The sequence below is a fragment of the Enterobacter sp. LM3 genome (assembly GCF_046622475.1).
GTDB lineage: Bacteria > Pseudomonadota > Gammaproteobacteria > Enterobacterales > Enterobacteriaceae > Enterobacter > Enterobacter cloacae_P.
This window is the reverse complement of the sequence record NZ_JBJURN010000005.1, coordinates 57,672-158,360: the sequence shown is the minus strand read 5'-3', so window position 1 is coordinate 158,360 and position 100,689 is coordinate 57,672. Positions and strand designations below refer to the sequence as shown.

90 protein-coding genes and 1 riboswitch (1 of these 91 cut by a window edge) are annotated in these 100,689 nt (G+C 51.6%); of the genes, 45 read left to right on the top strand and 45 right to left on the bottom strand.

Annotated features, from left to right (window positions below):
- The first annotated feature begins 131 nt into the window (after window positions 1-131).
- On the top strand, window positions 132-899 hold the full coding sequence (locus tag ACJ9N4_RS08440) for a DedA family protein (protein ID WP_411500394.1): 768 nt from the start codon (window positions 132-134) through the stop codon (window positions 897-899).
- Between the two features lie 32 nt (window positions 900-931).
- Here ACJ9N4_RS08440 and thiQ read toward each other — a convergent pair whose 3' ends face one another.
- The 4 genes from thiQ to sgrR all read right to left on the bottom strand — a co-directional run bounded on the left by thiQ (window position 932) and on the right by sgrR (window position 6,007).
- Complete coding sequence (gene thiQ / locus ACJ9N4_RS08435) at window positions 932-1,630, bottom strand: thiamine ABC transporter ATP-binding protein ThiQ (RefSeq protein WP_182273725.1); 699 nt, start codon at window positions 1,628-1,630, stop codon at window positions 932-934.
- On the bottom strand, window positions 1,614-3,224 hold the full coding sequence (thiP, locus tag ACJ9N4_RS08430; protein ID WP_182273726.1) for a thiamine/thiamine pyrophosphate ABC transporter permease ThiP: 1,611 nt from the start codon (window positions 3,222-3,224) through the stop codon (window positions 1,614-1,616). Before thiP ends, thiQ begins: the two co-directional genes overlap by 17 nt.
- Entirely contained in the window at window positions 3,200-4,183 is a 984-nt protein-coding gene (gene thiB, locus ACJ9N4_RS08425; protein WP_182273727.1) for a thiamine ABC transporter substrate binding subunit, read from the bottom strand. The genes thiP and thiB overlap by 25 nt, the downstream gene beginning before the upstream one ends.
- 31 nt (window positions 4,184-4,214) lie before the next feature.
- Window positions 4,215-4,315, bottom strand: a riboswitch (TPP riboswitch).
- A 36-nt stretch (window positions 4,316-4,351) separates the two neighbouring features.
- Window positions 4,352-6,007, bottom strand: coding sequence for an HTH-type transcriptional regulator SgrR (gene sgrR, locus ACJ9N4_RS08420; protein ID WP_182273728.1), 1,656 nt, complete (start codon window positions 6,005-6,007; stop codon window positions 4,352-4,354).
- Window positions 6,008-6,095: 88 nt separating this feature from the next.
- Here sgrR and sgrT point away from each other — a divergent pair, with 88 nt between their 5' ends.
- A complete protein-coding gene (sgrT, locus tag ACJ9N4_RS08415) occupies window positions 6,096-6,248 on the top strand; it encodes a glucose uptake inhibitor SgrT (protein ID WP_182273729.1) in 153 nt (50 codons plus the stop codon).
- A gap of 120 nt (window positions 6,249-6,368) precedes the next feature.
- Window positions 6,369-7,547, top strand: a complete 1,179-nt coding sequence (locus tag ACJ9N4_RS08410) for a sugar efflux transporter (protein WP_182273730.1) — start codon at window positions 6,369-6,371, stop codon at window positions 7,545-7,547.
- Between the two features lie 60 nt (window positions 7,548-7,607).
- Here ACJ9N4_RS08410 and ACJ9N4_RS08405 read toward each other — a convergent pair whose 3' ends face one another.
- The 7 genes from ACJ9N4_RS08405 to leuL all read right to left on the bottom strand — a co-directional run bounded on the left by ACJ9N4_RS08405 (window position 7,608) and on the right by leuL (window position 14,222).
- A complete protein-coding gene (locus ACJ9N4_RS08405) occupies window positions 7,608-8,189 on the bottom strand; it encodes a cytochrome b/b6 domain-containing protein (protein ID WP_182273731.1) in 582 nt (193 codons plus the stop codon).
- A gap of 110 nt (window positions 8,190-8,299) precedes the next feature.
- Window positions 8,300-9,190: a cation diffusion facilitator family transporter gene (locus ACJ9N4_RS08400; RefSeq protein ID WP_182919395.1), complete on the bottom strand. Its 891-nt coding sequence runs from the start codon at window positions 9,188-9,190 to the stop codon at window positions 8,300-8,302.
- 172 nt (window positions 9,191-9,362) lie between these two features.
- Window positions 9,363-9,968: a 3-isopropylmalate dehydratase small subunit gene (gene leuD / locus ACJ9N4_RS08395; RefSeq protein WP_182273733.1), complete on the bottom strand. Its 606-nt coding sequence runs from the start codon at window positions 9,966-9,968 to the stop codon at window positions 9,363-9,365.
- 10 nt (window positions 9,969-9,978) lie between these two features.
- Window positions 9,979-11,379, bottom strand: coding sequence for a 3-isopropylmalate dehydratase large subunit (leuC, locus tag ACJ9N4_RS08390; RefSeq protein ID WP_182919396.1), 1,401 nt, complete (start codon window positions 11,377-11,379; stop codon window positions 9,979-9,981).
- Window positions 11,380-11,381: 2 nt separating this feature from the next.
- Window positions 11,382-12,473: a 3-isopropylmalate dehydrogenase gene (gene leuB / locus ACJ9N4_RS08385; protein ID WP_182273735.1), complete on the bottom strand. Its 1,092-nt coding sequence runs from the start codon at window positions 12,471-12,473 to the stop codon at window positions 11,382-11,384.
- Complete coding sequence (gene leuA, locus ACJ9N4_RS08380; protein WP_182273736.1) at window positions 12,473-14,044, bottom strand: 2-isopropylmalate synthase; 1,572 nt, start codon at window positions 14,042-14,044, stop codon at window positions 12,473-12,475. The genes leuB and leuA overlap by 1 nt, the downstream gene beginning before the upstream one ends.
- 91 nt (window positions 14,045-14,135) lie before the next feature.
- Complete coding sequence (gene leuL, locus ACJ9N4_RS08375; RefSeq protein ID WP_182274624.1) at window positions 14,136-14,222, bottom strand: leu operon leader peptide; 87 nt, start codon at window positions 14,220-14,222, stop codon at window positions 14,136-14,138.
- Window positions 14,223-14,859: 637 nt separating this feature from the next.
- Between leuL and leuO the strand changes: the two genes are divergently transcribed.
- From leuO to mutT, 23 genes are all read left to right on the top strand, one after another.
- Window positions 14,860-15,804: a transcriptional regulator LeuO gene (leuO, locus tag ACJ9N4_RS08370; protein WP_182273737.1), complete on the top strand. Its 945-nt coding sequence runs from the start codon at window positions 14,860-14,862 to the stop codon at window positions 15,802-15,804.
- A gap of 377 nt (window positions 15,805-16,181) precedes the next feature.
- Entirely contained in the window at window positions 16,182-17,906 is a 1,725-nt protein-coding gene (gene ilvI / locus ACJ9N4_RS08365; protein ID WP_182273738.1) for an acetolactate synthase 3 large subunit, read from the top strand.
- A gap of 1 nt (window position 17,907) precedes the next feature.
- Window positions 17,908-18,399: an acetolactate synthase small subunit gene (gene ilvN / locus ACJ9N4_RS08360; RefSeq protein WP_182273739.1), complete on the top strand. Its 492-nt coding sequence runs from the start codon at window positions 17,908-17,910 to the stop codon at window positions 18,397-18,399.
- 179 nt (window positions 18,400-18,578) lie between these two features.
- On the top strand, window positions 18,579-19,583 hold the full coding sequence (gene cra, locus ACJ9N4_RS08355) for a catabolite repressor/activator (RefSeq protein ID WP_182273740.1): 1,005 nt from the start codon (window positions 18,579-18,581) through the stop codon (window positions 19,581-19,583).
- 603 nt (window positions 19,584-20,186) lie between these two features.
- Window positions 20,187-20,645, top strand: coding sequence for a division/cell wall cluster transcriptional repressor MraZ (gene mraZ / locus ACJ9N4_RS08350; RefSeq protein WP_014882537.1), 459 nt, complete (start codon window positions 20,187-20,189; stop codon window positions 20,643-20,645).
- A 2-nt stretch (window positions 20,646-20,647) separates the two neighbouring features.
- A complete protein-coding gene (gene rsmH / locus ACJ9N4_RS08345) occupies window positions 20,648-21,589 on the top strand; it encodes a 16S rRNA (cytosine(1402)-N(4))-methyltransferase RsmH (RefSeq protein ID WP_182273741.1) in 942 nt (313 codons plus the stop codon).
- Window positions 21,586-21,951: a cell division protein FtsL gene (gene ftsL, locus ACJ9N4_RS08340; protein ID WP_014830643.1), complete on the top strand. Its 366-nt coding sequence runs from the start codon at window positions 21,586-21,588 to the stop codon at window positions 21,949-21,951. Before rsmH ends, ftsL begins: the two co-directional genes overlap by 4 nt.
- A 15-nt stretch (window positions 21,952-21,966) precedes the next feature.
- Entirely contained in the window at window positions 21,967-23,733 is a 1,767-nt protein-coding gene (locus tag ACJ9N4_RS08335) for a peptidoglycan glycosyltransferase FtsI (RefSeq protein ID WP_182273742.1), read from the top strand.
- Window positions 23,720-25,207, top strand: a complete 1,488-nt coding sequence (gene murE / locus ACJ9N4_RS08330; RefSeq protein ID WP_182919399.1) for a UDP-N-acetylmuramoyl-L-alanyl-D-glutamate--2,6-diaminopimelate ligase — start codon at window positions 23,720-23,722, stop codon at window positions 25,205-25,207. The genes ACJ9N4_RS08335 and murE overlap by 14 nt, the downstream gene beginning before the upstream one ends.
- Window positions 25,204-26,562 (top strand): UDP-N-acetylmuramoyl-tripeptide--D-alanyl-D-alanine ligase, encoded by a 1,359-nt coding sequence (gene murF, locus ACJ9N4_RS08325; protein WP_182273744.1) that lies wholly within the window; start codon window positions 25,204-25,206, stop codon window positions 26,560-26,562. Before murE ends, murF begins: the two co-directional genes overlap by 4 nt.
- On the top strand, window positions 26,556-27,638 hold the full coding sequence (gene mraY / locus ACJ9N4_RS08320; protein ID WP_182273745.1) for a phospho-N-acetylmuramoyl-pentapeptide-transferase: 1,083 nt from the start codon (window positions 26,556-26,558) through the stop codon (window positions 27,636-27,638). The genes murF and mraY overlap by 7 nt, the downstream gene beginning before the upstream one ends.
- A gap of 2 nt (window positions 27,639-27,640) precedes the next feature.
- Window positions 27,641-28,957, top strand: a complete 1,317-nt coding sequence (murD, locus tag ACJ9N4_RS08315; protein WP_182919400.1) for a UDP-N-acetylmuramoyl-L-alanine--D-glutamate ligase — start codon at window positions 27,641-27,643, stop codon at window positions 28,955-28,957.
- Complete coding sequence (gene ftsW, locus ACJ9N4_RS08310; RefSeq protein ID WP_182273747.1) at window positions 28,957-30,201, top strand: cell division protein FtsW; 1,245 nt, start codon at window positions 28,957-28,959, stop codon at window positions 30,199-30,201. Before murD ends, ftsW begins: the two co-directional genes overlap by 1 nt.
- Window positions 30,198-31,262, top strand: a complete 1,065-nt coding sequence (gene murG, locus ACJ9N4_RS08305; protein ID WP_182919401.1) for an undecaprenyldiphospho-muramoylpentapeptide beta-N-acetylglucosaminyltransferase — start codon at window positions 30,198-30,200, stop codon at window positions 31,260-31,262. Before ftsW ends, murG begins: the two co-directional genes overlap by 4 nt.
- Window positions 31,263-31,320: 58 nt before the next feature.
- A complete protein-coding gene (gene murC / locus ACJ9N4_RS08300) occupies window positions 31,321-32,796 on the top strand; it encodes a UDP-N-acetylmuramate--L-alanine ligase (protein WP_182273749.1) in 1,476 nt (491 codons plus the stop codon).
- The gene (locus tag ACJ9N4_RS08295) at window positions 32,789-33,709 is read left to right on the top strand and encodes a D-alanine--D-alanine ligase (RefSeq protein WP_182273750.1); all 921 of its coding nucleotides are present in this window, start codon (window positions 32,789-32,791) and stop codon (window positions 33,707-33,709) included. The genes murC and ACJ9N4_RS08295 overlap by 8 nt, the downstream gene beginning before the upstream one ends.
- 1 nt (window position 33,710) lies before the next feature.
- On the top strand, window positions 33,711-34,553 hold the full coding sequence (gene ftsQ / locus ACJ9N4_RS08290) for a cell division protein FtsQ (RefSeq protein WP_182273751.1): 843 nt from the start codon (window positions 33,711-33,713) through the stop codon (window positions 34,551-34,553).
- Complete coding sequence (gene ftsA / locus ACJ9N4_RS08285; RefSeq protein ID WP_112011125.1) at window positions 34,550-35,806, top strand: cell division protein FtsA; 1,257 nt, start codon at window positions 34,550-34,552, stop codon at window positions 35,804-35,806. Before ftsQ ends, ftsA begins: the two co-directional genes overlap by 4 nt.
- A gap of 61 nt (window positions 35,807-35,867) precedes the next feature.
- A complete protein-coding gene (gene ftsZ / locus ACJ9N4_RS08280; protein WP_182919402.1) occupies window positions 35,868-37,019 on the top strand; it encodes a cell division protein FtsZ in 1,152 nt (383 codons plus the stop codon).
- 101 nt (window positions 37,020-37,120) lie between these two features.
- Window positions 37,121-38,038, top strand: a complete 918-nt coding sequence (gene lpxC, locus ACJ9N4_RS08275) for a UDP-3-O-acyl-N-acetylglucosamine deacetylase (RefSeq protein WP_182273752.1) — start codon at window positions 37,121-37,123, stop codon at window positions 38,036-38,038.
- A gap of 279 nt (window positions 38,039-38,317) precedes the next feature.
- Complete coding sequence (gene secM, locus ACJ9N4_RS08270; protein ID WP_182273753.1) at window positions 38,318-38,821, top strand: secA translation cis-regulator SecM; 504 nt, start codon at window positions 38,318-38,320, stop codon at window positions 38,819-38,821.
- 60 nt (window positions 38,822-38,881) lie between these two features.
- Window positions 38,882-41,587: a preprotein translocase subunit SecA gene (gene secA / locus ACJ9N4_RS08265; RefSeq protein WP_182919403.1), complete on the top strand. Its 2,706-nt coding sequence runs from the start codon at window positions 38,882-38,884 to the stop codon at window positions 41,585-41,587.
- A 56-nt stretch (window positions 41,588-41,643) separates the two neighbouring features.
- The gene (gene mutT, locus ACJ9N4_RS08260; protein WP_182273755.1) at window positions 41,644-42,045 is read left to right on the top strand and encodes an 8-oxo-dGTP diphosphatase MutT; all 402 of its coding nucleotides are present in this window, start codon (window positions 41,644-41,646) and stop codon (window positions 42,043-42,045) included.
- Between the two features lie 25 nt (window positions 42,046-42,070).
- On the opposite strand, the gene yacG is transcribed toward mutT, so the two are convergent.
- The 3 genes from yacG to coaE are packed head-to-tail and all read right to left on the bottom strand — an operon-like array spanning window position 42,071 to window position 43,638.
- The gene (yacG, locus tag ACJ9N4_RS08255) at window positions 42,071-42,265 is read right to left on the bottom strand and encodes a DNA gyrase inhibitor YacG (RefSeq protein WP_182919404.1); all 195 of its coding nucleotides are present in this window, start codon (window positions 42,263-42,265) and stop codon (window positions 42,071-42,073) included.
- A 9-nt stretch (window positions 42,266-42,274) separates the two neighbouring features.
- On the bottom strand, window positions 42,275-43,018 hold the full coding sequence (gene zapD, locus ACJ9N4_RS08250; protein WP_182273757.1) for a cell division protein ZapD: 744 nt from the start codon (window positions 43,016-43,018) through the stop codon (window positions 42,275-42,277).
- Window positions 43,018-43,638 (bottom strand): dephospho-CoA kinase, encoded by a 621-nt coding sequence (coaE, locus tag ACJ9N4_RS08245; protein ID WP_411500393.1) that lies wholly within the window; start codon window positions 43,636-43,638, stop codon window positions 43,018-43,020. The genes zapD and coaE overlap by 1 nt, the downstream gene beginning before the upstream one ends.
- A 228-nt stretch (window positions 43,639-43,866) precedes the next feature.
- Here coaE and ACJ9N4_RS08240 point away from each other — a divergent pair, with 228 nt between their 5' ends.
- Window positions 43,867-44,910, top strand: coding sequence for a GMP reductase (locus ACJ9N4_RS08240; protein ID WP_182919406.1), 1,044 nt, complete (start codon window positions 43,867-43,869; stop codon window positions 44,908-44,910).
- Between the two features lie 56 nt (window positions 44,911-44,966).
- Here ACJ9N4_RS08240 and hofC read toward each other — a convergent pair whose 3' ends face one another.
- The 3 genes from hofC to ppdD are packed head-to-tail and all read right to left on the bottom strand — an operon-like array spanning window position 44,967 to window position 47,936.
- Window positions 44,967-46,151: a protein transport protein HofC gene (hofC, locus tag ACJ9N4_RS08235; RefSeq protein ID WP_182919407.1), complete on the bottom strand. Its 1,185-nt coding sequence runs from the start codon at window positions 46,149-46,151 to the stop codon at window positions 44,967-44,969.
- On the bottom strand, window positions 46,141-47,523 hold the full coding sequence (gspE, locus tag ACJ9N4_RS08230; protein ID WP_182920001.1) for a type II secretion system protein GspE: 1,383 nt from the start codon (window positions 47,521-47,523) through the stop codon (window positions 46,141-46,143). Before gspE ends, hofC begins: the two co-directional genes overlap by 11 nt.
- Window positions 47,524-47,534: 11 nt before the next feature.
- Window positions 47,535-47,936: a prepilin peptidase-dependent pilin gene (gene ppdD, locus ACJ9N4_RS08225; RefSeq protein ID WP_411500392.1), complete on the bottom strand. Its 402-nt coding sequence runs from the start codon at window positions 47,934-47,936 to the stop codon at window positions 47,535-47,537.
- A gap of 44 nt (window positions 47,937-47,980) precedes the next feature.
- Here ppdD and ACJ9N4_RS08220 point away from each other — a divergent pair, with 44 nt between their 5' ends.
- Window positions 47,981-49,633 (top strand): recombinase family protein, encoded by a 1,653-nt coding sequence (locus ACJ9N4_RS08220; protein WP_094934519.1) that lies wholly within the window; start codon window positions 47,981-47,983, stop codon window positions 49,631-49,633.
- A 1,279-nt stretch (window positions 49,634-50,912) separates the two neighbouring features.
- On the opposite strand, the gene ACJ9N4_RS08215 is transcribed toward ACJ9N4_RS08220, so the two are convergent.
- Window positions 50,913-51,524, bottom strand: coding sequence for an XRE family transcriptional regulator (locus ACJ9N4_RS08215; RefSeq protein ID WP_411500391.1), 612 nt, complete (start codon window positions 51,522-51,524; stop codon window positions 50,913-50,915).
- Between the two features lie 99 nt (window positions 51,525-51,623).
- On the opposite strand from ACJ9N4_RS08215, the gene ACJ9N4_RS08210 reads away from it, so the two are divergent.
- From ACJ9N4_RS08210 to ACJ9N4_RS08200, 3 genes are all read left to right on the top strand, one after another.
- Complete coding sequence (locus ACJ9N4_RS08210; RefSeq protein ID WP_094934521.1) at window positions 51,624-51,887, top strand: helix-turn-helix domain-containing protein; 264 nt, start codon at window positions 51,624-51,626, stop codon at window positions 51,885-51,887.
- Between the two features lie 186 nt (window positions 51,888-52,073).
- The gene (locus ACJ9N4_RS08205) at window positions 52,074-52,934 is read left to right on the top strand and encodes an NADH-quinone oxidoreductase subunit J (protein WP_094934522.1); all 861 of its coding nucleotides are present in this window, start codon (window positions 52,074-52,076) and stop codon (window positions 52,932-52,934) included.
- A 15-nt stretch (window positions 52,935-52,949) separates the two neighbouring features.
- Window positions 52,950-53,366, top strand: a complete 417-nt coding sequence (locus ACJ9N4_RS08200) for a lysozyme inhibitor LprI family protein (RefSeq protein WP_094934523.1) — start codon at window positions 52,950-52,952, stop codon at window positions 53,364-53,366.
- A gap of 207 nt (window positions 53,367-53,573) precedes the next feature.
- Here ACJ9N4_RS08200 and ACJ9N4_RS08195 read toward each other — a convergent pair whose 3' ends face one another.
- From ACJ9N4_RS08195 to nadC, 6 genes are all read right to left on the bottom strand, one after another.
- The gene (locus ACJ9N4_RS08195) at window positions 53,574-54,206 is read right to left on the bottom strand and encodes a recombinase family protein (RefSeq protein WP_411500390.1); all 633 of its coding nucleotides are present in this window, start codon (window positions 54,204-54,206) and stop codon (window positions 53,574-53,576) included.
- A gap of 291 nt (window positions 54,207-54,497) precedes the next feature.
- The gene (locus tag ACJ9N4_RS08190) at window positions 54,498-56,183 is read right to left on the bottom strand and encodes an ADP-ribosylglycohydrolase family protein (RefSeq protein ID WP_411500389.1); all 1,686 of its coding nucleotides are present in this window, start codon (window positions 56,181-56,183) and stop codon (window positions 54,498-54,500) included.
- Between the two features lie 9 nt (window positions 56,184-56,192).
- Window positions 56,193-56,858 carry a DarT ssDNA thymidine ADP-ribosyltransferase family protein gene (locus tag ACJ9N4_RS08185; protein ID WP_094934527.1) on the bottom strand — a complete coding sequence of 222 codons (666 nt, stop codon included), beginning with the start codon at window positions 56,856-56,858 and terminating at the stop codon, window positions 56,193-56,195.
- Complete coding sequence (locus ACJ9N4_RS08180) at window positions 56,859-58,256, bottom strand: 3'-5' exonuclease (RefSeq protein WP_094934528.1); 1,398 nt, start codon at window positions 58,254-58,256, stop codon at window positions 56,859-56,861. It abuts the gene before it with no gap.
- 171 nt (window positions 58,257-58,427) lie between these two features.
- Complete coding sequence (locus ACJ9N4_RS08175) at window positions 58,428-58,490, bottom strand: prepilin-type N-terminal cleavage/methylation domain-containing protein (protein WP_411500406.1); 63 nt, start codon at window positions 58,488-58,490, stop codon at window positions 58,428-58,430.
- A gap of 175 nt (window positions 58,491-58,665) precedes the next feature.
- Complete coding sequence (nadC, locus tag ACJ9N4_RS08170; RefSeq protein WP_182919408.1) at window positions 58,666-59,559, bottom strand: carboxylating nicotinate-nucleotide diphosphorylase; 894 nt, start codon at window positions 59,557-59,559, stop codon at window positions 58,666-58,668.
- Window positions 59,560-59,646: 87 nt separating this feature from the next.
- Between nadC and ampD the strand changes: the two genes are divergently transcribed.
- The gene (gene ampD / locus ACJ9N4_RS08165; protein WP_182273763.1) at window positions 59,647-60,198 is read left to right on the top strand and encodes a 1,6-anhydro-N-acetylmuramyl-L-alanine amidase AmpD; all 552 of its coding nucleotides are present in this window, start codon (window positions 59,647-59,649) and stop codon (window positions 60,196-60,198) included.
- Between the two features lie 9 nt (window positions 60,199-60,207).
- Window positions 60,208-61,062, top strand: a complete 855-nt coding sequence (ampE, locus tag ACJ9N4_RS08160) for a beta-lactamase regulator AmpE (RefSeq protein WP_182273764.1) — start codon at window positions 60,208-60,210, stop codon at window positions 61,060-61,062.
- An 18-nt stretch (window positions 61,063-61,080) separates the two neighbouring features.
- Here the strand turns inward: ampE and ACJ9N4_RS08155 are convergent, their stop codons facing one another.
- From ACJ9N4_RS08155 to aroP, 3 genes are all read right to left on the bottom strand, one after another.
- Window positions 61,081-62,031 (bottom strand): family 43 glycosylhydrolase, encoded by a 951-nt coding sequence (locus ACJ9N4_RS08155; RefSeq protein WP_182919410.1) that lies wholly within the window; start codon window positions 62,029-62,031, stop codon window positions 61,081-61,083.
- The gene (locus ACJ9N4_RS08150) at window positions 62,024-63,436 is read right to left on the bottom strand and encodes a glycoside-pentoside-hexuronide (GPH):cation symporter (RefSeq protein ID WP_182273766.1); all 1,413 of its coding nucleotides are present in this window, start codon (window positions 63,434-63,436) and stop codon (window positions 62,024-62,026) included. The genes ACJ9N4_RS08155 and ACJ9N4_RS08150 overlap by 8 nt, the downstream gene beginning before the upstream one ends.
- 163 nt (window positions 63,437-63,599) lie before the next feature.
- On the bottom strand, window positions 63,600-64,973 hold the full coding sequence (gene aroP / locus ACJ9N4_RS08145; protein WP_182274626.1) for an aromatic amino acid transporter AroP: 1,374 nt from the start codon (window positions 64,971-64,973) through the stop codon (window positions 63,600-63,602).
- A gap of 535 nt (window positions 64,974-65,508) precedes the next feature.
- On the opposite strand from aroP, the gene pdhR reads away from it, so the two are divergent.
- The 4 genes from pdhR to lpdA all read left to right on the top strand — a co-directional run bounded on the left by pdhR (window position 65,509) and on the right by lpdA (window position 72,592).
- A complete protein-coding gene (gene pdhR, locus ACJ9N4_RS08140; RefSeq protein WP_182273767.1) occupies window positions 65,509-66,273 on the top strand; it encodes a pyruvate dehydrogenase complex transcriptional repressor PdhR in 765 nt (254 codons plus the stop codon).
- Window positions 66,274-66,396: 123 nt separating this feature from the next.
- On the top strand, window positions 66,397-69,060 hold the full coding sequence (aceE, locus tag ACJ9N4_RS08135; protein WP_182273768.1) for a pyruvate dehydrogenase (acetyl-transferring), homodimeric type: 2,664 nt from the start codon (window positions 66,397-66,399) through the stop codon (window positions 69,058-69,060).
- Between the two features lie 14 nt (window positions 69,061-69,074).
- Window positions 69,075-70,970, top strand: a complete 1,896-nt coding sequence (gene aceF / locus ACJ9N4_RS08130) for a pyruvate dehydrogenase complex dihydrolipoyllysine-residue acetyltransferase (RefSeq protein WP_182919412.1) — start codon at window positions 69,075-69,077, stop codon at window positions 70,968-70,970.
- Window positions 70,971-71,167: 197 nt separating this feature from the next.
- The gene (gene lpdA / locus ACJ9N4_RS08125; protein WP_182920003.1) at window positions 71,168-72,592 is read left to right on the top strand and encodes a dihydrolipoyl dehydrogenase; all 1,425 of its coding nucleotides are present in this window, start codon (window positions 71,168-71,170) and stop codon (window positions 72,590-72,592) included.
- 66 nt (window positions 72,593-72,658) lie between these two features.
- On the opposite strand, the gene ACJ9N4_RS08120 is transcribed toward lpdA, so the two are convergent.
- Window positions 72,659-73,450: a DUF2950 family protein gene (locus tag ACJ9N4_RS08120; protein ID WP_182273770.1), complete on the bottom strand. Its 792-nt coding sequence runs from the start codon at window positions 73,448-73,450 to the stop codon at window positions 72,659-72,661.
- 10 nt (window positions 73,451-73,460) lie between these two features.
- Entirely contained in the window at window positions 73,461-75,065 is a 1,605-nt protein-coding gene (locus tag ACJ9N4_RS08115) for a DUF3300 domain-containing protein (RefSeq protein WP_411500388.1), read from the bottom strand.
- Window positions 75,066-75,962: 897 nt separating this feature from the next.
- Between ACJ9N4_RS08115 and acnB the strand changes: the two genes are divergently transcribed.
- A complete protein-coding gene (acnB, locus tag ACJ9N4_RS08110; RefSeq protein WP_182273772.1) occupies window positions 75,963-78,560 on the top strand; it encodes a bifunctional aconitate hydratase 2/2-methylisocitrate dehydratase in 2,598 nt (865 codons plus the stop codon).
- A gap of 189 nt (window positions 78,561-78,749) precedes the next feature.
- On the top strand, window positions 78,750-79,112 hold the full coding sequence (yacL, locus tag ACJ9N4_RS08105; RefSeq protein WP_182273773.1) for a protein YacL: 363 nt from the start codon (window positions 78,750-78,752) through the stop codon (window positions 79,110-79,112).
- 31 nt (window positions 79,113-79,143) lie between these two features.
- Here the strand turns inward: yacL and speD are convergent, their stop codons facing one another.
- The 3 genes from speD to ACJ9N4_RS08090 all read right to left on the bottom strand — a co-directional run bounded on the left by speD (window position 79,144) and on the right by ACJ9N4_RS08090 (window position 81,270).
- Complete coding sequence (gene speD / locus ACJ9N4_RS08100) at window positions 79,144-79,938, bottom strand: adenosylmethionine decarboxylase (RefSeq protein ID WP_182273774.1); 795 nt, start codon at window positions 79,936-79,938, stop codon at window positions 79,144-79,146.
- Window positions 79,939-80,808: a polyamine aminopropyltransferase gene (gene speE, locus ACJ9N4_RS08095; protein WP_182273775.1), complete on the bottom strand. Its 870-nt coding sequence runs from the start codon at window positions 80,806-80,808 to the stop codon at window positions 79,939-79,941.
- Window positions 80,809-80,922: 114 nt separating this feature from the next.
- The gene (locus ACJ9N4_RS08090; RefSeq protein WP_014882582.1) at window positions 80,923-81,270 is read right to left on the bottom strand and encodes a YacC family pilotin-like protein; all 348 of its coding nucleotides are present in this window, start codon (window positions 81,268-81,270) and stop codon (window positions 80,923-80,925) included.
- A gap of 146 nt (window positions 81,271-81,416) precedes the next feature.
- Here ACJ9N4_RS08090 and cueO point away from each other — a divergent pair, with 146 nt between their 5' ends.
- Entirely contained in the window at window positions 81,417-82,985 is a 1,569-nt protein-coding gene (gene cueO / locus ACJ9N4_RS08085; protein ID WP_395121879.1) for a multicopper oxidase CueO, read from the top strand.
- 92 nt (window positions 82,986-83,077) lie between these two features.
- On the opposite strand, the gene ACJ9N4_RS08080 is transcribed toward cueO, so the two are convergent.
- Window positions 83,078-85,468, bottom strand: coding sequence for a glucose/quinate/shikimate family membrane-bound PQQ-dependent dehydrogenase (locus ACJ9N4_RS08080; RefSeq protein ID WP_182919414.1), 2,391 nt, complete (start codon window positions 85,466-85,468; stop codon window positions 83,078-83,080).
- A 207-nt stretch (window positions 85,469-85,675) separates the two neighbouring features.
- Between ACJ9N4_RS08080 and hpt the strand changes: the two genes are divergently transcribed.
- Window positions 85,676-86,212, top strand: coding sequence for a hypoxanthine phosphoribosyltransferase (hpt, locus tag ACJ9N4_RS08075; RefSeq protein WP_182273778.1), 537 nt, complete (start codon window positions 85,676-85,678; stop codon window positions 86,210-86,212).
- Window positions 86,213-86,321: 109 nt separating this feature from the next.
- Here hpt and can read toward each other — a convergent pair whose 3' ends face one another.
- The gene (gene can / locus ACJ9N4_RS08070; RefSeq protein WP_182273779.1) at window positions 86,322-86,984 is read right to left on the bottom strand and encodes a carbonate dehydratase; all 663 of its coding nucleotides are present in this window, start codon (window positions 86,982-86,984) and stop codon (window positions 86,322-86,324) included.
- A 107-nt stretch (window positions 86,985-87,091) separates the two neighbouring features.
- On the opposite strand from can, the gene ACJ9N4_RS08065 reads away from it, so the two are divergent.
- From ACJ9N4_RS08065 to ACJ9N4_RS08050, 4 genes are all read left to right on the top strand, one after another.
- Window positions 87,092-88,018: an ABC transporter ATP-binding protein gene (locus ACJ9N4_RS08065; protein WP_182273780.1), complete on the top strand. Its 927-nt coding sequence runs from the start codon at window positions 87,092-87,094 to the stop codon at window positions 88,016-88,018.
- On the top strand, window positions 88,015-88,785 hold the full coding sequence (locus ACJ9N4_RS08060; RefSeq protein ID WP_182273781.1) for an ABC transporter permease: 771 nt from the start codon (window positions 88,015-88,017) through the stop codon (window positions 88,783-88,785). Before ACJ9N4_RS08065 ends, ACJ9N4_RS08060 begins: the two co-directional genes overlap by 4 nt.
- 105 nt (window positions 88,786-88,890) lie before the next feature.
- The gene (locus ACJ9N4_RS08055) at window positions 88,891-89,331 is read left to right on the top strand and encodes a PTS sugar transporter subunit IIA (protein ID WP_182919416.1); all 441 of its coding nucleotides are present in this window, start codon (window positions 88,891-88,893) and stop codon (window positions 89,329-89,331) included.
- A gap of 63 nt (window positions 89,332-89,394) precedes the next feature.
- Window positions 89,395-90,642 carry a polysaccharide deacetylase family protein gene (locus ACJ9N4_RS08050; protein WP_182919417.1) on the top strand — a complete coding sequence of 416 codons (1,248 nt, stop codon included), beginning with the start codon at window positions 89,395-89,397 and terminating at the stop codon, window positions 90,640-90,642.
- On the opposite strand, the gene ACJ9N4_RS08045 is transcribed toward ACJ9N4_RS08050, so the two are convergent.
- The 11 genes from ACJ9N4_RS08045 to folK all read right to left on the bottom strand — a co-directional run.
- Complete coding sequence (locus ACJ9N4_RS08045) at window positions 90,643-91,761, bottom strand: fimbrial protein (protein WP_411500387.1); 1,119 nt, start codon at window positions 91,759-91,761, stop codon at window positions 90,643-90,645.
- 8 nt (window positions 91,762-91,769) lie between these two features.
- Window positions 91,770-92,378 carry a fimbrial-like protein gene (locus tag ACJ9N4_RS08040; protein ID WP_182919419.1) on the bottom strand — a complete coding sequence of 203 codons (609 nt, stop codon included), beginning with the start codon at window positions 92,376-92,378 and terminating at the stop codon, window positions 91,770-91,772.
- Between the two features lie 16 nt (window positions 92,379-92,394).
- The gene (locus ACJ9N4_RS08035; RefSeq protein ID WP_182919420.1) at window positions 92,395-92,982 is read right to left on the bottom strand and encodes a fimbrial protein; all 588 of its coding nucleotides are present in this window, start codon (window positions 92,980-92,982) and stop codon (window positions 92,395-92,397) included.
- 26 nt (window positions 92,983-93,008) lie between these two features.
- The gene (locus tag ACJ9N4_RS08030) at window positions 93,009-93,656 is read right to left on the bottom strand and encodes a fimbrial protein (protein ID WP_182919421.1); all 648 of its coding nucleotides are present in this window, start codon (window positions 93,654-93,656) and stop codon (window positions 93,009-93,011) included.
- 29 nt (window positions 93,657-93,685) lie between these two features.
- Window positions 93,686-96,286, bottom strand: coding sequence for an outer membrane usher protein (locus ACJ9N4_RS08025; RefSeq protein WP_182919422.1), 2,601 nt, complete (start codon window positions 96,284-96,286; stop codon window positions 93,686-93,688).
- A gap of 51 nt (window positions 96,287-96,337) precedes the next feature.
- Entirely contained in the window at window positions 96,338-97,081 is a 744-nt protein-coding gene (locus tag ACJ9N4_RS08020) for a fimbrial chaperone (RefSeq protein WP_182919423.1), read from the bottom strand.
- Window positions 97,082-97,164: 83 nt separating this feature from the next.
- Entirely contained in the window at window positions 97,165-97,761 is a 597-nt protein-coding gene (locus ACJ9N4_RS08015; RefSeq protein WP_182919424.1) for a fimbrial protein, read from the bottom strand.
- 415 nt (window positions 97,762-98,176) lie between these two features.
- On the bottom strand, window positions 98,177-98,557 hold the full coding sequence (gene panD, locus ACJ9N4_RS08010; RefSeq protein ID WP_003856284.1) for an aspartate 1-decarboxylase: 381 nt from the start codon (window positions 98,555-98,557) through the stop codon (window positions 98,177-98,179).
- A 58-nt stretch (window positions 98,558-98,615) separates the two neighbouring features.
- Entirely contained in the window at window positions 98,616-99,467 is an 852-nt protein-coding gene (panC, locus tag ACJ9N4_RS08005; protein WP_182273790.1) for a pantoate--beta-alanine ligase, read from the bottom strand.
- 11 nt (window positions 99,468-99,478) lie between these two features.
- Window positions 99,479-100,270, bottom strand: a complete 792-nt coding sequence (panB, locus tag ACJ9N4_RS08000; RefSeq protein WP_182919425.1) for a 3-methyl-2-oxobutanoate hydroxymethyltransferase — start codon at window positions 100,268-100,270, stop codon at window positions 99,479-99,481.
- Between the two features lie 121 nt (window positions 100,271-100,391).
- On the bottom strand, window positions 100,392-100,689 hold the 3' portion of the coding sequence (gene folK / locus ACJ9N4_RS07995; RefSeq protein WP_182919426.1) for a 2-amino-4-hydroxy-6-hydroxymethyldihydropteridine diphosphokinase. Its footprint extends 182 nt past the window's final position; the window shows 298 of its 480 coding nt (coding positions 183-480); its start codon lies beyond the right edge, outside the window — the gene reads right to left on this strand; its stop codon occupies window positions 100,392-100,394.

Genomic DNA, 100,689 nt, shown 5'->3' with positions numbered 1-100,689 from the left:
TGAAACGTAAAATAAGATAAACGGTCAGGTGAAGTTTCATAACTGCCAGTAAACTATTCAGACAATTGTTGTCTTGACGTGGTGAGGGGCTCTTTGCAGAATCCCTGCTTCGTTTTCTGACCGGAATAGTTATGCAGGCATTGCTGGAACATTTTATCACCCAGTCCGTTATGTACTCACTCATCGCCGTTGCGCTGGTGGCGTTCCTGGAATCCCTGGCGCTTGTCGGGCTGATTTTACCCGGCACCGTGATGATGGCGGGGCTTGGCGCGCTTATCGGCAGCGGTGAAGTCAACTTCTGGCAGGCGTGGATGGCCGGGATCGTCGGCTGCTTGCTCGGAGACTGGATCTCCTTCTGGCTGGGCTGGCGCTTTAAGAAGCCATTGCATCGCTGGTCGTTCATGAAAAAGAACAAAGCGTTGCTGGATAAAACCGAACACGCGCTGCATCAGCACAGTATGTTCACTATCCTCGTGGGGCGTTTTGTCGGGCCAACGCGTCCGCTGGTGCCAATGGTAGCCGGGATGCTGGATCTGCCTGTCTCCAAATTTGTGTTACCCAATATTATCGGCTGCGTATTCTGGCCGCCGTTCTACTTCCTGCCGGGGATCCTGGCCGGTGCGGCAATTGATATTCCTGTCGATGCGCAAAGCGGTCAGTTTAAATGGCTGTTACTGGCTGCGGCTGTCCTGTTGTGGCTGGCGGCATGGCTGTGCTGGCGGCTGTGGCGTAGCGGCAAAGCGGGAGTGGATCGCCTGACGCGCTATCTTCCACGCCCCCGCCTGTTGTGGCTGGCACCGCTGACCCTGGGAATTGCGATAGTGGCGCTGGTGGCGCTGATTCGTCATCCGCTGATGCCGGTTTATGGGGACATTTTATTGAAAGTCGTCAGCCGTTAACGGGGTGCCGGGCGGTGCTTCGTTTGCCCGGCCTACGGTTTGATCCCCAGTAATTCCGAGGCGCTGGTTTTTCCGCTTAACAGTGCTTCTGTCTCTCCATCCCATGCAATTCGCCCGTCAGCAATGACCACCGATCGCGGTGCAATCCGTGCAGCATCTTCGATACTGTGCGAAACCATCAGCATCGTAAGCTGCTGGCGCTGGCAGACGTCCTTCACCAGAGAAAGCATCTCCTGGCGCAGGGCCGGGTCGAGTGCCGAGAACGGTTCGTCCAGCAGCAGTATTGGCTGCTCACGCACCAGACAGCGGGCCAGCGCCACACGCTGACGCTGGCCGCCGGAAAGCTCTCCTGGCAGCCGGTCAATCAAGTCGGTGATCCCCATTTGCGCGGCAATGATCTCCAGCTTCTGTCGCTGTGCGTCGTTCAGCTTCAGCCCCGGATCCATCCCCAGCGCGATGTTTTGCCGTACCGTCAGATGCGTGAACAGGTTATTTTCCTGAAACAGCATCGAGACAGGACGCTTAGCCGGTGGAGTGTGGGAATGGTCACCGTTTTCAATCAGTATTGACCCGCTTGCCGGTTGCAGAAAACCGGCGATCAGATTGAGCAAGGTACTCTTTCCTGCTCCGCTGGGGCCAAGGATTGCAATCATTTCCCCTTGATGCACGGAAAGGGTGAAACGCATTGGCAGGTGCTGATAGAGCCAGGTTACATCAATCAGTTTTAACATCACGCCCCGGGAGTTTTTCGATAGCGGTAAATAACGCAAAACACAGCAGCAGCAGTAATAGCGCCGTGACGGCACCATCCTGGCTACGGTAGGAGCCAATTTGCTGATACAGCCAGTATGGCAGTGTACGGAAATCTTCATTGCCGAAGAGAGCCACGACGCCAAAATCACCAATCGATAGCACACAGGCGAACGCCAGCGCCTGTGCCAGCGGGCGCTTTAGTGCGCGCAGCTCGACGACCTTTAGCCGTTGCCAGCCCTGCATACCAAGCGACTGGCACAGTAAGCTGTAGCGGCTGTTGACGTCACGCATCGGGGTTTCCAGCACCTTGAGAGCGTAAGGGATTGCCATCAGGGCATTGGTAAAGATGACGATGCCGTCAGCGCTTTCCGGCAAACCAATGGTGCTGTTGAACAGTAAAAAGAAGCCGGTAGCCAAAACAATGCCCGGCATGGCCAGAATCAGCATCCCCGTGAGTTCCAGCGCTTGCCCGGCTTTTTGCGCATGGCGGGCATAGAGTTCACGGCTACTCCACAGCAACATCATGGTCAGAATGACGCACAGCATGCCTGCGGCCAGTGCGATCCGCAGCGAAGTCCAGGTGGCTTGCCAGAGCATGGGCTGTTGCAAAACGGACACCAGATTGATGTTCAGACCATCGACGATGACGGCCATCAGCGGCGGCAGCAGAAGCATCAGCGCCAGCGTGATGAGGATAAAATCGGTAATGCGGCTGTACAGGCTGTCCTGCGGATCGCGCCAGCCTGCTATCTGGTTACTACCGGGTGGAATGGCTTTACTCAGCCGCTGGCTGAGGAGCACCAGGACAAGGCAGCATGCCATCTGTACTATCGCCAGCAGCGCCGCACGTCCGGGGTCGTAGTCGAAATTTAACGCCTGATAAATCGCCAGCTCAATGGTCGTTGCCTGCGGCCCGCCACCGAGTGAAAGTACGGTGGCAAAACTGGCAAAGCAGAGCATAAAGATCAGCGCCGCAACGGGGGGGATTTGCCTGCGCAGCCACGGCCATTCGACAAAACGGAAGAACGACCAGCCGTGCATGCCGAGCTGTGCAGCCAGCTGGCGCTGCTCGCCGGGAATATTCTCCAGCGCCTGCAAAAAGAGCCTTGTCGCCATCGGCATATTGAAAAAGATATGCGCCAGCAGAATACCCTTCAGTCCGTAAGGGGAGAATGTCCACTCCAGACCAAGCAGGTTACAGAGTGAGGCCAGCCAGCCCTGGCGTCCATAGACGCTCAGAATACCGAATACGGCCACCAGAACGGGCAGGATCAGCGTCATAGCGCACAGGCGCAGAAGTGCCTGTCTGCCAGGAAAACGCCTGCGATAAAGTGCCCGGGACAGGAAGATCGCCGGGAAAACCGACAGCAGCGCAGAGAGAAATGCCTGCCAGAAGGAGAAACGGATAACATGCCAGAGATAGCTGTCATGCCAGAGTGTGAGCACGTCGCTTTCTGGTGCGTTTAACCACAACGCAAGAAATGCCCCCAGACTGACCGCTACCATCAATACGGCAGCGAGCAGTCCGGGAAGTAACCAGCCGGGAATTAATGGCTGACTGCGCGTTGCCATTCACTTACCCATGCAGCACGCTGTGCGGCGACCTGTTGCGGCGTAAACTCCAGTGAGGTTTGCGGTTTAGACAGCGTATCAAAGCCCGCTGGCAGGGCCACATTGGTCACCGGGTACATCCAGTTGCCCGTCGGGATCGTATTCTGGAACGCCGGAGAAACCATAAATTTCAGGAACTTCTCGGCCAGTTCTGGCTGTTTACTGGCGGCGGTACGTGCTGCAACTTCCACCTGAAGGTAGTGACCTTCCGCAAAATCAGCAGCGGCGTAGTTGTCCTTCTTCTCGGCAATAATGTGGTAGGCCGGAGAGGTCGTGTAGCTGAGCACCAGGTCACTTTCTCCCTTCAGGAACAGGCCATACGCTTCGCTCCAGCCTTTGGTGACGGTGACGGTTTTCGCCGCCAGTTTCTGCCATGCTTCCGGCGCTTTGTCACCGTAGACTTTCTGCATCCACAGCAGCAGGCCCAGGCCTGGCGTACTGGTGCGCGGATCTTCATAAATCACGCGCCATTTCTGGTCGCTTTCAACCAGCTCTTTCAGGCTTTTCGGTGGGTTCTTCAGCTTGTTTTTGTCATAGACAAAAGCAAAGTAGCCGTAATCGAACGGGACAAAGGTATCGTTTTTCCAGCCACCAGGGACGTTGACGGCATCGGTGGCGACACCGCTTTTGGCAAACAGTCTGGTTTGCGACGCCGCATCCAGCAGGTTGTTATCCAGACCGAGCACCACGTCGGCTTTGCTGTTTTTCCCTTCCATGCGCAGACGGTTAAGCAGTGAAACGCCATCCTCCAGCGCTACGAACTTCAGCTCGCAGTTGCAGTCGGCTTCAAAGGCTTTTTTCACCGCCGGGCCAGGGCCCCAGTCGGCAGAGAAGGAGTCATAGGTGTAGACCGTCAGGACGGGCTTCGCAACAGCAGGCAGCGCAAACAGCACCAGAAGGGGAAGAATTTTTTTTAACACTTTGCACCTCAAAGTTGAGTGGCAAAGGATTTTGAGCGACAGCCTCAAATCCCTTCGCCGGCGTTATCCGGATCAGGTTCGACGGGTATTATCTCAGCGCACATCAGTGATGCAGCACCCCGTTGAGAACGGCGGTATTGTAATGATTTGGCGAATATTACGAAAGTGTTATGGTTCCGGTGGGGCAAACCAGGCGGATTTGAAATCAAACCAGCCCAGGGTGTTCATCCGTAAGCCACGCATACTGCGCTGACCCTGAATCATCAGCCAGTGGTGGATGAGCGGCACAATCGCCTGTTGCGCCAGCAACTGCTGGCACCATGAGGCCAGGTTCATTTCTCCCGCGCGCCACTGTGCGGCGTCCTGCTGCCAGTCCCGGTCAATGCAGTGTTGGATCAGCGGAACTTCATACAGGTGCGAAAAGAGTGAGAAATCGAGTGGCAGGGTAAAGTTGGCGCTGTTCAGCCAGATATCGCTGACTATCTCCCCGCGATGCCATTCATCATAATCTATTTCCTGGATGTCCAGTTGAACGCCTTCGGCAGCCAGCAGCTTGCTCATGATGCGGGCGATAAAGCGGTGTTCCACGTGGTCGCGATAATAGGTCAGGGTGATCGACTCCAGTCCGGCGGGCTTTTCGCCGTGAACCGGTCGGGCGTGATGCCAGCGCGGGAGCAGACCGTAGGCCGGGAACCAGTAAGTCTGGTATTGCTCCTCCGCCTGATAGATAAGATTGGCCGGGGAAAGCACGTGGCTCACCCATCTGCGCACGTCGCGGCTGGCACCTCGGTGGCTGCGGGCGTCAAACAGCAGGTAATAGCAGCCCTCTTCCAGACGGCTTTCAACCGCTTTTTCTCCTTCGGTTGACCCTTCCAGCGTTAATCCGCAGCTCAGCTCCTCGCTGATTTCAGGCAGAACCCAGACGTTGACTTCGTCGATCAGCGCGCGATAACCAAAGTAGTCGTCAAAGGCGCGAATTTTCAGCTGGTTGTTGGTATTGCGCGTTACCGCGTAAGGTCCTGTTCCCACGGGCTGGCTGGCAAAATGGGGCAGGGAATCCCATTCACGCGGCAGGATCATCGACGGGATATAGCCCATTAGCCACGGAAGCCACTGGTCAGGCTCGGACAGTTCGATATCAACAGTCCATGCCGTAGGGGAGTGGATCCGCGATATGTGGCCATAAAGAGGAAGAGTGCATGCCCGCTGAAGCGAATTGATGACGTCGCTGATCTCCAGCTCACGGCCGTGGTGGAAATGAATACCAGGACGTAAAAAGAAGCGCCAGTGCAGGGGAGAAAGTTGCTGCCAGTGGTGCGCGACATCGGCTTCCAGTTCCCCGTTTTCCTCATTTATGCGCGTCAGGCCGCTGAATATTTGCCGGGCCATATGGGTTTCTGAACGGCGCAACGCCGTACCGGGTAACAGGTTTTTCATCGGACGATAGTAGAGCACCCGCAGGATGTGGCGACCCTGACGAAAACTTCTCCCGAGATGGGAAACCAGCATCTGGCGTACTGCCGCTTTGTCGCCCACCAGCTGTACCAGTTGGTCGATTCTGTCCTGTTCAAGCAGGTCTTCCGCGCGTTGTTGCTGCAACGCCAGCCCGGTGTAGAGAAAGGTCAGACGCGAGCGCTTGCCGCGTCCGGCCTCGGCCTCCCAGTTTAACCAGCCCTGTTGCTGCATGGTGTTGAGCAGCGTTCGCATATGGCGACGAGAGCAGTTCAGCAGGTCGGCCAGCTCGTTCAGCGTAGTCTCCTTCGACTGCCCCTCGCAGCACTGCCAGAGGCGGATGAATTGTTGTTGCAGACGACCAGAAGGCATAAAAGGGGAACTCCTGACAAAAAATCAGCAATTTATTAATCCCTATATTAGGCCAATAATTCTTCCCGATGAAGTGAGGAGGTAAATTATGAAGAGGTCTACCGCACGTCAGTTTTATCAGCAGTACTTTTCAGCGACAAAAGGAGTGTCCTGGCTGGCCCGTCAGTGTGCAGATCAACGGCTGAGAACGCTGGAAGAATTGATGCAGTGGGACGTTACGAAAACGACCTTTTCTCGCTAACTCACCTCGATCATGTGTGACTGAGTATTGGTGCTAATCACCCGCCAGCAAAATGTTTTTGCTGGCTTTTTTCGTTTACTATTTCACCCAATTTCGATTCGCTTTGACAAGGATTTGCGCATGCTCTGGTTGATGACGATGGGGCGACGCCTGAATGGCGTGTATGCCGCTTTTATGCTGGTGGCCTTTATGATGGGTGTGGCGGGGGCGCTTCAGGCACCGACGCTGAGCCTGTTTCTGAGCCGCGAGGTGGGGGCGCAACCGTTCTGGATTGGCCTGTTTTATACCGTCAACGCCATTGCCGGGATCCTGGTCAGCCTGTGGCTGGCGAAACGCTCGGACAGCCAGGGCGATCGCCGCAAACTGATCCTGTTTTGCTGCGCAATGGCCGTCGGGAATGCGCTGCTGTTTGCGTTCAATCGTCATTACCTTACGCTCATCACCTGTGGTGTTCTGCTGGCATCTCTGGCTAATACCGCCATGCCACAGCTGTTCGCGCTGGCTCGTGAATATGCGGATAACTCCGCGCGTGAAGTGGTGATGTTCAGCTCGGTCATGCGTGCGCAGCTCTCTCTGGCGTGGGTGATTGGCCCGCCGCTGGCGTTTATGCTGGCGCTGAATTATGGCTTTACCACCATGTTTTCCATCGCCGCCGGGATTTTTGTCATCAGCCTGGTGTTAGTGGCATTTGCCCTGCCTTCGGTGGCTCGCATTGAGCCGGTGGCGGACAGACCCGCTACGCAGGCGAGCGGCTGGCAGGATAAAAATGTCCGTATGCTGTTTATTGCCTCCACGCTGATGTGGACCTGCAACACGATGTACATCATTGATATGCCATTGTGGATCAGCAGCGATCTGGGGTTACCGGATAAGCTTGCCGGGATCTTGATGGGTACCGCCGCGGGTCTGGAAATTCCGGCGATGATTCTGGCCGGGTATTACGTTAAGCGTTCAGGAAAACGTAAGATGATGGTCATTGCTGTCGCGGCAGGAGTGTTGTTCTATCTGGGGCTTATCTTCTTTCACTCGCGCGAAGCACTACTGATATTACAGCTGTTTAATGCGGTATTTATCGGGATTGTCGCCGGGATTGGTATGCTCTGGTTCCAGGATCTGATGCCGGGACGCGCAGGCTCTGCGACAACATTGTTTACGAACAGTATTTCAACCGGGGTGATTCTGGCGGGGGTGATTCAGGGTGCGCTGTCGCAAAGCTATGGGCATGCGGCGGTGTACTGGATGATTGCGGCAATCTCGGTCGTGACGCTCCTGCTGACCTGCCGTGTGAAAGACGTGTAGCCTGTTGCGAAGGTCTGAGCCAGAAACCGTTCTGGCTCAGAGAATATGCCTGTTACTGCATTATTCTGAGTACTGATATTTCCGCTGTGCGCGTAATGTCAGGTACATATGGGCTATCCCCATAAAGCCGTGTGCCCAGAAATAGGTTTCGATAAAGACCGTCAGGAATTTATGCAGATCCAGTACCGACTCGGTAAGAGAGGAGACGGGCCCGATCGTTGCGTTCAGTACGAACCAGGCTGCGCCACAGACGGCAACACCCAGCAGAGCCAGCACGCCTAAACCCTGCACCGTTGCGGCCATACCGCCAGCGTGGGCATCCGGGAGCTGGCGTTGTGTCAGGGTGCGAATGTCGTCAACGATCCCGCGGAAATCCAGCGTCATCCAGGCGTAGTAATATTTAAATCCACGTTGCGTTAACATCCACGCCATCATAGCAATACCGCAGAAAATTAACCCAAAGCCTGAGATGACATGTATCCAGGTGACGATACTCGTGAAACCAGATTCACTGAGTGCTTCACTTACGGTGTAGTTAGAATTGATAATCTGAGCCAGTACCAGCACTGCAACAATGATGTGCAGTACGCGAAGAAAAGGCGTTTCTTTATGTGGAAGCGTACTGCGTATTGTTGGGGTCATCGCTATTTACCTCAATGATGAGAGAGCTAATGTGATGCAGTGTGACGTCTATTAATTAACGAAACCTTAACGCCAGAAAATGTCGGTCACACTGTTTGCATCAATACGCGTTAATGCGCAGGATCGATATGCGTCATCACATTAAGCACGTTAAATTTGCTCATGACTCTGTTTCTGGCATTGACGGCAATATCATGTCCTTCTTTTACGCTTAATTTTCCATTTACTTCCAGATGAACATCGACCAGGGCTAAATCACCCATCTTGCGGGTTTTTAAATCGTGAATGTTAATAACACCTTCTGTAGATAACAGGCACGTTCTGATTTCGTGTTCCATGTCTGGCTCAAGCGAGCGATCCATCAAATCATGGAGGGCATCGGCAGAGAATTTATACCCCATGTGGGCGATAAAAATACCGACAATCAGTGCGGCAACCAGATCCATAGAGTGGAAACCCAGTAAATTACCGGCAATACCGATGGCAACAACAACAGACGAGGCCGCGTCGGAACGCGCGTGCCAGGCATTGGCAATAAGCAGCGATGACTGAATGCGTTTCCCCGTTGCGTACATGTATCTGAACAGCCCCTCTTTAATCAACAGAGCCAGTATGGCGACCCACAGAGCCGCCCCTTTGACGACCTGATGTGTCTCGGGGTGTAGCAGCTTATTGCCCGCAGACCAGAGCATTCCGGCACCGACCAGAAATAAGATAACCCCGATAATCAGCTTTGCACCGTTTTCAAAACGGAGGTGACCATAGTGATGATCGGTATCAGAGGCTTTCTGGCTTTTTTTATTGGCAATCAGAACGACAAAGTCAGAGGATAAATCGGAAAGAGAATGAATACCATCAGCAATTAACCCCTGCGAACCGGAAAATAAACCGGCAACGATTTGAAAACTCGTCAGGAATATATTGACGATCACGCTGATTAATGTGCATTTATGTATTTCATGAGAACGGAGTTGAGACTCATTGCTATTTTGTTTTTTCATACTGTTTCACGTAGTAACCTGATATGTAGGTTATTATGCAAAATGTTTATTAAATTCACCTTAAATATAATGTGATTGGCGTGATTATTTCTGCCAGGTTCTTGCATGCGAGAAAAAAACGGGGAAGGGCGGCGGAAGATCTGACCCGCAGGATACACTGCGGGCCAGATGTTTAATTCATAAACGCAGGTTGTTTATGTTCGTATGCGGCAATGGCATCTTCGTGTTGCAGCGTCAGACCAATGCTGTCCAGACCGTTTAACATGCAGTGACGACGGAATGCATCAATACTGAAGCTGTAGGTCTTCTCACCCGCCTTGACCACTTCTGCTTCCAGATCCACTTCAAACGCAATACCGGGATTAGCCTTAACCAGAGCGAACAGCTCGTCTACCTGCTCGTCGCTCAGCGTCACCGGCAGCAGCTGGTTGTTGAAGCTGTTGCCGTAGAAGATATCGGCAAAGCTCGGGGCAATAACCACTTTAAAGCCGTAGTCGGTCAGTGCCCAGGGCGCATGTTCACGGGAAGAGCCACAGCCAAAGTTTTCCCGCGCCAGCAGAATCGATGCACCTTTGTATTCCGGGAAGTTCAGGACGAATTCCGGGTTAGGGACTTCGCCTTTGTCATCCAGGAAACGCCAGTCGTTAAACAGGTGCGCGCCAAAACCGGTGCGGGTGACTTTCTGCAAAAACTGCTTAGGAATGATCGCATCGGTATCGACGTTGGCTGCATCCAGTGGGACAACCAGACCCGTATGTTGGGTAAATTTCTCTGCCATGATTGTCTCCTTATTTCAGGCTGCGAATATCGGCGAAGTGGCCGGTGACTGCCGCCGCAGCGGCCATTGCCGGGCTGACCAGATGGGTACGCCCACCGCGGCCCTGACGGCCTTCAAAGTTACGGTTGCTGGTGGAGGCACAACGCTCGCCCGGGTTCAGGCGGTCATTGTTCATCGCCAGACACATGGAGCAGCCAGGCAAGCGCCACTCGAAGCCCGCTTCGATAAAGATCTTGTCCAGGCCTTCTGCTTCCGCCTGCGCTTTCACAGGGCCGGAGCCAGGCACGACCAGCGCCTGCACGCCCGGAGCGACTTTGCGGCCTTTGGCAATCTCTGCCGCAGCGCGTAAATCTTCAATGCGTGAGTTGGTGCAAGAGCCGATAAACACTTTATCAATGGTCACATCGGTCACTGGCACGCCCGGTTTCAGTCCCATATAGGCCAGTGCTTTTTCTGCGCTGGCGCGTTCGACCGGATCGGTGAAAGAGGCCGGGTCAGGGATGGTGTCATTCACGGAAATGACCTGGCCTGGGTTCGTTCCCCAGGTAACCTGTGGGGCAATCTCTTCCGCCTGCAGGGTAACAACGGTATCAAAGGTTGCACCGTCGTCGGTTTTCAGGGTTTTCCAGTATTCAACGGCATCGACGTAATTCTGGTCTTTTGGTGCGTGCAAACGCCCTTTCACATAGTTAAAGGTCGTTTCGTCTGGCGCGACCAGGCCTGCTTTGGCCCCCATTTCAATGGCCATGTTGCACAGGGTCATACGACCTTCCATGCTCAGCGCCTGGATAGCTTCACCGCAGAATTCCACCACGTGGCCAGTACCACCTGCGCTACCTGTTTTACCGATGATGGCCAGCACAATGTCTTTGGCGGTGATGCCCGGGGCGGCTTTGCCCTTCACTTCAATCTTCATGGTTTTGGCACGACCCTGTTTCAGGGTTTGCGTTGCCAGAACATGTTCAACTTCAGATGTACCAATACCGAACGCCAGTGCGCCAAATGCACCGTGTGTCGCGGTATGGGAGTCACCACAGACGATGGTCATACCCGGCAGGGTAATGCCCTGTTCTGGCCCCATCACGTGGACGATGCCCTGGTACGGATGGTTCAGGTCGTACAGTTCAACGCCAAACTCGTTGCAGTTCTTAATCAGTTCCTGCATCTGGATACGTGCCATCTCACCCGACGCATTGATATCTTTGGTCTGGGTGGAGACGTTGTGATCCATTGTCGCGAAGGTTTTACCCGGCTGACGTACCGGGCGCTTGTGCGCACGCAGTCCGTCAAATGCCTGTGGGGAGGTCACTTCATGCACCAGATGCCTGTCGATGTACAGCAGCGGGGTTTCGTTTGGTGCCTCGTAGACAACGTGCGCATCAAACAATTTTTCATATAACGTCTTCGCCATGATTACACCCCTTCAGCAACATAGCGGGCAATGATATCGCCCATTTCATCGGTACTGACTGCTGCCGCGCCGCGTGCTAAATCACCGGTACGGACACCTTCTTCTAACGCACGATTCACGGCGCTTTCAATAGCAGCGGCTGCATCGCCTGCATCAAGGCTGTAGCGCAGCAGCAGGGCCAGAGAGAGGATCTGCGCAATCGGGTTGGCGATATTTTTGCCGGCAATATCCGGAGCAGAGCCGCCCGCAGGTTCATACAGGCCAAACCCTTCTTCATTCAGGCTGGCGGAAGGCAACATGCCCATTGAGCCGGTGATCATCGCGCACTCGTCCGACAGGATGTCGCCGAACAGGTTGGAGCACAGCAGCACGTCAAACTGGGACGGATCTTTAATCAGCTGCATGGTCGCGTTATCAATGTACATATGCGTCAGCTCAACGTCCGGATACTCTTTGGCGATTTCACTGACAATCTCACGCCACAAAATGGAAGACTGCAGAACGTTCGCTTTATCGATAGACGTCACTTTATGACGGCGTTTACGTGCAGACTCAAACGCGATATGGGCAATGCGTTCAATTTCAAAACGGTGATACACCTCGGTATCAAAGGCTTTCTCATGCTGTCCGCTGCCTTCACGGCCTTTTGGTTGGCCAAAATAGATACCGCCGGTCAGTTCACGTACGCACAGAATGTCGAAGCCATTGGCCGCGATATCCGCGCGCAGCGGGCAGAACTCTTCCAGACCCTGGTACAGCTTTGCCGGACGCAGGTTGCTGAACAGTTTGAAATGCTTACGCAGTGGCAACAGCGCGCCGCGCTCAGGTTGCTCTGCGGGAGGCAGATGTTCCCATTTCGGGCCTCCCACGGAACCAAACAGGACGGCGTCGGCATTTTCGCAGCCTTCGACGGTCGCTTTTGGCAGCGGCGTACCGTGATTGTCGATAGCAATACCGCCCACGTCGTAGTGGCTGGTGGTAATTTTCATCGCAAAACGCGAACGAACGGCTTCCAGTACTTTCAGCGCCTGTGCCATCACTTCCGGGCCAATACCGTCACCCGGCAACACAGCAATATGGTAATTCTTCGACATTACACGGTTTCCTTGTTGTTCTCTTTATTCTGAGCTTTGCGTTGCAACTCTTTTTCGACTTCGGCGGCGCGCCAGATATTGTTCAGGACGTGCACCATCGCTTTTGCGGACGATTCAACGATGTCGGTTGCGAGACCCACGCCGTGGAAGCGGCGACCATTGTGGTTGACGACGATATCCACCTGACCCAGGGCATTTTCCCCCTGACCTTTAGCCGTCAGATCATATTTGACCAGTTCCACGTCGTACCCTGTGACGCGGTTAATCGCCCGGTAGATGGCGTCGACTGGGCCATTACCGTTGGCCGCTTCGGCTGTAACTTCGTCGCCGCAGGCCAGTTTGACCGACGCGGTAGCGATATCGCTGGAGCCGGACTGCACGCTGAAGTAATCCAGACGGAAGTGCTCTGGCTCTTCCTGCTGTTTGTTGATGAAAGCCAGGGCTTCCAGATCGTAATCAAACACCTGGCCTTTTTTGTCGGCCAATTTCAGGAAGGCGTCATACAGCTGATCCATGTTGTAGTCGCTGTCCTTATAACCCATCTCTTCCATACGGTGTTTCACCGCGGCACGGCCGGAGCGGGAGGTCAGGTTCAGCTGAACCTGGTTCAGGCCGATAGATTCCGGGGTCATGATTTCGTAGTTTTCGCGGTTTTTCAGCACCCCGTCCTGGTGGATACCCGAGGAGTGTGCGAATGCGCCAGTGCCGACAATGGCTTTGTTAGCAGGAACTGGCATGTTGCAAATCTGGCTGACAGTCTGGCTGGTGCGCCAGATTTCATTGTGATTGATGCGGGTGTGTACGTTCATGATGTCTTTGCGCACCTTGATCGCCATGATCACTTCTTCCAGCGCACAGTTACCCGCACGTTCACCGATGCCGTTCATTGCGCCTTCTACCTGACGCGCCCCGGCGTGGACGGCGGCAATGGCGTTACCGACGGCCAGGCCCAGATCGTCATGGGTGTGAACGGAGATAATTGCTTTATCAATGTTTGGCACACGCTCATACAGGCCGGTAATAATGTTGGAGAATTCAAACGGCATGGTGTAGCCGACGGTGTCCGGGATATTGATAGTTTTGGCACCGGCATTGATCGCGGCTTCAACTACGCGCGCCAGATCGTCAATGGGTGTACGGCCAGCATCTTCACAGGAGAACTCAACGTCATCTGTGTAGTTACGCGCACGTTTGACCATGTAAATTGCGCGTTCAATAACCTCATCCAGCGTGCTGCGCAACTTGGTCGCAATGTGCATTGGCGACGTGGCAATAAAGGTATGAATACGGAAGGCTTCTGCAACTTTCAGCGACTCGGCAGCAACGTCGATATCTTTCTCAACGCAGCGTGCCAGGGCGCAGACGCGGCTGTTTTTAATGGTACGCGCAATGGTCTGTACCGATTCAAAATCACCCGGAGAAGAGACAGGGAAGCCTACCTCCATCACGTCGACCCCCATACGTTCGAGAGCCAGCGCAATTTGCAGCTTTTCTTTCACACTCAGGCTCGCCTGCAATGCCTGTTCACCGTCACGTAAAGTTGTATCGAAAATAATGACTTGCTGGCTCATGGGTTAGGTCCTTGTCAGTCTTAGGGCGCTTTGCTACGAGCATAAAAAAACCCGCGCAATGGCGCGGGTTTTTAGTCTTACTGGTGACGATTCAACGCTGAATTTCGCCCGCCAGTCTACCGCGCACAGTGGATGCGTTTAGTAGTAGTAGACTGGTGAAACGAATGGTGCGAATCATGAATCGTGCTCCCGTTAAATACGATATGCATTTAGTGGTACTGGATACGGCGCATCATGTCAACCCCTGCACGGTAAAACGAGCCTGATAGCTGGCCAGAGCAGAACATTAACTTTAGCTAATTGTGCTGGTTTTTTCTTTTTCGACCAGGTTAATTGTCTATTTTTGGACTGAGAATGTCGTGCTGTCATGCTTTAAATATAATTAGTATCAATTAAACATAATTTGTGTGTTTTATTGCAGTGATATGAAATTTGTTTTATTTCATTAATTTATAAATGATGTGAATGGTTTCAGTGAGCATGAATGCGGTTTACGGCATCCGGTTGTTAAGTAAATGATATAGGTTAACATGAATAGTTTAATAATACTTAAGTCATCATTAACCTGAACGGTGATTGTATATTTTTCTGGTTTATGGTTTCATGCCAATCCTAATGTTATTGATATCATATGAACTGACTTTTATCTCTTCATTACTGAAGGTGCGTAATGTCTTTTTCGATGCATTTTTCTTTATATTTTCCGAATTTTAAACAATTCTCTTTTGCTGCTCGTATATGCATGGTAAATCATATTTCTCGAACTTATTACTGTACTTTGGCAAAGGGAGTTTAGCGTGACAGTGGAGTTAGAAATGCCAGAAAATAATATTAAACAAATCCAGGTTGCTGATGGGATTAAACCGCAATTACGTACTGTGGATCTTAATCTGTTAACCGTATTTGATGCGGTTATGCAGGAGCAGAATATTACGCGAGCAGCCCAGTCGCTGGGGATGTCCCAGCCCGCCGTCAGTAATGCTGTATCCAGGCTTAAGGTCATGTTTAATGACGAATTGTTCGTGCGTTATGGTCGAGGGATCCAGCCTACTGCGCGTGCATTTCAGCTCTTCGGTTCTATCCGTCAGGCGCTGCAATTAGTTCAGAATGAACTGCCGGGGTCGGGTTTTGAACCTGTCAGCAGTGAGCGCGTATTCCATCTTTGTGTCTGTAGTCCGTTAGATAACTATTTGACATCCATTATTTACAATAAAGTTGAAGAGATCGCACCAAATATTCACCTGGTTTTTAAATCATCACTAAATCAAAACACAGAGCATCAGCTGCGTTACCAGGAAACAGAGTTCGTTCTGGGATATGAAGAGTTCCGTCGCCCGGAATTTTCCTGTGTACCGCTGTTTAAAGATGAAATGGTGCTGGTTGCCAGTAAAAAACATCCCCGACTGAATTCTCCGCTGCGGGAAAATGACGTTTATAACGAGCAACATGCTGTTGTTGCGCTCGACAGATATGCCTCATTTAGCCTGCCGTGGTATGACTCTCCTGATAAACAGGCAAGCGTTGCCTATCAGGGAATGGCAATGGTCAGCGTATTAAATGTCGTTTCACAAACGCAGCTGGTGGCTATTGCACCTCGTTGGCTGGCGGACGAGTTTTCTGAGCAGTTAGACCTGCAAGTTCTGCCATTGCCGCTGAAGCTGAATAGCCGTACCTGTTATCTCTCCTGGCATGAAGCGGCAGGTCGGGATAAAGGGCATCAATGGATGGAGGAGCTGCTTATTAGCGTCTGTCGTCGATAAGCCCATCAGGATAAATGGCACTGATGTGTTATTTATCCTGAGTTTTTTTAAGTTAATGCTATTTTATTCTGTTTGCGTTTTTTTCTGGCTGCTGTCAGGCACTTAAAAATAGATGATTTCCTGATTCATCTCCCTTTTAAACGATGATTTATTAACTCGCTCTCTAATCTCAGACGAATTCACCATATCCTCCCGCAATGTCTGTTTTTTCTGCTTTGTTGGCCGCTTGCCTTCCCCGGTTTGCTAATTGCCTGCCTCATAACGAGCGGTTAAGGTAACTATCACTCTGCAAAATATAAGATCGGTTTAACCCGATCGTAAGACGGCGTGGAAATGAATTCTGCTGTTCGTCTATAACAAAAGCCTGGAGGCAAAGCATGGAGATGTTGTCTGGCGCGGAAATGGTCGTTCGATCGCTTATTGACCAGGGCGTGAAGCAGGTGTTCGGCTACCCGGGAGGCGCAGTCCTCGATATTTATGATGCGCTGCATACGGTAGGCGGTATCGACCATGTTCTGGTACGCCACGAGCAGGCGGCGGTACATATGGCGGACGGGCTGGCCCGTGCAACGGGGGAAGTGGGCGTGGTGTTAGTCACGTCTGGCCCCGGGGCGACAAACGCCATTACCGGGATTGCTACAGCGTATATGGACTCTATCCCGCTGGTCATTCTCTCCGGGCAGGTGGCGACTTCGCTGATCGGCTATGATGCGTTCCAGGAGTGCGACATGGTGGGGATCTCGCGCCCCGTTGTTAAGCACAGCTTCCTGGTTAAACAAACCGAAGATATTCCAGGTGTACTGAAAAAAGCCTTCTGGCTGGCGGCTAGTGGGCGTCCTGGCCCGGTTGTCGTCGATCTGCCGAAAGATATTCTGAACCCGGCGAACAAGCTGCCTTATGTCTGGCCGGAATCGGTGAGCATGCGTTCTTACAATCCTACGACGCAGGGACACAAAGGTCAGATCAAGCGTGCGTTGCAAACGCTGCTGGCGGCCAAAAAACCGGTAGTCTACGTCGGGGGCGGTGCTGTTAACTCAGCCTGTGAAGAACAGCTACGCACGCTGGTCGAGACGTTAAATTTGCCGGTGGCGTCATCGTTGATGGGACTGGGGGCATTCCCGGCCACGCACCGTCAGGCGCTGGGTATGCTGGGCATGCACGGTACCTATGAAGCCAACATGACGATGCACAATTCTGATGTGATCTTTGCCGTTGGTGTGCGCTTTGACGATCGTACCACCAACAACCTGGCAAAATATTGCCCGAACGCCACCGTGCTGCACATTGATATCGATCCAACGTCTATCTCAAAAACAGTGCCGGCCGATGTGCCGATCGTGGGGGATGCCCGTCAGGTGCTGGACCAGATGCTGGATCTGCTGACACAGGAAACCGTCTCTCAGCCGCTGGATGAGATCCGCGACTGGTGGCAGCAAATTGAGCAGTGGCGCGCACGTCAGTGCCTGAAGTACGACACCCAAAGCGAGCATATTAAGCCGCAGGCGGTCATCGAAGCGATCTGGCGTCTGACGAAAGGCGAGGCGTATGTGACGTCAGACGTTGGTCAGCATCAGATGTTTGCTGCCCTTTATTACCCGTTTGATAAACCGCGCCACTGGATCAACTCGGGTGGTTTAGGCACGATGGGCTTTGGCCTGCCTGCTGCGCTGGGCGTGAAGCTGGCTCTGCCAAATGAAACCGTCGTCTGCGTGACGGGGGATGGCAGTATCCAGATGAACATTCAGGAGTTGTCTACCGCGCTGCAATATGAACTACCGGTACTGGTGCTGAACCTGAATAACGGCTACCTCGGTATGGTGAAGCAGTGGCAGGATATGATCTACTCTGGTCGTCATTCTCAGTCGTACATGACGTCACTACCTGATTTCGTTCGTCTGGCTGAGGCATATGGTCATGTTGGCATGCGGGTGACCGATCCGGCAGAGCTGGAAACGAAGCTCGGTGAAGCGCTTGAGCACGTTAAAAACAACCGCCTCGTATTCATGGATGTCATCGTCGATGGCACAGAACACGTTTATCCGATGCATATTCGCGGTGGTGGTATGGACGAAATGTGGTTAAGCAAAACGGAGAGAACCTGATATGCGCCGGATATTATCGGTATTACTGGAAAACGAGTCTGGTGCACTGTCACGCGTCATCGGGCTTTTCGCACAGCGTGGCTACAACATCGAAAGCCTGACCGTTGCACCGACGGACGATCCGACGCTGTCACGCATGACAATTCAGACCGTCGGCGACGCCAAAGTGCTTGAGCAGATCGAGAAACAGCTGCACAAGCTGGTTGATGTGTTGCGCGTGAGCGAGCTGGGGCAGGGCGCTTATGTTGAGCGTGAAGTCATGCTGGTGAAAATTCAGGCCACTGGCTATGGGCGTGAAGAGGTCAAACGCAATACGGATATCTTCCGTGGGCAAATTATTGACGTGACGCCTTCTATATATACGGTTCAGTTGGCTGGAACGAGTGATAAGCTGGATGCCTTCCTGGCATCCGTGCGGGATGTAGCAAAAATTGTTGAGGTTGCGCGCTCTGGTATTGTTGGCCTGTCGCGCGGCGATAAAATCATGCGTTAGTTGTAAAAAAGGTTCGCCTCTTTCTGCCCGGTCGCCAAAGCCGGGCTTTTTTTTGTGTAATCAGCCGACAACGCAGATAAAAGCGGTTGCCGCGGAGGCTTTTCTGCGTTTAGATGTTAAAAGATTTAACCATAACCTTGACAGGGCTATGGATTCTTTTCTTTTTTTAAGGGGCAATTGTGAAACTGGATGAAATCGCCCGGCTAGCCGGCGTGTCACGAACCACAGCCAGCTATGTGATTAACGGTAAAGCAAAGCAGTACCGTGTCAGCGATAAGACCGTTGAAAAAGTCATGGCGGTGGTTCGTGAGCATAACTACCATCCGAATGCTGTCGCAGCTGGCTTACGCGCCGGACGCACCCGCTCTATTGGCCTGGTGATCCCCGATCTGGAAAACACCAGCTATACCCGTATCGCTAATTATCTTGAACGTCAGGCTCGCCAGCGTGGCTATCAGTTACTGATTGCCTGTTCGGAAGACCAGCCCGATAACGAAATGCGCTGCATTGAGCACCTGCTTCAGCGTCAGGTGGATGCCATCATCGTTTCAACCTCTTTACCACCAGAGCACCCGTTCTATCAGCGCTGGGCGAACGACCCGTTCCCTATCGTTGCACTGGACCGCGCTCTGGACAGGGAGCATTTCACCAGCGTTGTCGGTGCCGATCAGGACGATGCAGAGATGCTGGCTGCGGAGCTGAGAACCTTCCCGGCAGAAACCGTTCTGTATCTTGGCGCGTTGCCTGAGCTTTCCGTAAGCTTCCTGCGTGAACAAGGGTTCAGGACTGCCTGGAAAGATGATCCGCGTGAGGTTCACTATTTGTATGCCAACAGCTATGAGCGTGAAGCGGCCGCGCAGCTGTTCGAGAAATGGCTGGAAACGCATCCGATGCCGCAGGCTCTGTTCACGACCTCATTTGCCCTGCTGCAGGGGGTGATGGATGTGACACTGCGCCGGGAAGGGAAGCTGCCATCCGATTTGGCCATTGCAACCTTCGGAGATAATGAGCTGCTCGACTTCCTGCAGTGCCCGGTACTGGCAGTGGCCCAGCGTCATCGTGACGTGGCCGAGCGCGTGCTGGAGATCGTTCTGGCAAGCCTTGATGAGCCACGGAAACCCAAGCCGGGTCTGACGCGTATCAAACGTAATCTCTACCGTCGCGGAATTTTGAGCCGCCATTAATGCATTCACTGGGGGTGGTGAAAACTGCCCCATTTTGATGAAATAACTGGCAAGAGTAATTCCCGGATAAAAATTAGGATAATTCCTTAAGAATCATGCTCTGCTATTTTTCTTAATTCATTTTGTCTTTTAGACTGACGCTTAAAGAACATTTATACGATTTTTAATCGCTGTTTTTGTATTATTTTGTTACAAACCCTATTCGGTCGATGAATATTCAGACGTTTTTTCATCCTCCCTGCCAGCTTGTACGTCTGCAAGCACACTCGCGCAGTGCCGCGATGAATCTGGCGCTGTCATCCCCTGAGAATATGTCTTAAAATGCTGCCCGCGTCGCAAACTGACACTTTATATTTCCCTGCGATGATATTGAGTGAGCTTTAACGCTAGTGTGCATATTCGGATTTTTTCTTACAAATATTCATAACGTTAATTTTGCCTCGCCAGTTGTGCAGTTATTAACCAGGTCCGTTTATCTCTGTAAATAGAGCCCTTTCGGCTTGATAGAGAGAGAGTCCTGGCTTGACAAGCTTTTCCATCGCTCCGTAAACTCCTTTAGGTGGGAATTTGTGGGTTAAAGTGGTGAGGAGGGGTGAGGCTGGCATGTTCCGTGGAGCAACGTTAGTCAATCTCGACAGCAAAGGGCGTTTATCGGTTCCAACACGATACCGCGACCAGCTGATTGAGAACGCTTCAGGTCAAATGGTGTGCACCATTGACATCAACTCCCCCTGCCTGCTGCTTTACCCCCTGCCTGAATGGGAAATTATTGAGCAAAAGCTGTCGCGACTGTCGAGCATGAACCCGCAGGAACGCCGTGTACAACGGTTGTTGTTGGGGCATGCCAGTGAGTGTCAGATGGATAGCGCAGGGCGATTACTGATTGCGCCTGTGTTGCGGCAACATGCCGGTCTGACCAAAGAAGTGATGCTGGTCGGGCAGTTCAACAAGTTTGAACTGTGGGATGAAACGACCTGGTATCAACAGGTCAAGGAAGATATCGACGCTGAGCAGTCTGATTCCGCGACATTATCGGAACGGCTGCAGGACTTGTCTCTATAAATATGATGGAAAATTATAAACATACAACGGTGTTGCTGGATGAGGCCGTTAACGGCCTGAATATTCGTCCGGACGGCATCTACATTGATGGCACTTTTGGTCGCGGTGGTCACTCGCGTTTAATCCTCTCCCAGCTTGGAGCGGAAGGACGTCTGCTGGCAATCGATCGCGATCCGCAGGCGATTGCCGTTGCACAAACCATCGATGACCCACGTTTTTCCATCGTGCATGGACCTTTCTCTGCGCTCGCAGACTATGTTGCTGAGCGCGGCCTGACGGGCAAGATCGACGGAATTCTTCTCGATCTTGGCGTCTCTTCACCACAGCTTGATGACGCTGAACGCGGCTTCTCCTTTATGCGTGATGGTCCGCTGGACATGCGTATGGATCCTACCCGCGGTCAGTCTGCCGCAGAGTGGTTACAAACGGCGGATGAAGCGGATATTGCCTGGGTGATCAAAACCTTCGGCGAGGAACGTTTTGGCAAACGTATTGCGCGTGCCATCGTTGAGCGTAACCGCGTTGAGCCAATGACCCGTACCAAAGAGCTGGCCGAGGTCATTGCCGCTGCAACACCGGTGAAGGATAAACACAAACATCCCGCGACCCGTACCTTCCAGGCGGTTCGCATCTGGGTAAACAGTGAACTGGAGGAAATAGAGCTGGCGCTAAAAAGCTCGCTCGACGTGCTGGCCCCGGGTGGGCGGTTATCCATCATCAGCTTCCATTCACTGGAAGACCGCATTGTGAAACGCTTCATGCGTGAACAAAGCCGCGGTCCACAGGTTCCTGCGGGGCTGCCGATGACGGAAGAACAACTCAGGAAACTGGGTGGCCGTCAGTTGCGAGCATTAGGCAAGTTGATGCCGGGCGAAGAAGAGGTGGCAGAGAATCCACGTGCCCGTAGTTCAGTGCTGCGTGTAGCAGAGAGGACGAACGCATGATCAGCAGAGTGACAGAGACCCTAAGCAAAGTTAAGGATTCGTTAGGAAGCAACGAGCGCCATGCCTTGCCTGGCGTGATCGGCGACGATCTTTTGCGGTTTGGGAAGCTGCCACTCTGCTTGTTCATTTGCATCATCGTGACGGCTGTAACGGTCGTCACAACGGCTCACCATACTCGTTTATTAACGGCGCAACGCGAGCAGATGGTACTGGAACGCGATGCACTGGATATTGAATGGCGAAATCTGATCCTTGAAGAAAACGCGCTCGGCGATCACAGCCGGGTTGAACGGATCGCAACAGAAAAGCTGCAGCTGCAGCATGTTGATCCTTCACAGGAAAATATCGTAGTACAAAAATAAGGGAAAACGCGACGCATGAGAGCAGCGGCAAAAACGCTAAAACCAAAACGTCAGGAAGAACAGGCCAACTTTATCAGTTGGCGTTTTGCGTTGCTTTGCGGCTGTATTTTACTGGCGCTGGGTTTCCTGCTGGGACGCGTGGCGTGGTTGCAGATTGTCGCGCCTGACATGCTGGTTCGCCAGGGGGACATGCGCTCCCTTCGCGTACAGGAAGTCTCCACATCCCGCGGAATGATTACCGACCGTTCGGGCCGCCCGCTGGCGGTGAGCGTGCCCGTGAAGGCTATCTGGGCCGACCCTAAAGAGCTGCACGACGCTGGCGGTATCACGCTCGACAACCGCTGGAAAGCGCTGTCGGATGCCCTGAAGATGCCGCTGGATCAGCTTGCATCTCGCGTAAACACTAACCCGAAAGGGCGTTTTATCTATCTGGCACGTCAGGTGAACCCTGACATGGCGGACTACATCCGAAAACTCAAACTCCCGGGGATCCATCTGCGTGAGGAATCACGTCGTTATTATCCTTCCGGCGAAGTAACCGCTCACCTCATTGGCTTCACTAACGTCGACAGCCAGGGGATTGAGGGCGTTGAAAAAAGCTTTGATAAGTGGCTAACCGGCCAGCCGGGCGAGCGAATCGTACGTAAAGACCGCTATGGACGTGTCATTGAAGATATCTCTTCAACGGACAGTCAGGCAGCGCATAACCTGGCGCTGAGCATTGATGAGCGCTTGCAGGCGCTGGTCTACCGCGAGCTGAACAACGCCGTGGCCTTTAACAAAGCGGAATCAGGTAGCGCCGTGCTGGTGGATGTCAGCACTGGTGAAGTGTTAGCGATGGCTAACAGCCCGTCCTACAACCCGAACAACTTTACCGGCACCGCAAAAGATGCGATGCGTAACCGGGCGATCACCGACGTGTTCGAGCCGGGTTCCACCGTTAAACCGATGGTAGTGATGACTGCGCTGCAGCGCGGCATCGTCAATGAAAATACCGTTCTGAATACGATTCCTTACCGCATTAACGGCCATGAGATCAAAGACGTGGCTCGTTACAGCGAATTGACCCTGACCGGGGTCCTGCAGAAGTCGAGTAACGTCGGTGTTTCAAAGCTGGCGTTAGCGATGCCGTCCTCAGCGTTAGTAGAGACTTACTCACGTTTTGGACTCGGAAAGGCGACCAATTTGGGGTTGGTCGGAGAACGCAGTGGCTTATATCCTCAAAAACAACGGTGGTCTGACATAGAGAGGGCCACCTTCTCTTTCGGCTACGGGCTAATGGTAACGCCGTTACAGTTAGCGCGAGTCTACGCAACGATTGGCAGCTATGGCGTCTATCGCCCGCTGTCGATTACCAAAGTTGATCCACCGGTTCCGGGCGAGCGAATCTTCCCGGAACCTATCGTTCGTACCGTCGTGCATATGATGGAAAGCGTGGCGCTGCCTGGCGGCGGCGGCGTGAAGGCGGCGATCAAAGGTTATCGCATCGCCATTAAAACCGGTACGGCGAAAAAAGTGGGGCCAGATGGCCGCTACATCAACAAATACATTGCCTATACCGCAGGCGTTGCGCCTGCAAGCAATCCGCGTTTTGCGCTGGTGGTCGTCATTAACGATCCACAGGCGGGTAAATACTACGGTGGTGCCGTCTCCGCACCTGTGTTCGGGGCTATCATGGGTGGCGTGTTGCGCACCATGAACATTGAACCAGATGCGCTGGCGACAGGCGAAAAAAGTGAATATGTAATTAATCAAGGCGAGGGTACAGGTGGCAGATCGTAATTTGCGCGACCTTCTCGCTCCGTGGGTGTCGAATGCACCTGCGCGAGCGCTACGGGAGATGGTACTGGACAGCCGTGTGGCTGCTTCTGGCGATCTTTTTGTGGCTGTAGTTGGTCATCAGGCGGACGGGCGTCGATATATCCCGCAGGCGATTGCGCAAGGTGTTGCTGCCATTATTGCTGAGGCGAAAGATGAAGCAACCGACGGTGAAATCCGTGAAATGCACGGCGTACCGGTTGTTTATCTCAGTCAGCTGAACGAGCGTCTCTCCGCGCTGGCAGGCCGTTTTTACAACGAGCCTTCAGACCAGCTGCGTCTGGTTGGCGTGACGGGCACTAACGGGAAAACCACCACCACGCAGCTGATGGCGCAATGGGCACAGCTGCTTGGCGAAACTGGCGCGGTAATGGGTACCGTGGGCAACGGTCTGCTGGGCAAAGTGAACCCGACAGAAAACACCACCGGCTCTGCGGTCGATGTGCAGCATGTGCTTGCCGGTCTGGCAGGGCAGGGTGCGACCTTTGCTGCGATGGAAGTCTCTTCCCACGGTCTGGTACAGCACCGCGTCGCGGCGCTGAAGTTTGTGGCCTCTGTGTTCACGAACCTGAGCCGTGACCATCTTGATTACCACGGTGATATGGAACATTACGAAGCGGCGAAATGGCTGCTCTATTCCACTCATCACTGTGGCCAGGCAATCATCAATGCAGATGATGAAGTCGGCCGCCGCTGGCTGGCCAGGCTGCCGGATGCCGTCGCGGTGTCGATGGAAGACCATATCAACCCGAACTGCCACGGCCGCTGGCTGAAGGCTGTCGATGTCGATTATCACGATAGTGGTGCGACTATCCGCTTTGCTTCGTCATGGGGTGAAGGCGAAATTGAAAGCCGCCTGATGGGGGCATTTAACGTCAGCAACCTGCTGCTGGCGCTGGCGACGCTGCTGGCGCTGGGTTATCCGATGGCCGAATTGCTGAAAACTTCAGAGAGTTTGCAGCCAGTTTGTGGCCGCATGGAAGTGTTCAGTGCGCCAGGTAAACCGACCGTGGTGGTTGACTATGCTCACACCCCAGATGCGCTGGAAAAAGCGCTGGAAGCGGCGCGTCTGCACTGTACCGGTAAGCTCTGGTGCGTCTTTGGTTGCGGTGGTGACCGCGATAAGGGTAAACGTCCGTTGATGGGTGCCATTGCTGAACAGTTCGCGGATATTCCGGTCGTGACCGATGACAACCCGCGTACCGAAGAGCCACGTGCCATCATTAACGACATTCTGGCGGGGATGCTGGACGCTGGCCGTGCCCGCGTGGTGGAAGGTCGTGCAGAAGCCGTGACCAACGCCATTATGCAGGCACAGGAAAACGATGTGGTTCTGCTGGCAGGTAAAGGCCATGAAGATTACCAGATTGTTGGCAACCGTCGTCTGGACTACTCAGACCGCGTAACGGCGGCACGTCTGCTGGGAGTGGTGGCATGATTAGCATTACGCTAAGCCAGGCCGCTGCGGTCTTGCAGGGTGAACTGCTGGGGCAGGATCTGACCATCGATGCGGTGACAACAGATACCCGCAAGGTGACAGCTGGCTGCCTGTTTGTGGCGCTGAAAGGTGAGCGTTTTGACGCGCACGATTTTGTGCATCAGGCCAAAGAGAACGGCGCGGGTGCGCTGTTGGTCAGCCGCAAGCTTGATATCGACCTGCCACAAATTGTGGTGAGTGATACACGCCTCGCGTTTGGCGAGCTGGCAGCCTGGGTACGTCAGCAGGTTCCGGCGCGCGTTGTTGCGCTGACGGGCTCATCCGGCAAAACGTCCGTGAAAGAGATGACTGCGGCTATTCTCAGCCAGTGTGGAAACACACTTTATACGGCTGGCAACCTCAATAATGATATCGGCGTGCCGATGACATTACTTCGCCTGACCAAAGAACATGAATTTGCCGTGATCGAGCTGGGAGCGAACCACCAGGGTGAAATCGCCTGGACCGTGAACCTGACTCGCCCGGAGGCTGCACTGGTGAATAACCTGGCCGCTGCGCATCTGGAAGGTTTTGGTTCGCTGGAAGGTGTTGCGAAGGCCAAAGGTGAGATCTACACCGGCCTGTCGGTTGACGGGATCGCCATCATGAATGCCGATAACAACGACTGGCTGAACTGGCAGAGCATTATCGGGACACGTAAAACCTGGCGCTTCTCTCCGAATGCGGCCAACAGTGATTTTACCGCGACCAATATTCATGTGACCTCGCATGGCACGGAATTCACGCTCAACACCCCAACGGGTGGTGTAGATGTACTGCTCCCGCTGCCGGGTCGCCATAACATCGCTAATGCGCTCGCGGCGGCAGCGCTGTCAATGGCGGTGGGCGCGACGCATGACGCGATCAAAGCAGGGCTGGCAGATCTGAAAGCCGTGCCGGGGCGTCTGTTCCCCATTCAGATGGCGGAAAACAAACTGCTGCTGGATGACTCCTACAACGCTAACGTCGGTTCAATGACCGCTGCGGTGCAGGTGCTGTCTGAGATGCCGGGCTACCGTATCCTGGTGGTTGGCGATATGGCGGAACTGGGCGATGAAAGCGAAGCGTGCCATCTCCAGGTGGGTGAAGCCGCGAAGGCCGCAGGGCTTGACCGCGTACTGAGCACAGGGAAACTGAGCCAGGCGATTAGCCATGCCAGTGGGGTTGGCGAACATTTTGCCGATAAGACTGCTTTGATTGAGCGTCTTAACGCCTTGATGACAGAAAAACAAATTGTGACTGTGTTAGTGAAGGGTTCACGTAGTGCCGCCATGGAAGAGGTTGTGCACGCATTACAGGAGAACGGAACATGTTAGTTTGGCTGGCCGAGCATTTGGTCAAATATTATTCAGGCTTTAACGTCTTTTCTTATCTGACGTTTCGCGCCATTGTCAGCCTGCTGACTGCGCTGTTCATCTCCTTGTGGATGGGCCCGCGCATGATTGCCCGTCTGCAAAAACTCTCTTTCGGCCAGGTTGTGCGTAGCGATGGCCCGGAGTCACACTTTAGCAAGCGCGGTACACCGACAATGGGCGGGATCATGATCCTGACTTCTATCGTCGTTTCCGTTCTGCTGTGGGCATATCCGTCCAACCCGTACGTCTGGTGCGTGCTTACCGTTCTGGTCGGCTACGGGATCATCGGCTTTGTCGATGACTACCGCAAAGTGGTACGCAAAGATACCAAAGGTTTGATCGCTCGCTGGAAGTATTTCTGGATGTCAGTGATTGCGCTGGGCGTGGCCTTTGCGCTGTATCTGGCAGGAAAAGATACCCCTGCGACTGAGTTGGTTGTGCCGTTCTTTAAAGACGTGATGCCGCAACTGGGGCTGTTCTACGTACTGCTGGCGTACTTCGTGATTGTGGGTACCGGCAACGCCGTAAACCTGACTGATGGTCTGGACGGCCTGGCGATTATGCCAACCGTCTTCGTGGCTGCCGGGTTCGCGCTGGTGGCATGGGCGACCGGTAACATGAATTTTGCCAGCTATCTGCACATCCCGTATCTGCGCCACGCGGGTGAACTGGTGATCGTCTGTACGGCAATAGTCGGGGCTGGTCTGGGCTTCCTGTGGTTCAACACGTATCCGGCTCAGGTGTTCATGGGCGATGTCGGCTCTCTGGCACTGGGTGGTGCGCTGGGCATTATTGCTGTGCTGCTGCGTCAGGAGTTCCTGCTGGTGATCATGGGAGGGGTATTTGTGGTTGAAACCCTGTCGGTGATTTTGCAGGTCGGCTCCTTCAAGCTGCGCGGTCAGCGCATCTTCCGTATGGCACCGATTCACCATCACTATGAACTGAAAGGCTGGCCGGAGCCGCGCGTCATTGTGCGCTTCTGGATTATTTCGCTGATGCTGGTGCTGATTGGCCTGGCAACGCTGAAGGTACGTTAATCATGGCAGATTACCAGGGCAAAAAAGTCGTTATCATCGGGTTGGGTCTGACAGGCCTTTCCTGCGTGGACTTTTTCCTCGCACGTGGCGTTACGCCGCGTGTGATGGATACGCGTGTTTCTCCGCCGGGTCTGGACAAACTGCCAGAACAGGTTGAACGCCACCTTGGTGGTCTGAATGATGACTGGCTGCTGGCGGCCGATCTGATTGTTGCCAGCCCGGGTATGGCGCTGGCACATCCTTCACTGAGCGCTGCCGCTGATGCGGGCGTTGAGATTGTGGGTGATATCGAACTGTTCTGCCGCGAAGCGCAGGCACCGGTTATTGCCATTACCGGCTCTAACGGTAAAAGCACCGTCACCACGCTGGTGGGTGAGATGGCGAAAGCGGCGGGCATGAACGTGGGGGTGGGCGGCAATATCGGTTTGCCTGCACTCATGCTGCTGGATCAGGGCTGCGAGCTGTATGTACTGGAGCTTTCGAGCTTCCAGCTGGAAACAACTTCAAGCCTGCATGCGGCGGCTGCGACGATCCTGAACGTTACCGAAGATCATATGGACAGGTATCCATTTGGTCTGCAGCAGTACCGCGCGGCCAAACTGCGTGTTTATGAAAATGCCAACGTATGCGTCGTCAATGCCGATGACGCGCTGACCATGCCGGTGCGCGGCGCGGACGAGCGCTGCATCAGCTTCGGCATTACTATGGGTGACTATCATCTGAACCGTCAGCAGGGTGAAACCTGGCTGCGCGTGAAGGGTGAGAAAGTGCTGAACGTGAAAGAGATGAAGCTTTCTGGGCAGCATAACTACACCAATGCTCTGGCGGCACTGGCGCTGGCGGATGCCGTTGGCCTGCCGCGTTCTTCCAGCCTGAAAGCACTGACCACCTTTACCGGCCTGGCGCACCGTTTCCAGCTGGCGCTGGAGCATAACGGCGTACGCTGGATTAACGATTCAAAAGCCACCAACGTGGGAAGTACAGAGGCTGCGCTGAATGGCCTGCACGTTGACGGCACGCTGCATTTGCTGCTTGGTGGCGACGGTAAATCGGCCGATTTCTCCTCGCTGAAGCGCTACCTTGCCGGGGACAACATCCGCCTTTACTGCTTTGGTCGCGATGGTCATGAACTGGCGGAACTGCGTCCTGAGATTGCCGAGCAAACTGAGACAATGGAACAAGCGATGCGGCTTATTGCCCCACGCGTGAAGTCTGGCGATATGGTACTGCTCTCTCCGGCGTGCGCCAGTCTCGATCAATTCAAGAATTTCGAACAGCGTGGTGATGTCTTTACCCGTCTGGCGAAGGAGTTAGGCTGATGCGTTTCTCTCTCCCTCGCCTGAGAATGCCGCGCCTGCCAGGATTTGGAATTCTGGTGTGGTTGTTCACGGCACTGAAAGGCTGGGTGATGGCTTCACGGGATAAAGATTCCGATAGCCTGATCATGTACGACCGCACGCTGTTCTGGCTCACGCTGGGGTTGGCGGCGATCGGCTTTATCATGGTGACGTCGGCATCGATGCCGGTCGGGCAGCGACTGGCTAATGATCCCTTCCTGTTTGCCAAGCGTGATGGTCTTTACATCATCCTGGCATTCTGTCTGGCGCTGGTGACCTTACGTCTGCCGATGGAGTTCTGGCAGCGACACAGCACAGCGATGCTGATCGCTTCGATCATCATGCTGCTGATCGTACTGGTGGTGGGGAGTTCCGTAAACGGGGCATCGCGCTGGATTGCTTTTGGTCCACTGCGTATTCAGCCGGCGGAGTTCACCAAACTGTCACTGTTCTGCTATCTGGCTAACTACCTGGTGCGTAAAGTTGACGAAGTGCGTAACAACCTTCGTGGCTTCTTAAAACCGATGGGGGTTATCCTGGTGCTGGCGGTCTTACTGCTTGCGCAGCCTGACCTGGGTACCGTGGTGGTACTGTTTGTGACCACGCTGGCGATGCTGTTCCTGGCGGGGGCGAAGCTGTGGCAGTTTATCGCCATCATCGGGATGGGGATCTCGGCGGTTGTGCTGCTGATCCTCGCTGAGCCGTACCGTATTCGTCGCGTCACCTCATTCTGGAACCCGTGGGAAGACCCATTCGGCAGCGGTTATCAGCTGACACAGTCGCTGATGGCGTTCGGTCGCGGTGAAGTCTGGGGGCAAGGTCTGGGCAACTCAGTGCAGAAACTGGAGTATTTACCCGAAGCGCATACTGACTTCATCTTCTCCATTATTGGGGAAGAACTGGGTTATATCGGTGTGGTATTAGCACTATTAATGGTATTCTTCGTCGCTTTCCGTGCCATGTCAATCGGGCGGAAAGCGCTGGAGATCGATCACCGCTTCTCAGGTTTCTTAGCCTGCTCAATTGGTATCTGGTTTAGCTTCCAGGCATTGGTAAACGTCGGGGCCGCGGCGGGTATGCTGCCGACCAAAGGTCTGACGTTGCCGTTAATCAGTTATGGTGGTTCGAGTCTGTTGATCATGTCGACGGCCATCATGTTGTTGTTACGCATAGATTATGAAACGCGTCTGGAGAAAGCTCAGGCGTTTACACGAGGTTCACGATGAATCAACCGAAGCGGTTAATGGTGATGGCTGGCGGTACCGGTGGGCATGTGTTCCCGGGGCTTGCGGTTGCGCACCATTTAATGGATCAGGGCTGGCAGGTACGCTGGCTGGGAACCGCAGACCGCATGGAAGCCGACCTGGTGCCGAAACACGGTATTGAGATCGACTTTATTCGTATTTCCGGACTCCGTGGCAAAGGTATTAAGGCCCAGCTTCTGGCTCCGGTACGCATTTTTAACGCCTGGCGTCAGGCGCGCACCATCATGAAGCGCTTCAAGCCGGACGTGGTGCTGGGAATGGGCGGCTATGTCTCAGGCCCTGGTGGGCTGGCGGCGTGGTCGCTGGGTATTCCCGTTGTGCTGCATGAACAGAACGGCATTGCCGGTCTGACCAACAAATGGCTGGCGAAGATTGCCACTAAAGTCATGCAGGCATTTCCCGGTGCATTCCCGAAAGCGGATGTGGTGGGTAACCCGGTACGTGTAGACGTGCTGGCGCTGCCGTTGCCAGATGCCCGACTGAATGGCCGTGAAGGGCCGGTTCGTGTGCTGGTTGTCGGCGGCTCTCAGGGCGCGCGCATTTTAAACCAGACGATGCCGCAGGTTGCCGCAAAACTGGGTGATGCAGTGACTATCTGGCACCAGAGCGGTAAAGGTGCTCAGCAGACCGTTGAGCAGGCTTACTCTGATGTCGGTCAGCCGCAACATAGAGTGACCGAATTTATCGACGACATGGCTGCCGCTTATGCATGGGCCGACGTCGTGGTTTGCCGCTCCGGCGCATTGACGGTGAGTGAAATCGCCGCCGCCGGTTTGCCTGCCCTGTTTGTGCCATTCCAGCACAAAGACCGGCAGCAGTACTGGAATGCGCTGCCGCTTGAGAAAGCCGGAGCCGCGAAAATTTTTGAACAGCCACAATTTACCGCCGATGCGGTCGCCACCACCCTGGCGGGCTGGAACAGAGAAGCATTGCTGGAGATGGCACAACGCGCACGCGCGGCCGCTATCCCGGATGCGACTGAACGGGTGGCAAAAGAAGTGAGTCTGGCAGCCCAGGCTTAACCCTCGCAGCGCGTGTTGCGCTGCACGAATTTTTTAAGTAGTCGATGGCGTTTAGAGAATGAATACACAACAACTGGCGAAACTGCGTTCAATCGTGCCCGAGATGCGTCGCGTCCGGCACATTCACTTCGTTGGCATCGGTGGTGCTGGCATGGGCGGTATTGCCGAAGTGTTAGCTAACGAAGGTTACCAGATCAGTGGTTCTGACCTGGCCCCAAACCCTGTTACGCAGCAGTTGGCGTCGCTTGGGGCGACTATCTATTTCAATCATCGCCCGGAAAACGTGCGCGATGCGAGCGTGGTGGTGGTATCCAGCGCCATCTCTGCCGATAACCCGGAAATTGTTGCCGCGCATGAAGCGCGTATTCCGGTGATCCGCCGCGCCGAGATGCTGGCTGAACTGATGCGTTTCCGTCACGGTATTGCGATTGCCGGGACGCACGGTAAAACCACGACCACGGCGATGGTTTCCAGTATTTATGCTGAAGCAGGCCTTGACCCGACGTTCGTCAACGGCGGTCTGGTGAAAGCAGCAGGCGTGCATGCGCGTCTGGGACACAGCCGTTATTTGATTGCGGAAGCGGATGAGAGCGATGCATCGTTCCTGCATCTGCAGCCGATGGTGGCGATTGTCACCAACATCGAAGCTGACCACATGGATACCTACCAGGGCGACTTCGAGAATTTAAAACAGACCTTTATTAACTTCCTGCACAACCTGCCGTTTTATGGTCGCGCGGTGATGTGTGTGGACGATCCGGTGATCCGCGAGCTGTTGCCGCGCGTCGGGCGTCAAATCACCACCTACGGCTTCAGTGAAGACGCTGACGTTCGTGTGGAAGATTACAAACAGATTGGCGCGCAGGGGCATTTCACTCTGGCGCGTCAGGATAAAGATCTGCTGCATGTGACGTTGAATGCCCCTGGACGCCACAACGCCCTGAATGCCGCAGCGGCGGTTGCCGTCGCAACGGAAGAAGGCATTGATGACGACGCGATACTGCGCGCGCTGGAAAGCTTCCAGGGCACGGGTCGTCGTTTCGACTTCCTCGGTGAATTCCCGCTGGATGCGGTGAATGGTAAGCCGGGTACCGCAATGCTGGTGGACGACTATGGTCACCACCCAACCGAAGTGGATGCGACTATCAAAGCGGCGCGTGCGGGCTGGCCGGAGAAGAATCTGGTAATGATCTTCCAGCCACACCGCTTCACCCGTACCCGCGATCTGTATGACGATTTCGCCAGCGTGTTGTCGCAGGTCGATACGCTACTGATGCTGGATGTTTATGCAGCGGGCGAAACTCCGATTCCGGGGGCGGATAGCCGTTCTTTGTGTCGTACCATTCGTGGACGCGGTAAAGTAGACCCTATTTTGGTTTCTGACCCTGCTCAGGCGGCTGAAATTCTGGCTCCTGTTCTGACGGGGAACGATTTGATTCTGATTCAGGGGGCGGGAAATATCGGTAAAATCGCTCGTACCTTAGCCGAAATCAAACTGAAGCCGCACACTCAAGAGGATGAGCATCATGGCTGATAAGATTGCTGTCCTGTTTGGCGGCACCTCTGCTGAGCGCGAGGTCTCTCTGAATTCAGGTGCTGCCGTACTGGCTGGCCTGCGTGAAGGCGGTGTAAATGCGCACCTGGTCGATCCGAAAGAGGTCGATGTGACGCAGCTAAAAGCAATGGGCTTCGATAAAGTCTTTATTGCGTTACATGGCCGCGGTGGCGAAGACGGTACTCTGCAGGGGCTGCTGGATTTGATTGGCATGCCGTATACCGGCAGTGGCGTGATGGCATCCGCACTCTCAATGGATAAACTGCGCAGCAAGCTGCTGTGGCAGGGGGCGGGTCTGCCTGTCGCGCCGTGGGTTGCATTAACGCGCCGCGAGTTTGAATTGGGCCTGTCGGACAGCGTTAATACACGCATTGCAGGGCTGGGGTTACCGGTTATTGTAAAGCCCAGCCGTGAAGGGTCGAGCGTAGGGATGTCCAAAGTCGATAAAGCTGAAGATTTATCCTCCGCTTTAGCACTGGCATTTCAACATGATGAAGAAGTTCTGATTGAAAAATGGCTCAGCGGACCGGAATTTACCGTTGCGATGCTTGGCGAAGAAATTTTACCGTCAATTCGTATCCAACCCGCCGGAGTATTCTATGATTATGAGGCGAAGTATCTCTCTGATGAGACGCAATATTTTTGTCCTGGTGGTCTTGAAGCTGAACGTGAAGCAGATTTACAGTCCCTGGTACTGAAAGCCTGGAATATTCTGGGGTGCAGTGGCTGGGGACGCATTGATGTGATGCTCGACAGTGACGGGCAATTTTATTTGCTGGAAGCGAATACTTCTCCAGGCATGACCAGCCACAGCCTTGTGCCGATGGCTGCGCGTCAGGCGGGAATGAGTTTCTCGCAGTTAGTCGTACGTATTCTGGACCAGGCGGGCTGATATGTCTCAGGCTGCATTGAACACGCGTAACCGCGACGATGAAGACGAATATTCTTCTTCACGGCGGAGTAATGGAACGCGTCTTGCAGGGATTATTTTCCTGTTGGGTGTGCTGTGTACCGTGTTTATCAGCGGCTGGATGGTGCTGGGCTGGATGGAAGATGCGCAGCGGTTACCGCTCTCGAAGCTGGCAGTAACCGGTGAGCGTCACTACACGCGTAACGATGATATTCGCCAGTCTATTCTGGCACTGGGGCCGCCTGGCACTTTTATGACTCAGGACGTCAATATCATCCAGAGCCAGATTGAACGTCTGCCGTGGATAAAACAGGCGAGCGTAAGAAAGCAATGGCCTGATGAATTGAAGATTCATCTGGTTGAATATGTGCCCATTGCGCGTTGGAATGATCAGCACATGGTTGACGTAGATGGAAATTCCTTCAGCGTCCCGGCCGATCGTGTTAACAAGCAAAATTTACCGATGTTGTACGGCCCGGAAGGTAGCGAAAACGAAGTGTTACAAGGTTTTCGTGATATGGGTCAGGTGCTGGCGAAGGACAGGTTTACGTTAAAAGATGCAGCAATGACGGCACGCCGTTCATGGCAACTGACGTTAACGAATGGCATTAAGCTCAACCTGGGCCGCGGCGACACAATGAAACGTCTGGCGCGTTTTGTAGAACTTTACCCGGTTTTACAGCAGCAGGCACAGACGGACGGCAAACGGATAAGCTACGTTGATTTGCGCTATGACTCAGGCGCAGCAGTCGGTTGGGAACCGGCTCCGGTCGAGGAACCTAATCAGCAACAGAATCAGGCACAGGTACAGGCAAAACAACAATGATCAAGGCGACGGACAGAAAACTGGTAGTTGGACTGGAGATTGGCACCGCGAAGGTTGCCGCTTTAGTAGGGGAAGTTCTGCCCGACGGTATGGTCAATATCATTGGCGTGGGCAGTTGCCCATCCCGTGGTATGGATAAAGGTGGGGTAAACGATCTTGAGTCGGTGGTGAAATGCGTACAGCGCGCCATCGATCAGGCTGAATTGATGGCAGATTGCCAGATTTCCTCTGTCTATCTGGCCCTTTCTGGCAAGCACATTAGCTGCCAGAACGAAATTGGCATGGTACCGATTTCCGAAGAAGAAGTGACGCAGGAAGACGTGGAGAACGTTGTGCACACGGCGAAATCCGTGCGTGTCCGCGATGAGCATCGCGTGCTGCATGTGATCCCGCAGGAGTATGCGATTGACTACCAGGAAGGGATCAAAAACCCGGTAGGTCTGTCCGGCGTGCGTATGCAGGCCAAAGTGCACCTGATCACCTGCCACAACGATATGGCGAAGAACATTGTCAAAGCCGTTGAACGTTGTGGCCTGAAAGTTGACCAACTTATTTTCGCCGGTCTGGCCGCAAGTTATTCCGTGCTGACCGAAGATGAACGTGAACTGGGCGTCTGTGTGGTCGATATTGGTGGTGGTACAATGGACATCGCCGTGTATACCGGCGGTGCTCTGCGCCACACCAAAGTGATCCCTTACGCAGGGAACGTTGTGACCAGCGATATTGCCTACGCCTTTGGTACGCCACCGAGCGATGCAGAGGCCATCAAAGTGCGCCACGGTTGTGCACTGGGTTCTATCGTTGGCAAAGATGAGAGCGTTGAAGTGCCGAGCGTAGGCGGTCGTCCGCCACGTAGCCTGCAGCGCCAGACGTTGGCAGAGGTGATTGAGCCGCGCTATACCGAGCTGCTCAACCTGGTCAACGAAGAGATTTTGCAGTTACAGGAACAGCTTCGCCAGCAGGGTGTTAAACATCATCTTGCCGCGGGGATTGTATTAACCGGCGGGGCAGCGCAAATTGAAGGTCTTGCGGCCTGCGCTCAGCGCGTGTTCCATACACAAGTGCGTATTGGTGCGCCGCTGAATATCACCGGTTTAACGGATTATGCTCAGGAGCCGTACTATTCAACGGCTGTGGGACTGCTTCATTATGGGAAAGAATCCCATCTCAGTGGCGAAGCAGAAGTGGAAAAACGCGTATCAGTGGGGTCGTGGGTCAAACGACTTAATACCTGGTTGCGAAAAGAGTTTTAATTTTTTTAAGAGACCGGAGAGAATTAGCGGTCTCGGGCGACAGGCACAACGGAGAGAAACTATGTTTGAACCAATGGAATTAACCAACGACGCGGTGATTAAAGTCATCGGCGTCGGTGGCGGCGGCGGTAATGCCGTAGAGCATATGGTGCGTGAGCGCATTGAAGGCGTTGAATTCTTTGCGGTCAACACCGATGCACAGGCATTGCGTAAGACGGCTGTAGGCCAGACTATCCAGATTGGTGGTGGTATCACCAAAGGTCTGGGCGCTGGGGCTAACCCGGAAGTGGGTCGCAATGCGGCTGAAGAAGATCGCGAGGCCCTGCGTGCTGCACTGGAAGGTGCGGACATGGTCTTTATCGCAGCGGGCATGGGCGGCGGTACCGGTACCGGCGCGGCACCTGTTGTGGCCGAAGTAGCAAAAGATTTAGGTATTCTGACCGTTGCTGTCGTGACTAAGCCTTTCAACTTTGAAGGCAAGAAGCGTATGGCTTTCGCGGAGCAGGGTATCACCGAGCTGTCCAAACACGTGGACTCTCTGATTACCATCCCGAACGACAAACTGTTGAAAGTTCTGGGTCGCGGTATCTCCCTGCTGGATGCCTTTGGTGCAGCCAACGACGTGCTGAAAGGCGCGGTTCAGGGTATCGCTGAACTGATTACCCGTCCTGGCCTGATGAACGTTGACTTTGCAGACGTTCGCACCGTGATGTCCGAAATGGGCTACGCGATGATGGGTTCTGGCGTGGCGAGCGGTGAAGACCGTGCGGAAGAAGCGGCTGAAATGGCTATCTCTTCTCCACTGCTGGAAGATATCGATCTGTCTGGTGCGCGCGGCGTGCTGGTCAACATTACCGCTGGCTTTGACCTGCGTCTGGATGAGTTCGAAACCGTGGGTAACACCATCCGTGCGTTCGCCTCTGACAACGCTACCGTGGTAATCGGTACATCCCTTGACCCGGAAATGAACGACGAGCTGCGCGTGACTGTTGTTGCCACCGGTATCGGTATGGACAAGCGTCCTGAGATCACTCTGGTGACCAACAAGCAGACTCAGCAGCCGGTCATGGATCGTTACCAGCAGCACGGTATGGCTCCTCTGACTCAAGAGCAGAAACCAGCGGCGAAAGTGGTTAACGATACCACTCCACAAACGGTAAAAGAGCCAGATTATCTGGATATTCCGGCGTTCCTGCGTAAGCAAGCTGACTAAGAATTGGCTGGAATTTGGGGATTTTCGCTCTTTGTGCTAAACTGGCCCACCGATAGTGATATACACTCTCGGTTGGATAGTTAATTTGGCGAGATTATACGATGATCAAACAAAGGACACTTAAACGTATCGTTCAGGCGACTGGCGTCGGTTTACATACCGGCAAGAAAGTCACCCTGACGTTGCGCCCTGCGCCGGCCAATACCGGGGTCATCTATCGTCGCACCGACTTGAATCCACCGGTAGATTTTCCGGCCGATGCCAAATCTGTGCGTGATACTATGCTCTGTACTTGCCTGGTGAACGAGCATGACGTGCGGATTTCTACCGTAGAGCATCTGAACGCCGCCCTGGCGGGCCTGGGTATCGACAACATTGTTATTGAAGTCGATGCGCCAGAAATCCCGATCATGGATGGTAGTGCTGCTCCGTTCGTTTATCTGTTGCTGGATGCTGGCATCGAAGAACTGAACTGCGCGAAGAAATTTGTTCGCATCAAAGAGACTGTTCGCGTCGAAGATGGTGACAAGTGGGCTGAATTCAAACCGTACAATGGTTTCTCGTTGGACTTTACCATCGACTTTAACCATCCGGCGATTGACTCCAGCACCCAGCGCTATGCGATGAACTTCTCAGCTGATGCGTTTATGCGCCAGATCAGTCGTGCACGTACTTTCGGCTTTATGCGTGATATCGAATATCTGCAGTCCCGTGGCCTGTGCCTGGGCGGCAGCTTCGATTGTGCCATCGTTGTTGACGATTATCGCGTACTGAACGAAGACGGTCTGCGTTTCGAAGATGAATTCGTTCGTCACAAAATGCTGGATGCGATCGGCGACCTGTTCATGTGTGGTCACAATATCATTGGTGCATTTACCGCGTTTAAATCCGGTCATGCACTGAACAACAAATTGTTGCAGGCCGTCCTGGCAAAACAGGAAGCCTGGGAATATGTGACCTTCCAGGATGACGCTGAACTGCCGCTGGCTTTCAAAGCACCAAGCATGGTTCTGGCGTAACGGTTTACACCGTTCGTAAAAAATCGACTGGTTAACCTGGTACTCTCTCCGGCCAGGAAGACCAGTCGTTTTTATTTTTACCCTTCTTCTTTTTTGCTCCCGTTCTTCCTCTCGCTTGTCGGGCGTGGAAAATCTGTGCGTTAGCTGCATTCTTGACCGTTTTTCCCCGCTGCGATACGTCATTCCTGCTGCTGTGTACTGGCTTTAGTGGTAATATCTGGGCGCTAAAAAGAATAACTGAACTCAGCCTGTACAAGGCTGGCTTATGTGGTGGAGCAGGTGAGCGGAATACTGACGCGCTGGCGACAATTTGGCAGACGTTACTTCTGGCCGCATCTCTTATTAGGGATGGTCGCGGCGAGCCTCGGCTTGCCTGCGCTCAGCAACAGTGCTGAAGCGGCAACACCGACGAAGACCTCCACAACCAAACACGATCTCACCACGCGGGTTAACTTTACTAACCTTGCATTGCTGGAAGCTAATCGCCGCCCGAATTTCTCGGTTGATTACTGGCATCAGCACGCCATTCGTACGGTTATCCGCCACCTGTCCTTTGCGATGGCACCGCAGGCGATGCCTGTGGCAGAAGAGACGCTGCCGGTTCAGGCTCAGCACCTTGCCTTGCTGGACACGCTCAACGCGCTGCTCACGCAGGACAGCCAGCCGCCGGTTATGGTTCGTCAGACGGCGCAAATCGTATTCGTTCCACCGGTCACATTCTCTGTCTCGACATGGATTAGCCAGGTTCACGGCATTCGCGCCGGGCCTCAACGCCTCAGCTAAATTAACGCTTTTTCAATACCTTAATTTATCTGCCCATTATGGGGCGTTTGAGAATTTATTATGTTAATCAAATTATTGACCAAAGTTTTTGGTAGTCGTAACGATCGTACCCTGCGCCGTATGCGTAAAGCCGTCACCGTCATCAATGGTATGGAACCGGCGATGGAGAAGTTGTCTGACGATGAGCTGAAAGCGAAAACTGCCGAATTCCGTGCGCGTCTGGAAAAGGGTGAATCCTTAGAAAACCTGATCCCGGAAGCTTTTGCTGTTGTGCGTGAAGCGAGTAAGCGCGTGTTCGGTATGCGACACTTCGACGTACAGCTGCTGGGTGGTATGGTGCTTAACGATCGCTGCATCGCAGAAATGCGTACCGGTGAAGGTAAAACCCTGACGGCAACGCTGCCTGCATACCTCAACGCACTGAGCGGTAAAGGCGTCCACGTCGTTACCGTCAACGACTACCTGGCACAGCGTGACGCCGAAAATAACCGTCCTCTGTTCGAATTCTTAGGCATGACCGTGGGCATCAACATGTCCGGCCTGCCAGCGCCAGCCAAGCGTGATGCGTATAATGCAGACATCACCTACGGTACCAACAACGAATACGGCTTCGATTACCTGCGTGACAACATGGCGTTCAGCCCTGAAGAGCGTGTACAGCGTAAACTGCACTATGCGCTGGTGGATGAGGTGGACTCCATCCTGATCGATGAAGCGCGTACTCCGCTGATCATCTCCGGCCCGGCCGAAGACAGCTCTGACATGTACCGTAAAGTCGACAAAATCATTCCACACCTGCTGCGCCAGGAGAAAGAAGACTCCGATACCTTCCAGGGTGAAGGCCATTTCTCCGTAGATGAAAAAGCACGCCAGGTGAACCTGACTGAACGCGGTCTGGTGAAAATTGAAGAACTGCTGGTTGCGCAGGACATCATGGACGAGGGTGAATCCCTGTATTCCCCGAGCAACATCATGCTGATGCACCACGTGACGGCGGCACTGCGCGCTCATGCGCTGTTCACGCGTGATGTCGACTACATCGTGAAAGACGGCGAAGTCATCATCGTTGATGAACACACTGGCCGTACCATGCAGGGTCGTCGCTGGTCTGACGGCCTGCACCAGGCTGTTGAAGCCAAAGAAGGCGTTGATATTCAAAACGAAAACCAGACGCTGGCGTCCATCACCTTCCAGAACTATTTCCGTCTGTACGAGAAGCTGGCGGGGATGACCGGTACGGCAGATACCGAAGCGTTTGAGTTCAGCTCCATCTACAAACTGGATACCGTGGTGGTGCCAACCAACCGTCCAATGATCCGTAAGGATATGGCGGATCTGGTGTACATGACCGAAGCGGAAAAAATTCAGGCCATCATCGAAGATATTCGTGAACGTACCGCTAACGGCCAGCCGGTGCTGGTGGGTACCATCTCCATCGAGAAATCCGAAGTGGTTTCGAATGAGTTGACCAAAGCGGGTATCAAACACAACGTACTGAACGCCAAGTTCCACGCCAAAGAAGCGGACATTGTCGCGCAGGCGGGTTACCCGGCTGCTGTGACCATCGCCACCAACATGGCTGGTCGTGGTACCGACATTATGCTGGGTGGTAGCTGGCAGGCCGAAGTGGCGGAGCTGGAAAACCCAACGCCAGAACAGATTGCCCAGATTAAAGCAGACTGGCAGGTTCGCCATGATGCGGTTCTGGCTTCTGGCGGTCTGCACATCATTGGTACTGAGCGTCATGAATCTCGCCGTATCGATAACCAGCTGCGTGGCCGTGCGGGTCGTCAGGGTGATGCCGGTTCTTCCCGCTTCTACCTGTCTATGGAAGATGCGCTGATGCGTATTTTCGCCTCCGACCGTGTTTCCGGCATGATGCGTAAACTGGGTATGAAACCAGGCGAAGCCATTGAGCACCCGTGGGTGACCAAAGCGATTGCCAATGCACAGCGTAAAGTGGAAAGCCGCAACTTCGATATTCGTAAACAACTGCTGGAATACGATGACGTTGCTAACGATCAGCGCCGCGCGATCTACACCCAACGTAACGAACTGCTGGATGTGTCTGATGTAAGCGAAACCATCAACAGCATCCGCGAAGACGTGTTCAAAGCGACTATCGACGCGCACATTCCACCTCAGTCTCTGGAAGAGATGTGGGATATCGAAGGCCTGCAGGAACGCCTGAAAAACGACTTCGACCTTGAGCTGCCAATCAAAGAGTGGCTGGACAAAGAGCCTGAGCTGCATGAAGAAACCCTGCGCGAACGTATCTACGAAACCGCACTGGAGGTTTACAAGCGTAAGGAAGAGGTGGTTGGTGCTGAGATGATGCGCCACTTCGAGAAAGGCGTGATGCTGCAGACGCTGGACTCCCTGTGGAAAGAACACCTGGCGGCAATGGACTACCTGCGTCAGGGTATCCACCTGCGTGGCTATGCGCAGAAAGATCCGAAGCAGGAATACAAGCGTGAATCCTTCTCTATGTTTGCTTCTATGCTGGAATCGCTGAAGTATGAAGTGATCAGCACCCTGAGCAAAGTCCAGGTGCGTATGCCGGAAGAAGTGGAAGCGATGGAACAACAGCGTCGTGAAGAGGCTGAACGTCTGGCGCAGATGCAACAGCTGAGCCACCAGACTGACGACAGCGAAGCTGCTGCGGCGATCGCAGCGCAGACCGGCGATCGTAAAGTAGGGCGTAACGATCCATGCCCATGTGGTTCCGGTAAAAAATACAAGGCGTGCCACGGTCGTCTGAACTAAGATCATAAAAAACAAAAAGGCGCAGAAATCTGCGCCTTTTTTATGGAAGTCACAATATGAAAATACTGCAAATTGCCGTCGGGATTATTCGCAACCCGCAAAACCAAATTTTTATCACCCAGCGTGCCGCCGACGCCCATATGGCGAACAAGTGGGAATTTCCTGGTGGGAAAATCGAGTCAGGTGAAACACCGGAACAGGCGCTGGTTCGTGAACTTCAGGAAGAGGTGGGAATAACCCCACTGGGTGCAACGCTGTTTGATAAACTCGAATACCAGTTCCCGGACAGGCACATCACACTGTGGTTCTGGCTGGTGGAAAGTTGGGAAGGTGAACCCTGGGGTAAAGAGGGACAACCGGGTAACTGGATTGAGCTTCAGGCAAGCGATGCCGAAAGATTCCCTCCGGCAAACGAACCTGTTATCCAGCGATTAGTGGTAAAACCCCAGGCCTGCTAAGCGACGTGCCAGCAGGCGTTGAACGCTACAGCTGCTCTTCACTCCAGTCATCACTGTCAGAGAGGGTGCCTTCACTTGGAATGCGTTTCTCTTCCGCCGCCCATTCTCCCAGGTCGATTAACTGGCAGCGCTTACAACAGAACGGGCGAAACGGACTCACTTCGCCCCAGACGACAATTTTCCCACAGGTGGGGCAGTTTACGGTTGTGACGTCAGACATCGGCACTCCTTAACAACAGGCCAGTTCAAAATCGAGACGCTCCGGCACGGTGCCATTTTCGCTGTCCAGCGGCATAAAGCGGATCGCAAAACGGCTCTTATGCCCGGAAATTTGCGGATAGAGTTCGTCACTGAGAGACAAATTCAGGCGCAACAGATCGGCATCATCACCATTATCCTGATAGAAACCGTTCAGACTGGTTTGCTTACGGAACGGTGCTGAATTGCGGATAAGATCGAGGATCAGCGATAACGCCTGATGCATTGGCTCCAGACTTGTCATCCAGCTTTCAACCTGCGCATCACGCTGCTCCTGGGGCATATGCAACCACATGTGGAGTGTTGGCAGGTCAAAGCTACAGCATCCACCTGGAATACTCAGCCGTTGGCGTACCAGACCAATTAAGCGATCTTCGCGCAAAAATTGCCCTACACGGGGGGCAGCCATCAGGATGCTGCTGCTATTTTTCAACTGCTGACGAAGGGAGTCTATCCGGCTTTGGTCAACGCCCGGAACTTCCGCCCAGGCCTGCAGTTTACGCTGCTGGCGCTCCAGCTCTTTCAGCAATTCGGTGCGGACGTCGCCGCGTTCAATCACATCCAGCAGATCGCCCACGTTGCGGAAGAAATGCAGCGCAGTGGCGTGATCGTTGACAGGCAGATGTTGTGAGAGCTGTTGAATGAGAAATTCAATACGCAGCCAGGTACGCATTTTTTCATTAAGCGGGTGCTCAAAAAGGATATGAGTAGACATTATGGTTTTTCCTGTGCAACGGCCTGCGCGGCGAACGTCAGATACTGTTCGTGCAGACGGGCAACATCCGATGCAATGGCATCTGGTGCGCCGTTATTATCAATAACATCATCCGCAACGGCAAGACGCTGAGTGCGCGTAGCCTGAGCGGCAAGGATTTGTTCAGCATGTTCGCGCGAGACATGGTCGCGTGCCACGGTTCGCTGGACCTGCGTTTCGGGCGAAACATCAATGACCAGAACCCGATCGGCTTTATTCTGAAGGTTATTCTCTACCAGCAACGGAACCACCCACAGAACATAGGGCGAGATGGCTGCGGCAATCTGACGCTGGGTTTCCTGATGGATAATGGGATGGAGCAGGGTATTGAGCCAGCTTTTTTCTGAAGGATCAGAAAAAATACATTCACGAAGCTGGCGGCGATTAAGCGTGCCATCTGCGTTAATGATTGTCGGGCCAAAATGCGCCTCAATGGCCTTTAGTGCGGGTGTATCAGGCTCTACCACCTGACGGGCAATGATATCAGCATCAATAATTGTGATACCCAGACGAGAAAATGCGTCCGCAACGGTACTTTTGCCACTACCGATGCCGCCGGTTAATGCGACGATATACCCCATTAAATCAAATCCTGGGAATTATTCATTATTAAAATCAGTTGGTTGAAATTTAAGCGTGCGCCCGCAAATGTTTAGTTCTCTTTACCGGCTTTTTACCAGGTAAATTTATAGGATTGTAGCGTAAAAAAAGAGAATTTCGCAGTCTTGCGGAGCAGGTATTAGTGCGTATGATAGCGTCACTGGAGTTGTGCTTTTAACATATTTGCTTCTAACCCCAGGAATCTGCACATGCGTATCGAAGAAGATCTGAAGTTAGGTTTCAAAGACGTTCTTATCCGCCCTAAACGCTCTACACTGAAAAGTCGCTCAGACGTTGAACTCGAACGTCAATTCACCTTTAAACACTCCGGTCAGACCTGGTCTGGCGTGCCGATCATTGCTGCTAACATGGACACTGTCGGAACCTTCGCGATGGCGACCGCACTGGCGAAATTCGATGTTCTCACCGCAGTACACAAACACTACAGCCCGGAAGAGTGGAATGCGTTTGTTGCAGCGGCATCCGAAGATGTGGTGAAGCATGTGATGGTCTCAACCGGCACATCCGATGCAGATTTCGAAAAAACCAATCAGATCCTGAATGCTAACCCGGCGCTCAACTTTGTATGTATTGATGTCGCGAATGGTTATTCAGAACACTTCGTGCAGTTCGTCAGTAAAGCGCGTGAAGCGTGGCCGGGCAAAACCATCATCGCGGGCAACGTGGTGACCGGTGAAATGTGTGAAGAGCTGATCCTCTCTGGCGCGGATATCGTGAAAGTGGGCATTGGCCCGGGCTCCGTGTGTACCACTCGCGTGAAAACCGGTGTGGGTTACCCGCAGCTGTCTGCCGTGATTGAGTGTGCCGATGCCGCGCATGGTCTGGGCGGTCAGATCATCAGTGACGGCGGTTGTACTATGCCGGGTGATGTTGCTAAAGCCTTTGGCGGCGGCGCAGACTTTGTGATGCTCGGCGGAATGCTGGCAGGGCACGAAGAGAGCGGTGGTACCGTGGTTGAAGAGAATGGCGAGAAATTTATGCTGTTCTACGGCATGAGCTCTGAATCCGCGATGACCCGTCACGTTGGTGGCGTGGCAAAATACCGCGCGGCAGAAGGTAAAACCGTGAAGCTGCCTCTGCGTGGCCCGGTGGATAATACGGCACTCGACATTCTCGGCGGTCTGCGTTCTGCCTGTACCTACGTTGGTGCATCCCGCCTGAAAGAGCTGACTAAACGCACGACATTTATCCGAGTTCAGGAGCAGGAAAACCGCGTATTCAATAGCCTGTAATGGCTTTCGCTGGCGCATATCCCCGTCATTATTCAGGGTATGTTCGTGCGCCAGCGCTATCCCACACTCATCGCATCCCCCAGATGGAAAATCGGCAGATACATCGCCACGACCAGCGTGCCGATGATGACGCCCGTCACTATCAGAAGTAAAGGTTCCAGGAGCGCCGCCAGGCTATCGGCCAGCTGAAAGGTTTGCTCGGTGTGGTGACGAGCAAGGTTCTCCAGCATGACGTCGAGCGCTCCTGATATTTCACCTGTTCGCACCAGTTGAATACACAACGGTGTAAAGACTGCCGCCTTCTGGAATGATGACCAGACGGGCATACCCTTTTCGATATCTTCCCGAATGTTCCGCAGTTTCTCTTGCCAGTACTGGCTCTCAACGGCGTCTTCTGCACTCTCCAGTCCCTGTAAAAATGCAATACCAGCCTGCTGCGTGAGTGACAGCACGGTAAATATTTGCCCCAGTTTTTGCCCTCTTGCCAGCGCGCCCAGAACGGGGATGAGCAACAGCGTTCGCTGCCAGCGAGGATGTCGCCGCAGGCTATATGCGATGGCAACTGGCAGAAGCAGTGCCATGAACAGGGCGATGGCGTAGGACTGTATAAAGGCTGCCAACTCCATGACCATCTGCGTCAGCAGGGGAAGCGGCGTGTTAAACGTCCTGTAGATCGCGGCAAATTCCGGTAAGACCAGCGTAACCATTGCCAGCACGACGAGGACTGCCAGCGTCAGGATGATCATCGGGTAGCGCAGTGCCTTTTTCACTTTCGCACTGAGTTGCTGCTGAGATTTTTGTTGCCGGGCAAGCTGGCGACAGCACGCTTCCAGTTTTCCCGTCAGCTCGCCTGTTTTCACCATAGAAACATAAAGCGGGTTAAATACCGCAGGCCATTTTTGCAGTGCCTCTGAGAAATTGCACCCTTCGCTAAGATCATCGGCGATGCTTTGCAGCAACGCCTGCCATTGTTGTACCGGATGCTGGTCTGCCAGCATTTGCAGGCTGTGAGATAACGTCAGACCCGCCTGCAAAAGTGTGGCGAGCTGGCGGAACATCTCGTAGCAGTGATGGGATCGCCAGCGTTGCCCCTGTGAGCACCGGGTGAGCGTCAGAGGGTGTAGCCCTTTGTTCATCAATCTGGCGAAGGCCGCTTCACGGTCAGGGGCTAAAAGAGTCCCGTTCTGGGGTTCTCCTTCAAGAGAAAGCGCGCGCCAGCGCCAGAGATGATTAGATGCCATCGGGCATTCCCAGTACGCGCAGCAGCTCTTCGAGCGTGGTCAGCCCTTGCTCAACGGCCATGCAGCCATGTTCAAATAAAGATGTCATTCCCGCCTGTCGGGCGCTGGCTTCTATCACCTCTGTCGCCGCCCCGCTGGCAATGGCCTGCCGGAGTGTGTTGTCGATGGCGAGCACTTCAAAAATGGCGACGCGGCCATAAAACCCGTGATAGCAGCGATCGCAACCTGCAGGCTGCCAGCGCGGGAGCGGGCGGGGCCATACTGCACGCGGTAATTCTGTGTGGTCGCTGGTTTCCTGTCGGCAATGTGGACACAGACGACGTACCAGCCGCTGGGTAATCACCAGTGATAACGCAGAGGAGAGCATCCAGCGAGCAACCCCCATTTGTTGCAGGCGAACCAGGGCTTCTGCCGTTGAGTTGGTGTGCAGCGTTGACAGCACCAGGTGCCCGGTCTGTGCGGCGTTGATGGCGATTTCTGCCGTTTCACCGTCGCGAATTTCACCCACCATGATAATGTCGGGATCCTGGCGCAGAAGTGCCCTCAGTACGCTCTGAAAGGTTAAGCCCGCACGTGGGTTAATCTGCGTCTGGTTCAACCCTGCCAGTGGGATCTCAATCGGATCTTCCACACTGCAGATGTTGACGTCCGGGGTGTTTCGCGCCTGCAACGCGCTGTATAACGTCACGGTTTTGCCGCTGCCGGTAGGTCCCGTGACCAGAATCAGCCCCTGAGGGTTATGGAGCACCCCGGTAAAGCAGGCCAGTTGCTCTGCTCTCATCCCCAGCTTTCCAGGTTCCAGCGCCTGTTGAACCTGATGAAGCAGGCGCAGCACAATTTTCTCACCACCGCTACAGGGAAGCGTGGCGATGCGGAAAGAGACCGGCTCGTTTGCCAGTTCAACCGTAAACTGCCCATCCTGGGGTAAGCGGCGTTCCGCAATATCCAGATTACCCAATACTTTTAAGCGCGCGCTGAGCATGGTCGCCAGCGTTGCGGAGAGTGGTGGTTGTGGGCACAGCACGCCGTCAATACGTAAGCGGATCTGGCAGGCGTGCTCCATGGGTTCGATGTGGATGTCGGATGCGCGCTGGTTTATTGCCAGCTGTAGCGTGTGGTTGAGGATATCCACCGCTGAGCGTGAGTCTGGTACGACGGGCAGATGTGTGTGTGAGGTCATCTGCCGGTGTTTTTCCATGCGCTCAATACTCCAGCACTCGATATCAATGCGTTTTTGGGTCGCGAAGCGCAGGGCTTCCATCAGTTCGGTGCCGGGGTTTCCCACCACGGCAATGTTAATCATGTCGGTATCGCTGGTCAGTAGTACGGCGTGATGACGCTGGCACAGAGCGACGAGTTGTTCTGAATTCATCATCCCTCCTGTCAGTTATTGTCGAAGCGGAAGACGTCTTCACAGGCCTGTTTGAGCGCGCTGTCGTTACTGATAGTGCAGTCACGCGTCCAGCCCGTCATGCCGTTGCCATCGTTCCATTGCGGCGTCATGACCACGTCAAGCCCATTCAGACTTTCCTGGCCCGTTAATATCACGATGCCTTTCACCACACTCATTCCTGAGACATAGCGTGTAGTTGTGGGAGAAGGGATGCCATTACTGCCTCCGTCACAGCTTTCCACACCGCCATGATCCAGTGCGCAAAGCTCAATGGCAGTACGATACGGGATGAAGGTTTGCAGCATGTCGGTCAATGCCGCTTTGCGCAGATAGTTCTGGTATGCGGGCACGCCAATGGCGCTCAGGATGGCAATAATGCCGATCACCACCATTATACGTGTTATTATATAGTAAAAAATTTGAAGGATTTTTCATCATGGGTATCAAAACAGCCTTCTGCTATTGCCGTGTAAGTTCAGGACGCCAAAAGACTGAGAAAGGTGGATTTGGTATGAGTCGTCAGCAAGCCTTGCTAACGACTTATGTCGAAGAATATGAGGACAAGGATGGTTTAGGGTACGAATTAAATGTTGACAATATAGTATTCTTAAAAGCTGAAGGAGTTAGTGGTTTTAGTGGGAAAAATATTGAAAAAGGATCTGTACTTCATTCCTTTATAGCTGATTATAAAAGCGGAAAGATCAAAAATGCTGTATTGATTATTGAAAACATAGATCGGTTTTCAAGAGCAAATCCCAATGAAGCAGCTGAACTCTTTTTAGGTTTGATTAATAAAGGGTGTGATGTACATGAAATTGATACAGAGACAGTACATCATAGATGTAGTGACTTAAATCAAATATCAGCAGGATTAACTCGTAGCCATAAAGAATCACTCAGAAAGCAAAAGCTTTCAATTAAAAATTGGGATGAACGTTTTGAAAAAACAGTAAAAAAACATGTTCCTTTAACAGGTCGTTGCCCAGGTTGGTTAAAAGTTGAAAATGACCTATACCAAGAAATACCAGAAAGAGTTGCACCAATTCGTCTCATTTTTGAATGGTATAATAATGGTTATGGTCAGGCATATATCCGAGATAGACTTAATAGTGAAGGATACAAATACAATGGTAAAACTTGGAGTAATTGGAGCGTACATAGAGTACTAAAAGATGAGAGAGTCACAGGTAAACATAGAACTCAATCAACACTACGCAATAATTTTGATGGGATTATGATGTATCCTGCTATTATTACTGAGCTTCAATTCAAAAGAGCTGAGCAGCGATTAACAAAGCCAGGTCGTGATAAAAAAATAAACCGTAGAGCTAATACGCTATTTTCAGGGGTGTTAATTTGCGGATTATGCAAGGCAGGCCATATTTTAATTAATAATGAAAATGGAAATCGCTTTGGTCGATGTTCTCATGCTATCGCGGGGAACAAACGATGTGTTGCTAACGGGTTCAAGTATAATGTCGTTGAGAATACACTAATAAAGTATTTGAGGCATTTAGATTTTGGCAGTCTTAACAATTCATCTCATGCGGTAGAACTTGAAAATTTGAGTAGTGAATTAATTCATTACTCTAACTATTTGGCAAATGTCCAAAGAACAGTAGACTCTGTGGATATTCCAAGTGAAACTGATTATAAGGTACTAAAAAATCTTGAGGCAAAAGTTAGGGAATTACAAGGTAAAATTGATGATATAAAAGCATTAGAGAATGTTAGTGTTAGTTATGAAGAGATAGTAAAAAAAATTAATAATGAGTTGATGGATGTTAGTAATATTGAGGTTAGACAAGAATTTAACATAAAAATAAGAAAGATCATTAGAGAGATTCAAATACTGAAAATACAGAAAAACATTGTTTTAGTATCGGTGTCATTTTATGTTAGCAATGATGTACAATGGATAACCATTAGTCTTAAAGAAGGGCTTTTATTAAGTAATACATATGTAGAAAACAAAGTTTTAGTAGTTACACTTGGCAATGAAATAATGACATACGATATTGAAAGTAAACAGTATTATTTAAATTCTAAACCGATTAGTAATGAAGATGCATATGCATTATTTGATTGACTTAGTTAGGAAGGCACCTTGGTTTTTTTTGAGCGTAGTTGAAGTATCCATGTAGATTGGAATGAATTTTACTCAGTAAAAAACAAAGCTCATTTTTTTACTGTTGAATGGAACCTTAATTTTGTTATTGAAGAAGTAATAGTCCACATATGATTATTATTACAAACCTAAAGGCGGGTTCTTTAGCGAAGCTTATCTTATAATATGGCTTTTTAAGCATCAAAAAATAATGATTTAGATTTGTTTTTTCTAACCTATAAATATCGGTAGATATTTATAGGGAGAGAAGAAAAAAATGAAATGAATTTAAATTATGTCCTATACTATATGTATAGTTAAAATCCTGTTGGTGTACCCGTTAGTCGTGGGGTAATGATAAGAGCGTCATTATCCTTGGTATAATAAATTAAAACCTGACCCTATCGACAAGTAGATGGCAGATGAGTTGTTCAACAGAACGCAGTGCAAATGAAACCCGTGCAAATTTCCCGAGCGTAAATTCCAGACAAAAAAGACGAAAACGCAGGAGTCACGGCAATGTGGCACTATAAAGGAATCGGATAATACCCCGTAGATTCCCTTGATAGACATATAAGGCCAATCCTTACCAAATGGTATAAGGGAGTCTATTACTTCTAATAGATTCAGTGACGAATTTATACAATATAGATCCGTCCAGAATTTGAGATGTACTTAGACGCTTATAGGAGTTATTCATACAGCTTTTATAAGAAGAGTAGTGATGAGCTACGACCGTTGCAAAGAATGGCGATAGGAAGAAACAGGGCAACCCGCTTCCGCTTGAGTACAATATAGTTGTATCCAAAATTCGCTGTATGAAATGTTGATGAGTATCAGCGTCAAGAAGTACAAATTAATTGTATATCTTGAGTATCTTCCCCCCGCAGTGGGGGATCGAAATGTATCCAAGAAATCCCGTCAAGGGGTAACGCTGCTAAAGCTAATCAATATTTGATAAATGTCCTATCAAAAAATTAATATCCAATGAATTGATATTCGAGTTGAAGCGAACGCCGTGAGATTCAATCGAGTGAAATTCCTGGCTCGCTTGTAAAGCGGGACAGTCAAAAAATAACATTAAATGGAAATATTAATTCAATTAGATATCGTTAGGATTGAAGGTAATGATCTCGGCTTGTAGCGACCTCTTGCTATGATCTCCTAATTAATTGTGTCATGTACTATAATAGTTACAACTTCCACCTTTCACTACCTTGGGTAGGTTTGTTAACGGTAATTGGTGGAAGTACTAATTATGCTAATTAATTTTGTTAATAATCATCACTACAGCACCAACGACATTGATACTTTTCATATCTTCAAAAGGTACTGCGATTGGTGGATAGCTATCATTATCACTCAATAAGCGTACTCCATCTATGAGCACCTGTACTCTCTTAAACAAATAATTCCCGCTCTGTTTTAATACAACAAGTTTGTTATCGGTTAAATTTATATCGTTAGTATCAATTATGATTACTCCTCCCGTAAGAAAAGTAGGGGTCATTACATCGGTATTGACCTTGATAGCACGGAGAGAGTGTAAATCCTTCACATCAAGCAGTTGAACATCAAGTTTCAGCATTTCGTCGGCATGATCAATAAAAGGTACATATATGACTTCTGAATCAGTACTGCCCATGCTCGATTGTTGGCCTGTTGCCAGCCACTCAATAGATACATTGCCTGCTTTTGCCAAGAGTACTAAGTTATCCAGTGTAGGGCTTGATGAACCGTGCATGTAGTTGTGAACAGTGCTATAGCCAATACCCGCACGTTTTGAGAACTCTCTACCCGTTGTTCCAAGTGCTGCTATGACGTGCTTTAAGCGTTCACTGAACTCTTTAGTACTTTGCTTTTTATTGATCATTCTATCGCCATTCAACTTAAGGAATTGTATTCCTAATTCGATTTGACTTGTTCATTTTATTGATCAATCATGTTCATGATTAAGTAATGAGTGATCATAATGAAGAATCATAAACAAGAAGGATCTCAAAAAAAGGAATCAAATGCCAGTACTCGAAACTGGCATCGAGCCGATGTGCTTGCAGCTATACGCAAAAGAGGTAGCTCGTTGGCTAAGTTGTCCCGAGACAACGGCTTGCATGAACGAACGCTATACAACGCCCTTGAGAGACATTGGCCAAAAGGTGAGCAGATTATTGCCGATTATATTGGGGTGACCCGAGAAGAAATCTGGCCAGAACGTTACAGCAATAGTGAGGAATAAATTGTGGCATACGCAACATATACAGTGGTTTGTCCGCATTGTGGAAGTACTACGACAGTTAACACCGGAATAAAAAGCAGTGGTACAGGTGTAGGTTCGTGCGGAGCATGTAGAAAACTTGTCAGAGTAGAAGTTGACTCTCTCGGTAATATAAAACGAGTATTAAAATAATAAGGGAAAATAAAAATGAAGAAAATACAGTTTTTTGTTTATATGGGATTCGGCTTAATCATGGTGTTCATGGTTTATAGTTATTTTAGTACATTCAATGAACCAGGGATGTCATTTGCTACAGTATTACTTGCATTAGTTACTTTAGCATTTTGGAGTATGGTTATGATCATTTCATTTTGGTGGTCAATTATAGCCATTCCATCTGTGCAAGAAAATTACCCCGCATTAATACAAAAACTTCCAAAGTTTTTTAATAACTTTCTTCTACCTGTCATTATTGTAATTTTATTATTAATAGCTGGGCAAGCTAATGTTCATATGATGAATCTGCAAGGAAAGAATCTTGGTTTTATGATCGAAGATCAATTCTCTGAAGCGAAGAGTGCCGGGATCTTTAACAGAGAAAAGTGGATTGAGGTTAAAGCTAAGCAAGATGAGTCAATGAAATTAGCCGATAAACATGCCGCCGCTGTAGCATTAGAAAAAAAGAACAAAGACTACATCGAAAGTAAGATTAATAGTCTCGACAAGAGTAGTGGTAAGTACTTAGTAGCTGAAAATATCTACAAGCAACATGGTGTTTGGGTCGATGATTACATTGCTATTCAAAAGAAGTCATGCTCACGTGAATTCAATCGATTGTTAGCTGCTAATGCAGCGTCTGAGCAAGCCATTGAGTACTGGAATGAAACCTCTGATTCTTTAACCCGGTCGGGTATTTCGCCATTTGCAGGGGGGAGGAGTCCTACAACCGATCCAGATATCCAGAGAACCAGCAATGATATTAGATTTGCCCGTTCTCAATTAGAAAATTGTGGTATAGCTCATCTTAACGAGATAGAACATCGTGTTACAGTACAAACTGATAATTGAAATGGGTTCAGTATTATGTATTTCAAAGCGGTGGTTATAAGTTCAAGCTTACTATTGTGTTTATCAGCCTCTGCTGAAGAACTGAAGCAAAATATTGATAGTACATTACAAAAATGCAAAATGGATGCCGTTAGTACTATTGATTCACAGAATTGCTATATCAAAGCTACTACAGCTTGGGATACTGAGCTTGGGAATCAGTACAAACTGCTAATGAAAGATCAGCCTGAAAATGTGCGTACAACCCTAAGAGATTCACAAAGGCAATGGATAAAATACAGAGATTTGTATAATAAAGGAATTGAGGCTTTTTATCAAAAAGAAGAGGGTACTATCTGGAGTTTAATTGCGGCTGAAAGCAAAATGAATATCATCCGCGATAAAACATTAGATCTTTATCGACTAAGGAATAGTACAAATCTTGGTGGTTGATGTTAAAAGGTAGCGTAGGCTACCTTTTTTATTGCCATCGATGCGTCAGGGCTGGTGGGAACCCGCTATTAATAATTCTTGCAGTATTTTCATCGTTCCATTCACAAAGAAGTATACCAAATATTAAATAATCATCCGTTTTTTCATCAAAGTACATGTGCATTACTCTATGGAGTAAGAGTTCGGTCTCACTGAAATAACTATGAATCATAGCTTATCTCTTATTTCATCTGTTTGTAGCTTTGAAACTTTAGAAATAGTAGCTCTTGAACAACCCAACAACTCCTGAATTCGATTCCAGCTTTTACCATCTGAAAGCAATTCCTTAACCTTCTTTCTGAGATTTTCATCTACAGGACGGCCTTTGTACTTTCCTTCACTTTTAGCTTTGTCAATTCCTTGTTTTTGGCGACGTCTGCGATCTTCATAATCCTTACGGGCGAATGCTGCCAGAAAATCTAACATCATCGTATTCATTGATTCGAACATTCGAGAAGTTAGTGAATCAGTACTTCCTTTCAATAATTGGTGGCTGGTTGGAAGATCTAACGATACTACTCGAATTCCTTTTGACTCGATGAGTGTGCGAAGAGTTTTCCAATCATTGGTAGTCAGCCTGGCCAGGCGGTCTACCTGTTCACATAGAAGTACATCGCCCGATTCTGCAATATCGAGTAATTGAAATAGTTGAGGACGTTGCAACGTTGCACCAGATACATTCTCGATAAAGTATTTTGAGACTTTCATACCATGTGTGCTTACGAATTCATCAAGTTCCACTTTCCCTCGTAAAGCATTTTGTTCTTGGGTTGAAGCCCTTAAATAGCCCCAAATACGCATTGTATCTTCCTTCAGTTCGTTTTACATGGTTCATTATATTTGGTCCTTTTTAAGTTGTAAAATAGATTTAGTGAACCAATATACAAAGGCAAATTGTAAGTCTGCTTGGGGTATACATGTCGGGAACCATAGGGAAGTGTAAGAAACATACTCATTTAAATAGATTCATGCCAAGTATGTATTAGCGGAAATGCATGTGCCTTTTAAAGGAATTGATAAAACTTATGTAAGATATTAATCATTGCTTATAGAAAAAGGCCCAAAACTTGTTGCTTTAGGCCGTTATATAGACTATTGCTTTTTCTTTCTTGTGATAAAAGCCTTACCAATGATTGCTGCAAATGCTATACAGGAATCGAGACCTTTTTTATCAGCAAGCCTTATAAGATAATGACCTACTTCACGTTCACTAAAACCGTTTTTGATTAAGTTTGTAGTTATCTCATCGAGATCTAAATTATCAGAGTCGGCATAATCATAATTAAAACTGTTTTGTTCATACTTATATGAACTTGTAACAGGTTGTACAACTTTTTTGACCTCTGTTTGTTGTTCAGGCTCTTTTGATATAGCCATTTGTTCTGACTGGATATCATTTTTTAGAGTCAAATCATTTTGGCGAAGTTGAGTAGGTTCAGCGAATTTGATATCGCCTATTTTACTCTTTACTAAAATAGTCTGACCATATTCGAGTTGCATCCATTGCCACTCATAATTTTTATTCTTCCAACCACCAGATTTTGATAAGGTGACTTTACCCAATCCAATAATATGGTAAATGCCATCCTTATTTTTGACTAATGTATCGCTTTGCGTTTGTGGCGATTGCCATTTGTTTATATTAGGGTAGTCAAAGTTTACAGTTGGAATTCCTTCCGCTATATCACTTAATCTACTGGCTTCGCTAATAATATATTTGCTATCTTGAATGTCCCATTCAGGAAGGCTACTGTAACATCCCAATATAGCTCCTGCCATACTTCCAATTGAATCTGTATCAGTGCCTAATAAATTGACACATGAAATAATTGCTTCGTATGGGTTTGCGTTTTTATAAAAATGACAAAGCAAGGCACTCGCAATTGCTGTATTAGTTGCAGTACCTCTCCTTGATTCTTTGTTGCATTCAAGTGCATCAATTACTGATTTGTATTTATCAGAGAGGTCATTATATTCTTTAGCTGCATTCAGAGATTTTGATAGATATGCTTTTGATTCAATGCGAACTCTCTCTACTTCTTCTTGCAGTTTTTTCCCTGAAATAATCTCCCAGTTAGGAAGCCAGAAATTATTTAACTCGTAGATCTCGTTAATAATTTGAGGGATAGCAGTGAAGTTATCAATAAAACCATTGATTTCTGTAGGGCCAGCAGGTTTTCCATTTATTAAAGCGTACTGTAAAGTATCAGCATGTAATAGGGCTCCACACACTGCTAATACATGACCATGAGTCACTAACGAATCTTTGATTACTGATGCAACATATTTTCTTTCTAAGATGTTTTTACAACTCCATACATGAGGTTGTATTCTCATGGCGGTTCCATTTCCACCTGAGTTTGTGTAATCAATCCCGTTAACTTTATAGAAATTAGAAAACCAATTTGTATCTTTACGCATGAGGTTTGTAGCGGCTAATTTGGTTGCTCTGCCAGCACCTAAAGCATAAGATAACCACACAGGAAGTTCTATTTTTGCAAATGACTCCGTGTCAAATTCACCATTACTTCTTATAGATCTCGATACGGCTAATCTTAATTGTGTATCATCTGAGTATGTCCCTGCTGGGAGGCTTACCGTTACTCCTGAGTAACCTCCAATTTTTCTGTTCCAGCTGACAGGCTTGAGGAGGTAGGAATCATTAATCCTTCGCTTTAAGCCACTTTCGTCGGTAAGTTCAGAAATCCAGCCAATAGCATCACCAGCGGCGGCCCACAGTGCGGAATTTATGACTTTTTGTTTTCTGAGTGAGTTCATTTTTCCCTCTTAGAATGTGTTAGGCACACCTAAAAATTTTTCTGGACAAATAATAACATTTACAGAAAGAAAACCAAAGCTCCTCAGTGTCCCATGTATAGATGCAGCCTGCTCTTGGTTTTGTACGTAAACGCTTCTAAGGAATTTCATATCAAGAGGATTAGGATACAGAACTTCAGCCTGTTCGCAGGTGGTTAATCTTTGCTGTCTTCCATTTCTACTAACTGTCTTTCCTCTCCATCGAGTGATTGTTTCCACAAACATAGATTGAAGTCCTGCACAACCTGGTGTTCGTATTACGGAAGTATAGATATTATTAGTAGTTGTAAAATATACCTTTGGGTGAGTTAGGATAATGGGATCAAAAGCCATTATACACCACCATCTGTCTTCACCTCTAAACCAATTTCTGGCTGCATTAAAATAACTTGTGTTTATTTCACTTATGGAAAGGTTTATATAATCTAACCAATCTTCATCTTTGTTGAATGTATCCTGTGCTTCTTTTCTCTCACTTGATACAGGTGATGCAATATAACTAAGAAATTGTTCTTCGTTTAAAGCTTTGCGAGATAAAACTAAACCTGTGCCTGCACAACCCGTTAAACCTCTTTCAGTCGTAAAGTGCAGGATTTCTGAGATCCCTTTCTCAAATATAAATTGTTCAATGTCCATTTATAAATCTACCTCATCGAAAGTACCACGGGTAAAATAGTCAACCAAATCTGATTTTTCCGATTCTTTATATCCGATAACTACAGACTCTCTGGCTCGACTGATAGCCATTGCAAGCAATCTTCTTAATTGCTGTAATTTATCATCATTTTCATCTTGTTGATGCTGCATATTTGCATCGCTTAGGCCTAAAATTATAACATGATCAAATTCAAGACCTTTAGCTGAATTCATTGTGGACAATGCAATATTTTCAGGTCCTCTTGACCAAACTTTATTTTTAGTTATGGTTACATAAGGAAGTCCATGACGTGTAAGCTGTTTTTGAATTTCTTCAAACCATTGCCCACCTTTAGGTTTAAGAAATGCGACAGATTCATTTGCAAGGTTAACATTCCTTTGAATGTAATCAATGGCATATCTTACTTGTTGCGAGTATAGCCCTTTGCACACAACTGGTTTTGGCCCATGCCTTGTAGCTCTTGTAAAGTCGCTAATGCTTCCATCATCATCGATTGTTAATCCATGGGTAATAGACGCAGCAAATGCAGCAATTTCTACTGTGTTTCTATGATTTTCACCTAATCTGAAATAGGCCGCATTACGCATATCTAATCCAGTTTCTACCCATGTGAAGCCTCGCGGGTATAATCGCTGTATAGTATCAATTACAAACGTTAAGTAATAATCATCCGTAAGATGTTTTAATATTGCTCTAATTTGATTGGCTGAAAAATCTTGCGTTTCATCAACGACAATTATGTCATACCCCAGACATTCATGAGAGATCATTTTCTCGCACTGAGTATGCCAATCGTCTAACTGATGCTCTTCAAGATATTGTACATAGGAGCGAACAATATCAATTAAACGCTGGCGAGTCTGTCTTGTTACTTGTGGCGACAATCCTCTACCAGTTCTCTCAACTGTTAGGTAATTATCTAATTCGTGATGGCGGAATCTGCCTCGAAAATAGTCTATTTCATCGAGTACAAAATTTAAATCAAGCCCAAGTGTTAAACATTTATTTAAAAGATAAGAATCTCGAGTTGTATCCTTAATCAAAGGTGTATTGAGGTGCCTTCGAGCCCAATTAGAAAATGTATCATTTTCAACCTCTACTGGGATAGCTTTAGCTTGGATGCTGTCATCAATTAGCCCCTCAATATATCCGGCAAGGGTTCGGTTAAATGACAGCACTAATGTTTTGATAGGTGTATTGTCATTGTTAAGATTTCTTCGATATGTTAACGCATTGACTATTGCTGTGAGTCTAAGTAAAGCACTTGTGGTTTTACCACTACCTGCGGCACCCCTGATAACGACTATGCCTGCTGTATTCCGACTGACTATTGGCAGCTGTTCAGGTGTAGCACGATGGTTCGAAAGAATTTTCAAACTTATCTCCTTAAAGTTTCTTTTTCCGTTTTTTACCTTCAACTGAAGGTGTTATAGAGAAGACATCATTTAGTAATGTCTAATTAGTATTAATCTTATATACCTGATGGATGAAGCCTTCAAGCGGAGGATATAACTTATCTTTCAAACGGTTAGTGATCACAAATTTTACTATATAATAACTACACTAATCACCATCAACTCAATGAGCGTAAATCCTTGTTGTCTGTTCATGTCAGCTCCTTTGGTTAAGTGGCGCTACTCTGGCAGCACAAAGGGGCAGAAACGAGAGGCAAAAGAGGGAATGTGAAGGGGCTTTCAGGGATTTAGCTCAGGGTTGCAGAGACGAACAGCAGATTTGCGAGCGGGCCTGACGTTTCCCCTCTCCGGGCGGAGAGGGGAAGCACTATTATTTGAAACGCATTGAGAGGTCGAGGGCACGTACGTGTTTGGTGAGCGCACCGACGGAGATGTAATCGACGCCGGTTTCCGCGAACTCACGGATGGTTTCGAATGTAACGTTACCGGATACTTCCAGCTGGGCCCGGCCATTGTTGCGTTTTACCGCCTCGCGCATCTGCCCGGTTTCAAAGTTATCCAGCATGATGATATCGGCTCCGGCCTTAATGGCCTGCTCCAGCTCTTCCAGGTTTTCGACTTCCACTTCGACCGGCACATCCGGGTGGAGCCAGAACGCTTTCTCCACTGCCTGACGTACAGAGCCAGAAGCAATGATGTGATTCTCTTTAATCAGGAAGGCGTCGGATAACCCCAGACGATGGTTTGCACCGCCGCCGCATAATACCGCGTACTTCAGCGCAGTGCGCAGGCCCGGCAGCGTTTTGCGGGTGTCCAGCAACTGTGTGCGGGTACCAACCAGCAGGTCAACATAGCGACGTACTTCGCTGGCCACGCCCGACAAGGTTTGCACAAAGTTGAGGGCGGTACGTTCACCGGTGAGCAGCACACGGGATGGGCCATCCAGCTCGAACAGCGGTTGATTTGCCTTAACGATATCGCCATCAGCGACATGCCAGGTGATTTGTACATCGTCGCCGGCCAGTTGAGTAAAGACCTCTTCAACCCAGCGCTTACCACAAAAAACGCCGTCTTCGCGGGTGATAATCACGGCGTGCGAGTGTGTCTCTTTTGGCAATAATTGTGCGGTAATATCTTTGTCGGCGTTAACGTCACCGCCCAGATCTTCTTTCAGAGCATGGGCAACGCTTGCCGGAATATCCATATTAATACGTTCCAGAAGCGCTTCACGTCGGTGGTCGGGGTTGTAGCGGCGAGGCGGCATGATAAAACTCCAAATTGGTAACGAATCATAATATTGAAACATGCTACTCTGAACCGAGTAACAGCACCATACATAAGGAGTTCCAGCATGTTGTTAGAAAACGGATGGCTGGTGGATGCGCGGCATGTGCCCTCGCCGCACCACGATTGCCGCCCGGAGGATGAAAAGCCCACACTGCTGGTGGTTCATAATATTAGTCTCCCGCCAGGTGAGTTTGGTGGCCCGTGGATCGATGCGCTATTCACGGGAACGATAGATCCCAATGCCCATCCTTTTTTTGCTGAAATTGCGCATCTGCGCGTGTCGGCTCACTGTCTGATCCGTCGCGATGGTGAAGTTGTTCAGTATGTTCCTTTTGATAAGCGCGCCTGGCATGCGGGTGTATCGGTTTATCAGGGACGCGAGCGCTGCAATGATTTCTCCATTGGAATTGAACTGGAAGGTACTGACACGACGCCCTACACCGATGCACAGTATCAGCAACTGGTGTGTGTGACACGTGCATTGATTGGGTTGTACCCCGCCATTGCTGAGAACATAACGGGGCACAGTGATATCGCCCCAGCAAGAAAAACCGACCCCGGTCCGGCGTTTGACTGGGCCCGGTTTCGCGCCTTGCTGAGCGCTTCGTCTGAGTAAGGAGATAACATGACGTTGTTTACCATGCTGTTGGTTATCATCGCTGAACGTCTGTTCAAACTCGGTGAGCACTGGCAACTGGATCACCGGCTGGAGGTGCTTTTCCGCCGGATTACGCATTTTTCCATGCTGCGTACGTTGCTGATGACCGCAGGTGTAATGGCCATTACGTTCCTGCTATTGCGGTCACTTCATGGCCTCTTTTTCAACGTGCCGTTGCTGGTGTTGTGGATCCTGCTCGGCGTGTTGTGCATTGGGGCGGGCAAGGTTCGTTTGCACTACCACGCGTATCTGAAAGCCGCATCCCATGATGATGCCCATGCGCGTAGCGCAATGGCGAGTGAGTTAACCATGATCCACGGCGTCCCGCCGGACTGCAATGAACGTGAGTTTCTGCGTGAGCTGCAAAATGCCCTGCTGTGGATTAACTTCCGCTTCTACCTTGCACCGCTGTTCTGGTTCGTGGTGGGCGGCCCGTGGGGACCGGTTTTGCTGATGGGGTACGCCTTCCTGCGCGCCTGGCAGACCTGGCTTGCCCGTTATCTTACGCCGCATGAGCGCCTGCAGGCCGGTATTGATGCCATTCTGCATGTGCTTGACTGGCTTCCGGTACGCCTGGTTGGTGTGGTGTACGCGCTAATTGGTCACGGTGAAAAAGCGCTGCCCGCGTGGTTCGTGTCCCTTACCGACCGCCATACGTCGCAATACCAGGTGTTAACGCGCCTGGCGCAGTTCTCTCTGGCGCGCGAGCCGCATACCGACAAGATTGAAACACCAAAATCTGCCGTCTCGATGGCGAAGAAAACATCGTTTGTCGTGGTGGTTGTGGTGGCGCTGCTGACCATTTACGGCACGCTGGTTTAAGCCAGCGCGCCGTAGCGGTTAAAGCGTATCAGCAGGTGGGATGCCAAAATCAGGCATCCCGTTTTCATCCCAGTGGATGAGCTTCAGGCGGGTATGGCGATTCGGATCGTAAAGCGGGTCACCCTCAATTTCAGTGTAGTGACGTGCGTGATACACCAGCACATCTTCCCCTTCCGGCGTTTGAGTGAAGCTGTTATGGCCTGGTCCATACTGGCGGTTTTCGTCGCTGGTCACAAATACCGGGTGTGAGGTTTTATGCCAGTTTGCCGGGTTTTGCGGGTCGGCGTTCCTGTCTATCCACAGTAACCCCATGCAGTAGTTCTCATCGGTCGCGCTGGCGGAGTAGCTGATAAACAGTTTGTCACCATGCATCAGCACCGCCGGACCTTCGTTGACCCAAAAACCGCGGCACTCCCAGTCATACTCCGGTTTACTGAGCATCACCGGTTCGCCTTTAAGCGTCCAGGGGTTCTCCATTTCACAGAGATAGAGGTTGGAGTTACCGGCGATATCCGGGGTTTTTTGCGCCCACAGGTACCAGCGTTTGCCCTGGTGTATAAAGGTGGTGGCGTCCAGTGCAAAGGTGTCGAACGGCGTCTGGATTTGCCCTTTTTCCATCCACTTGCCGGTGAGTGGGTCGCTGTCGGCGCATTCCAGAGCAAACATGCGGTGCTGGAACATCCCGAGCGTGTCGAGTGCCTGGGTGTGTGTGGCCGCAAAATAGATGTACCACTTGCCGTCGATATGATGCAGTTCCGGTGCCCAGATAAGCTGGCTCATTGGGCCGGTGTCAGGTTTACGCCATACGACCACCTCGTCGGCACGTCGTAGTCCGTCCAGCGAACCGGCACGGCGGAGCGCCAGGCGGTCATATTCAGGAACCGAGGCGATAAAGTAGTAATACCCTTCGTGAAAAAGAATATACGGATCGGCGCGTTGTTCGATGAACGGGTTTGGCCAGCTATGCATGTGGTGCTCCTTTAGGTTCTGTTCTTAACGCCGCCTGGTAATCATTGAGTTCGCGGTAGTTAGTGCGACGCTTTTCCAGGTCATCCTGAATCTGTTTCATGGTCTCGCGATCTACCTTCAGCAGACGCACCACGCCCGCCGTGATGAGGTAGCCCACACCCGGAATAACGGTAAACAGCAGCACGATCCCGTTGATGGCATCCGCACTTTGCGCTTTCGCACCGGCGTCGTAACCGTACCAGGAGAGCAGGAAGCCAACCATTGCACCGGCAATTGCCAGCCCCAGCTTGAGGAAGAAGATGTTGCCGGAGAAGCTGATCCCGGTAATTCGTTTCCCGGTTTTCCACTCACCATAGTCATCGACATCCGCCATCAGCGACCAGTGCAGTGGCGACGGGATTTGGTGCAGGATGTTCAACAGGAAGTAGAGCACCACAATGGTGACTGTGGCTTTCGGGTCGAAGAAGTAGAACGCGCAGGAGAAAATCGCCAGCACAATGTTGGTCCAGAAGAACACTTTCAGCTTACACCAGCGGTCGGTCAGCACTTTTGCCAGCATACTGCCGAGCATCATCCCCACCACACCGAGGCTGATAAACAGCGTGGCGAAATGCGTACTCTGACCCATCACCCAGGTGACGTAATACATGGTTGCCGCCATGCGAATAAAGCCCGGGCAGACGTTGCACAACGTCAACAGCAGAATGCGCACCCACTGATCGTTCTTCCACACGTCTTTGAGATCGTTTTTCAGCTCATCGTGAGTCTGTACCGTCGGACGCACGCGCTCGCGCACGGTGGCGAAGCAGAACAGGAACATACAGGTGCCAATCAGCGCCAGCACGGTCATCGCCATCTGGTAGCCTTTGGCTTTGTTCTCTCCTCCAAACCAGTCTGCCATTGGTAGCAGCGTGAGTGAAAGCAACAGTGTGGCAATGCCCACCATGACAAACCGGTAAGACTGGCACGCCACACGCTCTTTCGGATCGTTGGTGATTACGCCACCCAGCGAGCAGTACGGAATGTTGATGGCCGTATAGGTCAGCGAGAGCAGGAAGTAGGTGACAAAGGCATAGATAACTTTGCTGTTATAACTCCACTCTGGCGTGGTGAACATCAGAATGCTGAACAGGGCATAGGGGAGGGCAATCCACAGCAGCCAGGGTCGAAAGCGGCCATATTTACTGCGGGTCCGGTCGGCAATTGCCCCCATGATGGGGTCAGTGACGGCGTCAATCACACGAACTGAAAGCAGAAGCACACCTACAAGTGCAGGTGCCAGGCCAAAAATATCCGTATAAAAATAGTTAACAAACAACATGATGGCACCGAAGATGATGTTGCATCCTGCATCGCCCATCCCATAGCCGATCTTTTCTTTTACTGACAGTCTGTTGTTATCCATTGGCAGCTCTCCGGGTTACGGTATGGAGAGAATTAAACGCTGGCACGCGAATATATGCGTTGCAGTATAGAGGCGGTGATATGGATAAATGAGCTGTTGGCGTGAATTTGTGAGGGAGGTAACAACACCCTGTACCCACATTCGCGGGCACAGGGGAGGGAGATTAGTGGGCTTTCACCGCGTTTTGGTTTTTCTGTTTAACCAGATAACCCACGCCGAGCACCGCAATCCAGACCGGGATCAGGTAAACGGAAATCGCCATACCCGGGGTAATCAACATGATGACCAGAACCGCTGCCATGAACAGCAGGCAAACCCAGTTACCCAGTGGATAAAACAGGGCAGGGAAGCGGGTGGTCACGCCTTGCTGTTGCTTGGCGCGGCGGAACTTGATGTGCGCCAGGCTGATCATCGCCCAGTTAATCACCAGAGCAGAAACGACCAGTGCCATCAGCAGGCCAAAGGCGGATTCCGGTGCCAGGTAGTTAATCAGCACGCATAGCGCGGTAACAATGGCCGACACGATAATGGTGTTCACCGGCACGCCACGTTTATCGATGTTGAGCAGCGCCTTCGGCGCGTTACCTTGCTGAGCCAGACCAAACAACATACGGCTGTTGCAGTATACGCAGCTGTTGTAAACGGAAAGTGCCGCTGTCAGGACGACGATATTGAGCGCGTTGGCCACGAAGGTATCGCCCAGTTCGTGGAAGATCAGGACAAACGGGCTGGTGTCAGCGGTGACGCGCGTCCACGGCAGCAGGGAGAGCAGAACCGCCAGTGAGCCCACATAGAAGATCAGAATACGGTAGATAACCTGGTTGGTGGCTTTCGGGATGCTCTGCTCCGGGTTATCCGCTTCTGCGGCGGTGATCCCCACCAGTTCCAGACCGCCAAAGGAGAACATGATGATCGCCATCATCATCACCAGGCCAGTCATACCGTGAGGCAGGAACCCGCCTTGCTCCCAGAGATTGCGCACCGTGGCCTGCGGGCCGCCGTTGCCGCTGAACAGCAGCCAGCCGCCGAAGATGATCATCGCCACAACGGCAATCACCTTGATGATGGCAAACCAGAACTCCATTTCACCGAACACTTTTACGTTGGTCAGGTTAATGGCGTTGATGATAATGAAGAACACCGCAGCAGAAACCCAGGTTGGGATTTCCGGGTACCAGAACTGGATGTATTTCCCGACGGCGGTCAGCTCGGCCATCGCCACCAGAACGTACAGAACCCAGTAGTTCCAGCCTGATGCAAAACCGGCAAAACTGCCCCAGTATTTATAGGCAAAGTGGCTGAACGAACCGGCTACAGGCTCTTCCACCACCATTTCGCCCAGTTGACGCATGATCAGAAAGGCAATGAAACCCGCGATAGCGTAACCCAAAATAATGCCCGGACCGGCTGACTGAATAACGGATGCGCTTCCCAGAAACAGGCCGGTACCGATAGCACCGCCCAATGCGATGAGCTGTATGTGGCGGTTTTTAAGGCCGCGCTTTAGCTGATCGCCGTGCTGTTGACCTTCCATTATGAAACCTCGTGTGTGGTTGTTATGTTCACGCTGTGCGTGTGTAATTATGAAAGTCCATTTTCTGTATTTATTTCTTTACGGTTAATATTACCGAAATAATCGGAGATGACTTCCGTTGACGCCAGAATAGTGATAAGTGCGAGCGAATGCACCTGCTTTATGAAGGGGTGATGACGAGTTGAATAAAAAGAAAGCATTTGTAAATTGTCCCGTTATCCGTACCTACCCCAACCTATAGAATAGAAATGCCCCGTAAGTGGGCGAATTTTCATTATTTGCGTTGTTGAATCGCTTCAGATTGCAAAATCCCTCGTTTCATTATGGTTAAAACTGCCTCTTTGTGGGTAATCAATTCATTTGTGTGAAGTTACATTTTTGAAATGTTATTTCTGTAGGGTTGTTAAAATGTGCAGGGTTTACTGATTTCAATCAAAACCAATATGGACAGAAGGTGAATACTTTGTTACTTTAGCGATACGAACTTGAAATTGGTAAGACCAATTGACTCCGGGCAAAAAGGCGTAAGACAGGGAATATGGCCTACAGCAAAATTCGCCAACCAAAACTATCTGATGTGATTGAGCAGCAGCTGGAGTTTTTAATTCTCGAAGGGACACTGCGCCCAGGTGAGAAACTTCCGCCTGAACGCGAACTGGCAAAACAGTTCGACGTTTCCCGCCCCTCTCTGCGTGAGGCGATCCAACGTCTCGAAGCGAAGGGCTTGCTGCTTCGTCGCCAGGGCGGCGGAACCTTTGTGCAAAATAGCCTGTGGCAGAGCTTCAGCGATCCGCTGGTAGAACTTCTCTCTGACCACCCTGAATCCCAGTTTGACCTGCTAGAGACCCGTCACGCGCTTGAAGGTATTGCGGCTTATTACGCCGCCCTTCGCAGCACTGATGAAGACCGCGTGCGTATCCGCGAGCTGCATCAGGCCATTGAACGGGCACAGCAGTCCGGCGATTTAGACGCCGAGTCCGATGCCGTCGTCCAGTACCAGATTGCCGTCACCGAAGCGGCACACAATGTGGTGCTCCTCCATCTGCTACGCTGCATGGAGCCGATGCTGGCCCAGAACGTTCGTCAGAATTTTGAATTGTTGTATGCCCGTCGGGACATGCTCCCACTGGTAAGCAACCATCGCACCCGAGTATTCGAGGCGATAATGGCCGGGGAACCGGAGCAGGCGCGCGAAGCGTCGCACCGACATCTGGCTTTCATTGAGGAAATCTTGCTGGACCGTAGCCGTGAACAATCGCGCCGCGAACGTTCACTTCGCCGCATACAGCAACGAAAGGATTAAGCGCCAGGTTTTTTTAGAGCGCGGCAACTAAACGCAGAACCTGTCTTATTGTGTTTTCTGGCGAAAATGCAATGGGACAGGTTCCAGACAAATCAACGTATTAGATAGATAAGGAATACCCCCATGTCAGAACGTCTCCAAAATGACGTGGATCCGATCGAAACTCGCGACTGGCTACAGGCGATCGAATCGGTCATCCGTGAAGAAGGTGTTGAGCGTGCTCAGTATCTGATTGATCAGCTGCTTTCAGAAGCCCGTAAAGGCGGCGTGAAGGTTGCTGCAGGTGCAGGGGCTAACAACTACGTAAACACGATTGCCGTTGAAGACGAACCGGTATACCCGGGCAATCTGGATCTGGAACGTCGCATTCGTTCTGCAATCCGCTGGAACGCCATCATGACCGTTCTGCGCGCATCCAAGAAAGACCTGGAACTGGGCGGCCACATGGCATCCTTCCAGTCTTCTGCGACCGTTTACGACGTGTGCTTCAACCACTTCTTCCGTGCGGCTAACGAGAAAGATGGCGGCGATCTGGTGTACTTCCAGGGCCACATTTCTCCGGGCATCTACGCACGTGCATTCCTGGAAGGTCGTCTGACTGAAGAGCAGATGAACAACTTCCGTCAGGAAGTTCACGGTAAAGGTCTGTCTTCTTACCCGCACCCTAAACTGATGCCAGAATTCTGGCAGTTCCCGACCGTTTCTATGGGTCTGGGCCCAATTGGTGCGATCTACCAGGCTAAATTCCTGAAATATCTGGAACACCGTGGTCTGAAAGATACCTCTGAGCAAACCGTTTATGCCTTCCTGGGCGACGGCGAAATGGATGAGCCAGAATCTAAAGGTGCGATCACCATCGCCACCCGTGAGAAGCTGGACAACCTGTGCTTCATCATCAACTGTAACCTGCAGCGTCTGGATGGTCCGGTAACCGGCAACGGCAAGATCATCAACGAACTGGAAGGCATCTTCGCAGGTGCTGGCTGGAACGTCATCAAAGTGATGTGGGGCGGTCGTTGGGATGAGCTGCTGCGTAAAGACACCAGCGGTAAGCTGATCCAGCTGATGAACGAAACCGTTGACGGTGACTACCAGACCTTCAAATCCAAAGACGGTGCCTACGTTCGTGAGCACTTCTTCGGTAAATATCCTGAAACCGCAGCACTGGTTGCAGACTGGACTGACGAGCAGATCTGGGCCCTGAACCGTGGTGGTCACGATCCGAAGAAAGTCTACGCTGCACTGAAAAAAGCGCAGGAAACCAAAGGTAAAGCGACTGTAATCCTGGCCCACACCATCAAAGGTTACGGCATGGGTGATACCGCAGAAGGTAAAAACATCGCTCACCAGGTTAAGAAAATGAACATGGACGGCGTGCGTTATATCCGCGACCGTTTCAACGTGCCAGTGACCGATGAGCAGGTAGAAAACCTGTCTTACATCACCTTCCCTGAAGGTTCTGAAGAGCACAAGTACCTGCACGAACGTCGTCAGGCGCTGAAAGGCTACCTGCCTGCTCGTCAGCCTAACTTCACCGAGAAGCTGGAACTGCCAGCGCTGGAAGACTTCTCTCAGCTGCTGGAAGAGCAGAACAAAGAGATCTCTACCACTATCGCTTTCGTTCGTGCCCTGAACGTGATGCTGAAGAACAAGTCGATCAAAGATCGTCTGGTTCCAATCATCGCTGACGAAGCGCGTACTTTCGGTATGGAAGGTCTGTTCCGTCAGATCGGTATCTACAGCCCGAACGGCCAGCAGTACACCCCGCAGGACCGTGAGCAGGTTGCATACTACAAAGAAGACGAGAAAGGTCAGATCCTGCAGGAAGGTATCAACGAGCTGGGTGCAGGCGCATCCTGGCTGGCTGCTGCGACCTCTTACAGCACCAACAACCTGCCGATGATCCCGTTCTACATCTACTACTCCATGTTCGGTTTCCAGCGTATCGGTGACCTGTGCTGGCAGGCTGGCGACCAACAGGCTCGCGGCTTCCTGGTAGGTGGTACTTCCGGTCGTACGACCCTGAACGGTGAAGGTCTGCAGCACGAAGATGGTCACAGCCACATTCAGTCTCTGACTATCCCTAACTGTATCTCTTACGACCCGTCTTACGCGTACGAAGTGGCTGTCATCATGCACGACGGTCTGACCCGTATGTACGGTGAAGCACAAGAGAACATTTACTACTACATCACCACGCTGAACGAAAACTACCACATGCCGGCGATGCCAGCAGGTGCTGAGGAAGGTATCCGTAAAGGTATCTACAAACTCGAAACCGTTGCAGGTAGCAAAGGTAAAGTTCAGCTGCTGGGCTCCGGCTCTATCCTGCGTCACGTACGTGAAGCTGCACAGATCCTGGCGAACGACTACGGTGTAGGTTCTGACGTGTACAGCGTAACCTCCTTCACTGAACTGGCACGTGATGGCCAGGATTGTGAGCGCTGGAACATGCTGCACCCAATGGAAACTCCGCGCGTTCCGTACATCGCTCAGGTGATGAACGACGCTCCAGCGGTTGCTTCTACTGACTATATGAAACTGTTCGCTGAGCAGGTTCGTACTTACGTACCGGCTGATGATTATCGCGTACTGGGTACTGACGGCTTCGGTCGTTCTGACAGCCGCGAAAACCTGCGTCACCACTTCGAAGTTGATGCTTCTTACGTGGTTGTAGCAGCACTGGGCGAACTGGCTAAACGTGGCGAAATCGATAAGAAAGTGGTTGCTGAAGCAATTACTAAATTCAACATCGATGCAGAAAAAGTTAACCCGCGTCTGGCGTAAGAGGTAAAAGAATAATGGCTATCGAAATCAATGTACCGGACATCGGGGCTGATGAAGTTGAAATCACCGAGATCCTGGTCAAAGTGGGCGACAAAGTTGAAGCTGAACAGTCGCTGATCACCGTAGAAGGCGACAAAGCCTCTATGGAAGTCCCGTCTCCTCAGGCTGGCATCGTTAAAGAGATCAAAGTCTCTGTTGGCGATAAAACCGAGACGGGCAAACTGATCATGATTTTCGATTCCGTCGACGGTGCAGCAGCTGCTGCACCTGCGCAGGAAGAGAAGAAAGCCGCTCCGGCCGCTGCTGCACCAGCAGCTGCCGCGGCAGCGAAAGACGTTAACGTGCCTGACATCGGTGGTGACGAAGTTGAAGTCACTGAAATCCTGGTGAAAGTGGGCGATACCGTTGCGGCTGAGCAGTCGCTGATCACCGTAGAAGGCGACAAAGCCTCTATGGAAGTGCCGGCTCCGTTCGCAGGTACTGTTAAAGAGATTAAGATCAACACCGGTGACAAAGTGTCTACTGGCTCGCTGATTATGGTCTTCGAAGTGGCGGGTGCTGCACCTGCTGCTGCGCCTGCGCAGGCCGCTGCTCCGGCAGCCGCTGCACCAGCTGTTGCTGGTGGCGCGAAAGACGTTAACGTACCAGACATCGGCGGTGACGAAGTTGAAGTGACCGAAGTGATGGTGAAAGTGGGCGACAAAGTTGCCGCTGAACAGTCACTGATCACCGTTGAAGGCGACAAGGCTTCTATGGAAGTGCCAGCGCCATTCGCGGGTACTGTTAAAGAGATCAAAATCAGCACTGGCGACAAAGTGTCTACTGGCTCGCTGATTATGGTCTTCGAAGTGGAAGGCGCTGCGCCTGCGGCAGCTCCGGTTGCCGCTGCCGCTCCGGCCCCTGCTGCTGCACCGGCTCAGGCTGCTAAACCCGCTGCGGCACCTGCTGCAAAAGCGGAAGGCAAATCTGAATTCGCTGAAAACGACGCTTACATCCACGCCACTCCGCTGATCCGCCGCCTGGCGCGCGAATTCGGCGTTAACCTGGCGAAAGTGAAAGGGACGGGCCGTAAAGGTCGTATCCTGCGCGAAGACGTTCAGGCTTACGTGAAAGACGCGGTGAAACGCGCTGAAGCGGCTCCTGCTGCTGCCACTGGTGGCGGTATCCCGGGCATGCTGCCGTGGCCGAAAGTGGACTTCAGCAAGTTCGGCGAAATCGAAGAAGTGGAACTGGGCCGTATCCAGAAAATCTCTGGTGCTAACCTGAGCCGTAACTGGGTGATGATCCCGCACGTTACGCACTTCGACAAAACCGATATCACCGATCTGGAAGCGTTCCGTAAACAGCAGAACGCCGAAGCTGAGAAGCGTAAACTGGACGTGAAATTCACCCCAGTGGTCTTCATCATGAAAGCCGTTGCTGCTGCTCTTGAGCAGATGCCACGCTTCAACAGCTCCCTGTCCGAAGATGGCCAGAAGCTGACGCTGAAGAAATACATCAACATCGGTGTTGCGGTTGATACGCCAAATGGTCTGGTTGTTCCGGTCTTCAAAGACGTGAACAAGAAGAGCATCACTGAGCTGTCCCGTGAACTGACCGTGATCTCCAAAAAAGCGCGTGATGGCAAGCTGACTGCTGGCGAAATGCAGGGCGGTTGCTTCACCATCTCCAGCATCGGTGGCCTGGGTACGACCCACTTCGCACCGATTGTGAACGCGCCGGAAGTGGCAATCCTCGGTGTGTCCAAGTCTGCGATGGAGCCGGTATGGAATGGCAAAGAGTTCATGCCGCGTCTGATGATGCCAATCTCTCTGTCCTTCGACCACCGCGTGATCGACGGTGCTGATGGTGCGCGTTTCATCACCATCATCAACAACACCCTGAGCGACATTCGCCGCCTGGTGATGTAATCGAAAAGCCGGCCAATCGGCCGGCTTTTTTCTGTTAATCTCATGGTGTTTGTGAGGTTATTGGCGAAAGCGATAATTCGTGAGCCGTTTGTTGTTTCAAAATTGTTAACAATTTTGTAAACTGCGGGCGGATAGAACGTCCCGGTGGATGAAGGGCGACAAGTACCTGGACCGCCGGAAATCAATAAGAGGTCATGATGAGTACTGAAATCAAAACTCAGGTCGTGGTACTTGGGGCAGGCCCGGCAGGTTACTCTGCAGCCTTCCGTTGCGCTGATTTAGGTCTGGAAACCGTAATCGTAGAACGCTACAGCACCCTCGGTGGTGTTTGCCTGAACGTAGGCTGTATCCCTTCTAAAGCGCTGCTGCACGTAGCAAAAGTTATCGAAGAAGCCAAAGCACTGGCTGAACACGGTATCGTCTTCGGCGAGCCGAAAACCGATATCGACAAAATTCGTACCTGGAAAGAGAAAGTTATCACTCAGCTGACCGGTGGTCTGGCGGGTATGGCCAAAGGCCGTAAAGTGAAAGTGGTAAACGGTCTGGGTAAATTCACCGGCGCGAACACCCTGGAAGTGGAAGGTGAGAACGGTAAAACTGTGATCAACTTCGACAACGCGATCATCGCGGCAGGTTCTCGTCCGATTCAGCTGCCGTTCATTCCTCATGAAGATCCACGCGTGTGGGACTCCACCGATGCGCTGGAGCTGAAATCCGTACCTAAGCGTATGCTGGTTATGGGTGGCGGTATCATCGGTCTGGAAATGGGTACCGTGTACCATGCGCTGGGTTCAGAGATCGACGTGGTTGAAATGTTCGACCAGGTTATCCCGGCTGCTGACAAAGATATCGTTAAAGTCTTCACCAAACGCATCAGCAAGAAATTCAACCTGATGCTGGAAACCAAAGTGACTGCCGTTGAAGCGAAAGAAGACGGTATTTACGTTTCTATGGAAGGCAAAAAAGCCCCTGCAGAACCACAGCGTTACGACGCCGTGCTGGTGGCTATCGGTCGTGTGCCGAACGGTAAAAACCTCGACGCAGGCAAAGCTGGCGTGGAAGTGGACGACCGTGGCTTCATCCGTGTTGACAAACAGCTGCGCACTAATGTGCCGCACATCTTTGCTATCGGCGATATCGTCGGTCAGCCAATGCTGGCACACAAAGGTGTTCACGAAGGTCACGTTGCCGCTGAAGTTATCGCGGGCATGAAGCACTACTTCGATCCGAAAGTGATCCCATCTATCGCGTACACCGAGCCAGAGGTTGCATGGGTTGGTCTGACTGAGAAAGAAGCGAAAGAGAAAGGCATCAGCTACGAAACCGCCACCTTCCCGTGGGCTGCTTCTGGCCGTGCTATCGCTTCCGACTGCGCAGACGGTATGACCAAACTGATCTTCGACAAAGAGACTCACCGTGTGATCGGTGGTGCGATTGTCGGTACCAACGGCGGCGAGCTGCTGGGTGAAATCGGTCTGGCTATCGAAATGGGTTGTGACGCTGAAGACATCGCGCTGACCATCCACGCTCACCCAACTCTGCACGAGTCTGTGGGCCTGGCGGCAGAAGTGTTCGAAGGTAGCATCACCGACCTGCCAAACGCCAAAGCGAAGAAGAAATAAGTTTCTTAACGCTTGCTAAACGCCTCTTCGGAGGCGTTTTTTTTGCCTTCAGGAACCCATTCCGCTTTATGGCGTGACGGGTTGCCACGCTTTATCAGGGCTATACGATGTTAACGCTTGTGCTTTCTGCTGTGACTCGCTGCCAAGATTGGCCTGGTATACCTTGTCGTCCTGATTTATCACAAAGCTCATCACGCCCGTCTGGCCGTAGCTGACTGGCCAGGCCACCATGGCAAAGCCGTTTTTATCCGGCAGGATGCGGAAACGGTATCCGTGATAACCGGCCCCCGGCTCTTTCGGGCTGAATGCCGGGCCAAGCGGGCTGGGCATCTCACCCGGTGATGCAGGCCAGTACAGGCCATCTTTTTTCCCTTCAGAACTTACAATTTTCCGGGCGTACGTCTGGTTCATCGCAAAATAGCTTTGCTGAGCATCCACATAGGCGTGTAACGCTTCGATAGCCGCGAGCTCGTTGCGCCCGATCTCACGGGTCAGGATCTCCTCGGCAGCTTCCTTCATATCAAATTGCCAGCCGGAAGAGGTCTTGATAACCGGGATCGGCAGTTGCCAGTCGCCGTCACCGACAACAAGATGTGCCGTATCGCCGTCGATGACGGTGTTATGACGAACTTTCCAGTCGCGAAGGAAGCGATCAACGGCATCAGGATCGACCCCTTCAGGCGGCAGGAAATCGCGCCAGTTTTCCCCGAGCAGGTTGTTCATTGCATTTTCATTTTGCCCACTGATGGCGTTTGCCAGCGCATCGGTTGCCTTGTCTGGCGTACTGAAGGATTGCTGTGCCATCGCGGTGGCCGAAACCATGAACAACACCATTCCACTGAGTAATTTACTTTTCATGTCGGTTCTCTTAACGATGACGGAATTCGCGGTGTTCAGCCCGACCAGAGGACATCTGCCGTGGCTGTTGATTACGGGCAGACATCTGTCGACTTTGCGCACCTCGCTGCTGTTGCGCTTGCCAGTTGGCGGAGCGGCTGTCGTTGCCGCTTAGCGCGTTAGCACGCGGCTGGCTGGTTCGCTGCTGAATATTCCGCTGTTGAGGGTTACGCTGTTGCGCTGTTTGCGAAACCCGTTTCTCCTGTCTCTGGGCTGTGGTCTGGCGATTCTCACGTTGCTGGGTGTTGGTTCGTTTCGCGGTCTGAGGTTTGGTGTCGTAACCACGGTAGTTATTACGTTGGGAAATCTGCTGTAGTTGTTGGCTGGAAGCCTGGCGCTGTGCGTCTTTGGTTCCCGGGCGCGCTGTCTGAGGGAATGTTTTGCCCGTCGATTTTTCCATTTGGTTCATCGCAGCCTGACGCTGGCTGTCACGGTTGACCGGTGTCTTCTGCGTCGAACTGAGTCCCGTTGCCGTATTCGTGGAGTGGAAGCGGGTATTGAGCTGATTGTTTGGATATGGCACGCCCTCGCGATAGGCCGGGTTATGCTGCCAGGTCCGGTTGGCGTCCGTCAGGCGTTGCCCACTGATTTTATTGAAATTATCAACGTTGATATTGATGTTGTTATCACCGTTGCGGTTATAGCCGCCGTGATGATCCCAGTCATCATCATGATGGTCGTCGTCATCCCAGTCGATGTTGCTGAAGATAGCGTAGGTTGTCGCGACACCCAGACTGAAACCTAAGCCGTTCACGAAGCTATTGCCAAATTGCTCACCGGGCGTTGGGGGGAGATAGGTTGGTGGATAGGCAGTGTTTGGCCAGGTACCGTAAACCGTATTGGGGTTATAGGTGGGGACGTATACCACCTGCGGGTCGGCAGATTCGATCTTAATGACCGTTGGGTTTGTCGTGGTGGTTGTACTTGTACTTGTACTTGTACTTGTACTTGTTGTTGTCGACTCGCTGGTTGCGGCTTTAGCAGGAGCGGGTTTTGTCACGGTGGTGACAGTTTGTTGCGGCGTCGATTGTAACGCACCGGTTTGCTGAGCCAGCAGGCGCAGACGTTGAACCGAATCCATCACGTCTTGTGGCTGCGCGAGGAAAGCATCACCCAGATTTTGTACCCACGGCGGATTTTCACCCAAGAGCGACATCAGTTGAGGGAACGCAACCAGCGACTTCACGCTGGGATCCCACGGCTGACTGGCAACGGCCTGAATGGCGGCATCACCCTGCATCTTAGGATTATCCTTTGACCACTGCGCGGCCTGGATAACGTTTGACGGATAGGTCGATGCCATCAAAATTTGCGACAGTAGCGCATCCGGGTAGAGCGCGATGGGGGCCACCCACTGATCGATTTGCGCTGCACTGTACGTTGGCGGCGCAACCGGGGCGGCTTGTGCGGCTGGTGCCGGTGTGGCAACGGGAGCCGGTGCCGAAGGTTGTTGTGCAACCGGAGCAGGAGCGGTGGGCTCCGTTGCACGGCTTTTGACAAACATGACGCCAGAGGCGGCAAACAGCCCGGCACTGCACAGAAGGACAAGCAGATGTGGCTTAAAGGGCAACTTCATAGAATGACTCCAACGAGACAAGTGCTGCGCCGTAAGGCGTTCCTGTTGCTGCGAGTATTGTTCACCCGTGTTTTGCAGTTTTGACTTTTATTGGGAAACCACGCGGTGTATCCGGATAAAGAGTGTGAGCATTTATTACACAATTATATCTGATAGTTGAAAAGCCGCCGGGATATTCAGAAGGCCGCTCTTGCGAGCGGCCAGCAGCTAGTTGCCGAGGTTGACGACAAACAGCACCGTGATGTCGGATATGTTCCAGCCACCGTGCAGTGCGGTAAGCAGTAAACCCGTCACAACGATCAGCACAGTGATTCGCATCTCCATTGCGTGCGTTCCTGTACAGGCTACGCGGGTTCGTTCTTCACCGGGAAAGGCAGAACCTGGCAAATTGGGGTTTTGCCACGTAGATTACGGAACTGCTCCCGGGCCCGGTGACTGGCTGCTACACCAGCGAAGCAGGCCGATGAGAAGAGTAGTGGATTCAAAGGGTATGAAGAAGGGGAAAAATGCATTTACATAATCTTTCATTCAAAACGGGAAAGCGCTGCGCAGAATGAAAAAATCACCTTGCAAGTCTATACGCAGGAGAGCAAAATTCGCTGCGTTGGGGTTTTGCCGCAAATCTGCCAGCCCGGTGTGCTACCACCGCAAGGCAACAAATTAACCGCTGTCAGGCGGTTTTTTTGTGCCCAAAATTCGCCTCGCCTTCCCGCTATACCACTCTTAACGATTCAGCAAATTTTTTAATGTTGCTTTTTTGTAAACGGATTAACACTGTGCAGAAATCCTGCTATGCTGCCCGACGCGGTATCGGGCATTTACCCTACAAACTGCTGTCTCACAGGAGCGTGAAGAGAACGTCCGCCGCATATGACAATGAGAGCGAGGAGAACCGTCGTGCTAGAAGAATACCGTAAGCACGTAGCAGAACGTGCCGCCGAGGGGATTGTACCCAAACCTTTAGATGCAACCCAAATGGCCGCGCTCGTCGAGCTGCTGAAGAACCCGCCTAAGGGCGAAGAAGAATTCCTGTTAGATCTGTTGATCAACCGTGTACCGCCTGGTGTAGATGAAGCGGCCTACGTAAAAGCCGGTTTCCTTGCTGCCATTGCCAAAGGCGCAGCCACCTCCCCACTGGTAACTCCTGAAAAAGCGATTGAATTGCTCGGCACCATGCAGGGCGGTTACAACATTCATCCGCTGATTGACGCGCTGGATAACGACACGCTGGCACCGATTGCCGCAAAAGCGCTCTCTTCAACGCTGCTGATGTTTGATAACTTCTACGATGTGGAAGAAAAAGCGAAAGCGGGCAACGTCTACGCGAAGCAGGTGATGCAGTCCTGGGCTGATGCAGAATGGTTCCTGAACCGTCCTGCGCTGGCTGAAAAAATCACCGTTACCGTCTTCAAAGTGACGGGTGAAACCAACACTGATGACCTTTCTCCGGCACCGGATGCATGGTCTCGCCCGGATATCCCTCTGCACGCGCTGGCGATGCTGAAGAACGCCCGTGAAGGTATCGAGCCGGATCAGCCTGGCGTGGTCGGCCCAATCAAGCAGATTGAAGCGTTGCAGAAAAAAGGTTTCCCGCTGGCTTACGTGGGTGACGTTGTCGGTACTGGTTCTTCCCGTAAATCCGCAACTAACTCCGTGCTGTGGTTCATGGGCGATGATATCCCGCACGTGCCAAATAAGCGCGGCGGCGGTCTGTGCCTCGGCGGCAAAATCGCACCCATCTTCTTTAACACGATGGAAGATGCGGGCGCACTGCCGATTGAAGTCGACGTCTCTGACCTGAACATGGGCGACGTGATTGACGTATACCCGTTCAAAGGTGAAGTGCGTAACCATGAAACCAACGAACTGCTGGCAAGTTTTGAGCTGAAAACCGATGTGCTGGTTGACGAAGTCCGTGCCGGTGGCCGTATCCCGCTGATCATCGGTCGTGGCCTGACTACCAAAGCGCGTGAAGCGCTGGGTCTGCCGCACAGCACGGTATTCCGTCATGCAAAAGATGTGGCAGAAAGCAACCGTGGTTACTCTCTGGCGCAGAAAATGGTGGGCCGTGCGTGCGGCGTAACCGGTATCCGTCCGGGCGCATACTGCGAGCCGAAGATGACTTCCGTAGGCTCTCAGGATACCACTGGCCCAATGACCCGTGACGAACTGAAAGACCTGGCGTGCCTGGGCTTCTCGTCTGACCTGGTGATGCAGTCATTCTGTCACACGGCGGCATATCCGAAGCCGGTTGACGTGACTACACACCATACGCTGCCAGACTTCATCATGAACCGTGGCGGTGTGTCCCTGCGTCCGGGTGATGGTGTTATCCACTCCTGGCTGAACCGTATGCTGCTGCCTGATACCGTAGGTACCGGTGGTGACTCCCATACCCGTTTCCCGATTGGTATCTCCTTCCCGGCGGGCTCTGGTCTGGTGGCGTTTGCTGCTGCGACCGGCGTGATGCCGCTGGATATGCCGGAATCGGTTCTGGTGCGCTTCAAAGGCAAAATGCAGCCGGGTATCACCCTGCGCGACCTGGTTCACGCAATTCCGCTGTATGCCATCAAACAGGGCCTGCTGACCGTTGAGAAGAAAGGTAAGAAGAACATCTTCTCTGGTCGTATCCTGGAAATTGAAGGTCTGCCGGACCTGAAAGTAGAACAGGCGTTCGAACTGACTGATGCTTCTGCTGAGCGTTCAGCTGCGGGCTGTACCATCAAGCTGAACCAGGCACCAATCGAAGAGTACCTGACCTCTAACATCGTGCTGCTGAAGTGGATGATTGCAGAAGGCTACGGCGACCGTCGTACGCTGGAGCGTCGTATCCAGGGCATGGAAAAATGGCTGGCAGATCCGCAGTTGCTGGAAGCCGATGCTGACGCAGAATACGCGGCGGTGATCGACATCGATCTGGCGGATATCAAAGAGCCAATCCTGTGTGCGCCAAACGATCCTGACGATGCGCGTCTGCTCTCTGATGTTCAGGGCGACAAGATTGACGAAGTGTTTATCGGTTCGTGCATGACCAACATCGGTCACTTCCGCGCGGCTGGTAAGCTGCTGGATACCCACAAAGGCCAGCTGCCAACCCGTCTGTGGGTGGCTCCGCCAACCCGTATGGATGCTGCTCAGCTGACTGAAGAGGGTTACTACAGCGTGTTTGGTAAGAGCGGTGCGCGTATTGAAATCCCTGGCTGTTCCCTGTGTATGGGTAACCAGGCGCGTGTAGCCGACGGTGCGACGGTGGTCTCCACCTCTACCCGTAACTTCCCGAACCGTTTAGGTACCGGTGCTAACGTTTATCTGGCCTCTGCGGAGCTGGCGGCGGTTGCCGCGCTGATTGGCAAACTGCCAACGCCGGAAGAGTACCAGACTTATATCGCTCAGGTTGATAAGACGGCGGTGGATACCTACCGCTATCTGAACTTCGACCAGCTCTCTCAGTACACCGAGAAGGCTGACGGGGTTATCTTCCAGACCGCGGTATAAACAGCAAAACCGTCTCTGTAGAGACGGTTTTTCGTGTTTTCACCCTCTCCCGTAGAGAGGGCAGGAGTGAGGGCATCAGGCCGCAGGGTCTTGCTCTCACTTTTTATTTTCATTCCTCCCACCTCCCACGCTTTTTTTCTTCCTCTCTGCTGCGATAATTAACGTAATGGCTTTGCAGAGGAAAATACTATGGATTACGAATTTCTGCGCGACATCACCGGAGTGGTGAAAGTGCGTATGTCGATGGGCCACGAAGCCGTTGGACACTGGTTTAACGAAGAGGTGAAAGAGAACCTCGCGTTACTTGATGAAGTGGAACAGGCTGCGCAGACGGTAAAAGGCAGTGAGCGATCCTGGCAGCGTGCCGGACACGAATATACGCTGTGGATGGACGGCGAAGAGGTGATGGTGCGTGCCAACCAGCTTGAATTCTCGGGCGATGAGATGGAAGAGGGGATGAGCTACTACGACGAAGAGAGCCTGTCGCTGTGCGGCGTTGAAGACTTCCTCAAAGTGGTGGCTGCGTACCGTGAGTTCATGAAACAGAAATAACACCCCGGAGCATCCCTGCTCCGGGCCCGTTTTACACGGCCGGAATATTGCGGCCGTAGTAGATTTCGCGCATCTCTTTCCAGAGCCGGTCAGTGATGACCTTGCGCTCTTCTTCGCTCAAATCTTCCGGTCTGGTATGGAACATGTAGTGCTTAAGGTCGAATTCCTTAAGTAACATCTTGGTATGGAAGATGTTTTCCTGATACACGTTCACGTCCACCATGTCGTACAGCGCCTTCATATCATCGGACATAAAGTTCTGGATGGAGTTGATCTCGTGGTCGATGAAGTGTTTCATGCCGTTGATATCACGGGTGAAACCACGCACACGATAATCAATGGTCACGATGTCGGATTCCAGCTGATGGATTAAGTAGTTCAGCGCCTTAAGAGGCGAAATCACGCCACAGGTAGAGACTTCAATATCTGCGCGGAAGGTACACAGACCGCCTTCAGGATGGCTTTCAGGGTAGGTATGCACGCAGATGTGACTTTTATCCAGGTGGGCCACGACGGCCTCTGGCAGTGGGCCTGGATGTTCGGTGTTGTCGATAAGCTTAGGGTCGACCGGCTCTTCGCTGACCAGAATCGTCACGCTGGCACCCTGTGGCTCATAATCCTGACGGGCAATATTCAGGATATTTGCGCCGATAATAGAGCAGGTTTCTGACAGGATCTCGGTCAGACGATTGGCATTGTAGAGTTCATCGATATAGGCGATATACCCATCGCGCTCTTCTGCGGTTTTGGCATAGCAGATATCGTAAATACAAAAACTCAGGCTTTTGGTCAGGTTGTTAAAGCCATGCAGCTTAAGCTTTTTCAATTAGCTCACCCCCTTAGAGGACAGCGCATCTTGCAGGTACTGCGGCAAGGCAAATGCGGCAGTATGGATAGCCGGATTGTAGTATCGGCACTGAAGACCGGCCTGGTGGAAACGGGCCTGAATAATTCCGGTGGAGAGATGACGCAACACTTCGTTATCGGTCGCCCAGGCGAAAGTCATGATCCCGCCGTAGTAGGTCGGAATAGCGGCCTGATAGAAGCTGACGTCACTAAAGTAAGTGCTCAGCTTGCGGTGGCTGTCGAGGGCTTCATCCTGCTGCAGGAAGCAAACACCGTTTTGCGCCACAAAGATCCCCCCTGGTTTCAGGCAACGCTTACAGCCTTCGTAGAAAGAAGAGGTAAACAGCGATGCGCCAGGGCCGATAGGATCAGTGCAGTCGGAGATAATCACATCAAAGGTTTGCGTGGTCTGATTAACGAAGTTGACGCCATCATCAATGACCAGATTAAAGCGCGGATCGTCATAACTACCGGCGCTGTGGTTGGGCAGATACTGGCGGCAGAAGGAGACGACGCCTGCATCAATTTCCACCATTGTGATGGTTTCAATGGATTGATGACGGGACACTTCGCGCAGCATGGCACCGTCGCCACCGCCGATAATCAGAACGTGCTTCGCGTGCCCGTGTGCCAGTAGCGGTACGTGGGTCATCATTTCGTGATAGATAAACTCATCGCGCTCGGTGGTTTGCACCACGCCATCCAGTGCCATCACGCGGCCAAAGGCGGCGTTTTCGAAGATGACCAGATCCTGATGATCGGTTTTCTCGTGATAAAGCACGTTATCGACGGCAAAGTATTGACCAAACTGGTCATGCAGCGTTTCATGCCATACCGGGTTATCGGTCATGAGTTGACACCTCCTTTGTTAACATTCGTTACCCCAGAGAATTGGGCGCAACATGCATAGCTAACTATAACCGTGGGTTCACGGTTATAGCGGTCAACAGGGGCGTCGGGAAGGTTATTTCACGTAGGCGAGCAGGCTGAGTGAATCACGAGCCAGCGCTTTGCATTTTTTTGCAGTGGGGATGCCAATACCGCTTAAATCGCGGTAGCTGTCTTCACCGAGCGCCTTCATGTCGAAGCTGTCGTAGTTGCTGAGATCCCATTGGTTCTGCTGGGCAAAAAAGACCAGTGCGCGACGAATCTGCCCGTTGGGTAAATTCTGGTAGCCACAATCGTTTTTCAGGAATACAAAAACTGCCGTTAAATCGGCCATATCTTCCGCTTCGTTTTCACTTAGCGCATAGCTGTTCGCACACATTGCCATCAGGCTGCCGAACAAAATTGTCCTGAAAAACGTCTTCATTGCTTCTACCACTGCATCACGGAAAATTAACGTTAGCATACTTGATGCCAGGGCGACGATCTTTAATTATTACCGCTTTACTTGACCTTCCGGTAAGGGGAGGGTTTATGCTCAAAATATCGCCTGCAGGAAATAAGGAAATGAACATGCAACGTCGTGATTTTTTGAAATATTCCGCTGCGCTGGGGGTTGCCAGTGCATTACCACTGTGGAGTCGTGCGGTTTTTGCGGCTGACAGACCCACCTTACCGATTCCCGAATTACTCACCGCTGATGCCCGTAGCCGCATCCAGCTTGTTGTTCAGTCCGGTAAAACGACCTTTGGTAAGCATAACGCCACAACGTGGGGTTATAACGGTAGCCTGCTTGGCCCGGCCATCCAGCTACGCAAGGGGAGCGCCGTGACGGTTGATATCCACAACACGCTGGCAGAAGAGACTACGCTGCACTGGCACGGTCTGGAAGTGCCGGGGGAGGTTGATGGTGGGCCGCAGGGGATCATCAAGGCTGGTGATAAGCGTAGCGTCACCTTTACCCCCAACCAGCGCGCAGCGACCTGCTGGTTCCACCCACATCAGCACGGAAAAACGGGCCATCAGGTGGCGATGGGGCTGGCCGGTCTGGTACTGATTGAAGATGATGAAAGCCGCCTGTTGCGCCTGCCGAAACAGTGGGGCATTGACGATATCCCGGTCATTGTTCAGGACAAGAAATTCACTGCAGACGGTCAGATTGATTATCAGCTGGATGTGATGAGTGCGGCGGTAGGCTGGTTTGGCGATACGCTGCTGACTAACGGCGCTATTTACCCGCAGCATGCCGCCCCGAAAGGCTGGCTGCGTTTACGTCTGCTCAATGGGTGTAATGCGCGTTCGCTGAATTTTGCTGCCAGCGATAAACGTCCGCTGTACGTGGTGGCGAGTGACGGCGGGCTACTGCCTGAGCCGGTTAAGGTGAACGAATTGCCGATGCTGATGGGCGAGCGATTCGAGGTGCTGGTGGATATCAGTGATGGCAAATCGTTTGACCTGGTCACGCTGCCGGTGAACCAGATGGGGATGGCCGTCGCACCCTTTGATAAGGCTCACCCGGTGTTGCGCATTCAGCCGTTGCAGATTGCCGCCTCCGGTACGCTGCCGGATACGCTAAGCACGCTCCCGGCCTTGCCTTCACTTGAGGGCTTAACCCAGCGCACGCTGCAGCTCTCAATGGATCCAATGCTCGACATGATGGGGATGCAGGCGCTGATGGAGAAGTACGGCAATCAGGCGATGGCGGGTATGCAGCACGGGCAGATGATGGGCCACATGAATATGGATCACGGGAAAATGGGCGGCATGGGGAACATGAACCACGGCGATCATGGCTTCGATTTCCACAATGCCAACCGGATCAACGGCAAAGCGTTTGACATGAACACACCGATGTTTGCTGCCACAAAGGGACAGTTTGAACGTTGGGTTATTTCCGGTGTTGGCGACATGATGTTGCATCCATTCCATATTCACGGTACGCAGTTCCGCATTCTCTCGGAGAACGGTAATGCACCCGTTGCGCATCGCGCGGGCTGGAAAGATACGGTAAGGGTTGAAGGTGGAGTCAGTGAGGTGCTGGTGAAATTCGACCATGAGGCACCGAAAGAATTTGCCTATATGGCGCACTGCCATCTGCTGGAGCATGAAGATACGGGGATGATGTTGGGATTCACGGTTTAAAGCAGGTGCGGCCTGATGCCCTCACCCTGACCCTCTCCCATAGGGAGAGGGGACAAACACTAAAAACGGCAACTTTCGTTGCCGTTTTGCTTTTATTTGCCTTCGTCAGGCAATGCATACGCGACAATATAGTCGCCCATCTTCGTGCCAAACGAACCATGACCGCCCGCTGAGATGACAACGTACTGTTTGCCATTCACTTCATAGGTCATCGGCGTTGCCTGTCCACCCGCGGGCAGACGGCCTTGCCACAGTTTCTCACCGTTGGTCATGTTGTACGCGCGCAGGTAGTTATCTGCGGTCGCCGCGATGAACAGCACGTTACCGGCGGTAGAGATTGGGCCACCCAGCATTGGCATACCCATATTGAACGGTACCGGAACCGGCATCGGGAACGGCATGCTGTCCTGTGGTGTACCAATACGTTTCTTCCACACGATCTGGTTGGTTTTCAGATCCAGACCGGAGATATAACCCCAGGCTGGCTGTTTACACGGCAGGCCAAACGGTGACAGGAACGGATTCAGGGTCACGCCAAACGGTACGCCGTACTGCGGCTGAATACCGGATTCTGTACCGGTACCTTTCGCGTCTTTCGGCGGTTCCATTGGGTTGCCCGGGCCACGTGGGATCAGTTTAGACACGAACGGCAGGGCCATTGGGTTAGCAATCGCCACCTGACGGTTCGGGTCAACGGAGATCCCGCCCCACTCGAACATCCCCAGGTTACCCGGGAAGACCAGCGTACCCTGCTCAGATGGCGGAGTGAAAATGCCTTCATAGCGCAACTGATGGAACATCACGCGGCACACCAGCTGGTCAAACATGGTGGCACCCCACATGTCTGCACCGCTGAGGTCTTTCTTCGGACGGAAGCTCAGGTCAGAGAACGGCTGCGTTTTGCTGACGTAGTCGCCTTTTGCCGCGCCTTGCGGAACCGGTTTTTCCGGAGCCGGAACCACCAGTTTACCGTTGCTGCGATCCAGCACGAAGATGTTACCGGTTTTCGCCGGGGCATAAATCACCGGAACGGTTTTACCGTCAACGGTAATATCTGCCAGCGTCGGCTGGGATGGCATGTCCATATCCCACAGGTCGTGGTGAACGGTCTGATAGCTCCAGACCAGCTTACCGGTAGTCGCGTTCAGCGCCACGATGGCGCTCGCATAACGCTCCTGCTCCGGCGTGCGGTTACCGCCCCAGATATCCGGCGTGGTCACGCCCATTGGCAGATAGACCAGATCCAGCTTCGCGTCATACGCAGCCGGTGCCCAGGAGTTTGGCGAGTTAAAGGTAAAGGTGTGTTCGTCTGAGGGGATCGCGTTTGGATCTTTCGCACCCGGGTCGAAGGCCCACAGCAGTTTACCGGTATTCACGTCGAAGCCACGGATAACGCCAGAGGTTTCGCGGGTAGAGAAGTTATCCGTTACCGAACCGGCAACCACAATGGTTTTATCGGTGATGATCGGCGGTGAAGTTGGCTCATACAGACCCGGCGTGGTGTCCGGCATGTTGGTCTGCAGATTCAGGATACCTTTGTTGGCAAAGGTTTCGCACAGCTTGCCCGTTTCTGCGTTGACGGCAAACAGACGGCCATCGTTCACCGGCAGCATAATGCGGCGAGGGCAGTCGGCCACCACTTCAGGGCTTGCATTATCGGCACGCGCTTCGTGGTAAGAGACGCCACGGCAGGTGACATGCTGGAAGGACGGGTTGGCATTCAGCTGTGGATCGAAGTGCCATTTCTCTTTACCGGTGGCGGCATCAAGCGCGAACAGACGCTGGTGGGCGGTACACAGATAAAGCATGTCACCGACTTTAATCGGCGTCACTTCGTTGGTCAGTTCACCCGGATCGTTTGGCATCTTCAGGTCGCCGGTACGGAATACCCAGGCTTCCTTCAGGTTTTTAACGTTATCCGCGTTGATTTGCTTCAGCGGGGAGTAGCGTTGACCTTCCTGATTACGACCATAGGCCGGCCAGTCTCCGTCAGCGACCTGAGAGATGGCTGCAGCAGGCGTTGATTCCGTATTGAGCGTACCTTTGATCTCCTGCGGGTCGTTAAAACCGGCCCAGGTCAGGATACCGCCGCTGATCAGCAGAGCGACAACGAGCGCTGCTACGGCACCGCTGGACGGTACAATCAGGCGACGCCAGACAAACGGCAAAATCAGCCAGATACCAAAGAACACCAGAATGTCACTGCGTGGCGTCAGTGCCCAGAAGTCGAACCCGGCTTCCCAGACGCCCCAGATCATGGTTGCGAGGAGGAGGGCAGCATAAAGCCACAGTGCAGATTGCTTTCTGCGCCAGAGCAGGACGGTTACGCCAAGCATAACCAGGCCCGCAATCGGGTAGTACCAGGAACCGCCAATTGCGACCAGCCAGACGCCACCGATTAACAGGTACAAGCCGCAAAAGGCGGCAAATAGCGCTGTTAGTGTCACCAGTAGACGCGACTGTTGAGTTTTTGTTTCAGCCATAGAAAATGTACTCGTCAGTTTTGTTAATTATTTGCTAGCAATTAATTATAGGTATTAGCAAGTGTGATCGGAATCACAAAAATTGCTTTTTATAACTCATACGCCAGGGTTATCCATTTGCTGGTATAATGGCGAGCTTGCGTATCGATGCTGGAAGATGATTCATCCGCATTGAGAGATTTTCATTAAAATCATATGGTTAGTAATATGAAACATACTGTTGAAGTGATGATCCCGGAAGCCGAGATCAAAGCGCGTATCGCCGAACTGGGTCGTCAAATCACCGAACATTACAAGGACAGCGGCAGCGAAATGGTGCTGGTGGGTCTTCTGCGTGGCTCTTTCATGTTTATGGCAGACCTGTGCCGTGAAGTGCAGGTGTCACATGAGGTCGATTTTATGACCGCCTCCAGCTACGGCAGCGGCATGTCCACAACCCGTGATGTGAAAATCCTGAAAGATCTGGATGAAGATATTCGTGGCAAAGATGTGTTGATCGTTGAGGACATCATCGACTCTGGCAACACGCTCTCTAAAGTGCGCGAGATCCTGAGCCTGCGTGAACCGAAATCCCTGGCCATTTGTACCCTGCTGGATAAACCAAGCCGTCGTGAAGTGCAGGTACCTGTGGAATATGTCGGTTTCGCCATTCCTGACGAGTTCGTTGTGGGTTATGGCATTGACTACGCGCAGCGTTATCGCCATCTGCCGTATGTCGGGAAAGTGGTGCTGCTGGACGAGTAATACTCGTTGGGTGTGGTCTGGTGCCCTCACCCTGGCCCTCTCTCACAGTGAGAGGGAGAAAACGTAGGCCGGGTAAGGCGTAGCCGCCACCCGGCTTTTTTACGGGCACTTATTTATGGTTTACGTGCTTGAGTTTGAGGTTTGCAATACCCGAACGGTAGCGCTGCTCCAGCGTTTCACGGTTAGTGGCGGTCACTTCCAGGTTACGCAGCAAACCATCATGAATGCCGTACGCCCAGCCGTGGACGGACACTTTCTGTCCGCGTTTCCAGGCCGATTGCATAATGGTGGAGTGCCCCAGGTTATAAACCTGCTCCATGACGTTCAGTTCACACAGCGCGTCGAGACGATGTTCCTGCGGCATTTCGCCCAGCAGTGAGCTATGTTTGAACCAGATATCGCGGATGTGCAGTAGCCAGTTATCAATTAACCCCAGCTCCAGGTTTTCAACCGCCGCCTGCACGCCGCCGCAGCCGTAGTGGCCGCAAATGATGATGTGCTCGACTTCCAGAACGTCAACGGCATACTGAACAACAGAAAGGCAGTTAAGATCGGTATGAATCACCAGGTTGGCGACGTTGCGGTGAACAAACAGTTCACCCGGTTCGAGGCCGGTCAGGCGCTCTGCCGGAACGCGGCTGTCGGAACATCCAATCCATAGAAAGCGCGGGTTTTGCGCTTGTGCCAGCTTCCCGAAAAATCCGGGGTCTTCTTCCACCAGCATTTTTGACCATAGTGCATTGTTGCTGATGAGTGTATCTATGTCATTCATGGAGGTTAACGACCTGTAACCAAGTGATTGCGTTGCGCTACTATAGGGTAACCCGACTTTTAATGAAACTACACAACGTGTGTCAGAACTATAGGTAAGTTTAATTCATGGCGATTGCACTGGAGCTTGAGCAGCTTAAGAAAACCTATCCGGGCGGCGTTCAGGCCTTACGCGGGATAGATCTCAAAGTAGAAGCGGGTGATTTCTATGCGCTTCTGGGGCCGAATGGGGCGGGAAAATCTACCACCATCGGGATTATCAGTTCGCTGGTTAACAAGAGCTCTGGCCGGGTGAGCGTGTTTGGTTACGACCTGGAAAAAGATGTGGTCAACGCCAAGCGCCAGCTGGGGCTGGTACCGCAGGAGTTCAACTTCAACCCGTTCGAGACGGTACAGCAGATTGTTGTCAACCAGGCGGGGTACTATGGTGTAGAGCGTAAAGAGGCGATTGCCCGTAGCGAAAAGTACCTTAAACAGCTGGATCTGTGGGAAAAACGTAACGAACGTGCGCGGATGTTATCCGGTGGCATGAAGCGCCGCCTGATGATTGCCCGCGCCCTGATGCATGAGCCAAAACTGTTAATCCTGGATGAACCGACCGCAGGCGTGGATATCGAACTGCGTCGTTCAATGTGGGGGTTCCTGAAGGATCTCAATGACAAAGGCACGACCATCATTCTGACCACTCACTACCTTGAAGAGGCGGAAATGCTGTGCCGCAACATCGGCATCATTCAGCGCGGTGAGCTGGTGGAAAACACCTCGATGAAAGATCTGCTTTCCAAGCTGAAATCAGAAACCTTTATTCTGGATTTGGCACCGAAAAGCCCGCTGCCGGAGCTGGAAGGGTACCAGTATCGTCTGGTGGATACCTCCACGCTGGAAGTGGAAGTGCTGAGAGAGCAGGGCATCAACAGCGTCTTTTCCCAGTTGAGTGCCCAGGGCATTCAGGTATTAAGTATGCGTAACAAAGCGAACCGACTGGAAGAGCTGTTTGTCTCTCTGGTGCAGGATAAACAAGGAGACAAGGCATGACGCATCTTTACTGGGTCGCGCTGAAAAGCATCTGGGCGAAAGAGATCACCCGTTTTATGCGTATCTGGGTACAAACCCTGGTACCGCCGGTTATTACCATGACGCTCTACTTCATCATCTTCGGTAACCTGATTGGTTCCCGCATTGGTGAGATGCACGGTTTCACCTATATGCAGTTTATCGTGCCGGGTTTGATCATGATGGCGGTGATCACTAACGCCTACGCTAACGTGGCGTCATCGTTCTTTAGCGCCAAGTTCCAGCGCAACATTGAAGAGCTGTTGGTGGCACCCGTGCCAACGCACGTCATCATCGCCGGGTACGTGGGCGGTGGCGTGGCGCGTGCTCTGTGCGTAGGGATCCTGGTAACGGCGATTTCGTTGTTCTTTGTACCGTTCCAGGTACACTCGTGGCTGTTTGTGGCGCTGACGCTGCTGATGACGGCGATCCTGTTCTCGCTGGCCGGTTTGCTGAATGCGGTGTTTGCGAAAACGTTTGACGATATCAGCCTGATCCCGACCTTCGTGCTGACGCCGCTGACGTATCTCGGTGGAGTGTTCTACTCCCTGACGCTGCTGCCGCCGTTCTGGCAGGCGCTGTCCCACCTGAACCCGATTGTCTACATGATCAGCGGCTTCCGCTTTGGTTTCCTCGGCATTACTGACGTGCCACTGTTCACCACCGTGGCGGTACTGGCGGTGTTTATCATCGCTTTCTACCTACTGTGCTGGTATCTGATCCAGCGTGGCCGCGGGCTGCGCAGCTAACCTTCTGCCCGGCAACCTTCCGTATGCCGGGCGCTTTTCTTTGACAGTTATCACCGTAAATTCACCATCACTCCGCTAAACTACTCGCCTGCTAAGGAGAGAGCTATGCTGGGATGGGTCATCACCTGCCACGATGAACAGGCGCAGGATATGTTGCTAAAGCTTGAAGCCAGGTTTGGCCCGCTGGTGCAGTGTCGCGCGGTTAATTACTGGCGAGGGTTGAGCACCAATATGCTTGGCCGAATGATGTGTGATGCCCTGCATGAAACCGACACCGGCGATGGGGTTATCTTTCTCACCGATAAATCTGGTGCTGCGCCGTATCGTTCCGCCGCCTTAATGAGCCATAAGCATGACTGCTGTGAAGTGATTTCCGGAATTAGCCTGCCATTGCTGGAGTTAATGTATCCACAGCGTGAATCATTAAACAGCAAGGAGTTTCGTCATGCGATCGTGGCGCAAGGTGCCCCCGATGTCAGTAGTTTATGGCATCAGCAGCAGAAAAACCCACCTTTCATCCTGCTTCACGATCTGTATAAGAATTAAACATTGGTATTGATGTCGCTTTTGCTACAATGACATCAGTTCTTCCGTACCGATAAAAACATAATGTTTACGCGTATTCTTCTCCTGCTTTTGGTGTTCGTTTCCGGCGTCAGTTCAGCCAGTTTATTAAGCCAGAAAAGGCTGCCTGCTCAATATATGCAAACCACCGAAGATGCGGCGATCTGGGCGCAGGTGGGGAACAATGTGATCAACGTGGGTAATGTCCGTGCGGGGCAGATCCTGGCCGTGGTACCCGCAGCGGCAGACTATTATGAATTTCGCTTCGGTTTTGGTACGGGTTTTATCGACAAGGGGCACCTGGAGCCGGTTCAGGGAAAACAGCGCGTTGAAGATGGCCTGGGCGACCTGAACAAACCCCTTAGCAATCAAAACCTGGTTACCTGGAAAGACACCCCTGTTTATAATGATGCCGACAACGGCAGCGCCCCTTTCGGTACATTAAGTGCAAATCTTCGCTATCCGATCCTGAACAAGCTTAAAGATCGTCTGAACCAGACCTGGTTCCAGATCCGTATCGGTAACCGTCTGGCGTGGGTCAGTAGCCTGGATGCCCAGGAAGATCACGGTATTCCGGTCATGACTTATCACCATATTTTACGTGACGAGGAAAACACCCGTTTTCGTCATACCTCCACGACAACCAGCGTGCGTGCCTTCAGTAACCAGATGACCTGGCTTCGCGACCAGGGCTATACCACGCTGACGATGTACCAGCTTGAAGGGTACGTACGAAATAAAATAAACCTGCCGGCGAAGGCGGTGGTGCTCACCTTTGATGACGGCCTGAAGTCCGTTAACCGCTATGCTTACCCGATCCTGAAAGAGTACGGGTTTAAGGCGACGGCCTTTATCATCTCGTCACGAATCAAACGTCATCCGCAGAAGTGGGCACCAAAATACCTGCAGTTTATGAGTGTGTCGGAACTGGAGCAGATGCAGGATGTGTTTGATATCCAGTCACACACGCACTTTTTACACCGTGTGGATGACAACCATCAGCCGATTTTACTGAGCCGCAGCTACCACGTTATTTTGTTCGACTTTAAGCGCTCGCGGCGCGATCTGGCGCAGTTCAACCCACATGTTCTGTACCTTTCCTATCCGTTTGGCGGCTACAACGAGAACGCGGTTAAAGCGGCGAACGATGCCGGTTTCCATCTGGCGGTGACGACGGTGCGGGGGAAAGTGAAGCCAGGGGATAATCCGTTCCTGTTGAAGCGGCTGTATATTCTCAGAACGGATTCTCTGGAAACCATGTCGCGGCTGATCAGCAACCAGCCGCAGGGGTGATCAGTTGTAGCTTATTGTAAATGTGGCGGTTGATGAAAAGCTCCCTGCTTTAATCTCGCCTATCTTCTTCAACTTCCCTGAGAACGGGATCTGGTAATAGGGTTGATACCAACCGTCATTCCCACTGAAATTTGCGCCAACTGACGCACTGCCATCAACTTTGATGGCTTCCCAGCTATTGACAAGCTGTGCGGCGAGATCGACACCAACGCCCTCTGCTGTGCCGCTTTGGTTGATTAACGTATTACCGTCTGCCGTGTGGGCACCGTTCACCGTAATGCTGATGCTGTTCATACTGCAATTGTATAAATCCAGTGTAAAACGTCGTTCAGCCGTATAGCCGCTGGTCTTGTCAAAATCAGAAACGAAAAAATCACCAAAATTCACATCATAATGATCCCGCATATTCGAGTTATTGATGGAGTAGGTGAGGCAGGTGGGCTCATTAAGTTTAAATAATACGGAGCCCGTCGTGACATTTATTCTTATGATGTTGGCGGTGCTATCGCCCATTTTCAGGATGCCTATTGTTCCCGGTATTGCCATGACATTTGTCTGCCCTGCTTGGGGGCGATAGTCCGGGGTTTGGTACAGGGAGAAGAATACATCCCAGTTAGGTTCACTATTCTTATAACCGCCGCCAACGTACTCATCACTCGTCACAGATGCTCCTGGTTGGGTTGGCATATTTAAATACAGCTGGTTACCGCCAGCACAGTCGTTAGCACATCTTATTTCCATGGTATAAACAATGCCGGGAACGTTAGTTTTCAACAGCCCCTGGCCATTACCGGAATCAGATAGAATGTGACTGTCCATCATCCCGGCATCAGGGGCTGTGTATGTCACTGCGTTATTGCTTTGGGGGGAAGGATCACACGTTATTTCGGACCCCTGCCCCCCTGGAAATAATGCAGCGGTTGTCTCAGTCACGCCGAGCCCTACTGCGCCACTCGTTCCCCCAATGGGTGAAATAAGCTGATTAGCTGTCCAGAAGTTGGGTAGGATAATAGTCTGAGAACTTTTGAAATAGCATTTATAATTTGTCGCAAGCACCTGCCCGGCAAAGGAGAATAACGTACAAAATAAGAGGAGCAGTAAATAACGTCGTTTCATCATAAATCCTTTTATTGATAGGTGACGTTGATCACGACATTACTGGTGACCACGCCGTTGCTGATATCGCCGGTATTCTGATAACGGGCATAAAAGGTATAATCGGCGGGAAAGTGCGGCTCCGCTTTCCCGGAAAGGTCATACCCCACGTCTGAACTGCCATCGCTTTTGAGTACGTTGCTATGGTACTCCTCAGAAAACACCACCACGCCAACGTTGTTGGCCTGTCCCTGGGTGGCATTATTGGCAAAAACCTGTTTGTTCACCGGGTTTACGCCAAACTTTGGCGCAAACTGGAAATGAAGCTGCTGGCTGCCGCTTCCCGCTGGCGCAGTATCGCAGCTCACCACCTGAACGATAAACGGTGTGCCGCCGGCATCGGTTCCCGGCTGCAGGCGGTTGCTGCTGTCGGGGTTGTAAAACCAGTCGCGAGAGACGGTGGGCAGCGTTATATCACTGCCGTTCACCAGGTTTATCTGGCAGGTATTTGCCACAATCCGGGCGGAGAAATTTACATCCATGCCGCTGTCTTCCGCCTGGCTGAGGGCGGGCCAGTGCCCGGCCAACAGCGTGGTGAGCAGTACGAGCGTTGGCCGCATAAAAAGAGGAATCTGTCGCATTTTGCCCGCCAATGACTTACTCGTAGGTAACGATAAACGTGACCGGTGATGTCGCCTGGCCTGCAGTGACATCTGCCGCTGTTTTTCCGTTCGCTACCACCCATTGCGCAAACATATTAAACACCACGCCGCTCGGGTTGTTTCTGCTGCCAAATTCATGTGTGTAGGCATTAGACGGTGTACCGTTTACGCATTTAAGCTGGGTATCGGTACCCGATGACATGACGCGTTGCCCCACCAGCACAGCGGTATTGGTGGCCCCGGTGGTGGCGTAATTATCGCCGGAGCAACTGTTGCCCGCGCCCGGCTGCGCCGCGACGTTGATTTTCAGTACGCCCTCGCATTCTGTGAATGAGATTTGGAAGTCTTTCTCGATGGGGGCGGTGGCGATGTTCTGAAACTGGCTGATAAAGATATCGCCAAAATCAATTTCACTGGCCGGAACATTGTTATACATAACCTGGCCGGTACAGGTAGCGGGCAGAACCTCCGTTTCAAAGGTTCCCTGCAAGCTGGTGGTACCGGTAATACCCGACGCATCGCTTGCTGTGCTAAATAACCCGCCCACGATAGCCAGTGCGAGAAAAAGAGAATTAGATTTCATTATAGAACTCCGTTATATCGCAGAAATTATTCATAGCTAAAGTTGAACGTGGCGGTGGCCTGGAACTGACCAATCCCTGGGTTTGTTTTGCTGTATTCCCCGGTTGGTACCAGACGAGCCAGCAGCATGACTTTCCCGTCTTTGGCTTTATCCATCTCATCTGCGGTCCAGATAATGACTTCCGACCCGCTTTCCGAGGTGTTAGTACCAGAGAAGATCTTAAAATAGTTGGTTGAGGCGCTGGCGCGGGAAATCTTCACCCCCAGGGCGCTGGTAGCGTTGCGACTGTCACTGGTGCCGGGCAGCAGAATGGTGGCGTCGTTGGCATAGGGGGTGCCGCTGATGGTGGTTTTTATACCACTAAACGATGTTGGACAATTTTTCACCTCCAGAGAAAAGGTGGCCATGTTGGGTGCTGTGGTGGTGTTGTCATCCTTATGGTGGATGATGTCGCTCAGCGTGACCTGCCCCGTGCCAATCGTAATGGTGGCAGCGGCATTAGCGCCGTTAATGGTCATATCGCAGGTGGTGTTGCGAATATTCGCGTTAAACGTCACATCAAAGGATTGATCGCCTGAACCGGCATTCGCAGTCACAGGGAGGGTTGCGCCGATCGCCAGTGCCAGCATAGCTATGGGCAGGCTGCGACGATGAGGGTATTTTTGGTGATTCATCAAGGAAACTCCCTGTAAAGTAACGATTGTTATTGCACGTGACAACGTTGGTTGCTCAGGAGGGGGGTTAACCCGGCTTTTTGCGCGCTGTCGGTTATCTGGTAATGCACCGTGCAGGCGCTGCCCGCTTCTTTACCCCAGACAACCCGCAGGTTGCCTTTCTCCTCCACGCCGCGGACGTAGGCTTGTCCGGCCTGGCCTACGGTACCGACCTGCTCGCCTTTATCGGTCAGGACATCGGCACCAAGTGGAATAAAGCCCTGGTCATCACGAAGCAGTTCGAGAATTAAGGAACGCCCTTCGTCGGTGGCAAAGTTAACCTCTACCACCGCACCGTCGCGGGGGACGACGTTTTCGGTGGTGCTCTTTACTTCGACATCGTGTTCCAGCGTACTAATATTCAGTCCCACCCGATTTTCGCGATAGGCAGCGGCATAAGGCATAATCGCGTAGCCCGAGCGGTTAAGTTCACCCTGGCCATAACCCAGCGTTGCGCCTTCAGCGCCGCTGGCATGGACCAAAATAATCGGGGCATCGTCGCTCAGGGAAGTGGGTGCCAGCGTCATACCGCCTGCGTGCAGCACCATTCCGCCGTTATAGCTGGCGGAATACTGTTTGTCGCCGTTATCAGAGAACGATGATGAGACAGAGAGCGGCCCATACGGGCTTTGCCATGAACCGTAGCCGCTAAGCTGATTCAGATCGCCATAATCGCCGTGGTTGCTGGCGGTACTGACGGAATAGCTAAACTTGCCATCATCCGTATTACCGTTAGCGGAATTGTTGAAGCTGGCGCTACCTGACATATCGGTATTCACGCTCATATTGAGGTTGCTGAAACCGGCCAGCCCTTTACGATCGCCAGAGAAAACATCCAGAGGAATGTTGATATTAAAATAGACGCTATCGTCCTTCGCGCCGTATTCGTCGTAAGTACGCTGCAGTGCAATGCTGTAGTTACCGAAGCGGAAACTGTTGTTGTAGCCGATGTTATAGCTGGAGTTATAACCGCTTTTATCCCAGTAGTTTTTCCAGGTTCCCGTAATATAGAACGAGCCATAGTTTTCTTTGTTAAACATCAGGGGCTGGCTGACGCTTAATTGATACTGGTTTTTGGTGCGTTCGTAGTTGGCATAAAGCTCGCTGCTGGAGCTGTAGGTTTGGCCATCACTAGCGCCATGTTTTATATCGTCGTTGAGCTGTGCGGCGTCATCCAGGCTGAGATAGTCTTTGGTCGAAAAACGGTATGCTGCGATGTTGAATGAGGTATCGGTTGTTTCCACCATTTTGCTATAGGTCAGGCGATAGCTCTGACCACTCAGCGAGCCCAAATCGTCGACGTTTGCCCGTGAATGTGTCACATCCAGAGCAAAAGCCCCGATTCGCGTGTTCATCGCCACGCCCAGCAGCCCGGCGTAAAAATCGATATCGGTATACTGCACGCCCGCGTAGCCGGTGAACGTATTATTAATACCGTAATAGCCGGTGGCGTAACCGACATAGGGTTTATCGCGCAGTGAGTCGTTATTCAGTTTGCCGCCGCCCACTTCCCAGCGCGTGGTTCCGGGACGCAGCATTTGCGTAACCGATGAGAACGGTACGATAAAGGAGCGCTTAGAGCCGTCAGCTTCCTCGACGGTCACTTCGATATCATTACCGTAACCCGTGGTGCTGAGATCGCTTAATTCGAACGGACCCGGTGGTACGGTGGTCTCATAAATTTTGCTGCCGCTCTGCATGACGGTGACTTTCGCGTTGCTGTTGGCGATACCGCGAATGATCGGTGAATAAGTGGTTCGACCTTCCGGGCGCATGCGATCGTCACTGTATAAGCGCATTCCGCGAATGCTGACCGAGTCAAAGGTATCGCCTGCAGTGTAGGTTTCTCCCGCCACAATCTGCGCCATTAACGCCGGAATATCACGTTGCAGGTAAATATCCTGGCTGGAATAATCGGAACCATTGTCGCTATCCCAGTTTAGCGTGCCACGAGAGCGCAAACGCCATGCCCCAAGATTCAGGCCATATTGCAAGCCGACATAGCCTGTGTCAGCGTTTTGTCCATCCGTTTCCTGGTGCCAGGCGTTAATGTTGTACGACAGCAGTGCCGCCGGAATACCTGCATCCCATAAAGAAGGGTCAACGTATCCCTCCGGGAGTTTTAAAACATAGAGCTGCGGTAGGGTTAATTCCAGCGTCAGTTTGGCAATATCGAAATTAACCGATGAGTTGGGATAGGATTTTTTAATGTCAACACAGGCGGTATTATCCTCTGCCACTTTATCGCCCAGCATAACGGTATTAACGCCAGCTTGTTTGAGGAGTTCCACCGTAATACAGGGAGCGGCGCGCGGCGTGCCATTATCCTTAAATTCAACGTCCTGCGTCGTTTTATTTTTTCCATCCAGGCTGATTTTTACCCGGTATGTGCCAGGCAATACCGGGTTACCTTGAGCATAGCGGCTGACGTCAACAGTACTTCCCATGTTCAACAGAAACTGGTCATTAAATTCCACCACTTCTTCCGTTTCAGGAACGGAAGAGGGGGCTGGCGTTTTTTCGCCTGCCTGAAGGGAAAATGGCAATGCTGCGTTGATAGCGAGACATAATAAAGAACGTCGAAAAAGCATAGCAAGCCCAGTCAATAGATGCAGATGGTTGTTATAATTAATTTGTATAAATTAATTTGTTTTTGCGGTTATTTTTTCCGTGCCGCCATAATCATTAATGGCGATATAATTGACTTCACCATTGGCGGTATTCGTTAACCCTTTAACGGCCATTGTTTCGCTGGAGAATGGCTTAATGGATTTGCTGTCAATCGCATATTCTTTTGCGCCAACTTTAAACGTCGCGCTGGATATTGACACGTTATACGGCGAGTCGTTCTTGCCCACCACGGACAGCGTGCTGCCCTGACGGGTTTGCGACCATTTCACCGCTTTCATGGCATCGGCAGGCGTTCCTTTTAAGCCATCGGGGCGGAAGAACAGTTTAATCCGGGTGCGAAAAGCGAGCTGTAACTGGCTTGCACTTTCACTTTCTTTCATTCCAGATTTCTTGGGAATTTCCAGCACGTTAAACCAGAATAGCGATTCCCGATCCTGCGGTAGAGGTTGCTGTAAATAGGTCACACGCACTGACTGGCCCTTACCGGGATCAATTCGGGTAATGGGCGGTGTAATGACAAACGGCAGTTTTAATTCCTGAGGATTAGCATTGGCACGTCCGTCGTCCAGCCAGATTTGCAATAACAGTGGGTTTTCGCCACGGTTGGTCATATTAACAATCACATCTTTCATGGATTGCTGGTAAACGATACGTGTGCCGGAAATAACGATATCGGCACTGGCCTGAAAAGAGGCCATGCTGACAGCAGTAGCGGCGAGAATGCGTAATCCGTTTTTTATGATGGGGCTGAACATAATGTGATCCACTTCCTGTTGGATTTAAGGGGAACATCCACTGGCGTTTGCCAGTGGATGAAAGCTAGCAACAATCCTGTTGCTTATTTGTAGTTCATGGTGAACGCTACTTGCGCCTGCACCGAACCACTGGTGACCCCTGTTGCGGGTCCCACATAGGCAACGACATAGTCCAGTTGGCCATGACCGTTAGCGTCGAGTGAGACAGACTGGGTGTCGTTAGCCTGATCGATTTTGATCTGATCCGTCTTGGTGTTACCGTCGTTGTGAAGAACCAGGCTAACGTTTTTCGCTGCACCCTGTACGTTAGCCGGTGGAACCAGCTCACCTGCGTTGTTGGAAGTCGTACCCGCCCAGGAGTTAAACTGTGCACTCGCAGATGCGACTGTATCGGCGGCGCAATCGACCACTAATGTAAATGGAGTCTTACCCAGTGTACTGTCCACGCCTGCAGTTGAGGTGGTGAAGTCGGCAACATTGACGGTAGGTAAATTGACGTTGAAATCGTTACCCGCTTGTGGGTTCAGCGGCTCATTTTTCATGGAAATGGTACAGGTATTGTTGTTAACCATCCCGTGGAACGTAATGGTTCCGTTATCGGACGTATACGTTGCCGCCATTGCAGAACCAGAAACAGCAGTCAAAACCGCAACAGCGACTGCATATTTTTGAATTTTCATAATCATAAATATCCATATTAGATAACAGATAAAAATTTTTATTTATCTGTTTTGTGCTAAAATAAACTGTATCCCGTTAAGGTTAAAACTGATCAGAATTTAATATTAACAAAAACATTCTATTGGCATTCTTTAGGAATGTTGATTTAATTATTCTAAATTTAATTTTTATTGAAATTAAATTCTTTCAATATCAGATGGTTATGTTGATTTATTGCTGTTTTTTTTGCGGGGGGAGATGGAGTTGATAATTTTTTTATGGATTTTTTTATTCATTTGAATATATATTATTTTGGGTTTTTTAATACATATATAATATATTTCGGCCGGGATTTTAGTGGGTTTAAAATGGAAAAAGAGCCAATAATATGAACTGGCTCTTTTTGTTTTTAAATTTATTCAGTAAAGAAATAGATCAGGCAACCTGAACCGGAATCGCTTTCGCAGTGCGCTTCATTTCGTTGTCGCCTTCAAAATAAGCCACTTTCGGCTGCCAGCGGCGCGCTTCTTCATCTGACATCATCACGAAGCTGGCGATGATCACAATATCACCCACGTCCGCGCAGTGTGCTGCCGCGCCGTTAACGGAGATGATTTTAGAGCCACGTTCGGCGGCAATCGCATAGGTGGAGAAGCGTTTACCGTTGTTCACGTTCCAGATATCAATGGCTTCGTTTTCCAGAATACCCGCCGCGTCGAGAAAATCCTGATCGATCGCGCAGGAGCCTTCATAGTGCAGGTCAGCCTGAGTCACTTTCACACGGTGAAGCTTACCTTGCAGCATTTTGCGAATCATTACGTTTACCTTTAATCATGCGTTAACCCCTCTTGTGAAAGAGGGGAGGGTGATAAAACTACGCCAGCTCAACCACTTTATTATCAATCAGACGTGCCTGGCCGAGCCATGCCGCCACCAGAAGTACCGCACGTTTGCTGTCGTCTGTCAGCTCCAGCAGCGTGTCAGCATCACGGATTTGTACGTCGTCAGAGCGGAATCCTTTATCGTTCAGGGCCTGCTCTGCGAGGGCAATGATCTCTTCAGCAGTCAACTCTTTGGCAAGAAGTTGTTCGGCCATGTTGTTCATGACCTTGCTCAGACCCGGGGCTATCTTACGCTGCTCGGCGGTCAGATAACCGTTACGGGAGCTGAGTGCCAGACCGTCTTTCGCACGCACAATTGGCACACCGACGATCTCGATGTCATAGCCCATATCGTCCACCATCTTGCGGATCAGCGCCAGCTGTTGGAAATCTTTTTCACCGAAGCAGGCGACATCCGGCTGCACCAGGTTGAACAGCTTGCTGACGATGGTCGAAACACCGCGGAAGTGACCAGGACGACTTGCCCCTTCCAGCATGGTTGAAATGCCAGGAACGTCGACGTAGGTCGCTTCGTCGGTTCCTTGCGGATAGACATCTGCAGGAGCCGGAGAAAAGACGATGTCCGCGTGGCGCTTTTTGAGCTTCTCGCAATCTTCCTGCAGAGTGCGTGGGTAGCGCACCAGGTCATCCGCGCGGTCAAACTGCATTGGGTTAACGAAGATACTGACCACCACGATATCTGCACGTGCTTTCGCTTCGTCGACCAGCTTCATATGGCCGTCGTGCAGGTTGCCCATGGTGGGGACCAGTGCGATACGTTTACCTTCCTGACGCGCGCGACGGATATGCTGGCGAAGCAGCGGCAGGGTTTCAATGATTAGCACAACGAGACTCCTTAATGGAAACTGTGTTCTTCACCCGGGTAAACACCGGATTCAACGTCGGCAATATACTGCCTGACCGCAGCGCGCATGTCGCCCGCTTCAGTGAGGAAATTTTTGGCAAATTTAGGAATATGGCCGCCAGTAATACCAAAGGCGTCGTGCATCACCAGGATTTGACCATCGGTGACGTTACCTGCGCCAATCCCAATTACCGGAATCGACAGCGCGTCGGTGATCCGCTTTGCCAGCTCAACGGGAACGCACTCGAGAACCAGCAGTTGTGCGCCTGCAGTTTCCAGCGCCACGGCATCATCAAACAGCGTCTGTGCCGCATCGCCACGGCCCTGTACCTTATAACCGCCAAAGATGTTCACGGATTGTGGCGTCAGGCCCAGGTGTCCGCAGACCGGCACGGCGCGCTCAGTGAGCATTTTCACGGTATCAACAAGCCATGCGCCGCCTTCAATTTTGACCATATTGGCTCCGGCGCGCATCACGGCTGCCGCATTCTCAAATGCTTGCTCCGGCGTGGCGTATGCCATAAATGGCAGATCGGACAGCAGCAGGCAGGCTGGCGCACCGCGGCGTACCGCGCGGGTATGGTAAGCAATATCCTCGACCGTGACCGGCAAGGTGGAATCATGTCCTTGTACCGTCATCCCTAACGAATCTCCGACCAGCATGACGTTGATACCCTCTTCGGCAAACAATTTGGCGAAGCTGTAGTCATATGCAGTGATGGTGGCGAAGCGTTTTTTTTCCTGTTTGCATTTCTGCAATAAGGAGATGGTGGTTGGTTTCATACTGTTTCCTGATGGCCTAAGCGAATCTTTGCGCATTCTAACAGTAACATTCGAGGGAACAATGATTTTAGGCAACCGATTAACCACAAATATTTGATGGTTAACCGGCAAAAAAACAGGATTACCAGCGGGCAGGTTTTTCTGCGTTCAGGCTTTCGAGAACGGCCTGCAGAGAGACGCCATCAGGGAAGGAGAGGTCAGGGGCGACTTCAGACAGCGGCCAGAGCATAAACCCGCGATTTTTCATATCGTAATGCGGAATGGTCAGACGTTCGGTATTAATCACCTGATGACCAAACAGCATGATGTCGAGATCAAGCGTTCGTGGACCCCAGCGCTCGGCTTTACGCACGCGCCCCTGTTGCAGTTCGATGCGCTGGGTGTTATCCAGCAGCGTTTCGGCATTAAGTAAGGTTTCC

Excerpts from the sequence above, each read along its gene's own strand:
- ACJ9N4_RS08440 (WP_411500394.1), top strand. The coding sequence starts at position 132 with ATGCAGGCATTGCTGGAACATTTTATCACCCAGTCCGTTATGTACTCA.
- thiQ (WP_182273725.1), bottom strand. The coding sequence starts at position 1,630 with ATGTTAAAACTGATTGATGTAACCTGGCTCTATCAGCACCTGCCAATG.
- thiP (WP_182273726.1), bottom strand. The coding sequence starts at position 3,224 with ATGGCAACGCGCAGTCAGCCATTAATTCCCGGCTGGTTACTTCCCGGA.
- sgrR (WP_182273728.1), bottom strand. The coding sequence starts at position 6,007 with ATGCCTTCTGGTCGTCTGCAACAACAATTCATCCGCCTCTGGCAGTGC.
- sgrT (WP_182273729.1), top strand. The coding sequence starts at position 6,096 with ATGAAGAGGTCTACCGCACGTCAGTTTTATCAGCAGTACTTTTCAGCG.
- ACJ9N4_RS08410 (WP_182273730.1), top strand. The coding sequence starts at position 6,369 with ATGCTCTGGTTGATGACGATGGGGCGACGCCTGAATGGCGTGTATGCC.
- ACJ9N4_RS08405 (WP_182273731.1), bottom strand. The coding sequence starts at position 8,189 with ATGACCCCAACAATACGCAGTACGCTTCCACATAAAGAAACGCCTTTT.
- ACJ9N4_RS08400 (WP_182919395.1), bottom strand. The coding sequence starts at position 9,190 with ATGAAAAAACAAAATAGCAATGAGTCTCAACTCCGTTCTCATGAAATA.
- leuD (WP_182273733.1), bottom strand. The coding sequence starts at position 9,968 with ATGGCAGAGAAATTTACCCAACATACGGGTCTGGTTGTCCCACTGGAT.
- leuC (WP_182919396.1), bottom strand. The coding sequence starts at position 11,379 with ATGGCGAAGACGTTATATGAAAAATTGTTTGATGCGCACGTTGTCTAC.
- leuB (WP_182273735.1), bottom strand. The coding sequence starts at position 12,473 with ATGTCGAAGAATTACCATATTGCTGTGTTGCCGGGTGACGGTATTGGC.
- leuA (WP_182273736.1), bottom strand. The coding sequence starts at position 14,044 with ATGAGCCAGCAAGTCATTATTTTCGATACAACTTTACGTGACGGTGAA.
- leuL (WP_182274624.1), bottom strand. The coding sequence starts at position 14,222 with ATGATTCGCACCATTCGTTTCACCAGTCTACTACTACTAAACGCATCC.
- leuO (WP_182273737.1), top strand. The coding sequence starts at position 14,860 with ATGCCAGAAAATAATATTAAACAAATCCAGGTTGCTGATGGGATTAAA.
- ilvI (WP_182273738.1), top strand. The coding sequence starts at position 16,182 with ATGGAGATGTTGTCTGGCGCGGAAATGGTCGTTCGATCGCTTATTGAC.
- ilvN (WP_182273739.1), top strand. The coding sequence starts at position 17,908 with ATGCGCCGGATATTATCGGTATTACTGGAAAACGAGTCTGGTGCACTG.
- mraZ (WP_014882537.1), top strand. The coding sequence starts at position 20,187 with ATGTTCCGTGGAGCAACGTTAGTCAATCTCGACAGCAAAGGGCGTTTA.
- rsmH (WP_182273741.1), top strand. The coding sequence starts at position 20,648 with ATGATGGAAAATTATAAACATACAACGGTGTTGCTGGATGAGGCCGTT.
- ftsL (WP_014830643.1), top strand. The coding sequence starts at position 21,586 with ATGATCAGCAGAGTGACAGAGACCCTAAGCAAAGTTAAGGATTCGTTA.
- ACJ9N4_RS08335 (WP_182273742.1), top strand. The coding sequence starts at position 21,967 with ATGAGAGCAGCGGCAAAAACGCTAAAACCAAAACGTCAGGAAGAACAG.
- murF (WP_182273744.1), top strand. The coding sequence starts at position 25,204 with ATGATTAGCATTACGCTAAGCCAGGCCGCTGCGGTCTTGCAGGGTGAA.
- mraY (WP_182273745.1), top strand. The coding sequence starts at position 26,556 with ATGTTAGTTTGGCTGGCCGAGCATTTGGTCAAATATTATTCAGGCTTT.
- murD (WP_182919400.1), top strand. The coding sequence starts at position 27,641 with ATGGCAGATTACCAGGGCAAAAAAGTCGTTATCATCGGGTTGGGTCTG.
- ftsW (WP_182273747.1), top strand. The coding sequence starts at position 28,957 with ATGCGTTTCTCTCTCCCTCGCCTGAGAATGCCGCGCCTGCCAGGATTT.
- murG (WP_182919401.1), top strand. The coding sequence starts at position 30,198 with ATGAATCAACCGAAGCGGTTAATGGTGATGGCTGGCGGTACCGGTGGG.
- murC (WP_182273749.1), top strand. The coding sequence starts at position 31,321 with ATGAATACACAACAACTGGCGAAACTGCGTTCAATCGTGCCCGAGATG.
- ACJ9N4_RS08295 (WP_182273750.1), top strand. The coding sequence starts at position 32,789 with ATGGCTGATAAGATTGCTGTCCTGTTTGGCGGCACCTCTGCTGAGCGC.
- ftsQ (WP_182273751.1), top strand. The coding sequence starts at position 33,711 with ATGTCTCAGGCTGCATTGAACACGCGTAACCGCGACGATGAAGACGAA.
- ftsA (WP_112011125.1), top strand. The coding sequence starts at position 34,550 with ATGATCAAGGCGACGGACAGAAAACTGGTAGTTGGACTGGAGATTGGC.
- ftsZ (WP_182919402.1), top strand. The coding sequence starts at position 35,868 with ATGTTTGAACCAATGGAATTAACCAACGACGCGGTGATTAAAGTCATC.
- lpxC (WP_182273752.1), top strand. The coding sequence starts at position 37,121 with ATGATCAAACAAAGGACACTTAAACGTATCGTTCAGGCGACTGGCGTC.
- secA (WP_182919403.1), top strand. The coding sequence starts at position 38,882 with ATGTTAATCAAATTATTGACCAAAGTTTTTGGTAGTCGTAACGATCGT.
- mutT (WP_182273755.1), top strand. The coding sequence starts at position 41,644 with ATGAAAATACTGCAAATTGCCGTCGGGATTATTCGCAACCCGCAAAAC.
- yacG (WP_182919404.1), bottom strand. The coding sequence starts at position 42,265 with ATGTCTGACGTCACAACCGTAAACTGCCCCACCTGTGGGAAAATTGTC.
- zapD (WP_182273757.1), bottom strand. The coding sequence starts at position 43,018 with ATGTCTACTCATATCCTTTTTGAGCACCCGCTTAATGAAAAAATGCGT.
- coaE (WP_411500393.1), bottom strand. The coding sequence starts at position 43,638 with ATGGGGTATATCGTCGCATTAACCGGCGGCATCGGTAGTGGCAAAAGT.
- ACJ9N4_RS08240 (WP_182919406.1), top strand. The coding sequence starts at position 43,867 with ATGCGTATCGAAGAAGATCTGAAGTTAGGTTTCAAAGACGTTCTTATC.
- hofC (WP_182919407.1), bottom strand. The coding sequence starts at position 46,151 with ATGGCATCTAATCATCTCTGGCGCTGGCGCGCGCTTTCTCTTGAAGGA.
- gspE (WP_182920001.1), bottom strand. The coding sequence starts at position 47,523 with ATGAATTCAGAACAACTCGTCGCTCTGTGCCAGCGTCATCACGCCGTA.
- ppdD (WP_411500392.1), bottom strand. The coding sequence starts at position 47,936 with ATGGTGGTGATCGGCATTATTGCCATCCTGAGCGCCATTGGCGTGCCC.
- ACJ9N4_RS08220 (WP_094934519.1), top strand. The coding sequence starts at position 47,981 with ATGGGTATCAAAACAGCCTTCTGCTATTGCCGTGTAAGTTCAGGACGC.
- ACJ9N4_RS08215 (WP_411500391.1), bottom strand. The coding sequence starts at position 51,524 with ATGATCAATAAAAAGCAAAGTACTAAAGAGTTCAGTGAACGCTTAAAG.
- ACJ9N4_RS08210 (WP_094934521.1), top strand. The coding sequence starts at position 51,624 with ATGAAGAATCATAAACAAGAAGGATCTCAAAAAAAGGAATCAAATGCC.
- ACJ9N4_RS08205 (WP_094934522.1), top strand. The coding sequence starts at position 52,074 with ATGAAGAAAATACAGTTTTTTGTTTATATGGGATTCGGCTTAATCATG.
- ACJ9N4_RS08200 (WP_094934523.1), top strand. The coding sequence starts at position 52,950 with ATGTATTTCAAAGCGGTGGTTATAAGTTCAAGCTTACTATTGTGTTTA.
- ACJ9N4_RS08195 (WP_411500390.1), bottom strand. The coding sequence starts at position 54,206 with ATGCGTATTTGGGGCTATTTAAGGGCTTCAACCCAAGAACAAAATGCT.
- ACJ9N4_RS08190 (WP_411500389.1), bottom strand. The coding sequence starts at position 56,183 with ATGAACTCACTCAGAAAACAAAAAGTCATAAATTCCGCACTGTGGGCC.
- ACJ9N4_RS08185 (WP_094934527.1), bottom strand. The coding sequence starts at position 56,858 with ATGGACATTGAACAATTTATATTTGAGAAAGGGATCTCAGAAATCCTG.
- nadC (WP_182919408.1), bottom strand. The coding sequence starts at position 59,559 with ATGCCGCCTCGCCGCTACAACCCCGACCACCGACGTGAAGCGCTTCTG.
- ampD (WP_182273763.1), top strand. The coding sequence starts at position 59,647 with ATGTTGTTAGAAAACGGATGGCTGGTGGATGCGCGGCATGTGCCCTCG.
- ampE (WP_182273764.1), top strand. The coding sequence starts at position 60,208 with ATGACGTTGTTTACCATGCTGTTGGTTATCATCGCTGAACGTCTGTTC.
- ACJ9N4_RS08155 (WP_182919410.1), bottom strand. The coding sequence starts at position 62,031 with ATGCATAGCTGGCCAAACCCGTTCATCGAACAACGCGCCGATCCGTAT.
- ACJ9N4_RS08150 (WP_182273766.1), bottom strand. The coding sequence starts at position 63,436 with ATGGATAACAACAGACTGTCAGTAAAAGAAAAGATCGGCTATGGGATG.
- pdhR (WP_182273767.1), top strand. The coding sequence starts at position 65,509 with ATGGCCTACAGCAAAATTCGCCAACCAAAACTATCTGATGTGATTGAG.
- aceE (WP_182273768.1), top strand. The coding sequence starts at position 66,397 with ATGTCAGAACGTCTCCAAAATGACGTGGATCCGATCGAAACTCGCGAC.
- aceF (WP_182919412.1), top strand. The coding sequence starts at position 69,075 with ATGGCTATCGAAATCAATGTACCGGACATCGGGGCTGATGAAGTTGAA.
- lpdA (WP_182920003.1), top strand. The coding sequence starts at position 71,168 with ATGAGTACTGAAATCAAAACTCAGGTCGTGGTACTTGGGGCAGGCCCG.
- ACJ9N4_RS08120 (WP_182273770.1), bottom strand. The coding sequence starts at position 73,450 with ATGAAAAGTAAATTACTCAGTGGAATGGTGTTGTTCATGGTTTCGGCC.
- ACJ9N4_RS08115 (WP_411500388.1), bottom strand. The coding sequence starts at position 75,065 with ATGAAGTTGCCCTTTAAGCCACATCTGCTTGTCCTTCTGTGCAGTGCC.
- yacL (WP_182273773.1), top strand. The coding sequence starts at position 78,750 with ATGGATTACGAATTTCTGCGCGACATCACCGGAGTGGTGAAAGTGCGT.
- speE (WP_182273775.1), bottom strand. The coding sequence starts at position 80,808 with ATGACCGATAACCCGGTATGGCATGAAACGCTGCATGACCAGTTTGGT.
- ACJ9N4_RS08090 (WP_014882582.1), bottom strand. The coding sequence starts at position 81,270 with ATGAAGACGTTTTTCAGGACAATTTTGTTCGGCAGCCTGATGGCAATG.
- cueO (WP_395121879.1), top strand. The coding sequence starts at position 81,417 with ATGCAACGTCGTGATTTTTTGAAATATTCCGCTGCGCTGGGGGTTGCC.
- ACJ9N4_RS08080 (WP_182919414.1), bottom strand. The coding sequence starts at position 85,468 with ATGGCTGAAACAAAAACTCAACAGTCGCGTCTACTGGTGACACTAACA.
- hpt (WP_182273778.1), top strand. The coding sequence starts at position 85,676 with ATGAAACATACTGTTGAAGTGATGATCCCGGAAGCCGAGATCAAAGCG.
- can (WP_182273779.1), bottom strand. The coding sequence starts at position 86,984 with ATGAATGACATAGATACACTCATCAGCAACAATGCACTATGGTCAAAA.
- ACJ9N4_RS08065 (WP_182273780.1), top strand. The coding sequence starts at position 87,092 with ATGGCGATTGCACTGGAGCTTGAGCAGCTTAAGAAAACCTATCCGGGC.
- ACJ9N4_RS08060 (WP_182273781.1), top strand. The coding sequence starts at position 88,015 with ATGACGCATCTTTACTGGGTCGCGCTGAAAAGCATCTGGGCGAAAGAG.
- ACJ9N4_RS08055 (WP_182919416.1), top strand. The coding sequence starts at position 88,891 with ATGCTGGGATGGGTCATCACCTGCCACGATGAACAGGCGCAGGATATG.
- ACJ9N4_RS08050 (WP_182919417.1), top strand. The coding sequence starts at position 89,395 with ATGTTTACGCGTATTCTTCTCCTGCTTTTGGTGTTCGTTTCCGGCGTC.
- ACJ9N4_RS08045 (WP_411500387.1), bottom strand. The coding sequence starts at position 91,761 with ATGATGAAACGACGTTATTTACTGCTCCTCTTATTTTGTACGTTATTC.
- ACJ9N4_RS08040 (WP_182919419.1), bottom strand. The coding sequence starts at position 92,378 with ATGCGACAGATTCCTCTTTTTATGCGGCCAACGCTCGTACTGCTCACC.
- ACJ9N4_RS08035 (WP_182919420.1), bottom strand. The coding sequence starts at position 92,982 with ATGAAATCTAATTCTCTTTTTCTCGCACTGGCTATCGTGGGCGGGTTA.
- ACJ9N4_RS08030 (WP_182919421.1), bottom strand. The coding sequence starts at position 93,656 with ATGAATCACCAAAAATACCCTCATCGTCGCAGCCTGCCCATAGCTATG.
- ACJ9N4_RS08025 (WP_182919422.1), bottom strand. The coding sequence starts at position 96,286 with ATGCTTTTTCGACGTTCTTTATTATGTCTCGCTATCAACGCAGCATTG.
- ACJ9N4_RS08020 (WP_182919423.1), bottom strand. The coding sequence starts at position 97,081 with ATGTTCAGCCCCATCATAAAAAACGGATTACGCATTCTCGCCGCTACT.
- ACJ9N4_RS08015 (WP_182919424.1), bottom strand. The coding sequence starts at position 97,761 with ATGAAAATTCAAAAATATGCAGTCGCTGTTGCGGTTTTGACTGCTGTT.
- panD (WP_003856284.1), bottom strand. The coding sequence starts at position 98,557 with ATGATTCGCAAAATGCTGCAAGGTAAGCTTCACCGTGTGAAAGTGACT.
- panB (WP_182919425.1), bottom strand. The coding sequence starts at position 100,270 with ATGAAACCAACCACCATCTCCTTATTGCAGAAATGCAAACAGGAAAAA.